This is a genomic window from Bacteroides sp. NSJ-39 (assembly GCF_014287315.1).
GTDB lineage: Bacteria > Bacteroidota > Bacteroidia > Bacteroidales > Bacteroidaceae > Bacteroides > Bacteroides finegoldii.
In genome coordinates this window covers 115,344-230,686 of the sequence record NZ_JACOOB010000007.1, presented here as the reverse complement: position 1 = coordinate 230,686, position 115,343 = coordinate 115,344, and the positions used below count along the sequence as shown (strand labels likewise).

The following is a 115,343-nucleotide window of genomic DNA, read 5'->3' as shown; positions in this document are numbered from 1 at the left end:
ATATTGCAATCTTTATTATCCTAAACTCATCAAGGGACATGGTGATCCTTTGTCTTGGAATATTGGAAATATGATTATGCAAGAGTATCAGTCTGATAACCTTTTAGCAGCTGGTGCTAGTAGTATTACATTTGGTCAAAACACTGTAATGACTAGTAGTACTGACTGGGATTGGTCTACGGTGAGAGGTTGTAATGCTTTTCTAGAGAATTATGAAAAGTCTCCCGCTTCGGATATTGATAAAAAGAAATTTGCCGGAGAAATCTTATTTTTCAAAGCTTTTGATTATTTTAATAAGGTGTGCCTTTTTGGTGAGGTGCCTTGGTATGACTCTACGTTGAATAAAGATAACCCCGAATTATATAAAGGACGTGATTCTCGTGATTTAGTGATGACCAATATTTTGGCTACCATTAATAAGGCTATTGAGTTTTTACCTCGCAAGACTAAAGTTTATCGTGTGAGCCGCGATGCCGCTCTATTACTCAAAGCCCGTATCTGTCTTTATGAAGGTACTTGGCGTCGTTATCGTAATGTAGAGGGCGATGTAAAATTCCTCGAAGAGGCTTACAAAGCTTCTGGAGAGTTGATGGGGTATGGTTATGAATTGTATAAGGCATCGGGTACAGACGATAGCTATTTCGATCTTTTCATACAAGATAATTACAATGATAATTCGGAAGTAATTCTCTCGCGTGAGTATGACCCCGCACTCAATATGGGGCACAACGTGCCTAATAGTATTCCTAATAGCGAACAGGGTATGAGCCGTGATTGTTTTGAGGAATACTTGTGTGCTAACACAGGAAAGCCCATTTCTCTTTGTGGTTGCCACAATCCTAACATGGGATATAATGCAGAGATGAAGAATCGCGACGGACGTCTGTTGCAAACAGTATGTTTGCCCGAATCTGGTAGTAAATATGCTCGTTTTTTATATCGTACTACTGGCGGTCTGTTGAAAGGTGGGGCTCCTAATATCTTTTCTATTCTTCCCAACTCGGACACTCGAACCTTCTACGCTGCATCTTGTACCGGATATTCGGTATGTAAGTTTTATAAGGCGTCTGAGCACTATGTGGGTAATCACAAAGGTGGCATTGATGCTCCTGTGATGCGTTATGCTGAGGTCTTGTTGATTCGTGCTGAGGCTGGTGCTGAGTTGGGAAAAGATCCCGAATTGGATAAAACCATCAATCAGCTTCGTGCCCGTGTAGGATTTACTTTTAAGTTGGAAGCTGATCCGATAGCTGATCCGGATTTGATTGCTAAATATCCTAATGTGAAAGGTGATAACGCTAACTTGATTCGTGAAATCCGTCGCGAACGTCGCATTGAGTTGTTTGCCGAAGGTTATCGTTGGGATGACGTTTGTCGTTGGAATGTAGGCGAGGTCGTATTTAACCGTGTGCGTCGTGGTGCTAAGATGGACCCCAACTTGTACTCTGCCGATGAGATAAAGACTATTAAAGATCAAGTAGGATTCGATGCCGATGGCTTTATTACTCCCTACGCTAAGCGAGTTACTTATAGTATGAATTTTACGGCTAAAAATTACCTGTACAACATTCCGTTGGACGAAATATCATTAAACCCGAATCTGCTTCCTCAGAATCCGGGTTGGGAATAAGTAGTTAATTACTGTAAATGAAAAGAAAAATGGAAAATATGAAATACACTATGTCATACATTGCGAAGAATTTTCGAGTAGCATTGATGCTGTCACTCATGATGTTATTGTGCAGCTGTTCTAGTGAAGATAAATTGGAGCTTCACAAAGGAGCCACACTTCCCATTATGCAAGGAATAGCCGATAATGTGCCTTACATTCAGTCGGTAGAAAAAGAATTAACTTACGACTTGTATGATGGGGTACGCATTACCGATGTTGTCTTTACCTATTGCGCTAAACCTACCCGTATGATTATTGCTGAAGTAGATTTGAACAAGAACGTGACCATAGTTACCTCTACGCCTGATAATAAGCCGGAGGTAGGTAAAATTCTGCAACAGGTAACTGTGCAGGCCGAGAAAGCTGAAGCAGCCGGACGCAAAGTGATTTTGGGAACTAATGGCGACTTCTATTCTAAGAAAAATGATCTTTGGATTCCTGGTGGGCTATTCTACAAAGACGGTGTAGCTATCAAGACTGAAATAGGTTGGGAGGCTGATCATGTATTCTATATGCTCAAAGACGGTACGGCACATATTACTTCTGTTCCAGAGTTTAAATTAGTAGAGCGAGAGGTGGTGCATGCTATTGGTGGTTGGCAAAGAATGGTGCAAGACGGTGAGGTAGTGAAGAACTTTACCGTAAATGACAACGCCATGCAATTCCATCCACGTACCTTTGTAGGTGTGTCTGCTGACAATCGCAAGGTTTATTTATTTGTTGTTGATGGTCGTCAGCCCGAATACTCTAACGGTATGCGTCTTGAGGACATGATGTTACTCTGTCAAGGTGCTGGTTGTTACCAAGCGTTCAATATGGATGGCGGTGGTTCTACCACTATGGTACGTCGGGTAGAAAAGGGCAGTTCAGTGTCATTTGAGGTAATGAATCAACCTTCAGACAATCCTGCCAGATCGGTGATAAACGGCTTACAAGTTATTGAAAAAACTAATTAAAAAACGGAATAGTATGAATACATATAATATGAAATTCCATGCTTGGTTTAGGGGAGTGTTGGGGGGGCTCTTGGTAGCTTTCATAGCTTCGTGTGATGACTCCGATTTGATACGTCGCGTTGAACCAACTCTTGAAATTCAAGATGAATTGTCGATGGGGCCTGTCGCTTCTCGCCAAGTAATTGATTTACACTCTTCGTATCCATGGTTTGCCGAAGCTTCCGCTTCATGGATTAAACTGAAACGCTATCGTGGGCAGGCTTTGTTGCCCGACTCTATAGTGGCTGAAATCGAAGAAAACCCAGAGATGGCATTGCGCGAAGGCTGGATTGAGATTCGTTTGATGGATCAAATGTCGAAACGCATTGTTGTGAAACAAAACGGTCGTGGTTCATTGATTACGTTATCTAAGGAGGTACTTTACTTTAATATTAATGGCGGTGAAGCTGTCTTGGATGTAGTAACCGATCTTGAATGGGATGTAGAAGAGGAACAGATTGGTGGATTTACCTTTAAGAAAGTAGACGATACTCATTTGAAAGTTAAAGTTGCTAAGAACACCACTGGGGCCGAAATAAGAAAGAGTGTTATTTTATCCGACACGGGTAAGACTACAGAAACCAAATTGACAATTGTCCAGACCAATGTGGAAAAGATGTTGTCTATTTCTTTATCCGAAACAGAGAAAAATATGATTACTGGCAAAAAAGGAACACAATTAAACATTCCAGTCTCTTTGAATTTACAATTTGATTGTAAGGTTTCTCATTCTTGGATTCATGTGGGTGAACTTCCTGAGTTTAGCGGTGATATTGTGCAGGATGTAAACATTCCTGTCGAACTGGATCCTAACGACGGATTTGAAGACAGAACAGGATATGTAGTTATCAAGAATCAGGGCGATGTGGTAGAAGTATCGGATACTCTCTATGTTACTCAGCGTCTCTACAGTCAGATTGTTTATGTGAAGGCCGGAGCCAATGGTGATGGATCTAGCTGGGAGAGAGCGTTTGGCACTATCGAAGAAGGTCTGTCAGCCTGTGCTCACTATGGTGATATGCAAATGTGGGTAGCTGCAGGTGATTATTATTTGAAAGATTGGACCGAGTTTAAGAAGGTGAATTTCTACGGCGGTTTTGAAGGAAAAGAGACTACAGTGGCTGAACGTACCATGAAGCGTAAATCTATTCTTCATGCTGCACCATCTAATGTCTGGCCTTCTGTTTACATGTATAAATTGACAGAAGGTACAACACGTGTTGTTGATGGTTTTGAATTTGTAGACTCTAAGGGAAAACAAGGTGAAGGCGCTTTGATAGCTTATGAATATTGGATGATTAGAAACTGTGTGGTGAGAAATAATACTTGTGCCCGTGATGCTGGTGGCGCATATTTCTTGTGTACATTGATTAACTGTGTGATACGTGATAACGAAACATTAAGTACATCTTCTACAATGAATGTTCAACAAAGCACTTGTCTATACAATGTGACTGTGGTAAACAATAGAAGTGCTGGTAGTAGTGCCGGTGTTCGTTTAGGTAGTGGTACCTGCCAGATGGTGAATTGCGTGGTATGGGGTAATGTTCATACTAAAGGTGATTTACACAGTGGCTATTTGGATCAGAACAAGGCTGCTATCTTTAAGAATTGTGCTATTCAAGGCGGATGGATTTATAATGATGGAAATACTCCTCAAGTATCTAACTGTATTAATCTGAATACGGATAATGCCGCTACCGATGGTCCTCAATTTGCTGATGCGGCAGGTAAGAACTATCAGCCCACAGAGAACTCTCCGTTGGTTGATGCCGGTTTGAACTCTGTGGTAAAAGATTGGAATTTGCTACTTGATATTCAAGGAGATGCTCGTATATCGAACGTTGGAATTGATATCGGTGCATTTGAGTGGCAAGCCAATAAATAGAATATAGTGTAATATAGAAAGCAATTCTCTATAGTTCATAATAAAGAATTGCTTTCTTTATTTGTTTACCTAATTAAAAATATTATGAAAAGTAAATTCTTAACAATGAAGCTTATATTGGGAGCACTGGTATTATCTTTTAGTTGTGCTTGTTCTAGTAGTAATTCTGAAGAGGCTATGCCACAAACCGCCATAGGACGGCAATTGGTAGAATCAGGTATGGCCAATGACGTGACTTTAGATAACGAGAGTGTACTGCGTGATGGAATAAAATTGAATGAATTGGCTTTTAAAACATTTGGAGAGTCTCAGCATATTTTTGTGGCTACAATCGACTTAAACAAACTAACTTTTACTCCGGCTACAAAAGACGATAAGAATGTGCCGGCAACAGGACCTGAATCTAGTGCGCCTCTCCCGATTCATGCTTTTGCGGCCGAAGCAAACGGAAAAACTGTTTGGCTTGGTGTAAATGGTGATTATTATGCTGACAATCCACGTCGTGTCATGGGTCTTTTCTATAAGGACGGAGTGTGCATCAATTCGCAATATTTTGAAGGGCACGATGAGGTGTTGTATCAACTGAAAAATGGTGAGACCTACGTGGGACAAGCTGATGAGGCATTGACCCACGAAGCCAATCTGTTGCATGCGTTGGGAGGATATGGGCTATTAGTTAAGGATGGGGTAGTTCAAAATTTTTACGAAGAGATGGGTGATTTGCAGAATACCCATCCGCGTACTAGTGTGGGGCTTTCTCAAGATAGAAAGACTATGTATGTATTTGTGGTGGACGGTCGTAGAAAAGACTCTTTCTTTGCGTTGGGACTTACTTTGCCCCATCTGGCTACCATGATGAAGGCTGTGGGATGTTATAACGCTATCAACCTTGACGGAGGAGGGTCGACTACGCTTATAATCCGAAAAGTGAATGATGTTGGGAAGCCGACTTTCCCTATTTTGAATACACCCGCCGATGATCGGGTACCCCGTAAGGTAACCAACAGTATGTTGATTATAGAAAAGAAGTAACTGTATAAAGCCGACTTAAGTAGATTTTAAAAGAAAATAGAATAATGGAAAAGATTTTATATGCTGCTATGTGTGCGGTATTGTTCTTTTGTTGTAGTTCCAGCGATGAACCCGAAGCAGATTGCCAATCTCCTTTTACGCTGCCCGACAAAGCAATTGTATTGGCTGAGCAAGCCTCTAAGTCTGTTGTGATACTCGATGCTTCCACTTATCGTACTGTATGGAGTTGGAATCCGGGAAAAGCCGGTGTACCCTCCAATTGTCAAACGTGGTTTCACAATCCTAGTGAGGTTAAGTCAGTGTTCAACAACCAGTATATCTTGATGACTGCATCAGGTGGGGCTGTAGCTCTTATACGTATTGCCGACAGTAAATTGATGTATTATGCGTATGTGGGTGAAAACCCACACTCTGCAGAGATTTTACCCGATGGAAATCTCGTGGCTGTATCGTCTACCGATGGTAAGTTACGTACATTTATGACTGATACCATCAAAGGAACCGGCAAGTGGTTTGCCTCCTACGAGCTTCCTAGTGCTCACAACGTGGTATGGGATCTCCAAAGAGAGTTGCTTTACACCACCGAAGGGATTAAATTGTGTACTTATAAGTACAATTTCAACCGCAAGGAGCCTAGATTACAAGATCGAAGCGTAATCTTCGAATTACCCAGCACCGAATCGTGCGGGCATGATCTCTTTCCCGTGTATGACAAGACCGATGTGTTATGGATTACTACTAATGAGAATGTGTGGCAATATGATATAAAGAACAACAAAGCTGAATTGATTTATCCGCTTTACGCTGTGAAGAGTGTGTGTAATAGTGCCGACGGGGTACTGATGTTGTATCCTACTACTGAGTGGTGGTCTGATGGGCTGATAAACGAGAAAGGTAAGAAACTATTTAGCATCTACGGTGCTAAAATTTATAAGGGGCGTTGGGTAATGAATAATACCTTCAGCTACCCTAAAGAGCATAAACCCAAGTTTGAGTAATGAATAAAAAGATATTATGATGAAAGTATGGATATTAGGAGCGGTGAGCCTTTGGACGATATGTAGTTTTGCGCAGCAGCGAGAGGTTCCTATATATTTGGATAATAATCAACCTATAGAAAAACGTGTGGAGGATGCTTTGGCACGTATGACTTTGGAAGAAAAAGCGGCAATGACCCATGCCCAATCTAAGTTCAGTTCTCCCGGTGTTCCTCGTTTAGGAATTCCTGAAAACTGGATGTCTGACGGTCCACACGGTGTACGTGAAGAACTGCTTTGGGATCAATGGAATATAGCTAAGTGGACAAATGATTCTTGTATTGCCTTTCCGGCATTAACCTGTTTGGCGGCTACGTGGAATCCCGAATTATCTTATATATACGGAAGCAATATTGGAGAAGAAACACGCTACCGCAATAAGAATGTCCTATTGGGACCGGGAGTTAATATCTATCGTAGCCCGCTGAACGGCCGGAATTTCGAATATATGGGAGAAGACCCGTTTTTGGCATCCCGTATGGTAGTACCATACATAAAAGGTGTACAAAAAAACGGAGTAGCTGCATGTGTGAAACATTATGCACTGAATAATCAAGAAACGGACAGGCATTATGTTGATGTAGAAGTGGGTGACCGTGCATTATACGAAATCTATCTGCCTGCTTTCAAAGCGGCTGTCCAAGAAGGAAAGGCTTGGACTATCATGGGTGCGTACAATAGTTATAAGGGGCAATTTTGTAGTCATAATCAATATCTGATTAATGATATTCTGAAAAGGGATTGGCAATTTGATGGAGTTGTAGTTTCCGATTGGGGGGCGACCCGTGATACGGATCAAGCTATTCATAATGGATTGGACATAGAATTCGGTACTTGGTCAAATGAATCCGCCAAAGATATAGATAATGATTATAAAAATTACTATTTGTCTACTCCGTATCTGAAGAAACTCAAAAGCGGAGAGGTCTCAGATAAAGAATTGAATGATAAAGTCCGGCGTATTCTTCGTTTGATATTCCGTACTACGATGAATCCTAATCGTCCTTATGGGTCTTTTGGAACAAAGGAACATGCTATGACAGGACGGAAAGTTGCTCAAGAAGGAATTGTGCTTTTGCAGAACAAAGAAGATTTGTTACCTATTGACAAAGACCGTACAAAAAAAATTTTGGTAGTGGGTGAGAACGCTGTAAAGACTTTGTGCGACGGGGGAGGCTCATCCACGTTGAAAGTGAAGTATGAAGTAAGTCCGCTTCAAGGGATTCGTACATGGGCAGGGCGGCAGGTAGAGGTGAATTATGTTGCCGGTTATGCGTCATCTAAGGGGGCAAATGCTTTACAATTGAGAATGGAAGCAGCACAAGCGGCTGAACAGGCTGATATCGTGCTCTTCGTGGGAGGGCTCAATAAGAATTGGAATCAAGATGCGGAAGGTGCAGACAGGCAAACGTTTGATTTGCCATATCAGCAAAATGAGTTGATTGATGAATTAGCAAAAGTAAACTCAAATGTGGTGGTTGTCCTTATTGCCGGAAATGCCGTTGCAATGCCGTGGGTAAAGCAGGTGAATGCTATTGTGATGAGCTGGTACAATGGTACTGAAGCAGGCAACGCATTGGCTTCAGTATTGTTTGGTGAAGTAAATCCGTCGGGTAAGTTACCTTTTACTTTTCCTGTTAAATTGGAAGATAATAGTGCTCACTCTATCGGAGAGTTTCCGGGTGATGGAAAGAAAGTGGCGTATAAAGAAGGAATTTTTGTTGGGTATCGTTGGGCGGATAAAGAGAAGATCAAACCGCTATTTGCATTTGGACATGGACTTAGTTATACTACTTTTCAATATGGTAAAATAATGGCGGATAAGAAAGAGGTGACTGAGACCGATCGTATTACCTTTACTGTTTCTGTAAAAAATACTGGTGGTAAGGCAGGAGCTGAGATTGTACAATTGTATATCAATGACATAAACTCCAGGCTACCTCGTCCGGTAAAAGAACTCAAAGGGTTTAAGAAAGTCTATTTGCAGCCGGAGGAAGAGCAGGTTGTTTCTTTCACTATAGGAAAAGAGGAATTATCCTATTATGACGATGAGAAACACGAATGGGTGGCGGAACCGGGAGAATTTCGAGCTTTGATAGGAGCCTCCTCAGCCGATATTCGTAGTAGTGTAAAGTTTGAACTTAGATAAATAGATTAATCCAAATAAGAGAATATGAAGAAATATATAAGCCTCGTACTAGTGGCGTTATCGGGCTGTATACTTACAGTTAACGCACAGCAATCATTTTCTTATAAGAACCCGCTTCTTCCTACAGAATTAAGAGTGAATGACTTGCTGGACCGGATGACACTGGAAGAAAAGATCGCTCAGATTCGTCATTTGCATTCGTGGGATGTGTTCGATGGACAGGTCTTGAATCAAGAGAAGTTGGATAAGATGTGTGGTGGAATAGGATATGGGTTCTTTGAAGGTTTTCCTTTGACGGCTGCAAGTTGTCGTAAGACTTTCCGTGAGATACAAACCTATATGGTAGAAAAAACACGGCTGGGTATTCCTGGATTCCCGGTTGCCGAATCTTTGCATGGAGTGGTGCATGAAGGAACAACTATCTACCCTCAGAATATAGCGATGGGGAGTACTTTCAATCCGGAACTGGCTTATGAAAAGACTAAACATATTGCTGGCGAACTGAATACGATGGGAGTGAAGCAAGTGCTGGCACCTTGTATTGATGTTGTACGTGATTTACGTTGGGGACGTGTAGAAGAGTCTTTTGGTGAAGATCCTTTCCTTTGTTCAAAGATGGCGGTTGCTGAGGTAAAAGGATATATGGAACATGGAATTTCTCCGATGTTGAAGCATTACGGACCACATGGCAATCCTTTGGGCGGATTGAATCTGGCTTCGGTGGAGTGTGGTGTACGTGATTTATTTGATATTTATTTGAAACCATTTGAGGCTGTGCTTGCTGAAACGGAAATTATGGCTGTCATGTCCAGTTATAATTCTTGGAATAGAATTCCTAATTCTGCTTCCCGTTTTATGCTGACGGATATTTTGCGCAATAAATTTGGTTTTCGGGGATATGTTTATTCGGATTGGGGAGTTGTCAGTATGCTGAAGACTTTCCATAAGACGGCGGCGGATGATTTCGAAGCGGCCCAGCAGGTATTGACTGCCGGAATGGACGTGGAGGCTTCCAGCTCTTGTTATGCAGTGCTGGCTGATAAAATACGGAATGGAGAGTTTGATATCAGGTATATCGATCAGGCTGTGAGACGAGTGCTTCGTGCTAAATTTGAGTTGGGATTATTTGAAGATCCCTATCAGGAACAAGCAGTCTATCGGCTTCCTCTCCGTTCGGAAGAAAGTGTGAAGCTTTCACGCAGGATTGCAGACGAATCGACTGTATTGCTGAAGAACGATGGACAGTTGTTGCCGTTGAATGCCCGGAATCTGAAGTCAGTAGCGGTGATTGGTCCTAATGCGGATAATGTACAATTTGGAGATTATACCTGGAGTAAAAAGAAAGAAGATGGAGTGACACCGCTTCAAGGAATTAAAAACTTGTTGGGTGATAGGGTGAAAATCAACTACGCTAAAGGATGTTCTTTGGCTTCTTTGGATACTTCGGGGATAGCGGAGGCTGTGGATGCTGCCCGTCATAGTGATGTTGCTTTGATATTTGTGGGAAGTTCGAGTACAGCGTTCGTACGTCATACTCAAGAGCCGTCTACCAGTGGAGAAGGAATCGATTTAAGTGATATTTCTTTGACCGGTGCACAAGAACAATTAATACGTGAGGTCTTTGCTGTGGGAAAGCCGGTGGTTGTTGTATTGGTGGCTGGAAAGCCTTTTGCCATACCGTGGGTGAAAGAGAATATTCCGGCGATATTGGCGCAATGGTATGCTGGCGAACAGGAAGGAAACTCTATTGCGGATATTTTGTTTGGCAATGTGAACCCTTCCGGAAAACTGACTTTTTCATTTCCGCAAAGTACGGGGCATCTCCCTGTCTATTATAACTATTTGCCTACGGATAAAGGATATTATAAAGAGCCGGGAACTTATGAAAAGCCGGGAAGAGATTATGTTTTCTCAAATAGTTCCCCGCTATGGGCATTTGGATATGGATTGAGCTATACTCAATTTGAATATCTGAAAGCTGTTACAGATAAGGAACTCTATCAGGCTAATGATACCGTTTGTGTGACTGTTCAATTGAAAAATACGGGGAAAAGAACCGGGAAAGAGGTGATACAGGTATATATGCGAGATGTGGTCAGCTCGGTGATGACACCGGTGAAGCAGTTGAAAGGTTTCAGAAAAGTAGATTTACTTCCCGGACAGACACGGGAAACGACTATAATGATTCCTGTTCATGAATTTTATCTGACAGATGATTTGGGCAATCGTTATCTCGAATCGGGCAAATTTGAATTACAGGTAGGTACTTCTTCCGACCGGATTTATTTCAACCTTCCGGTGTATATCGGTTCTTCCGGAAAGGGAGGACAGACGGTGTCCGGTACTTCTTTCAAATCACGGACAGATGGAAAAGTGATTCAAGTAAAAGGAACTGTCCGTGATATACAGGCAACTCCGCTTGCCGGAGTGAAAGTACAGTCTGAAGAATCCGGTGAAAGTGCATTGACTGACTATCGGGGCACATATACTATCAAGGTGAAAGATAATGGCAGACTTATTTTCTCGAAAAAAGGATTTGCCGATAAAACAATAGAAGTAGAGGGGCAGACTGATGTCAGTATTCAAATGGCTAAAGGTGAGTAGATACATGAAATACTGTATGGCTATTGGTTTGCTGGGTAGTATGACTTTACAAGCTATGGCTCAATATACAGGAAAGGTTTTCGTTGATGAGAACAGAAATGGTCTCCTCGATGAAGGTGAAAAACGATTGCATCGGGTCTCTGTTTCCGATGGGTTAAATGTGGTACAGACAGATTCAAATGGCGCATATCAATTGCCCGGACATTCCCGTATGCATTTTCTGTTTATTACTACTCCTTCCGGATATAAGACTGATAATGCCTACTATTACCGGATAGAGAACGGTCGTACGGAATACGATTTTCCGGTATATCCTTGTTATGGAGGAATTCAAGCTGACGGTAGTCACCGGTTTATACATATCTCTGATACAGAAATACGTGGAAAAGAAGGGAATCAAGCGTGGGTGGATAATCTCCGTGACTATTCGGCCAATGAGAAAATAGCTTTTATCGTGCATACAGGGGATATTTGTTATGAATCGGGACTGAACAGTCATATAGGCTTGCTGAATACCGCTTTGATGGAAGACACGCAAATCTTTTATGGAATAGGCAATCATGACTTGGTGAAAGGTGCTTATGGGGAAGAACTTTTCGAGAAACTCTACGGACCGGTATTCTATTCATTTGATGTGGGGAATACACATTACATAATGACACCTATGCTTCATGGAGATTATTTACCGGAGTATACTAAGGAAGATGTATATCGCTGGATGAAAAATGATCTTGCTTATGTAGGCAAGGAGAAGTCGATCATTGTTTTCAATCATAGCCTGCCGGAAGATACGGTAGCTTTTAAATATGGTATTAGTGATACGGAGTATATAGACTTGCCGGCTATGGGATTGAAAGCTTGGTTGTACGGTCACTGGCACGTAAATCATGTGCATAAGCATAAAGTGACAGGGGTGTATACTATCTGTACCTCTACGCCTGCTTGTGGTGGTATTGACCATGCACCTTCTGCTTTTCGTGTACTGACTGTTGATACAGAGGGAAACGTGGCGTCCGAGTTCCGATACAGTTATCTGTCTCCTTCATTACATATTGTTTCGTTGGAGAATGGACAGCTGCCAACACTTCCTTCCGGAAAGATTCCTTTGTCCGTCAATGCCTACTCTACGGTTTCCCCAATACGATCCATGCGTTATTGGTGTGAATCGGAAGGTAAAAAAGTTCTTTCCTCCAATCTTTTGAAACGTCAGAGTGATTTCAATTGGTATGCGGAAATTCCTTTGCTTTCTCAATGGGAACATCGGCAGCTTACTGTAATAGTGGAGGCATTTTTCAATAATGGAGAGGTAAGGCGATGCAGGCGTTCGTTTTTTTATGAAAAGCCTGAAAGGAAACAATTGCCTTTGCGGTTGTCATGGATTAAAAATGTAGGTGCTTCTATTTTCATGTCTGCTCCTTTGGTATATCGGAAACGTCTCTTTACGGCATCGGTCGATGATAATGAATCGGGGAAAGCGGCTGTAGTGTGTATGGATGCGCAAAATGGAACAGTCTGTTGGCGGTATTCACTCCGTGGCTCTGTACGCAGTAGTATTGCGATTGCTGATGGACTGGTCTTTGCCCAAGATGTACATGGCTACATATATGCGATTCAAGCAGAAACCGGGACATTGGTTTGGGAAAAAAAATTAAATATCGGTGTACTTCCTCCTTTGAATGACGGGCTGGTTGCTGCTTCGGATGTAGTATATGCCGGTACAGGAAAATCCTTATGTGCCTTGAAAGCAGCTACGGGGGGACTTATCTGGAAGAATGAAGCTTGGAGCAGGGGGGAAGGATGCGTGGCAACACTTTCTCTTGGACGTAATATTCTGATTGGGCATGCAAACTGGAAGGGGTTGTATGCTAATAATGCAGTTAATGGTGAGTTGTTGTGGGAGAATAAAGATGCGGAATTAAAATATCGTTCGGCCTCTGTTGCTTGGGAAGGAGAGAATCTCTATCTTCTTTCTTCCCGTTCCTTTTTTATATTGAATTCAAAGAACGGTGAGGTTATAGTACGTAAAAAAATGAATTGTTCGGTCGATGTGAATTCAACTCCTTTAATTACTGAATCCGAGATAATATTTGGAACAGCTGCTAATGGAGTCATAGCTTTAGACAAGCAGACCTTAGAAGAGAAATGGAATTTTAAAACAAACCCCGCTTTGATTTATACATCTCCTTATTCTAAACCATCATCTTCAACTGTAGAGACTAGTCCAGTGTTGGTTGGAGATACTGTTTTCTTTGGGGCTTCTGACGGAATACTGTATGCATTGAACCGTATAAGTGGTAAATTGCTGTGGAAATACCAAATTGGTGTACCTATATTTTCTACAGTATCTGTTGCGGAAAACGTTTTGTATGTGACAGATTTTGCCGGTAATGTGTATGGGTTTATAATGAATAATTAAAACACAGGATTAATGCGGATTATCACAGAAACGAATTTATAGGTTGTTGATTATTATATCTATATATATGAAATAATCTGCGATAATTCGCGTTAATCTTGCGTTTTATTATTCATTATGCCTCTCCTTTCCTATATCTATAAATTAGAAAGAATACTGCATCAGCAAATTTAACCGGTTCGCGTGACGGGTTGAAGAGCTGAAATCTGTACGCCACCCTCTCAGATATTCAACTCCGACCTGCATATTGTTGCTGACATTCCAGAAGGCATTGGCTACAAGATACTGGCCTTTGCGGTATGATTCCGGATTTCCGCTTGGGTATCCGTTTTCGGAATACAGTCTGGACAGGCTGTACGTTCCGGAGACAAAGAAACTTGGGCAGAAGTTGTACTGTAATCCTGCATACCATCCTAACATAGGAAGAACCTGCATTTTACCTTCATTGTCCGGGTCGGGGACGATATCTACATTCAGATTACTCAAGTCGTTAAGATAAGAGCCGATTCCCTTGCCATAGTTTAACTGTCCGTAAGCTTGTAATTTTTTTGTGACATTGAATGTTGTAGACGCTTGCAAACCGAATCCGGTTTTGGAATAAGCTTTGTCGTACACATTACTTGAATAAGTCATGCTACGTATTATAGCGCTTAGTTTGATATGGCTGCTGCTGTTCCAGTTATATTGTGCGGAAGTGGCAAAGTCCGGCATACGTTGCGTGTTGATGGAAACATCACTGTTGGTTGTACCGTCTACCGAAGGCATTTCCATAGCGACACCGAACTTCCAGTTTTTCAACTTATCGCACATATAGCTTAATTGTGTAGTACGGTAGAATGCTGAACCGTTAGGACCCGCAAAGTCGATAGTGGGAGGGAGAGCGGCGAGGTCCATGAACGAACCGTAACTGTAACCGATGGTGAAACCGAGAAATTGTGCATAAGCATTTTGTAATTCAAATGTTTTCCCGTCTCCACGAAAGTTTCCGGCAGTATAGACAACAAAGTCTCCGAGATGCTTCGTACGTCCTACCAATTTAAGGAAGAGGGTAGAAGTGGTGATGTCCATCTGAAACTGATTTTTAGCGAAATTTCCGCTTCCACGTTGCGGGATCAACGCCGGGTAGAAATCCACATCATCTACGATACCGCCAAAGTCATATTCTGCTGTCGCACGAACGTAGCCTCCGATACCTAAAGCGAATTTTCCTTTCTGGTCAGTCAGCAGGAAGCGGGGAGCATTCGGATCATGGAAACGCAGTTGCGAACGGTCGTTTATAATCCGGATGATCTCGTCTCCTGCTTTGTCACGGGAGATAAACATGATGGAATTAGGTTCCTCGTCTTCGATGATTACCTTTTTCTGCGCATTGGCACAGAGGGGGAAAATTCCCATCCCCAGTAGCATTGCTACCATTTTGAAACTAGTTTTCATTATCAGTTAAGTTTTAGGTGAATGCCCAAAGAACAACTAAAAAAAGAAATGGTTGAGAGAGGCAAAGGAAAAATTGCCAAACTAATCGGAAGAATTGCTATTTATAATCATTCTAAAAAGACGGATCTTTGTACCGTAGTAATCAGATAAAGAAAATACGACGATGGAAAAAGTAGAATTTACTCAAGGAATATTAGCGATACAGCCGGATTTACATCGCTTTGCATATAAGTTGACGGCAGACCGTGATTCTGCCAATGATTTGGTGCAGGATTGTGTGTTGCAGGCATTAGATAATCAGGAGAAGTTTACGTATAGTAAGAACCTGAAGGGGTGGATGTATACACTGATGCGTAACATTTTTGTCAATAACTATCGCCGTACTGTTCGCGAAATGAATATCATGGATGATAATTATTCTATCAATCAACAATATCAGATTGAAGATGAAGATGCGGATAGATTTGAATTTACATATGACATGAAACATCTGTATCGTGTGATACATTCGATACCGGAAGAAATGAAAGTTCCTTTCCAGATGTTTGTGGCAGGATTTAAGTATCGGGAGATTGCCGACAAGTTAGGGTTGCCGATGGGAACGGTAAAGAGCCGTTTATTCTTTATCCGCAAACGGCTGAAGGAGGAACTTAAAGACTTCTCTGCTTAAAGCAAAGTTCTTGATTTTGAGTGGTGTGCCTGTTTTTCTATATATGGATAATAGAATTCGGCAGTCTTGATGCGCTTGTTTCAGTTTTATTTTCTATCTTTGCACCCCGAAAGATAAAATAAAGTATGATGCCGTGAATAGCGGTCGTGTATTCTAGAACACCACGTAAAAAACAGGAATTATGAAAGAAAAAGTATCCGTACCTTTTATGCTGCTGGGCATTTTATTTAATGTATGCCTTATTGCGGCGAATCTTCTTGAGACAAAAGTAATCCAGATTGGTAGTCTGACCGTGACTGCAGGATTGTTGGTTTTCCCAATTTCTTATATTATTAATGATTGTATCGCCGAAGTATGGGGATTCAAGAAAGCCCGCTTGATAATTTGGAGCGGTTTTGCCATGAATTTCTTTGTTGTCACTCTCGGGCTGATAGCCGTAGCCATTCCAGCTGCCCCTTTTTGGGAAGGAGAAGAACATTTCGATTTTGTATTCGGTATGGCTCCCCGTATCGTAGCTGCCAGTCTGATGGCTTTCTTGGTTGGCTCGTTCCTCAATGCGTATGTGATGAGCAAAATGAAAATTGCCAGTCAAGGGCGTAACTTTTCCGCTCGTGCCATTTTGTCAACCGTTGTAGGTGAAACGGCGGATTCGTTGATATTCTTCCCGGTGGCTTTCGGAGGAATCATCGCTTGGAAAGAGTTGCTTATTATGATGGGTATTCAGATTGTGCTGAAGTCCATGTACGAAGTGATTATCCTCCCGGTAACTATCCGTGTGGTGAAAGCTATTAAGCAAATAGATGGTAGCGATGTTTACGATACCGATATATCCTACAATGTACTGAAAATCAAAGATATTTAAGATAGATTTATGAATAGAGAAGCAGCATTGGTTGTGTTCAGTGGAGGGCAAGACTCTACTACGTGTCTGTTTTGGGCAAAACGCAACTTTAAGAAAGTGTATGCTCTGAGTTTCCTGTATGGTCAGAAACATCAGAAAGAAGTGGAGTTTGCACGGGAGATAGCCCGGAAAGCGGAAGTGGAATTTGATGTGATGGACGTGTCTTTTGTCGGGCAACTTGGACATAACTCTTTGACTGACACTACAATGGTGATGGATCAGGAAAAGCCCGCAGATACTGTTCCCAATACTTTTGTGCCGGGGCGTAATCTGTTTTTTCTGAGCATTGCAGCGGTATATGCCCGTGAACGCGGTATAAACCACTTGGTAACAGGGGTTTCCCAAACCGATTTCAGCGGTTATCCCGATTGCCGTGATTCCTTTATCAAGTCTCTCAATGTAACGTTGAACTTGGCTATGGATGAACAATTTGTGATCCATACTCCTTTGATGTGGATTGATAAAGCGGAAACATGGGCTTTGGCCGACGAACTGGGTGTGTTGGAGTTGATTCGTAACGAGACTTTGACGTGCTATAATGGCGTTCAAGGGGATGGCTGCGGACATTGTCCGGCTTGTAAGTTGCGTCGGGAAGGATTGGAGAAGTATTTAAAAAGTAAGAATCAATAATATCTCTACACAGAGATTAAAATGTATTTTTTGCTGTCATCTGTCACATTCTTATAGATAAACAATTGATTATAAATTGTATATCTTGTGACAGCAAGCAGTGACAGCAGCTAAATTTGAAGTTTTGTTGTCACATCTGTTGTCACCGGTAAGCTCCGGCTAGCAAATGATAGTAAGCTTTGTATCTACGGTAGTTTTGTCCGATAAGCGGTGGTTTAAATTAGTTTCAACAGCTTGAAACTGTTGTTTCATCGGTGAGAAACTAAAGTTTCAGTGGCATGAAACTAAAGTTTCCGGCGCTTGAAACTATTGGTTCTGCCGTAAGAAACTATCTGTTCTCCAGTGTGAAACATTCTGTTTCATGCCGTGAAACACACCGTAACAAGTAAGATGATGATAAAGCAAACGTGGGCTGGGAGTTGATGGTGATAGGTGATAGATGTGGTGATAGGTTGTAAAATGAATCATTCACCACTGAAATATCGATGAATAAGGCATTTGAGGCTTGATGGTGATAGGTGATAGAGAAAATACGTTTTTTGTTTAGTGTAGAGCTCGTAACTAGTAAGTGCAATGACTGAATTAAAAGACCAGCTTTCCTTATTGGGAAGAAAAACCGAGTATAAGCAAGATTATGCTCCGGAAGTATTGGAAGCCTTTGATAATAAGCATCCTGAAAATGATTATTGGGTACGTTTCAACTGCCCGGAGTTCACAAGTCTGTGTCCTATTACCGGACAGCCGGACTTTGCGGAAATACGTATCAGCTACATTCCCGATATAAAAATGGTAGAAAGCAAGAGCTTGAAACTCTATCTTTTCAGTTTCCGTAATCATGGAGCCTTTCATGAAGATTGTGTGAATATTATAATGAAAGATTTGATAAAGTTGATGAATCCCAAATACATTGAAGTAACCGGAATCTTTACTCCACGTGGTGGTATTTCCATTTATCCGTATGCTAATTACGGTCGTCCGGGAACAAAGTTCGAACAGATGGCGGAACATCGTTTGATGAATCGGGAGTAACTGATAAATTGTATTTGGAAGAAAAAGGGAGATAAATGATATTTCCCTTTATTACAACTTATTGGGGAAGCTTTTTTAGTAATTCCAAAGTGCTGGGTTCGATAGTCTTGTCCATGTCTGCATTGGATATGTCTATATCCCAAAACAAGTGGTGGGATAGTTTTGATATGTAATCCTTGCTTTCTTGCATATTATCCATTATATTCTTTACAAAGAAACTGTTTTATTTGAAATCAGCCAAACAGATTGACTCTTTTAATATGACAGGCTATGTTTTTATTCGTGATGATACGGCCCTCCATTCAATATAGTCATAGCTCGATAAATCTGCTCCACGAATATCAGCCGGATCATCTGATGCGAGAAAGTCATCTTTGACATTGAAATCTTTTCGTGTGCCGCTTGATATACTTTTTCCGAAAAGCCATACGGTCCTCCGATAATGAAAACCAGTCGTTTATTCACCGTATTCATTTTCCGTTTCATATAATCGGCAAATTCAAGGGAACGCATCTCTTTCCCGTGCTCATCCAATAACACCACCACATCACCCGGTTGAAGGGCTTTCAGAATCAGCTCCCCTTCCTTTTCTTTCTGCACCTCCATCGAAAGACTTTTTGTATTTTTCAGTTCGGGGATCACTTCCATATCAAAAGTGATATAACGTTTCGTACGCTGTATATAGTCGTTGATAGCTGTAATATAATGCTGCTCTACGGTTCGTCCTACGACGAGCAAGGTTGTTTTCATATCTTTGCAATTGTATTTAATTGCACAAAAATAGGCATTTTTTATGTTATTCTGCAATTAATGCTTACCTTTGCCTATCATTAGTTGAAAGTTTAAGTCTTTAAACTACAACTTAAAAGCTTGTATTTATGAAAAAACGAGTGCTCGTAGGAATGGCCGCTTTGCTTCTTTCCTTCTCGTTGCTAATGGCGCAGGAGATACCGGCAGGAGTGATTACGGCATTTAAAAGAGGAAGCTCACAAGAGCTGAGTAAGTATATGGGGGACAAGGTAAACCTGGTGCTCCAAGGTAGCTCGACAAACGTTGACAAACAGAAAGCGACCGCTGTGATGCAAGACTTCTTCACGAAGAATAAAGTCAATGGGTTTACAGTGAACCATCAGGGAAAGCGGGACGAGTCAAGTTTCGTTATCGGTACGTTGGCCACAACGAACGGAAACTTTCGTGTGAACTGCTTTCTGAAAAAAGTACAGGATAAATGTTTAATACACCAAATAAGAATTGACAAAATCAATGAATAAGGAAAAAGAACTGATCGACAAACTGATCGATCTTGCTTTTGCAGAAGATATAGGTGATGGTGACCATACCACCCTGTCATGTATTCCCGCTACGGCAATGGGAAAATCAAAATTGCTTATCAAGGAAGTCGGTGTGCTGGCCGGTATCGAAGTGGCTAAAGAAATCTTCAATCGTTTCGACCCGACGATGAAAGTCGAAGTGTTTATCAATGACGGTGCGGAGGTGAAGCCGGGTGATGTGGCAATGGTGGTGGAAGGTAAGGTGCAGTCCTTGCTTCAAACCGAACGCCTGATGTTGAACGTGATGCAGCGCATGAGCGGTATCGCGACCATGACACGCAAATATGCGAAGAAACTTGAAGGCACTCATACCCGCGTATTGGATACCCGTAAGACAACTCCCGGTATGCGTATCCTTGAAAAGATGGCAGTAAAGATTGGCGGTGGCGTAAATCATCGTATCGGGTTGTTCGACATGATTCTGTTGAAAGACAATCATGTGGATTTTGCCGGAGGTATCGACAAGGCCATCACCCGTGCCAAAGAATACTGCAAGGAAAAAGGTAAAGAACTGAAGATAGAAATAGAAGTCCGCAACTTCGACGAACTGCAACAAGTGCTTGATTTAGGTGGTGTAGACCGTATCATGTTCGACAACTTCACTCCCGAAATGACTAAAAAGGCAGTAGAAATGGTGGCTGGCAAGTATGAAACCGAATCTTCCGGCGGTATCACCTTTGATACTCTTCGTGATTATGCCGAATGTGGCGTTGACTTTATCTCCGTCGGGGCTTTGACGCATTCCGTGAAAGGACTGGACATGAGCTTCAAAGCGTGCTGATTTTTTTCACCACAGAGGACACAGAGTACACAGAGGATTTAAACTTACTTTATAGGAAGAATTTCCTATCATTATTCCTCTGTGTACTCTGTGTCCTCTGTGGTGAATCTGTTTAACTTCTTTTAGCAATATCCATTGCAGCATTCCTCAAATTCTTGCGTCTAATGAGTAAAACGACGCAGACATACGTCCGATTTTAAAAAGGTAATTGACTTTGGAAAACGAGATAGAACTGATAAAGGGCTGTCGGGCAGGAAAGGATTCAGCCCGAAAGGAACTTTACACCCTCTATTCCAAACAAATGCTGGCAGTATGTTTCCGCTATACGGGTGATATGGATGTGGCGCACGATGTACTGCATGACGGTTTCATCAAGATTTTTACCAATTTCTCCTTTCGGGGCGAGTCTTCGCTCTGTACATGGATAAGCCGAGTGATGGTGACTCAAGCACTTGATTACCTGCGGCGGGAGAAACGGGTAAATCAGTTGGTGGTGCATGAAGAGCAACTTCCCGATATCCCCGATATATCAGATTCGGGAGGAGGGGCAGGCATCTCCGAAGAGCAATTGATGACATTTGTTGCCGAATTGCCGGATGGTTGTCGAACCGTTTTCAACCTTTATGTGTTTGAAGAGAAGTCACACAAGGAGATAGCCAAGCTGCTTCATATTAAAGAGCATTCGTCTACTTCGCAGTTACACCGGGCCAAATATTTGTTAGCAAAAAGAATTAAAGAGTATAGGAACCATGAAGAAAGAAAATGATGAAATAACCGATCTGTTTCGCGCACGTCTCGCCGATACCGGGATGAATGTACGGGATGGTTTTTGGGAAGAGCTTTCGCAGGATATTCCTGTGGCTTGTCAACATCGTCGTCGGCTCCTGCTCTTCCGTGTGGCGGCTGCGGCGTCCGTACTGCTTGTTCTGGCAGCTTCGTCGGCCACTTTCCTGTATTTCTCACCTAAAGAAGAGATGGAGGAAGCGTTTACCAAGATAGCCGCGACGAATGGAGGGCAGATGGATGGAGACGGGATACGTGTCAATCAACTGCCGCTGCCGGTAGAACCGGTATTGCAGAAACCGGCTCCTCAGTCATTCGGAATGTTGTCGCAATATACGGAAGATGAGGACTCGCTTGCCTTTACTTTCTCGATGTCGTTCTCTTTCTCGTCCACGGCTACAGGGCATGAGCGCCCTTACGGTAACGAACGCCATAGTGGTTATTGGCAGGCAGCGAATGGAAATACGGAAACTTCTGTCGGCCGGGAGGAAGAACGGGCGGATTTACCTGTGACTTCGGAGAAAATAATGAAGAAACGTTGCTGGGCTGTGAAAGCTCAAGTAGGCATGGCGCTTCCGGCAGAGGACGGTACTTACAAGATACCTGTTTCCGCAGGAGTAACAGTAGAACGAAAGTTGAACGACTATCTGGGGATAGAAACCGGACTGCTTTATTCAAATCTTCGTTCGGCCGGACAGCATTTACATTATCTGGGTATACCCGTGCGGGTAAACGTGACACTGGTAGATACGAAGAAAGTAGACCTTTATGCTACCGTAGGCGGAGTGGCGGATAAATGTATAGCCGGTGCGTCGGATAACAGTTTTAAGGAAGAACCTGTCCAATTGGCGGTAACTGCCGGTATTGGAATCAATTATAAGATTAATGACCGGCTTGCGGTTTTTGCCGAGCCCGGTGTTTCGCATCATTTCAGTACCGATTCGAAACTGGCTACGGTACGCACGAAGCGGCCGACTAACTTTAACTTGCTCTGCGGACTTCGCATGACGTATTAACCCTTATGAAAATGAAAAAAACACTATTAATGCTGTGGATGGCTGTTTGCCTGATTGTATCTTTTGCGGGATGCAGCAGCGAAGAAATGGATTATAACAATCCGGATGTTGATCTCTTTGTGAAACAATTGAAGGCGGGTACATATAAAATGAAGAATGATAAAGGAGTGGTGGAAGTGCCTCATTTCATGGAGGAGGATATTCCCGAACTTTTGAAATATGCGGAAGATCTGACAATTATTCCTTCGTTCCCGTCGGTCTATAATACGAACAATGGTAAGATCCGTTTGGGTGAGTGCATGCTTTGGGTGATTGAGTATATCCGTCAAGGTACACCTCCGTCGTTAGGCTGCAAGATGGTGCTGGCAAATGCTGAAAATTATGAGGCCATCTATTTCCTGACCGATGAGGAAGTGCTCGATGCAGCTGCCTGTTACCGTAGCTGGTGGGAGGAACGGCAATATCCTAAAACCCGGTGGACGATTGACCCGTGTCACGATGAGCCACTTTGTGGAACAGGCTATCGTTGGTGGTAAAAAGGAGAGAGCCTTCGGAAGATAAAAAACAATAAAAAATGAGGAAACGTTTATTTATATCGGCAGTCTCACTGCTGCTGACAGGGGTATGCTATGCCCAATGGTCTGCGCAAGATTCGCTCAAACTGCAAAAGTTGTTGGAGGGGAGTGAAGAACTGAAGCTGAATCCGAAGGCGGTCAAGCAGATTGATTTCGGTGGTGCGGTGGGTAGTCCCCGTATGTCGGAGGAAAAGCGTTGGATGTTGCCCGATGAGTCGCTTCCCGAAGCACTGCCTAAACCGAAAGTTGTGTTGACTCTTATGCCGTATAAGGCAAATACCCGCTATAACTGGGATCCTGTTTATCAGAAAAAGATCAGAGTGAACAAGAATACATGGCGGGGAGATTCTTTCTACGAACTGTGTCGGCAGAGATTCTATACGAACCGGACACGTAGCCGGAAAGCGAATGAAATACGGATAGGGGAGGATGTCTCAGTTTGTGGCGGAACTATTAGCGGGCTTGATTTGATGGCTGCCTTTACGAAAGAATTCTGGAACAAAACTGGAAGAGATAACCGTATCCGCACGTTAGAAGTGTTGAAAACTTACGGAGATTCAACTACCGTGTTGATAAATAAACCTATCGAACAGATTACCCGGTAAAATCGTTATATAAATGTATTGATACATTATTTATTATGAACAGAATAACTTCTCTTCTAGGGATCCGGTATCCCATTATTCAAGGTGGTATGGTTTGGTGTAGCGGTTGGCGACTGGCTTCCGCAGTGAGTAACGCGGGTGGCTTAGGACTGATCGGTGCCGGTTCAATGCATCCGGAGACTTTGCGCGAGCATATCCGTAAATGCCGTGTGGCAACGAAGTTTCCTTTTGGGGTGAACATTCCTTTGATGTATCCTCAGATAGAAGAAATAATGAATATTGTGGTGGAGGAAGGAGTAAAGATTGTCTTTACTTCTGCAGGAAACCCGAAAACGTGGACAGGATGGCTGAAAGAACGTGGCATTACGGTGATTCATGTCGTTTCTTCTTCCCGTTTTGCAGTGAAATGTGAGGAAGCGGGAGTGGATGCGGTAGTTGCCGAAGGTTTTGAAGCCGGCGGGCACAATGGACGTGAGGAAACAACGACTTTTTGTCTGATTCCGGCCGTGCGTGAAGCTACTACATTGCCGTTGATTGCGGCAGGCGGTATCGGTACGGGTGAAGGTATTCTAGCAGCTATGGTGTTGGGAGCCGAAGGGGTGCAGATCGGAACCCGTTTTGCCCTGACGGAAGAAAGCTCTGCCAGTCCGGTATTCAAAGACTATTGTTTGAGTTTGGGTGAAGGAGACACGAAATTGCTGTTGAAGAAACTGGCTCCGACACGTTTGGTGAAGAATGCTTTTCGTGAAGCTGTGGAGAAAGCGGAGGATAGTGGTGCTACTCCCGAAGAATTAAGAATTTTGCTCGGACGCGGTCGTGCCAAGAAAGGCATATTTGAAGGTGATTTGGAAGAGGGTGAGCTGGAGATCGGTCAAGTATCCGCCATTATATCCCGCAGACAGTCAGTATCGGAAGTCATGACGGAATTGGTGGAGGCTTGGCAACGGGCGGCGGAGAAGAAATATTTCTAGTAAAGGCTGTATCATAATTCACCACAGATTTACACGGATTTTCTCAGATTAGATTTTAATATATCAATAATCAATATCTATTATCCGTGTAAATCCGTGTAATCTGTGGTGAAAATGAGCGTTAAGGCAGGATGCTGTAGGCTGAGATGAAATGAATGCCGGAGTGGTTGGTTACAGACATTCGCTGCCCTGCTTATTGATTTTCATGCTTTTTCCATAGAGACCCACTCGGGCTATGTTGTTATAAAAGGGTTCTGCTATATCGTATTTAAAAGGAAGTATTTCTTGATTTTCTTTGTCTATGTATCCCCATTGTATTTTACCTCTGGCCGGAGCTAATTCCTCAGAGAAATGACCGATTGCCGAAAAACGCTTTTTCTTATTAGCTACCCTGTAGGCTAATAAAGATGCAAAGAACTTTGTAATAATGTTGTTCATTTTACGATTGTTTGTTGTGGTAGTATGCTTCCGGATACCGTATATATACAAAAGAAGCGTGGACGTCGTTAGTTCATCCTGTTCAGGGCTCTGGTAAGCCTAACGGTGAATGAACAACAGAGTCCACACTCTTGCATATAACAAAGACGTGAACGCTTAGTTGCCATTATCCCACCGTTAATGAATTTACCAGATTCTGAACAGAGATAATATTCTAAACGCTTCTACGTTATTAATCGTAATAAGTGGAAACAAAGGTATTGTTTTCTTGTTGAATAACAATGCTTTTGGAGGATAAATATGAAAAAAGAGTAGTTTTAATTCACCTGTTTGGGATAATCACTTGGTGACATACCTGTTATTTTCTTGAATATAAGGCTGAAATGCTGTACATTCGGATAGCCTAATTGACGGGAAACGGCAGTGGGTGTGGCACCGTCTTTTATTAGCATTCGTTTGGCAGTCTCCAATCGTTTGAGTTGGAAATACTGTTCCAAAGTCTTGCCTGTTTCAAATTTCAGCAGGTCTGTAAAATAAACAGGAGAAAGATTGAGCCTTTCCGCCAGATAGTCGGGTGTAGGGAGTTTGCCATTTTGTAATTTCCCCAACTCTATATAATTTTCAAGCAACTGTTCCATTTTTCTAAGAATTGTCTTATTCTTGTTTTCACGGGTGATAAACTGACGTTCGTAGTAACGAGTGCAGTAATCCAGTAATAGTTCGATATGCCGTGAAAGGATAGTCCTGCTATGTGTATCAATCGAATGATGCAGTTCTTCCTCTATATTCCATAGACAGCAGGTGACTTTCTCTGTTTCACGTTGTGATAGATGCAATGCCTCTTCTTTGTGGTAGTGGAAGAAGGTGTAATTATTGATATGGTTCTTCAATGTGGTCTGAAACAGCAAGTCCGGATGAAACACCAGCAAAAAGCCTTTGCTGGGTAAGGTCTTTTCCTTGCTCATTCGGAAAACTTCACCCGGCTTAAGAAAGACCATTGTCGCATTGGAATAATCATAATACTTCCGGCCGCAACATGAACATTCGTCCGGACAGTCTTCTATCAGTAAGATAGCGTAGAACTCGAACTTGACAGTATCCTGCTCCAAACACGGATTCTCTAAATTAATAAGACTCACCTGAGGATGCAATGTTTTGCAGTCCAGACAACGATTGCATTCATGCACGGTATTTAAGTCCAATGTACTTTTCTGTTTCATATTCTTTTCACAGATTATTCTGTACACGGTATCCGTTAGGAGTACATCCTACCCGTTTTTTGAACAGGCGGCAAAAATGCTGCGGGTACTGGAATCCCAATGAGTAGGCAATCTGGCTGACTGTATCTTCTGTGCCGATCATACGTTCCTTTGCCATTTCGATTACTTTTTCCTGAATATGTTCCTGTGGTGTCCTGCCGGTTTCTTTCTTTACCATATCGCCGAAGTAATTGGGGGAAAGGCATATTTTGTCAGCGAAATATTTGACAGTAGGTAAGCCGTTTTGTTCTGCAAAAGTTCCTGAAAAGTAGTTGTCAAGTAATTGCTCGAAACGTGTCAACACATCATGGTTCGCTTTACTGCGGGTGACGAATTGTCGTTCATAGAAACGCATACAGTAGTTAAGGAGCAGTTCTATATAGTTTACGAGCAATGTTTTACTATGCTTATCCACTCCGTGCTCTAGTTCAAGGCGGATGATTCTCAGGCAATCCATAATAATATTCCGTTCCTCTTCAGAAAGATGAAGGGCTTCGTTTACTTCATACGAGAAGAACGTGTATTTCTTGATTGTCTTGCCAAGTGATGTTCCTAGTAATAAATCCGGATGAAAAAGTATGCCAAGTGCATTCACTTGCACGCGATCTGTGATCAATGTCGTTTCCGCATCCTGTCCGGGAGCAAAACATACAATGGTTCCTTCTTGATAATCATAATTTTGCCGTCCATATCTGATGTCACACGCTTTTTCGAGTTTCAGGTAAAGTGCATAGATACCATAATGCCAGTGTGCATAATTCATCTGCCGGGTGGCTTTATTTAAATCGATCACACTGACCAACGGATTCAAAGTTTCAAGGCCGTACAATTTATTGTATTGGTCTACACTGTCCAAGTTGAATATCTTGTTCATAATTATTGCTGTTTAATGTTTTAAAAGCACTTCCGTCGTATATCGTTTACAAAAATACGGGATAATTCTGTCATTCTAACAACCTTAATTACGGATTATATAACCTCAGTTACGGATTCCACCTTACTTACAGCTTTCGTCAGTATTATAAAATCTGTAATTAAGGTTATGATTGAGATGTAACATCAGTAATTTGTCTACCGGGGTTAGGCATAAATCTATCTAATTTTGCAACATTCCTAAAAGGGCATAGAAAAATGATTGATAACATAAATAATAAAATGTATGAGACGAACATTGAATTTTTCGCGTGTAGTAATGACAGTATGTCTTTGTATTGCAGGCAAGTTGTTGTCTGCAGGTAATCTTTCTGACAGAAATAATAAGTTTACGGAAAAGAAATTAAACCTGATTCAAGAGTGGGACAAGACGTTTCCCGAAAACGATAAAGTACGTCACTCGAAAGTTACTTTTCACAACCGTTATGGTATCACGCTTGCTGCTGACTTGTATATCCCCAAAAATGCAGAAGGTAAATTGTCGGCAATCGCCATTAGCGGCCCGTTTGGTGCGGTGAAAGAACAATCTTCGGGACTGTATGCTCAAACGCTGGCAGAAAGGGGATTCTTGACGATTGCTTTCGATCCGTCTTATACAGGTGAGAGTGGTGGTGAGCCTCGTTATGTGGCTTCACCGGATATTAATACGGAAGATTTCAGTGCAGCGGTGGATTATCTTGCCAACCGTGACGATGTGGATACGGATCGTATCGGTATACTCGGTATTTGCGGTTGGGGTGGTATGGCACTCAATGCGGCGGCTATCGATACTCGAATCAAAGCAACAGTAACGGTTACGATGTATGACATGAGCCGTGTGAATGCTAATGGTTACAATGATATAATGGATGCTGCCGCCCGTTATGAATTACGCAAGCAACTCAATGCTCAGAGAACCGAAGACTACCGCAATGGTTCTTATACACTTGCCGGAGGGGTGATTGATCCATTACCGGATGATGCTCCACAATTTGTGAAAGAATATTACGACTATTACAAGACCGGACGCGGTTACCATAAACGTTCACTCAATTCTAATGGTGGTTGGAATAAGACTTCTTCGCTTTCGTTTATCAATATGCCTATTCTGTCCTATAGCGGCGAGATACATAGTGCAGTGCTGATGATTCACGGAGAAAAGGCTCATTCCCGCTACTTTAGTGAGGATGCGTTCAAGAAACTGAAAGGTGACAATAAGGGATTATTGATTATTCCCGGAGCCAATCATGTAGATTTGTACGATAATCTGCAAGTAATCCCATTCGATAAGATAGAACAGTTCTTCAATAATAATTTGAAATAGCAGAATAAATATGATACAATGAAAAAACTCCCTTTGCTGATGAGTTTGCAAAGGGAGTTTATAGTGAATATCAGAACAACTCTAATTGGAGAGATTCGGATTAGCTTCAATAGCACTTTGAGGAATGCGTAAGGTATAGCGTTCGTCATTCTGTTCCAAAATGATGGTTTGTCCGCTATATAAAGTTTTTTCTATTCTCGGACGGGTAGTACGGCGTAAGTCAAACCAGCGATGACCTTCGAATGCCAATTCGCGGGCACGTTCATCCAATATTTCAGAAATTAGAATCTCTTGTTCCATTTTATTTATCTCATTCTTTTTCAGCTCATATTTTTCCGGATTATATCTCTTTTCCATTAATTGTAATAAGCGGTTTCTAGCTTCTGGTAAATGACCTAGACGGGCAGCTGCTTCTGCAGAATTCAAGTAAAGTTCACCGACACGGAAACTACATTTATAATCTACACTTCCGTTTGTTTTAATTATGGGATAATAATCAATTTCATTGTCCTTTTCTCCGAAATATCTTATGGGGCGTAAATCTCCTTCACTAAACATATCTACAAATGATTGTGTAGCTTTTGATGCATCTAATGTGCTGGTTGGCTCATAAATTCTCTCATACGCAGTAATTGATTCAACAGAGGTATATAAATTGGCTTTGGCATCCGGATTATTATAATCTTCGAGTGTCGCTTTTTGTTTTAAGACACGTTCTGCTGCATCGTATGCAAGTTGCCATTCTCCTTTGTAAAGGCGTACCCGTGCTTCAAAAGCATCTACGGAAAGAGTATTGAACCTGTAATTATAACCTAATTCCCATTCTTTTTTTGTAATGAGATTGCGTGCGCTTTCTATGTCCTCAAGAATAGAAGTATACACTTCTTCTACTGTATTGCGTGATGGAATCTCTTCAAGGTCGAGGGTTAGTTTCAATGGAATGGATTTTGTCTTCGGTGCACCCTCTTTAGTGTAAGGTTGCCCGTAGAAGTTGACCAAAAGGAAGTGCATATATCCTCTCATTAAATAGGCTTCTCCCACCAATTGGTTGATGTCCTGTTCGCTTCCTTCCGTTATTTCATCTTGCTTGTCGATGATGGCATTGGCATAATATATATTTTCATAATAATCTAGCCAGCCGAATTCTCTGGCAGATGTACTATTGTTTATCCATTTTTCTATATCGCCGTAATTATTTTGGTCTATGTTGTCTTTTTTTACGGTGATGTCTTTTGTACGCATATCACAAACACTCCTGTCCAAAAGGTCTTTTGAGTATGCCGTAGTCATCAATGCTCTATATTCTTCTAGAGTGTTGGGGATGACTTTTCCGACAGGCTGTATGTCAAGGTAGTTACTGCATGATGTCATGACAATGCAACCTGTCAATACAAGAAATCTGTATATTGATTTTATTCTTTTCATATTGGAGAATTACTTAAAAATTAAGACTGAGGTTGAATGTTACTGATTTGGGCACCGGAGTGGAATAGAGATTGCTCATTGATTCCGGGTCCATATAGTTTTTATAACTAGAGCCAAAAACTAATAGATTACGTCCTTCTACAGCAACAGTCGCTCCGTTGATGTTGATTTTACGGAGCCATTCTTGCGGTAACTTATATGCTAGTCTTATATTCTGTAGGCGTACATAGTTGAGACGTTTTACCCATAAGTCAAGGTTCTTATAAATAGCAGGCAGATCACCGAAAAGTGCATAATCGGCAGGATAATTATTTTTTGTGAGTAAAGCCGGAAACTTTCCACTATGGTTTTCGGGTGTCCAGCGTTCAAGGATATCCTGATTTGTATTATGTCCGGGGTCAAATCCGACAACATCGTAAGAAGGATTTGTACGTACATGTGCACCAAAGTAATATGAAAAGTTGAGATTCAATTCCCAATTGCGGTAGTTGAATGTATTGATTAAACCACCTGTGTAGGGAGCGTCATTTGTTCCGGCATATTCGTATAGGCTTTGTTGGAATTCTGCAGTCGCATCATACTCATAAAAGCCTCCAAGTCCTCCGGTTAGGTCTACCATTTCGAATAATTTTTCAACAGTAACAGCTTCATCGCTTCCTTTTGGATAGATAAGTATGCGTCCTGTTTCCGGATCAACCTTGCTTTTGATTGCAAAAATAGTACCTACTGGGTAACCTTCCAGTCCTGGAGTCGGGCTGTTTTCCTTTTTATGATCTTTAAGTACTTTGTTGTTGTTATAAGCAAAATTGAATGTAGTGTACCAAGAAAAATCCTTAGTTGTTATATTACGGGTTTGTAGGTTTATTTCTACCCCCTTGTTCTCCATGCTGGCCCAATTGATTGCTTGGGAGGAGAAGCCGTTTTCCAAAGGCAAGTCCTTGTAGCCGATAAGGTCACTTCCCCTTCTGTAATAATAGTCTATACTGAGATTGATGGCTGATTTGAGTACGGAGAGATCTATTCCGGCATTGTAAGACGCAGTCTTTTCCCAACGTAGTTTGTCGTTGGGAGCTGAACCGATGGTTATAATTGTCTCATTTTTATCAATTACTGTTTGGTTACTATAATTACCGAGCAAGAAAGGAGAAGTGTTTTTATCAATATTACCTTGCAGACCGTAGGATAATCTCAAAGCTAAATTATCCATCCATTGATTAGCCGGTTTCAAGAATGCCTCATTGGAGATTCTCCATAATCCACTGATAGAGTAAATGGGTAAGAAACGGTACTTCTTGTCTACCCCGAATAGATCGGAGCCATCCATACGTACGCTTGCTCCTAATGTGTAACGTTTCATAAGTGTATAGGAACCGTTAGCATAGAAAGATGCAAAAGCGTTTTCTGTATAAGATTTTATGTGCAGCGGATAATCGTCAGCGTCTCTCGGGTCAATGTTAAGTGGCTTTGTTGTGAGTGTCTTAGGATCATAACCGTAAGCGGTGGATGCAAGTGCATCATACCAGTTTTTGCGTATTTCCGAACCACCCATAATTTGTACCTCATGGATATCTTTGAAAGTCTGGTTCCATTCGCCTTGTATCTTCCAAGTGATTTGCGAGGTAGTGGAGTTGCTTACTTTATGCATTCCTCCTTCCGGAATAATATAGCTCTCTCCATCTTTGCTCTCTTCGCGCATATAACGCATGGAGAATGTGTTTGGACCGATATATTGTTCAACTTTAGACTGTTCCCATTGCAATCCGACTTGTGAAGTCACTTTCCAATGATCATTGAAACGTAAATCAACATTGAAGATCGAATTGATAGCAGTTGTCACTGTCTCTTTATTCGTATTGGCACGTTCTTCAAGGATATTGAACCCTCGTTTGGGGTCCGGTTCGTTATCACTTGTCGAGCGGATATCGTAGTCGTAGATATAGTTATTTTCCGCATCGTATATTTCCTGATATGGGTTTGCCACACGCGAATAATAAATTGGATTTGAGTAACCGTATTTGTCACTTACAAAATCTTGGTTCTTCCGTCGGTTGGCAAATATGGAAGCACCGATTTTTAGCATTCGGTTTACCTGATAAGAGGTTTTGCTTGTCAGGTTAAAACGGCTCATATCAACACCTGGTACATTACCATTTTCTTTAGAGTAACTTAATGAATTGTAATAGGTGGTTTTTTCGCTACCTCCTGAAATACTGAAATTGTATTCTTGGGTAAATGCACTTCTGAACAAGAGGTCGTTCCAATCAGTATTAATTGTTTTCAATCGGTTGATAGCGTTTTGAGCCTCACTGCTTAATCCGTCCCATCCTTGCTGTTGGTAAGTTTCAAATAAATTGTATTGCCTTAAGACAGAAGCGACTCCTCCCTTGCGATAAAAAGGATGGGCAGTGAATATGTCATCCGGTTCTTTCATCAATTCCAATTCCAAATTGACTTTCTGTTCGGAATTTAATAGATTCAACCGCGAAGTATTCAAATTGGGCGTATAACTCAATCTTGTGTTGAAATTGACTATAGGTTTGCCTGTGCGTCCTCTTTTGGTAGTAATTACAATTACACCGTTTGCTGCGCGTGCACCGTAAATAGCTGTTGCAGCAGCGTCTTTCAAAATTGTAATACTTTCAATGTCGTACGGACTGATTCCGGCAATTGATGATTGTCCTATATTTACAATATCATTATCCGTATCACTGTCTAAGTCCGGAATATCCGTCCCTTCCAATGGAATTCCGTCCAACACCCACAGCGGGTCTTGCGTTCCGTTTAGCGACGCTGTACCACGAATACGGATACGTGCGGGGGCACCCGGAGCACCGGAAGTTGTCGTAACGGATACACCGGCTATTTGTCCGGCTAATGCCTGGTCGATACTTTTTGCGGCACCTACCATTGCATCTGTAACATCTACTTTGGCAATGGAGGCGGTCAGTTTGCGGCGCTCCAACTCTTGATAACCGGTTACTACTACGTCCCCTAATGTATGTGATGAGGCTTGAAGTACAATATGGTAATTTTCTTTTCCAGACTGTAATGGTACACTTTGTTCTTCAAAACCGATGTAGCTACAATGAATCCGGGTTACTTTTTCCGGGACAGACAAGGAAAACTTTCCGTCTATATCTGTAATCGTACCTAGAGATGTTTGTGGTACTCCGGCTTTTTTCAGTTCATCGGCTGATACGTAAACTGAGGCACCGATGAGTGGCTCATTATCTTCACCGGAGATTACGACTCCGGTGATAGTGCGATTTGCTGCATTGGCAAAAAACAATGCGTTGGCGAAAAGGCATATCAAAATACAAAGATGTCTTTTTCTCATTAATTGTAAATGTTTAGTGATTGATTTGTTTTATTTGACTCCTAGAGCTGTGTTAATTCGTAAAATCATATCTTCATAATGGTAGCGTGTAGCCGTATCGGAAGTTCCGAGACGATTCTGCAACAGCTTCTTGATACGTAACAACTCACCGCGCTTTACTGAGATTGCATCTGAGATGCGGTTAAGCTGGCTACCGTAGAAGTTGAGCACACGTGGAGCTCCCATGCGGTCTTCCTGGCGAAGTGCCCGTTGTTCAGCTGCATAACAACTACAGAACGGAGTGGCATGGTCAAGCAAGAAGTGCTCATCGGCAATCTTTTTGTTGATTTTTACTGCTTCGGGTTCTGCTGCGGCTGTCAGCAATGCATCAAGGAAATTCTTTTGTAAAGAACGTTCCATGACATTGGGGACACTTCCCCGTTCGGTAACTCCAAAAATATTTTTATGAAGTCCATCCATCAGTTCTACTACCGTAAAAGCTTTTTTCCCATTGACGGATTCATTTTCAATCATACGCATCAAGCGATTGTTGCCTAGTAAATCCCAAAGAATGTAAGCCTGTGCATTTTTGAGAATCTGAGTAGGAGCGTTCTCCTGTTTTCCCACCGGAGTATTACGCAGAAGATAGGTGTACTGTCCCACTTCCGTGTCAAACAACCATTTAGGATAGGTCAATACCTCATTCAACAGGAACTTAAGTGCGGCCTGCTGCTTCTCTTTTTCTACGAATGTATAGGTCTTGATGCCATCTCCTACAGTTGTGTTTTCGATATAAATACCACCAATGTTGGCGAGTACATGATATAAGTAGTTGTTCCACTGATTGATGACAGCATAATAGAGGCGTGACGCTTCTTCATAAGTCTGTCCCTTTTCTCCAGTTGTAGTCCATTGGAGAATCTGTGGCACAATACGTTTCAGGTTTTCAATACCCAGTAGGGAGGAACGAACCGGGTCGTCACCTAAATCTTCATTTTGTGCGCGCGGATCTACTGCGTCACGAACATCTTGTGCTTCGCTATATTTATAGAGGCGGTCGGTGTGTTTGCTCAAAAAGTTAAATAAGAGAGCTTTTTCTTCTTCCGGAGTATTTTTCCCATACCAACGGTAACCGTATTCGATAGCGAACATATCGTATGGACCGATGTGTGGAGAAAGAACCTTCACACCGTCTCCCGGTTGGGCGATATAGTTGAAGCGTGCATAATCCATAATGGATGAAGCGGTAGAATTCATTCTGGAAGTGAATGTTTCGGAACGCAATGAATCCGTCGGGAAAGCCCACGATCCCATCATGTTATGACGTAACCCCAATGAGTGTCCTACTTCGTGGCAGGCAACGAACCGGATGGCGTCTCCCATCAAGTCATCAGGCAGTTGTACTTTGCGTGCTTCGGGGCAAACGGTTCCGGTCTGTACCGTAATCCATTCACGTACCATAGAAAGCACGTTGTGCCACCACATGATATCCGCTTCCAGAATCTCTCCGGAACGAGGGTCCAGAAGAGAAGGTCCCATTGCGTTTTTCTTTTCCGAAGCAGCGTATGTCAGCACGGAGTAATTGACATCATCCATGTCTACGTGCATACTGTCCGTTATTTCTTTGGCGATAATCGCATTTTTGAAACCGGCTTTTTCAAAAGCGACCTGCCAATCTTCGATTCCTTTTTTGATGTACGAACGCCATTGGTAGGGAGTTGAGTTATCAATATAAAATACGATTGGTTTGGCAGGCTCCACAATCTGTCCTTTTAGATAGGCTTCACGGTCTTCCGGTTTCGGCTCCATGCGCCAACGGGTAATGTATTGTGTCTTGTCCGTTCCTTGTTGGGCGTCGCTAAAGTTCAATAAAGGGTTGGTGAAGTATCCGACTTTCTGATTATCAAAACGTCCCATCATCGGCGTTTCGGGTAATAAAAGAATGGAAGAACTGACTTCCACTGTCACATACACTGTTGTAGTTCCTTCTGTCACTCTGGTTGTCAGCTCGGAAGTTGCCACGACATTGTTTGAGAAAGATTTGATGGATAGAATACGTGATAAATTCTTGATGGCCGAAGTACCCAGATTAATATTGGTAAATACGTTATTGATACTGGTTTCCGTGCCGTCATAAATATCATTCACTTTGATTACCAATGCAGTAGAATCGGCATTGACAGCTTCGATTTTGAATGCGGCAATCAATGGAGAAATAAAATTATCTTGTACCGAACGGAAAATGGCGTCAGTGCGGGGCGCAAGAGGTAACGGGCGTTGTTGGCGGAACATCAGTTTGCCACTTGCTTTGTCCCATTCCATGCAAACCATCTGATTCTCGTAGTTTACTCCACGATTCACACCTGCCTCATTCAATTCGGCAGGAACCCGTTGCAGTTTATTGACAACCAATAAATCGCGTCCTAAAAATGCGGTAGGAATTTCAAAATAGAAATCATTTTTCTTTTGATGTACAGCAAACATTCCTTTTGTCGTTTTGCTGCCTTCCACTAGTTTCTCGTAGTCACTTTTACTCTTCTCTTCTCTCTCTTCTGGTTTTTTCTTTTTCTTCTTAAACCAACTCAGATTTTCTGTAGCGGGGGTAATTGCAAATGCCGAAAGGGCTTCTCCACTCAGCAATATACATGCAATGACCGCTGCCATTACTCTTACATACATTCTCATTGAGTTCTTTATATTTAATTATAATTAAAAAACGGATACAAAAATACAAATATAATGGATTTAAGCCAATAATGAATCTAATAATAAAAGAATTATTAACTAGTCTCTTATTGCATCATTCTTTCTGGATATTTCGTAATTTAGTTGGAATAGTGTACATTTGCCGGAAGTAAAAAAGAGAATGGAATGATAAAACAATATATCACTGCTTTGATGTTGGCTAGCTGCATCGGAGGTTATGGGCAGGAAAAAAAGCAAGCGACTTTTATACCCCCTTTTGATTTTCCTCTTACATTGAGCGGAAATTTCGGTGAAATTCGTTCCAACCACTTTCATGGCGGGTTGGATTTTAAAACAGGAGGTGTGGTCGGCAAACCGGTTCGTGCCCTTGCCGATGGTTATATTTCGCGTATTCGGGTGACTAACGGTTCGGGGTATGTGCTTGATGTCTGCTATCATAATGGATATTCTACTGTTAACCGGCATTTGAGCGGTTTTATTTCTCCCATTGCCGAAAGGGTGGAGGAACTTCAATATGGGAATGAGAGCTGGGAGGTTGAGATTATTCCCGAACCGGATGAATATCCGGTAAAAAGCGGACAGCAGATAGCTTGGAGCGGGAATACCGGATATTCTTTCGGTCCGCATCTTCATTTGGATATGTTTGAAACGGAATCGGGAGATTATATAGATCCTATGCCTTTCTTTAAATCAAAAATAAAGGATACACGTGCTCCGAAAGCTGATGGTATTATGTTTTTTCCGCAGCCCGGTGAGGGAGTGGTAGACGGAAAACAAGAGATAAAAACGATACTCCCGAATAGCGAACGTCTGGTGGAGGCGTGGGGTGTGATAGGTACGGGCATTAAGGCATACGATTACATGGATGGCGTAAACAACCATTACGGAGTATATTCCGTTATTCTTACGGTGGATGGTAATGAGGTGTTCCGTAGTACAGTAGACCGTTTCTCTCAAGAGGAAAACCGGATGATCAATTCGTGGACGTACGGGCAATATATGAAATCTTTTATCGATCCGGGAAATACGTTGCGTTTGCTGAAAGCCTCAAATGAAAATCGCGGTCTGGTCACGATTGACGAAGAGAGGGATTATCAATTTCTGTATACTTTGAAAGACGCTTTTGGAAATACTTCAAAATATAGCTTTGTCGTGCGTGGGCGAAAGCAGCCGATTGAACCTTTCAATTATCGGGAAAAGTATTTTTTTACTTGGGATAAAACCAATTATCTGCAAGAACCGGGATTGAGCCTGGTGGTTCCGAAAGGAATGTTATATAAGGATACTCCGCTCAATTATCAGGTAAAAGCCGATAGTGGGGCAGTGGCGTTCACCTATCAGATTAATGATAAATCCATTCCGCTTCATGCGGGTTGTGAACTCCGTATCGGACTACGTAGGAAAACGGTTGCCGATACGGCCAAGTATTATGTGGCACGGGTTACTCCGAAAGGAAGTAAGTACAGTGTAGGAGGAAAATACGAAGACGGATACATGAAGACGTCTATTCGTGAATTGGGGACTTATACTGTCGCTGTTGATACGGTTCCACCGGAAATTATCCCTGTCAATAAGAATTACTGGGGAAGGAATGGAAAGATAGTCTATCGGTTGAAAGATAAAGGAAGTGGCATTGCTTCTTATCGGGGAACGATTGACGGAAAATATGCACTTTTCGGACGGCCTAATATTGTAAAGTCTTATTGGGAATGCAAACTTGATCCGAAGCGTGTGAAGAAAGGGAGAAAACATACTGTTGAATTTACGGTTGTCGATCATTGCGGGAATACGAGTATTGCCCGTGAAAGTTTTGTCTGGTAATTATAAAAAATGAATGATATATTATGAAGAGAAGTATTATTTTGTGTTTTGCCGTATGGATGACGGCTGTGGCGAATACTTTCGCCTGTACTAATTTGATTGTCGGAAAGAATGCATCCGCTGATGGTTCGACCATTGTTTCCTATTCAGCCGACTCGTATGGCTTATTCGGAGAACTTTATCATTATCCGGCAGCTACGTATCCGAAAGGGACCATGTTGAAAGTGTACGAATGGGACACCGGTAAATATCTGGGAGAAATCGAGCAGGCTCGTCAGACTTACAATGTGGTTGGCAATATGAATGAATATCAGGTCACTATTGGGGAAACTACTTTCGGCGGTCGTCCCGAGTTGACGGATTCTACGGGTATTATTGATTATGGAAGTTTGATTTATATTGGATTGCAACGTTCGCGTACTGCTCGCGAAGCTATAAAAATTATGACTGATCTGGTACAGGAATATGGATATTATAGTGGGGGTGAGTCTTTTACCATTGCCGATCCGAACGAAGTATGGATTATGGAGATGATTGGTAAAGGTCCCGGCATTCGCGGAGCGGTTTGGGTAGCTGTCCGTGTGCCGGACGATTGTATCTCGGCTCATGCTAATCAAGCGCGCATTCATCAGTTTGATATGAATGATAAGGAAAACTGTATGTACTCTCCGGATGTCGTTTCTTTTGCCCGTGAGAAGGGATATTTTAATGGAGTAAACAAGGATTTTAGTTTTTCATTGGCTTATGCCCCTCTTGATTTTGGTGCACGCCGCTTTTGTGAAGCTCGTGTATGGAGTTATTTCAACAAATTCACTGATAGAGGAAATGAATATCTTCCTTATATCGAAGGAAAAACCGATACTCCGATGCCGCTTTTCGTTAAGCCGAAGCAGAAATTATCCGTGCAGGATGTGAAAAATATGATGCGCGATCATTACGAAGGTACTCCGCTTGATATCTCCAATGATTTTGGAGCCGGTCCTTATAAAACACCCTATCGCCTTTCTCCTCTGAACTTTAAAGTCGATGATAAGGAATATTTCAATGAACGTCCTATCTCTACTCAACAGAGCGGTTTTGTATTTGTTGCACAGATGCGTGCTCATATGCCGGATCCGGTAGGGGGAGTACTTTGGTTTGGTGTGGATGATGCGAATATGACTGTATTTACTCCTGTTTATTGTTGTGCTACTAAGGTGCCGGTATGTTACACACGTGTGGATGGTGCCGACTACATTACGTTCTCATGGAATTCCGCTTTCTGGATTTTCAATTGGGTGTCCAATATGGTTTATCCGCGTTATGATCTGATGATTGGGGATGTGCGGGAAACACAGAAAGAGATGGAAAGCACATTCAACACAGCACAGGCTGGTATTGAAGAAATGGCAGTCAAACTATTGGAAAAGGATAAGGATGCAGCAATCAATTTCCTGACAAATTATACTAACATGACTGCTCAAAGTACTTTTGATACTTGGAAGCAATTGGGTACGTTCCTGATTGTAAAGTACAATGATGGGGTAGTGAAGCGTATGAAAGACGGACAGTTTGAACGTAATTCTATCGGACAACCTGCAGGAGTGCTTCGACCCGGATACCCGAAAGAGTTTTTGCAGGAGTATGTGAAACAAACCGGTGACAGATATTTAGTGAAATAGTTATTTAATGGATAATCGACAATTATCCATTAAATAACTAGGAATTGTAAACTTATTATTTTACATTTGTGTGCTCAAGAAAATAGCAATGAATAATTCATTAACCAATAAATAACAATCGAAATGGAAAATCAGGAACTTATTAAACAGGTCACTGAAAAAGCCGAAAAATGGCTAACCCCGGCTTATGATGCTGAAACCCAGGCTGAAGTGAAACGTATGTTGGAAAACGATGATAAAACCGAACTAATTGAAGCTTTCTACAAAGATCTTGAATTTGGTACTGGTGGTCTGCGTGGTATTATGGGTGTAGGTAGCAATCGTATGAATATCTATACGGTAGGTGCTGCCACTCAAGGACTTTCCAACTATTTGAAAAAGAACTTCAAAGACCTGCCGCAGATTTCTGTAGTAGTAGGTCACGATTGCCGTAACAACAGCCGTTTGTTTGCGGAAACTTCTGCTAATATTTTCTCTGCCAATGGTATCAAAGTATATCTGTTTGACGACATGCGTCCGACACCGGAAATGTCTTTCGCCATCCGTCACCTCGGTTGCCAAAGCGGTATCATCCTGACTGCTTCTCACAATCCGAAGGAATACAACGGTTACAAGGCATATTGGGACGATGGTGCACAGGTATTGGCTCCACACGATAAAGGTATCATCGACGAAGTGAATGCAATTGCTTCTGCTGCCGATATTAAATTCCAGGGAAATCCGGATTTGATTCAGATTATCGGTGAAGACATCGATAAGATTTATCTGGATATGGTGAAAACTGTTTCTATTGATCCGGCAGCTATCGCCCGTCACAAAGATATGAAGATTGTCTATACTCCGATTCATGGTACAGGTATGATGTTGATTCCTCGTGCATTGAAAATGTGGGGATTCGAAAACGTATTTACTGTGCCCGAACAGATGATTAAGGACGGTAACTTCCCGACTGTCGTATCTCCGAACCCGGAAAACGCGGAAGCTCTTTCTATGGCTGTAAACCTTGCCAAAGAAATTGATGCTGACCTCGTTATGGCTTCCGACCCGGATGCTGACCGTGTGGGTATTGCTTGCAAGGATGATAAAGGCGAATGGGTACTGATTAACGGTAACCAGACTTGTATGATGTACCTTTATTATATTCTGACACAGTACAAACAACTGGGTAAGATTAAAGGTGGCGAGTTCTGTGTGAAGACAATCGTTACAACTGAACTAATCAAGAAAATCGCAGATAAGAACAATATCGAAATGCTTGACTGCTACACCGGATTTAAATGGATTGCCCGTGAAATCCGTCTGCGTGAAGGCAAACAGAAATATATCGGTGGTGGTGAAGAAAGTTACGGATTCCTTGCCGAAGATTTCGTTCGCGATAAAGATGCCGTATCAGCTTGCTGTTTGATTGCTGAAGTTGCCGCATGGGCAAAAGATAATGGTAAATCCTTGTATCAGTTGTTGCTGGATATCTACGTAGAATACGGATTCTCTAAAGAGTTTACTGTAAACGTAGTGAAACCGGGTAAGAGCGGTGCAGAAGAAATCAAAGCTATGATGGAGAACTTCCGTGCCAATCCTCCGAAAGAATTGGGTGGCTCTAAAGTGATCTTAAGCAAAGATTATAAGACACTGAAACAGACAGATGATAAAGGTAACGTAACTGCAATCGATATGCCGGAACCATCTAACGTACTTCAATATTTCACTGAAGACGGTAGCAAAGTTTCTGTTCGTCCTTCAGGTACAGAACCGAAGATTAAGTTCTATATGGAAGTTCAGGGTGAAATGGGTTGCCGCAATTGTTATGCTTCTGCCGAATCTGCTGCAATGGAAAAGATTGAAGCAGTGAAGAAATCATTGGGTATCTGATTTTGTTTCTTCTGAAATTTCAGATATAGATAACGAAAGATAAATAATAAATAGCGCCTCCATGGTCTTTTCGAAGATTATGGAGGCGCTTCTTTTTCTCTATACATAGCCCTGATTCTGCCTATTTTCGGGCTTTTTCCCCAACTTGGCACAGTTCTTTCATTTCCTTTGCATTCTTTAAGTCCACTTGCTAATCCTTCTTGCGAGAATCTTGTTGTATTGACATCATCTCAATTTCAACCCGCAGGCTGCGGATACACATGTTTTGTTGATGCTTTAGAGTGATACGTTCAGTTTCATATTCGTAAGTTGTTCGTTTGTAGTTATGTGTATTTCGTGGCCTGCTTTCTTAGTCTATTTTTCAGTCAGTGCTATTTCTTTTTTTTCTGTTATTTCTTCGTGCCTATCCAAGTCCATTTATGCCATATTGTTTCCAATGGTCCTTGTTTATGTTTAGACAGCCACCATTTGCAGAACCGAACCTGTGCCAGGAAAAGAATAATACCGATAATCAGGCTAAGAGTATATCCACAGTAAGGAGCAAGATAGAATCCGAATGGGAAATAGATAATGGCTCCCAGAATAGATTGAGAAATATAATTGGTCAAGCTCATTTTTCCGTAGAATCGCAGATTAGATACAGTTTTCTTGAACTGATCCTTCTGATAAAGCAACACGAAAGAAGCAACAAGTACAATCGTAAATGCGAATTTCTGCCACATATCAAAGGCAGTACCTACCGTTTGCTGAATTAAACTGCTGTCACTTTGCATGATCTGTTCTTTCAGAGAATACAGTGGCGCGAAACTGATAGCTGCAATAATAAGTGCTTTCATCCAGAATTTCAAATGAGATTCGGTAGTTACGAACAATTCTTTGCGTCCGATATATAAGCCAAACAGGAAAAGTCCGGCAGTCTGCAAGAAACGTCCGGCACCGATAGCCCAAAACAGGCTTGCTTTCTGTCCTAAAGTAACATTGCCTATCAGAAAATCCCAAAAGTTTCCGGCTTTGGTGTATTCCGCTACTTCAGCATACATGGCTCCGACATTCAAATCGGGTAGGGTATAGGCAGGATTGAAAAGGCTCATTATATAATGAAACCATTCAATCGGTTGCAGTGAAAACAAGATGGCGGTGATTAGAATCGCTTTGTCACTCCATTTACGTACGATAAATAGTACAAGACTGACTACAACAAACAGAAGCAGGACATCTCCTGCCGGGAAGAAAGCAGCATTCAAAGTGGCGAATCCTGCCAGCAATATCATTCTCCATAAAAAGCGGTAACCAAAATCTTTTCCTTTCAACTGCTGGTTGTGCGACTGGATATAGAAAGTGAATCCGAAAAGCAGAGCGAATATGGCATAAGACTTTCCGGCAAGCAGTGAAAATGTCGCATTAAATACTCCGGCATCCAAAATGGTGAGCCATTCAGGAGAACTTTCCGGATATACGGGGAAAATGAAATGCTCCAGGTTATGAACCAGAAGGATGGCCATTACAGCAAATCCTCTAAGAGCATCTACTACTTCAATTCGGGGTGTTTTTGTTGATAATTCCATGGGGCTAATTTATGATTGTTTTTAGTAAATGTTCATTTTACCCATCTCTAAGCAGGCTTCGGGAACATACTGACGGATTCCTTTGATGATATTTTCCATGTTTGATTTATTCATTTGGATGCTCTATCCACCAATCAATCATCTTTCGGGCAAGACTAAGTTTTCTGGGAAGTTCGGGTAAATTGTCTCTTGTATAAAAGTCTCCCGAACTCAATTCTTCATCTTGGAGGTTGATTTCCCCTCCGGCATAATCAGCAATAAAGCCGACCATTAGTCCGCTGGGATAAGGCCAGGGCTGATTACCGAAATAAGTGATATTCTTTACATCCAGTCCGGTTTCTTCTTTCACTTCACGTGCTACACATTCTTCTAGCGTTTCTCCGGTTTCCAGAAATCCGGCAACGAGACTGTTGAATGTTCCTTTAAAATTGCGGGCGTGCACTAAGAGTAGTGAATCTTTTTTTCTCACTAATACAAGAATCGCTGTGGAAATGGAAGGATATACCTCCCGGCCACATTTCGGACAACGCTTCATGATAGATTCTTTCTGTTCCATAGGCGTGCCGCAGGCGGAACAAAAGCGGCTGTTTCTATCCCAATGCAGAATCTCATGTGCTTTTCCTGCTGTCTGATAATGAGACAAAGGAAGATATTCATAGGAGGCACGAAGCCCTATCATGATCCATTGCTCCGATTCTTCAATGGGAGAGGAGAGGGAGAAAGCCTTGCAGTTTCTCCCTTCCAGTGTAGTGATATTGTGTACGGTTGTTTTTTCTTTAATAACAATAGGAGAGCTTTCTCCACATGGGACGGTATATATACCATCCTCTTTTTTCTCAAGAAGCAGTTGGTCTTTGTAAAAGATAAACCACCATGATTGTGCTGTCTGATTCATTTTAATTCTAATTCTTGATCTTCGCGCTGCGAAGTTATAAAAAAACTAGATTGATATTTAGACTTATCAGATAAAATACAGGGCAACTGCACCAAAATTTGATTCATAACGGTACGTAAATGAACTATTTCACCACAGAGGACACGGAGGACACAGAGGCTATAATTGTCTATGAATTAGAACTTTGAAACCTCTGCGTCCTCCGTGTCCTCTGTGGTGAAAAGAATCAAAACTGTGCGGATATGAATTAAATTTTGGTGCGGTTGCCCTGGATAAAATATCAATAGACTAACTCAATAAAATGCATTGTTCGACACCAATTTCCTGAATAAAATAATTGTCGTGTGAGATTGCTATCACAGTACCTGCATAATTTTTGATAGTAGCAGTGATAATTTCAATACTTTGTATGTCCAAATTGTTGGTAGGTTCATCCAGGATAAACATATCAGGGGTATTGTTACTAATCATCAGACAGCAGAAAGCGAGACGCATTTTCTCACCACCACTAAGTTTCCGGCAGGATTTGTCCCATTCGGATGCAGGAAACAAGTAACGGTTTAGAATAATCTTTATTTCATGCTCCGGCAGATTCCGACTGTTGAAAGCGTAAGCCTGTTCAAGAATACTGTTCCGGTCGTCAATGATCGAATACTCTTGATTCAAATAGACATAGCTAAAGTCTGTACGTGTCAGGGTTCCTTCCTGTGGTTGAAGCTGGCCGGTGATTAATTTCAATAGAGTTGTTTTCCCGCTGCCGTTGGCTCCTTCTATGCGGAGGCGGTCTCCGCTCTTTAGTTGAAAGCTGACAGGAGCTTGCCAAAGCTGTTGTTTTGAGATACTATTTTCCTGAATATCATTGCTATTCGGATTGGGAAGACAACCTGTGTCAGACGAATTTATTTCATCATTTGTCAGAATATTATTGTTAATCGAATTGGAATGATAACTGAAATTAATCTCTTTTGCTGTCACTAATATTTTCCCGATATGAAGCGAGGAACTGTTGAAGTCGGTTTTTAATGCAGCAGTCGGAGAGAGCGAACCTCGAAGCTGGTTGCGCTCATCTGTTAACTTCTCGGCTTTTTCCTGATGAACGCCAGTCAGTTTACTAGTGCTCTTCTCGGATTTCCCTTGGAGTGCGTTCAATACAATGCGTGGAACTCCTTTTTTTATATTACTCTTTTCGCCGCGTACATTCTGTTTGTCCCTGCGTTCGGCCGTTTCGCGAGCCACTTTACGGGCAATACGTAGTGCCTTTTCTTTTTCTTCAATACGTTGTTGCAATGCTTCCTGCATCAGCGTTTTTTGTTCTTTGTAGAATTCGTAATTTCCGCCATAATAATTGATTTGATGCTTCTCTAGTTCGCAAATCTCGGGGAGAAGATTGAGCAGGGTACGGTCATGACTTACCACCAACAGGGTGGAACGATATTTCTCTACCCAGTCATATAAACGTTGTCTGCCGGAAGAATCGAGATGATTGGTCGGTTCATCCATAAGTATGACAGATGGATGATGAATGTCCATACCTGCCAGGAATACGCGGGTCTTTTCGCCGCCACTAAGCAGATTCATCGGGTAGGATAGCGTAAACTGTCCTAATCCCCATAAATCGAGAGCGGCGATGGAACGTTCTTCGATATTCCAGTCATCATTTAGAATGGTGAAATTCTCGTTTGAGACATCTCCTGTCAGGATAGCGTGCAGAGCTTGCTGTTTACGTTCAATTTGCAGAGCTTGTGCGATGGTCAGTGAATCATATTGCCCGAAATGTTGCGGGATATAATATAGGTCGTCCGGGCGGACAATGACACCGGAAGAGGGTGATAACTGTCCGGCAATAATTTGTAGCAAAGTAGACTTGCCACAACCATTGTTACCGACTAATCCCAATTTCTGCCCTTTACTGATGGCGAAATTGAGGTCACTGAATAATACTTCTTTATCCGGATGGATATAGCTGATTTGTTGGATACTGATAGACATGATGATCTATTGGGTTTGAGGTTGAAAATAGAGTGAAAAAAATCACAGGATAGGGGGAACGACAAACACAATACTGGCTAAACAACACGGATTTCGTGATGCTTAACAAAATAGAAAAAGCATATAAGAAAAGTGATGTTTACTTAGAAGTGTTGTCTTACTTAGTAATTCTCATTGTGGTAGGTATATAGTTTAACTTGGCTGCAAAGATAACACTTTCTATTAGATTTCGCTCTATTAAGACTGAAAAAGAATGAACTTCATTTATTTAGAGGCTCCGTTTACCTCATTCAGAGCCTCCGATTACTCCAAATAGAGCCTCTGTTTACCCTATTCAGAGGCTCTGTTTTAGAAGTGAGTTATACTCTTTCTTATTCTTATACATCAAACAGTTGATTTAATCCTTCACTCATACTGGGATGCGTGAAGATAAAATCGCGCAGGAAAGTGGCATTCTGCCCTGTCTTTATTGCCATAGCTACAATATTTATAATTTCCGAAGCGTCAGCGCAAAATAAGGTACATCCCATAATTTTTCCATTATGATTGTTGATGATTGCTTTCAGCATACCGTCCGTCTGTTGCAATGTACGTGAACGGACAACGGAAGTTGCCGGAAGTCGGGATACTTTGAACGAATAACCTCTTTTCAGTGCTTCTTCTTCAGTAATGCCAATATGCGCTAAAGGCGGATCAATAAATACGGCATATTGAACAGGATCCCTATCTCCGATATCACGTTTCTTATCTCCGAAGAGTTGATCGCGTATAATCCGAAAATCATCTAGTGAAAGATAAGTAAATTGTGGTCCGCCTTTTACGTCTCCCATTGCCCATACGTGAGGAACGGTGGTGCGCAACTGATCGTTTACAACAATTGCTCCGTGTGCATCTACTTTTACACCTGCTGCTTGTAAATTCAATCCTTCGATCATCGGTTTCCGCCCTGTTGCGATAAGAATTGCGTCTCCGTCTACAAAGTAAGGAGTGCGGTCAGATACATCCGAATAAGTCAGTGTCACTCCGTCACTCGTATCATGAATAGACTGTGCGCGTGTATTCAAATGAATCTCAATGCCTTTTTTCTCCATTACATCTTTGACATTGTTAGCGATATCTTGATCGTTGCGAGGCATAAAACGGTTGCCTCCTTCAAGAATCGTCACTTTACTGCCAAATCCGGCAAACATCGAAGCGAACTCCAAACCGATATATCCGCCGCCGACAATAATTAAATGTTTTGGCAGGACATTCATATCCAAAAGTGTGGAGCTGGTATACACATACTTACTTTGTTGAATCCCGTCGATTGCCGGAATGATCGGAGTGGAACCGGTATTGATGAAAATTTCCTTTCCTTGCAGTTCAATATCTCCGTTGGGAAGCACTACTTTTATAGTGTTAGGTGATACAAAGGAAGCTGTCCCTGTATAAATAGTCACATTCGGACGCTTGCTTAGATTCTCGTAATTAGTTTCCCGAAGAAAAGAGGTTAGCCTGTTCTTACGGGCAATAGCCTGCTTATACATATTAGTCTGCTTCAGAAAATCCCCATGGTATAGCAATGAAGACATCTCTGCTTCATGTATCAATGCCTTTGTCGGGATGCAGGCTATGTTAGGACAAGAACCTCCGTACATCATGTTGGAGCGTTCTACGATGGCAACTTGCCACCCTCGATTGGAAAGTTCGGCAGCCAGGACTTTTCCTGCCTTGCCGAATCCTATAATAATTGCATCATACTGTTTCATAACTTCTTTGATTAACGATTTGTATTAGGCTATATAACACAGGGTAAAGCCTATTTGTTTCGTTATCTCAAGAAGTCGGAACTTCTTACGGAGTCAGATTAGTCTTTTTTAATTATTTTGAGTACGCGTTGTGACGAGTCGGATAATAATACTACAGCACTGGCTAGGATCACAATGTCTTTAATCACCAGCCGCCCTGCACCGGAGAGTAATGGAAAGCCGAATTCTCCACTACCCAGATTAGGAACCCATACTTCGGGAGTCGTGACGAGAAAGGATAGTGTGCCGAGTGTCATGATAATGGCTAATGTGTCGCCTATCAGTCCTACTTTCGGGAAAAAGATTCCTAGAAATACTAGAATGCCGATACTCATGATGAGCGCTCCCAATCCGTAGGAGAAAGTATATGTATTGTTTGCTTCGTGCCATGCACGATTCTCCGGCACGAAAGCGCCTTCCGGATTTTTGTATTCTTTGTATTCGGGTGCGTCTTTAGCATAGAAGAAACTCATGAAAGGACTGTTGGCAACAAACGGAACAATCCCGTCGGCCTCATAGTGAAAATACTTCAATCCGCCAATCCATACGAATACTACTAAGATAGCTACGCGGATAAATTTGATACCGAAATTCTTCAGACCGGATGTGAAGGTTAGTAGAGTGATAAATTTCTCTTTCATCTTGTTGGGGTTTTATTGGTTTAACTTACACCGCAAAGATCGTGCTTTTCCAATACTTTCCCAATGGCAATACTTCCGTATCCCTTATCAATTTTTCCCTTCTTGTGTATTTCTAAATTGTACTGCACTCTGTCCGCTTATATTTTTAAAGAAACGGCTGAAAGAAGCCTGATCCTCAAAACCTAGAATATCAGCAATCTCCTTTGCACTTTTGTTACTGTAAAGCAGAAGGCGTTTGGCTTCCGCTTCTACTCTCTCGTGAATCACTCGGAGCGGAGAGGGGAGTTTGCATGTGGAAAAGATATTCGATAGTGTTTTGGGGGATTTGTGTAACATATCGGCATAATCCTGAACCTGCTTCTTCGTACGGAAATGCTCGTCAACTAGATTGTAGTATTGGCGTACGATTTCAAAGCCGGATTCTTTTTCGCGGGTGATATTCATACGGTTGCGTGCAATGCGCGTACATTGAATGATGAACCGTTTCAGCAGGATACGCAACATTTCTTCCTGCAAACTGTCAGTTACGGTGAACTCGTTTTCCAACGCTTCGGTGATGGTATCCAATTCCTTGCGTTCTTGCTCATTCAGCATGAAGCGGATCAGATGGGACGAACCGTTGAATAGGAAACCGCTGCATGATACTTCATGATCATTTCCATAAATACAATAGAAGTTGCTGTTGAATAGGAGGGTCAGGTATTCACCGTCGATTGATTTGAATTCGAGGTGTTGCAGATGGGTAAGTGAGATTACCTCATCCTTGACCAATACCATTTCCTGGTGGTCAATTTCTACCGTGATACTTCCGTTGCGCACCCATATAAACTTATAGAGTCCTTTTTCTCTTTGTAACGCTTTCTCTGTCAGATAAGAATCCGTGAGTGCGAGAGTGCCTTTTAGTTTTGTGTGATATTGTTGTAACATACTTATTCCTCCATAGCTGATGCATCAAATGATAGCGGTAGCAAATCACCTATATTCTTTATTTCGTAAATACATTCTTTGCCGTAGAGCAAGATACGTATTGGTTGCCCATAGCGTTTCTCCGTTTCCAGAATCACTTGTCGGCAGGCACCGCACGGAGGAATCGGTCGGTCTATAAAATCTTTTTCCGTTCTTGCTGCAATGGCAAGGGTAACGACCGGTTGGTCGGGATATTGGGAATTGGCATAGAACAGCGTGGTACGTTCCGCGCAAAGTCCCGACGGGTAGGCGGCATTCTCTTGATTTGTTCCTGTTACGACAATTCCGTTGCCGAGAAGTGCGGCAGCACCTACCGAAAAATGCGAATAAGGGGAATAGCTGCGTGCTGTTGTATCTTTGGCGGTTTTAACGAGTGCCTGGTCGGCCTCATTCAGCTCATCATATTGATATACTTTAATCACTGCGGTAATTATGAGGTCTTTCATACGCGTTACGGTATTGGTTTCTACAATTAATGTTACAAAGTTAGGAAAGAGATTGATAATCCCAATTATTTTTCGGATTTTTGTGTCCTTATAATACATATCTGAATTAAAATGGAGAACAAACTGTATAGACTTGTCTTTTTAACCGTAGTTTTCTTCTTTGCCATAGGGATGCAAGCGCAGAGGCGGAATGCCCGCTATGTAGAATATATAAACAAGTATAGCGAGCTGGCTGTTGAACAAATGAAACTTCATAAGATTCCCGCTAGTATCACGTTGGCGCAGGGATTGCTGGAAAGTGGTGCAGGATATAGTCAGTTGGCGCGAAAGAGCAATAACCATTTTGGTATCAAATGTGGCGGCAGTTGGCGGGGGCGTAGCGTCCGTCATGATGACGATGCGCGCAATGAATGTTTTCGTGCTTATAAGCATCCGCGTGATTCTTACGAAGACCATTCCGATTTTCTTCGAAGAGGAGCCCGTTATGCCTTCCTTTTCAAACTTGATATTACCGATTATAAAGGATGGGCGCGCGGATTGAAGAAAGCGGGATACGCAACTGACCCTTCCTATGCTAACCGCTTGATTACGATTATCGAAGATTACGATCTCTACAAATATGACCGCAAAGGTGTTTATTCGGAACGTAAGTTACGCAAAAATCCTTGGCTGATGAATCCTCATCAGGTATATATTGCCAATGATATTGCCTATATCGTTGCCCGTAACGGCGATACCTTTAAAGATTTAGGTAAGGAGTTTGATATTAGTTGGAAGAAGCTTGTGAAATACAATGATCTGCAACGTGATTATACGTTAGTAGAAGGAGATATTATCTATCTGAAGAGCAAGAAGAAAAAGGCTTCCAAACCTTATACCGTATATATTGTAAAAGATGGAGATTCCATGCACGGCATCTCTCAAAAATACGGTATCCGCCTTAAGAATCTGTATAAGATGAATCGTAAGGATGGCGAATATGTCCCCGAAGTAGGAGACCGTTTGCGTCTGCGGTAGGTTACTGTTTGATAAAAAAGAATTGCCGAATGACTATCCGGATATGCCTAGCAGCCTGATGCACATATATTTGATAGAAGCGGGACCGAGATTACTTGGCGGGATGTCGGAGGATTCGTCATTGTACGCAGAAAAATTTCTTCGTGAGATGGGAGTGAATATTTTGCTGAATAAACGAGTGATAGACTATCGCGACCATAAAGTTATACTCGAAGATGGAACAGAAATCGCTACACGTACTTTTATTTGGGTAAGTGGTGTTACCGGAGTAACTATCGGTAACATAATCCATCGTTGATAGGTCGTGGCGGACGTATTCTGGGCTCTATGACGACAGTAGGACGTAACCGTGCTGTTGCGGAATTTAGTAAAGTGCAGATGCAAGGCTGGTTGGCTTGGGTTATGTGGTTGGTAGTCCATCTGCGTTCCATTCTTGGAGTGCGTAACAAGGTGGTCGTGCTTCTTAACTGGATATGGAATTATTTCATTTATGATCAATCTATGCGTATGATTGTCTATGCGCGAAAAGCAAAAGAAATTCGTGACCGGGAAAAGGTGGAGGCAACTACTCATTTAGGGCAGGATTTACTGTCAGAAGATCAGTAGCCTTTCCATCATACATAACCGGATACAGCTTTGTGGAAGGAATAAAAATATAGGGCTATTTGCATTGTTTTCAATATAATAACTTATCTTTGTGCACATAATATTGAAAACAACGCTGGCTTTTGCTTATGAATCGACGATATTGCTGTTTGTTTGTAGTTCTCTTTTGGGCTGTTCTTATTCAGGCGGCAGCTACGGAACGTACATTCAATATACTTTTTCTACAATCTTATACAGCGCAGACTCCTTGGCATAGCAGCCTAAACCAAGGATTGGCAAAAGGATTCAGAGAGAGTGGGATAAAGGTGAATATTACAACAGAATATCTGGATGCCGATTTTTGGACATTCCGGTCGGAGAAGGTAATCATGCACCGCTTTTGTGAACGTGCCCGTGAAAGGAAGACCGATTTGATTGTTACGGCAAGTGATGAGGCCTTTTACACGCTTTTTGCCTGTGGCGATTCGTTGCCCTTGCAGATTCCGGTAGTGTTTTTCGATATTAAATATCCTGATGAAAAATTGATTGCTGCCCATCCTAATGTTTGCGGGTTTATTGCCAATCCTGACTTTGATGTGATTCTCCGTCAGGCTCAGAAAATATTTCCTTTACGGAAAGAAGTGCTTTGTGTGATAGACAATAGTTTTCTGAGTGCAAGGGGGCTTAATGACTTTCAAGAGGAGTGGGACATCTTTCAGAAAGATCATCCGGATTATGATATGAAAATCTATAATACCCAGAATCATACGACCAGTCATATTATTGCAGCTATTTGTTATCCGCGTAACAGTCACGGGCGTCTTGTCATAGCTCCTAAATGGTCTCCTTTCCTCTCATTTGTCGGGAAGAACTCTAAAGCTCCTGTGTTTGCAAGCCAGAATGTAGGGCTGACTAATGGTGTATTCTGTGCCTATGACAGTGATGCTTATACTTCGGCTTTATTGGCTGGGCAAAAGGCTTCTCAAGTATTGAAGGGGACATCTCCACAAGAAATAGGAGTAACGGAAAGCAAGCAGGGATTTATATATGATTATAAGCAATTGGATTTCTTCTACGTTGATCCTGATAAGGTAGCCTCAAGTGGAATAATTGTCAATGAACCTTATTGGGAGAAGTATAAATTCCTATTTATTCTTCTTTATCCGTCTATTTTGGCGTTGTTGGTTGTTTCCGTCGTATGGCTGATGAGGGTTAACCGGCGCGAATCTAAACGGCGGATTCAAGCACAAACCCGTTTATTGGTGCAGAATAAGTTGGTAGAACAGCGTAATGAGTTTGATAATATTTTCCATTCTATCCGCGATGGGGTGATAACGTATGATACTGATTTGCATATTCATTTTACGAATAGTTCTCTGCTGAAAATGCTCCATTTGCCTAGCGAGGCGGGAGGACGTGTTTATGAAGGGATGATGGCAGGCAGTATTTTCAATATATATAATGAGGGGCAGGATATTCTTCATAAGATGCTGAAACAAGTGGCCAGCACAGGGGAGAGCGTGCAGATACCTCAGGGTTCTTTTATGAAAGAGGTGCATAGCGATAAGTATTTCCCGGTGTCTGGAGAAATTGTACCTATCCGTTCAAGGGGTATGATTACCGGTATGGCGTTTTCCGCCCGGAATATCTCGGATGAAGAAATGCAAAAACGTTTTTTTGATATGGCGATGGATGAAAGTTCCATTTATCCGTGGCAATTCGATGTGGAAACAAATTGTTTCATCTTTCCTCAGGGCTTTTTGACACGTCTGGGATATGAAGAATCGGTTACGATAATTTCACGTGAGGATATGGAGCGGACGGTTCATCCGGACGATTTGAAGGAAGTGAAACTGTTATTTGGCAGGGCGCTGACCGGAGAAGATACGAATACGCGCCTGAACTTCCGTCAACGTAACGCTGATGGTGAATACGAGTGGTGGGAATACCGTTCTTCCGTTATCACAGGATTGACGCAAGACTCGCTGTATAATATATTAGGTGTCTGTCAAAGTATTCAGCGATATAAGACGGCCGAACAGGAAATGAGGGAAGCGCGTGATAAAGCTCTTCAGACTGATAAACTGAAATCAGCCTTCCTTGCCAATATGAGCCATGAGATTCGCACTCCATTGAATGCTATTGTTGGTTTCTCTGATTTACTGAGTGATACAAGTGGGTTTACAACAGAAGAAGTTGCTCAGTTTATTGCGACTATTAATAAAAATTGTGGTTTGCTGTTGGCATTGATTAATGATATTCTTGACTTGTCCCGTATAGAGTCAGGTACGATGGAATTTATCTTTGCGGAACATAACTTACCTCTGCTGTTGAAGACTGTTCACGATTCGCAGCGGTTGAATATGCCTCCGGGAGTGGAACTGCTGCTACGTATGCCCGAAGGGGATAAAAAGTACCTTCAGACAGATAATGTACGCCTGCAACAGGTAGTGAATAATCTGATTAATAATGCGGCTAAGTTTACATTCAGCGGTTCTATCACTTTCGGTTATGAAGAAGAGGAAGAGCCCGGATATACCCGTATCTTTGTAGAAGATACCGGAGTCGGCATTTCGGAAGAAGGTATCCGGCACATCTTTGAACGGTTCTATAAAGTTGATAATTTCACACAAGGGGCAGGATTGGGATTGAGTATCTGTCAAACAATTGTCGAACGTTTAAAAGGAACTATCTCTGTAACTTCCGAAGTGGGTAAGGGAACCCGTTTCACTGTGCGCCTTCCCGATTATTGCGAATAAATCGGACTGTTCTTCTTTGATTGTGTCAAATAAGAACACTTCTTCCGTCAAACAGACCTTTTTTTGTCCTTAAATACCTGTACCTTTGTCCCGCTCAATTCAATAGGATTTTAAGGTATGAGACTAATCGTAAAAGGTACACTGACGCTCTTTCTTTTATTGTTAATCAGTATTCCTCTAAGCGCACAGTATGTAGTGCAAGGAGTGGTGACTGATTCTCTGACAAAAGAACCTCTACCTTATGCATCTGTACGTTTGAAAGACACGACTGAGGGAACTACGACCGGCAGTGATGGACGCTTTTATTTCAAGACCAACCGTTCCGAAGCAATTCTTGTGATATCGGTCATCGGCTATAACGAAAATAGTCGGAGGATTTATCCAGCCCGTAATTTATTCTACAAAGTAGCGCTTGCACCTACTGCTTATGACCTTTCTGAAGTCGTGGTAAAACCCAAACGGGAACGTTACCGGAAAAAAGATAATCCGGCAGTGGAGTTTGTTCGTCGGATGATTGAGAGTCGTGATAATTATTCTCCAAATGAAAAAGATTTTTGGCAACGCGAACGTTATGAGAAGACTACTTTCGCGCTGAATAATTTTGATGAAGAGAAGCAGAAGAAATGGTTATATCGTAAATTTGATTTTCTTACCGAGTATATAGATACTTCTGCCGTCACCGGTAAACCTATTCTTACCGTATCAGCCCGAGAGTTGCTTGCTACGGACTATTATCGGAAATCTCCCCGCTCCGAGAAACAATGGGTGAAAGGACGCAAACAGGCAGGTGTTGATGAGTTCCTTTCCAAACAAGGGATGCAGGCTGCTATCAACGAAGTTTTCAAGGATGTGGATATTTACGAAAATAACATTTCCCTGTTTACCAATAAGTTTGTCAGTCCACTGTCCCGAATCGGTACGGGATTCTATAAGTATTATCTGATGGATACATTGCAGATAGCCGGTGAACCTTGTGTAGATCTGGCTTTCACCCCATTTAACTCCGAGTCTTTCGGATTCAACGGACATCTGTATGTAGTGCTCGACTCTACTTATTTTGTCAAACGTGCCGTGTTCAACTTTCCCAAAAAGATAAACCTGAATTTTGTAGACTATATGTTGCTCGAACAGGAATTCAAACGTGCCGAAGACGGTACGCGCCTACTCGATCATGAAAGCATTACGGTTGAATTTAAGTTGACCGAAGGGCAGGATGGGATCTTTGCCCGTCGTGTGGCGGATTATAGCAATTATACATTTGCACCGACTGCAGAAGCCGACAAGGTTTTCACCAAGCCGGAACGTATCATTGAAGAAACGGAGGCTTTGGCGCGTTCCGAATCTTTTTGGGCGGAGAATCGCCCGGAAGCCGCTATCTCGCAACAAGAAAATTCGGTAGATCACTTGATGGCACAGTTGCGCAGTTATCCGGTCTATTATTGGACAGAGAAGGTGCTTTCTATCCTCTTTACCGGATATATCCCGACCTCTAAGGAAGCGCCTCTTTTCTATATTGGCCCGATGAACGCCACTATTAGTGGTAATACACTCGAAGGTCCCCGTATTCGTGCCGGAGGGATGACAACTGCCTGGCTTAATCCTCATCTGTTTGCAAAAGGGTACATTGCGTACGGTTTTAAGGATGAACGTGTGAAAGGATTGGCGGAACTGGAATATTCGTTCAAAAAGAAAAAAGAATATGCTAACGAATTTCCTATTCACTCTTTGAAGTTACATTACGAGTCTGATGTCAACCAATACGGACAAAATTACCTGTATACGAGTAAAGATAATGTGTTTCTGGCTTTGAAACGTGAAAAGGATGACCGTATCGGTTATTTCAAACAGGCGGAAATGACCTATACCAATGAATTCTATTCGGGCTTTTCTTTCCAATTGACAGCCCGCAGGCGGACGGATGAGTCTTCGTATCTGATTCCTTTTCTGCGAAAAGAAGGCAACGTTTATACTCCGGTCAAGGATTTTTCTACCAGTGCGGCTGAGTTGAAGTTACGTTATGCCCCTAATGAGAAGTTTTTCCAAACTCAATGGAACCGTTTCCCCGTTTCGTTGGATGCACCTGTCTTTACCTTATCGCATACTATTGCCGGTAAGGGTATTTTAGGTAGCGATTATACATATAACCATACTGAGGCCGGTATCCAGAAGCGGTTCTGGTTTTCTGCTTTCGGCTATACGGATATTATTCTGAAAGCGGGTAAAGTGTGGAACAAAGTTCCTTTCCCCTTGTTAATCATGCCCAATGCCAACCTTTCTTATACCATTCAGCCTGAATCTTATTCATTGATGAATGCGATGGAATTTATGAATGACGAATATTTCTCATGGGATGTTACCTATTTCCTCAACGGTTGGTTATTCAATCGTATTCCATTGTTAAAGAAGCTAAAATGGAGGGAGGTTGTCTCATGTCGCGGGTTGTATGGGCATTTAAGTGATAAGAACAATCCGGCCTTGAGTGATGGCTTGTTCGCTTTTCCGATAGCGAACACACAGTCAATGGGGAAAACACCATACGTGGAGGCAGGGATAGGTATTGAAAATATTCTCAAGGTATTACGCTTGGACTATGTGTGGAGGCTTACATACCGTGATGCACCCGGAATTGACAAATCAGGATTGAGGATAAGTCTCCACATGACCTTCTAAAAGTTAAATCCTGCTAATTGCCATGTTTATATGACAAATAAAGCTCGTTTTAATAATTAATTAATCTTATTTTTGCAACAATTTTAGTTTAATTTTAATAGAATAGAAATGAAACAAGAAATTAAGCCCGCTACCGGACGTCTCGGCGTGTTGGTAGTTGGAGTGGGTGGAGCAGTTGCTACCACAATGATTACGGGTACACTAGCCTCTCGCAAGGGACTGGCAAAACCGATAGGATCTATTTCACAGTTGGCTACTATGCGCATGGAAAACAATGAGGAAAAACTTATCAAAGATGTTGTACCTTTGACAGATTTGAATGACATTGTTTTCGGAGGTTGGGATATTTTCCCGGATAACGCATACGAGGCTGCTATGTATGCAGAAGTCTTGAAAGAAAAAGACCTGAACGGAGTAAAAGACGAATTGGAAGCCATCAAGCCAATGCCGGCAGCTTTCGATCACAATTTTGCTAAACGTCTGAATGGTACTTATATCAAGAATGCTGCTACCCGTTGGGACATGGTAGAACAACTCCGTCAGGATATCCGTGACTTTAAGGCTGCTAACAACTGCGACCGCATCGTTGTTCTTTGGGCTGCCAGCACAGAAATCTACGTTCCGTTGTCTGACGAACATCAGTCACTCGCTGCTTTGGAAAAAGCAATGAAGGAGAATAATACGGAAGTTATTTCTCCGAGTATGTGTTACGCTTATGCTGCTATTGCAGAAGGTGCTCCGTTTATTATGGGTGCTCCTAACTTGTGCGTAGATACTCCGGCTATGTGGGAATTCTCTAAAAAGATGAATGTGCCTATCTCAGGAAAAGACTTCAAGAGTGGTCAGACTTTGATGAAGACTGTATTGGCTCCGATGTTCAAGACTCGTATGTTGGGTGTGAGCGGTTGGTTCTCTACCAATATATTGGGTAATCGTGATGGTGAAGTGCTTGATCAGCCGGAAAACTTCAAAACAAAAGAAGTCAGCAAGCTGTCTGTAATCGATACTATCTTCGAACCTGAAAAATTCCCCGATCTTTACGGAGATGTTTATCATAAGGTACGTATCAACTACTATCCTCCTCGCAAAGACAACAAAGAAGCATGGGACAATATCGACATCTTCGGATGGATGGGCTATCCGATGGAAATCAAGGTAAATTTCCTTTGCCGCGACTCTATCCTTGCTGCTCCTATCGCGCTCGACCTTGTATTGTTCAGTGATTTGGCAATGCGTGCAGGTATGTGTGGCATCCAGACTTGGTTGTCATTCTTCTGCAAGAGCCCGATGCATGATTTTGAACATCAACCGGAACACGACTTGTTCACTCAATGGAGAATGGTAAAACAGACATTGCGTAACATGATTGGTGAAAAAGAACCTGATTATTTGGCTTAAATAGGAAGATATAATAGAATGAAATATGCGTTAATAGCCGCAGGGCAAGGTTCTCGCCTTGTCTCTGAAGGGGTGAAGGTTCCTAAACCGCTTGTACAAGTGGGGGGTACTCCTCTATTAAGCCGATTATTTCGCATTTTCCTTGATAATGATGCAGAGTCTATCTGCATCATTATTAATGAAGAAATGTCCGAAGTTCGTTGTTTTTTGGAACAACAACAGCGACAACTACCCATACCTCTGAATGTGATTGTAAAATCCACTCCCGATTCTTTCCATAGTTTTTATGAACTCATGCCTTATCTGCAAGGCGAAGGAAAATTCTGTCTGACAACGGTAGACCCGATCTTTCGTGAAGCAGAGTTTGCTGATTATATTCGTACTTTTCGTGCTGATGAATCTGCTGATGCTTTGATGGCTGTTACGGATTATATTGACGACGAACGTCCTCTTTATGTCAAGACAGCGGATAATTTGCGGATTACGGGATATGCCAGTGAGGCTTATGACGGCTTGCGTTATATATCGGGAGGAATTTATTGTATGAATCAGCGTGCTTTGGCACAGTTGCCTTTAGCGATGGAGGCAGGAGTTTCCCGTATGCGCGGTTTCCAACAATATCTGGTTGATGCCGGTTTGCAGTTGCGGGCTTACCCATTCTCAAAAGTAATAGACATAGACCATGCGGCGGATGTGAAGAAAGCCGAACTTTTTTTAGATGAACAACTGATTAAATGAGATCCTTGATTTTTGCGGGAATACAGCGATATTCTCTTTTTTCACCCAATCATGTCGGCAATGATGCCGCCATCTTTTCGGCTGTTGCCCAGTATTTGAAAGAAAATGGTCATCAGGTGAATATGTATACGGAACAGGAATTCCTGACTAATTCGTTGAAAGGCGAGAAGTATATATTTACCATGATGCGTAGTAAGGCTTCTGTGCGGAAGTTGCAGAAGTTGGAAGGAAAAGAGGATTGCTTTGCGGTCAATTCCGGACATGGTATCGAGAATTGCACACGTGAGCGAATGACTACTCTGCTGCTTGAAAATCAGATTTCTCACCCTCGAAGTTTGATATGGGATACGAATGATGGTGTCCCCGAAGCATTGATAAAACCTGTATTTGAGCCTTGTTGGTTGAAACGTGCGGACTTTCATGCCATTCATCGTGAAGATGTAACGTTTGTACGTACTTCTGCCGAATTGCAGGAGGTCATTGCGGAATATGCTTTGCGTGGTATCGAACGTGTGGTGATTAATGAGCATTTGAAAGGTGATTTGGTTAAATTCTATGGAGTAGCCGGTACTGATTTTTTCTATTGGTTTTATCCGCAGGAGGGTAATCATAGCAAATTTGGCCTTGAAGAGATTAATGGTGCTCCGTCTGGCATTCCTTTCTCGGAAGAGGGGTTGCATCAACTTTGCAGTGATGCGGCGAAAGTGCTGGATGTGACGGTATATGGTGGCGACTGTATCGTAGCACCGGATGGAACGATTCGTATCATTGATTTTAACGATTGGCCTAGTTTTGCTCCTTGTCGTCAGGAAGCGGCGAAGGAGATTGGTGGAATTATCATAAGAAAAGTAGAGAACGTAGGATTATGAATAATGAAGTAAGTGCAAAGGGGCTGGAGGCAACCTTGAAGTCTACTGATACGGAAGAATGGATCGACTTGTTGTTCTACCGTCCTATCGGTTATCGTTGGGCTCTTCTGTTTCGTCATTTGGGAGTTACTCCTAACGCTATCACCATAGCTTCTATTTTTTTGGGGATAGCTGCCGGTATATTGTTTTATTATAATGACCTGCTGATAAATATAATAGGTATGTGTTTGCTCGTTTGGGCAAATATGTATGACAGTGCTGACGGACAGTTAGCACGTATGACTGGGCAAAAGTCTGAAATTGGTCGTATTCTGGATGGAGTATCCGGTGATTTTTGGTTTATTTCTATTTATGTAGCTATCTGTTTACGACTGACACCGGAATGGGGGTATTGGATTTGGCTATTGGCTGCGGTAGCAGGATTTTCGCATAGTAAGCAGGCGGCCATGGCGGATTATTACCGGAATGTGCATCTTTTCTTCTTGAAAGGGAAATCCGGCAGTGAGTTGGATAATTCCGTGCAACAACGCGAGTTGTATCTTTCGTTGTCATGGAAGAAAGACTTGGTGCGGAAAACATTCCTTTGGTTTTATACGGGTTATACGCATTCGCAGGAACAATTCTCTCCGGCTTTCCAGCGTTTTTTTGCGGCGTTACGTGCGAAATATGGCGAAGTATATCCGCAAGAGGTTAGAAACCGTTTTCGTGAAGGTAGTCTTCCATTAATGAAATACACCAATATTCTTTCATTCAATACACGTGTTATTGTGTTGTTTATTTCGTTATTGGTCAATCTGCCTTGGATTTATTTTGTCTTTGAACTGACCGTACTTAACGGATTACTGATATATATGATATGTCAGCACGAGCGGTTGTGCAGACAAATGTACCAAAACTTATAATATTTATGAAGAGTCGTTTTAGAAACATTTTCCTTGTGTTTGGCATTGTAGCTGTTGTTATCATGCTTTTCACTTTTGATGTATCTTATGAGGAGTTGTTGAACAATCTGAAGCGTGCGGGGATTTACCTGCCGTTGGTGTTGTTGCTGTGGCTGGTTATCTATGCCATTAATGCTCTTTCGTGGTATATTATTGTGCGTAGCGGGGGAAAAGTATCTTCATTGACTTTCTCTAAGTTATATAAATTTACGGTCTCCGGATTTGCTATCAACTATGTTACTCCGGTGGGACTGATGGGAGGGGAACCTTATCGTATCATGGAACTTACTCCCTACGTAGGAGTGGAACGTGCTACTTCATCGGTCATCCTTTATGTAATGATGCACATTTTCTCGCATTTCTGTTTATGGTTGAGCGCTGTCGTAATTTATGCGGTGTTCTATCCTGTCAGTTGGGAAATGGGGATTGTGCTGGGATTGGTAACGGTTTTCTGTTTGCTGTTGAGTATCCTGTTTGTGAAGGGATACCGTCATGGGATGGCAGTGGCTTGTGTCCATTTGGGAAGTAAAATACCGTTTCTGAAGAAATGGGTTATCCGTTTCTCGGAGACTCATAAGGCGAAACTGGAAAATATAGATAGCCAGATTGCCTTGTTACATCGTCAAAAGAAAAGTACATTTTATAGTGCGTTGTTTTTGGAATATCTCGCACGCGTTGTTAGTTGTATGGAAGTATGGCTTATATTGAATGTGCTTACTACTAATGTCAGTTTTGTGAGTTGCGTTTTGATTTTGGCATTCTCTTCCTTACTGGCCAATTTGTTGTTTTTCTTGCCTATGCAGTTAGGAGGCCGTGAAGGTGGATTTGCTTTGGCGGTAGGTGGTTTGTCTCTGTCGGGAGCCTATGGTGTATATACAGCACTGATCACCCGTGTTCGCGAATTATTCTGGATTGTGATAGGTCTTGCATTAATGAAGATAGGAAATAAAAAATGATAGATAAAGATAAGATAAAAGCGGTTGCTTTTGATTTTGGCGGAACGCTTGACTCGCCTTTTTTGCATTGGATGGATATTTACATTCATCTTTATACGATGAAGTTGAATCTTCCTTTGACAAAAGAAAATTTTCGAGATTCGTATGTGTATGCGGAGCGGATGATGGAGCAATTGCAACTAGTAAAGCCCGAACATTCCCTGCTTGAGACGCAGGCATTTAAGACCGACTTACAGTTTAAAAGTCTGATAGAACGTGGCGTTTTGCCGGATACACCGGAGAATAGGAAGAGTTTGCCTTTAAAAGCAGCCCGCCTTGTGACGGATTATTCATCGGATTATGTGGTCGCATCCCGTACTGTACTTGATGAGTTACATCGCTCATACACCCTGTTGCTTGTTTCCAATTATTATGGAAATCTTAAGAAGATTGTAACGGATTTGGGAATTGTATCTTATTTTCACTCTATCACAGATTCGACGCTTGAAGGTGTACGTAAGCCTGATCCTTCCTTGTGGAAACGGGCAATTGACCGTGCCGGATTTGCCTATGAAGAAGTGCTGGTTGTCGGTGACTCGATGAAAAATGACATTCAACCGGGATTGTCTCTTGGTTGTCAGGTTGTTCAAGGTTGTCCGGAAGGCAGAACAGGAGAAGTCGGTATACCTTTTATTACCCGTTTATCGGAGCTTCCGGCATTGCTTTCTATATAGTTTCAATAACAAAACGGCGTCTCGTTGCAACGAGGCGCCGTTTCTCTGTCTATTTGATTTCGATTTCTTCCTTCATATCGATTTCCTCTCCATGTGTATCGTAGAATACATATTGTAGGAAAGCGAGTTTCTGACTTGGAATAACCTTAATACCGAATCCGTATTTCATCTGCCATTTCCGTTTCAGAGAAACGAGTCCCTGATTGATGTAGGCGGCAACATACGGATGGACGTGTAACGAGAATTTCTTAACCTTCAGTTTATTGACCAGGTAATCAATTTTACTCTCCAAAGTGTCCGTAAAAAGAATGGACGACTTGATAGTGCCTTTGCCGAAGCAAGTAGGGCAGGTTTCGGTCGTGTTGACGTCCATTGCCGGACGCACACGTTGGCGTGTAATCTGCATTAGCCCGAATTTGCTAAGCGGCAGAATATTATGCCGTGCCCTGTCTTTCTGCATATTGGCACACATACGTTCATAAAGCTTCTGACGGTTTTCGGCTTCATTCATATCGATGAAGTCCACGACAATGATACCACCCATATCTCTTAATCGCAACTGGCGGGCCAGCTCGTCGGCGGCTCCAAGATTTACTTCGAGTGCGTTACCTTCCTGCCCGTTGGCATTCTTGGTGCGGTTGCCGCTATTCACGTCTACTACGTGAAGCGCCTCAGTGTGCTCAATAATCAGATAGGCACCACTCTTGTAAGAGATTGTTTTACCAAACGATGATTTAATCTGTTTGGTGATACCGAAATTGTCGTAAATGGGAAGTTGGCCTTTGTACAGTTTTACGATATTGGCCCGGTCGGGCGCAATTAATGTTACGTAATCTTTAATTTCATTGTACACGGCCTCGTCGTTGACGTGGATGTTCTCAAAAGAAGGGTTGAAGAGGTCGCGCAACAAACCTACGGCGCGGCTGGTTTCTTCATAAATCAACGTCGGATACTTGGTGGCTTTCTGTACTTTCACCATTGCATCTTCCCAATGTTTGATCAGGACTCTAAGCTCTCCGTCGAGTTCGGCTACGCGTTTTCCTTCTGCTACGGTACGGACGATGACACCGAAGTTTTTCGGCTTGATACTCATCAGCAGTTGTTTCAGACGGGCGCGTTCTTCGCTCGATTTAATTTTTTGTGATACGGAAACCTTGTCATTGAAAGGGATGAGTACGAGATAGCGCCCTGCAAACGAAATTTCGGATGTCAGTCGCGGTCCCTTGGTGGAGATCGGTTCCTTTACGATTTGCACCACTACTTCTTGTCCCACCTTGAGTGTGTTGGATACAGTCCCATCCTTGTCGAGGTCGGGAAGCAGGGTTGCCTTGCTGATGGAGTTCAGCTTCTTTTTGTCGCTTAAAGTCTGCTTTACAAACTTTTCGAGTGAGTTAAATTGAGGACCCAAATCTAAATAATGGAGGAAAGCGTCTTTCTCGTAACCAACGTCCACAAAGCATGCATTCAGTCCGGGCATCAATTTCTTGATACGTCCTAAATACATATTGCCCACAGAAAAGGAAATATTTCTTCCTTCGCTTTGAAGTTCCACCAAGCTCTTATCTTCGAGAAGAGCGATGGAAACCTCTTTAGGCTGTACGTCAACTACTAGTTCACTTGTCACTGTTTTGTTTCCTTATTATTGATTGAATCTCATTTGTACGAACAACTATTTTAACAAATTGTTCATTTTGAGTTAACTACTTAAACAAAGAACAAACTTGAAAGACATTAGCTTCGCAAGTTTGTTCTTTATTTCTGTGTGATCCAGACCTAAAAATTATTTTTTGCTTTTATGTCTGTTCTTTCTTAATCTTTTTTTACGCTTGTGCGTAGACATTTTATGTCTTTTTTTCTTTTTTCCGCTTGGCATAGCTTCACATTTTATGGGTTAATACTCTTGTTTATTATTTCTTTACTGAAATTGTAAATGTCTTAGCCGGTTTGAAAGCCGGAATGTTGTGCTCAGGGATAATGATAGTAGTATTCTTTGAAATATTACGAGCAGTTTTCTGTGCTCTTTTTTTCACTACGAAACTACCAAATCCACGTAAATACACATTTTCATCGTTAGACAAAGAATCTTTTACGGCATCCATGAAGGCTTCTACTGTAGTAAGAACTGTCTGCTTGTCAATCCCAGTTTTCTTTGTAATCTCGTTTACAATATCTGCTTTAGTCATTTTTCCTTAAAAAAAATATTATTACTATGTTATTGCTAATTTTTTGGACTGCAAATATATAGCTTTTTAAGCTCCTAAAAAAATATATTCTACACATTTTTCTAAAAAAATGGTTGCATAGAGGTTTCTTAGAACCAAAAGAGTTACTTTTGTCGGAAAAAAGATATACTGATGTGCCAATATGCTAATATGTTTACGGAAACGATTATAGAATGGTATAAAGAAAATAAACGTGATTTGCCGTGGCGTGATTCTTCTGATCCTTATTTGATATGGATTTCGGAAATCATTCTTCAACAGACGCGTGTAGTTCAAGGATATGATTATTTCCTTCGGTTTATCGGACGCTTTCCCGATGTATCTACATTGGCGGATGCGGAGGAGGACGAGGTGATGAAGTATTGGCAGGGGTTGGGATATTATTCCCGTGCCCGCAATCTTCATGCGGCGGCAAAAAGCATGAATGGTGTTTTTCCGAAAACGTATCCGGAGGTACTGGCTTTGAAAGGAGTAGGGGAATATACGGCGGCTGCCATCTGTTCGTTTGCATATAATATGCCTTATGCGGTGGTGGACGGGAATGTGTATCGTGTACTTTCGCGCTATTTTGGTATTGAAACACCGATTGACTCGACAGCAGGGAAGAAACTGTTTACAGAATTGGCGAACGAGATGTTGGACAAGAAACAGCCTGCCCTGTATAATCAGGGAATTATGGATTTCGGGGCGATTCAATGTACACCGCAGTCACCCGACTGTCTGTTCTGTCCGTTATCTGTCGGCTGTTCGGCTTTATCGAAAGGGCTGGTTACCGTGCTTCCGGTGAAGCAACATAAGACGAAGTCAACGAATCGTTACTTCAATTATATTTATGTACGTGCGGGCGCGCATACCTTTATTAATAAACGGACGGATAATGATATTTGGAAGAATTTGTTTGAACTGCCTTTAATAGAGACTTCATCCTCTTTGCCGGAAGAAGAGTTTTTGGCTTTGCCGGAATTTCAGACGTTGTTTGCCCCCGGAGAGCAACCTGTGGTGCGTCCGGTATGCAGAGAGGTAAAACATATATTGTCGCATCGGGTGATTTATGCTAATTTTTATGAAGTGATATTGCCCGAAGGAACTGCTTCTTTCGGTAAATTCCAAAAAATAAAAGCTGAGGAATTGGAGCGATACGCTGTTTCCCGCTTGGTGCACGCTTTCATTGAGAAGTATATCGATCTGAAATAAAAGTTATAACAATTCTTGCATTCTATTGTTATTCTGTTTAATTTTGGCAGCAGATTTGAATTTAAGAATCATAAACTTGATACGTATATGTCAGTAAATAAAGTGATATTGTTGGGAAACGTGGGTCAGGATCCACGTGTAAAATACTTCGATGCAGGCTCGGCTGTAGCTACTTTTCCGTTGGCAACAACAGAACGCGGTTATACGTTAGCAAATGGGACTCAGATTCCCGACAGGACAGAGTGGCATAATATCGTTGCATCCAACCGTTTGGCTGAGATTGTAGACAAATACGTACACAAAGGTGACAAGTTGTATCTGGAAGGAAAGATTAGAACCCGTTCGTACACAGATCAGGCAGGTGCTACACGTTATACTACAGAGATTTATGTAGATAATATGGAAATGCTGACTCCGAAAGGAACTAACTCCGGTGCGGGAGCTACAGCTTCCACGCAGCAACCCGTTGCCGCTCCGGTACAGCAGCCGCAACAGTCACAGCAATCGCAGGCTCAATCAATACAAGATAATTCGGCGGATGATTTGCCGTTCTAGATAATATGGTAGTGTGCCGACTGGCTTTCGCAAACTTATAGGCACATTATCTTTTGTTTAACTAAAATATAGAATCTTTGGACTCAGATGGTTATTTAAGCCAGTTAGCTGGCATTTTCGACGGTATTACCGTACTTACTCCTTCTATCTCTGCTATTATCGCCATAGTATTGGCTGGTGTGCTCCTGCTTGCTTCCGGTTTTGCTTCGGCTTCTGAAATAGCTTTTTTCTCGCTTTCTCCTTCGGACCGGAATGATATTGACGAACGCAATCATCCTTCCGATGAAAAAATAAGTGCACTTCTTGGTGATTCCGAACGCCTTCTAGCGACGATACTGATCACTAATAACTTTGTGAACGTGACTATTATCATGCTCTGCAATTTCTTTTTCATGAATGTGTTTATCTTCCATTCTCCATTGGCAGAGTTTCTTATACTGACTGTAATACTTACTTTTCTGTTATTGTTGTTCGGTGAAATAATGCCGAAGATCTATTCTGCACAGAAAACTTTGGCTTTTTGCCGTTTCTCCGCACCGGGAATTTATTATCTGGAGAAGATATTTCGTCCGGTGGCTACTGTCTTGGTACGTTCAACAGCTTTTCTTAATAAGCATTTCGCCAAAAAGAGTCATAATATCTCTGTTGACGAGTTGTCGCACGCATTAGAACTGACAGATAAAGCGGAACTGTCTGAGGAAAATAATATCTTGGAAGGAATTATCCGTTTTGGCGGAGAAACAGTGAAGGAGGTGATGACATCACGTCTGGATATGGTCGATTTGGATATCCGTACACCTTTCAAGGAGGTGATGCAATGTATCATTGAGAACGCTTATTCGCGTATTCCTATCTATTCCGGTTCGCGGGATAATATCAAGGGAGTGTTGTATATCAAGGATCTTTTGCCTCATGTGAACAAAGGAGATAACTTTCGTTGGCAATCGCTGATCCGTCCGGCCTATTTTGTGCCGGAGACGAAGATGATTGATGATTTGCTGCGCGACTTTCAGGCGAATAAGATTCATATAGCCATTGTTGTTGATGAATTCGGAGGAACGTCCGGATTGGTGACGATGGAAGATATTATTGAAGAAATTGTGGGTGAGATTCATGATGAATATGACGATGAAGAACGTACATACGTTGTATTGAACGACCATACTTGGATTTTTGAAGCGAAGACACAATTGACCGATTTCTATAAGATTGTAAAAGTAGACGAAGATGAGTTTGAGAAGGTGATAGGGGATGCGGATACTTTGGCTGGTATGTTGCTTGAGATAAAGGGTGAATTTCCTGCCTTACACGAGAAGGTGACTTATCATAATTATGAATTCGAAGTACTGGAGATGGACAGTCGCCGTATCTTGAAAGTGAAGTTTACGATTTTGCCAAAAGAACCCGAAGTGTCGGAAGGAAAAGAATAAGATGGCGTTATACCTGCGACATAGGGAAGATGGCATACAATGGGCTGTCTGGAAGATGGAGGAGTCTTTGGACGTATTATTGTCTTTGTTGCCCAATACACGGAAAATATCTTGTGAAAAGGAATTACTGCGTTTTACTTCTGAACGTCGGAAGATGGAATGGTTGTCTGTTCGTGTTTTGTTGTATTCGATGTTACAGGAAGACAAAGAGATTGTTTACTCTTCCGAAGGAAAACCGTTTCTTTCCGATCATTCCTTTTATATCAGTATTTCTCATACGAAAGGATATGTGGCGGTAGCACTTAGTTCTTTGAATTCTGTTGGCATTGATATTGAACAATACGGGCAACGGGTTCATCGGGTATCCGACCGTTATATACGCCCTGATGAACAGGTAGAATCTTATCAGGAAGATTTGACTTGGGGGCTGTTGTTGTATTGGTCTGCTAAAGAAACAATCTTCAAGCGCATGGAGAACGCCGATGCAGATTTCCGTAAACTTCGTCTGGCGCATTTTATTCCTCAAGTGGAGGGAACATTTCAGGTTCAGGAATTGGTAACGCAGCAGCAGAAACTCTATACGGTCGGTTATCGTATTGAGCCGGATTTTGTGTTGACGTGGACGGAGAACTGAATGCAGGCTGAATGAGAAATGTTCACTAATGCTTTTGACAGACATTTACTGATTTGTGTAATTAATTCTTCTGTTGTTATATTCTCGATTTGTACCCACAAGAACATATGGTAGAGAATAAAAAGAAGCGTCAGACTTTCCAAGAAGTAGCCTAACGCTTTTTTATTATTTTTGCGACTATTTGTCTTTTTATCTATAAATCACACTCTTGTTATTGGAAAGTTATGGTTGACGGGAACCAATATTCACCGGTGTAATCAATAATAGCTTTTTGGGTTCCGGTCACTCCATCGACTACGTAAATATAGGTATTTAAATAATGTGCTCCCCATCCGTCTTCTGTATAAATGAGGTATACGTCACCATTTTGGGGATTTACCTGTATGCCTGCACCATATCCGGAGTAATTTGTTGGAGCAGTGAAGAATTTATTTACGTTTTGAGTAGTAATATCAAATTTATAGATATCCGTGCCGCTGAAATTGGGTGCATGAGCAAAATATAGAGCATTTTCTGTAGTAGAAGCGCATAAACCGCTTGGTCTGTAAGCAAATTTGTCAAAAAAGATGTTTAAGTCGTTTGGCAATTGAATCTCCTCGCTCTCTAATTTGTTAGTATCAATTTTGACTAGTTTGTTACCATTTGCAGCCCATAATGAACCGTCTTTGGCTTGGGCAAAGCCTGCATTTGCTTGGTGGGTAAGGTCTTTTTTAAAACTAAAATCATTTATATTATATACTTTTATCGTATTCCCGTCCAAAATAAATAGCTGCTCCTTTATTTTATATATGTCTTTACTATTGCTAGTATTAAGGAGTTTATCTTCAACTGTAAGTGGATTTAATTTCACTTTGTATGCTCCCTTGCTGGTGGTCATGACAGCTGTCTCTTGATTGATAATGCAAATATTGTATCCTTGTCCATCTATATTATCGATTTGACTTGCATTACTAAAATTGTCCATATTCATTTTGGTTAAGTTGGGTGAACCTTTAGAGACAATGTACATATAGTTTTCGTAGATTACTCCTATTGTTGCGGTTAGACCTAAGTCTTCAATAATCTTTTTGTTCCATTTGCCTTCCTTGTATTGATTAATAGAGGAATATTCTTTTCCTTCGTTAATGACATAGAATGAGGCTGGATATGTAACAGTGATATTTATCTCTTTTTTTACAGTATCATATTCGTTATTAACTGTTAGTTGTATTGTGTAGGTTTTGACCGTGTCACTTTGGAAAGTATATATGTTTTCTGTAGAAACTTCTTTTCCATTTATAACCCATGAGTAACTAGTTGTTCCGTGATTATTGTTGATCTGCGCTTTTAGTTCAACAGCTTGCCCCGCATTAACTGTTGCACCATTTTCAATACCTAGACTAGTAATTTCAACTTTTGGATCATCATCATCGTCACTACATGATGATGAAATGAATGGCAATGCCAGCAATGCCAACATATATAGTTGGCTAACTAAGAATTTCATCTTTTTCATTCTTCTTTTAATTAAATAATTTATACATAATTGTTTATTGTTTCCCAAAATGTAAATCTTCAATAGCTTGTATTTCGGTTGAAATTTCTCCCATCCACCCTGTATTTTGATTGACAGCTGTGTAAATTCTAACGAAATCAATGCCATCTAATTGAACGGGATGTCCATTTTTGTCTACTGCCCAGTCTATTTGAAATTTACTTTTTTCTGTGTTATTAGGGTGATTGTCTGCATATCCGTATGGATAGCAGTATCCTACCCAATGTTCTGGCATATCTTCACGAGGTTCATTCACAGCGTTATTTTTCAAACGGCTACCATGAAATGTCATCTCGTTCTCTTCTATCCATAATGGATAATATGAATTGGTAGTATAGAAATCATTTCTGTTTACATATCCCTCGTTTCCTTGATTATCTGTCCATTTAACTTTATCCAATATTGATGTGGGACGGTGATAAGTAATAGTATAATTTTTTATAGTTGCGGAAGACGTATATTCGCTGCCGGCAAGCTCATACCATTCATCATCAGGTAATTGGTTACCATTAACATCTTTCGAAACTAATACAATGCCTGGCTCTGAGCTTCCACCAAGCTTTCCAGTTAATGTTCCGAATGCGTCATAGTACGCGTTGCCATATATTTTGAAATCATATTCTCCGGGAACGTTAGGTACTGTATGATCAAATCCTACCGTGATATAACCTCCGTATGCTCCAAGACTAAGAAGACATAGGTCTGGATCTTTGAGTAGCTCTTCTGCATATTTTCTCACATCTTCAGATGTATAGTTTTCTTTATAAGCAGTTGTGGATGTATTCATAAACTGGCAGGGGGCCGGTCTGTATTCCAATACTCTATTGGCAAATGCAGAGGGGGCATTCGGATCCGAGTTCTCTTCACTGCTGTCTCCTGATGATACTTTGTTGCTGAACACAACGGTATTAGGGTTCAGTCCGACACGGTTGATTCTGAATTGCAACTGTCCGTTTAGATTGAAGCAAAGTATGTCACCGGTTATGGTGTAACTATATGCTTCCGTTATGTAGATATTGTCACTGTATGGATTGATATTAATACCGTAAGGGGTGTTGATCCGGGTTCCGTCTGTGATAAAGTTTTCGCGTATAGTCTGTCCGGTCTTTAGATTGAAAACCTTGATAGAAGATGACTCTGTATTGTAGTTGTAATTATATAAATAAGCGATATTGCCACTGATTGCAAAATTCATGACTTTTTCGTCATAAATATGTGCTACTTCATCTGTTCTGCAGTCTATCTTTACAAAGTGGAAGTCACCATCTGCTATGTTATTTCCATGAGTAGCTACATAAACTGTTTCGTCTGGTCCTGGTACAATACATCCGGGATTGGGACCGACTGTTACTTTCTTTATTTCTGTAAAGGAAGTGATGTCAATCACGGAAACTGTATTGTCTACACCTAAGCCTGCAGAATAATCCAAACCACCGGAATTGGATACATATAGTTTGTCATTTTGTATACAGATATTTTCCGGGTTTCTTCCGGCTTTTGTCAAGGCATCTATTTCTAAGGAAGTAGTGTCGATCCGTGCAACGGTACCATCGTATGAACATACGTATGCCTTGTCTTTATGAAACGTGATATGGCGTGGCTGTCGTGAACTGCCGTTTTCTGCCAGCATAGGGATTTGTTTGATAGAAACTCCTGTTTGGAAGTCTATTACTTCAATGGTACTGGATACATTGACTACAATGTATAATTTGCCACCATATAATGCCATATCATTGGCTGTATCACCCAACCCTCGTTTGTTTAGGTCCTTGAAGTAATTTTTAGTAAGCTTTCCCTTTTTGAACGAATAACGGGCCAAAGAACTGTTATTCAAGTTAAACAATCCTTCGCTTAATATATATAGCTCTGCAGTTCCGGTTTCGGAGATATTACTGCCATCAATGTTGGGGATAGATGGCTTGTCCTCCATATCATCACAGGCAATGAATAACAGTAAGAGCATCCATAACCATGTCTGCAATATATATTTTCTATTTATAGTTATTTGTTTCATAGTTAATATTTGATACTGAACGTTGCTCTAACAGAACGTCCGGGCATTGGAAAGTTCTTGATAATCTCATAATTGTTATTGGCTATATTTAATACTTCTATATGAATAGAAGTATTAATCTTCCGTATAGTTAACTCCCTCCCCACAGAGATACTGTGGTCACTATAACTCTCCATTCTATTCTCTGTGATATTTTCTCCTTGTGTATATCGTTTTCCTGAGAACAGGAATGAGTAAGATAAATTAACCCAAGACGTTTCGATACCTACCTGTCCCGAACCGGAAACACGGGGGGTATAAGCTATCTGATGTTTGTAAGTTCTCCCTTCTTCGGAAGCAGGGTCGGGGTTGGTTACATCCAAAGCCTGTTGGTATGTATAATTCCCCGAAAGATTGATACGGAGCTTTTCACAAGGCTGGAGGGACACGCTACCTGTGACATCAATGCCTTTGATTTCTACACTGCCGAGATTTCTCATACTCCAGACAGCAAGGTTCTTGGTAGGATAGGCAATGATTTTATCCGTTATCTTGTTGTAATACGCATCAACAGTTGCCGAGAGATAAGGCAGGAACGGGCATACATCCTTACTGTATGTCAGACCTATATTATACTGCCGTGCATTCTCCGGTTTCAACTTGTTGTTTCCAGTTTCACCGTAGTATAAATCGTTGAAGCTTGGCAGGCGAAAGATATCTTTGTAGAAAATTCTGATACGGAATTCTTCCTTGTCGAAAGGCTTGAACGAAGCGCTGACATACGGAGAAAGTTTACGGTGATTACCTGCACTTCCCCCTTTATCGGCCTGCTCGTAGATGACAGTTGCCAAAGCGGATGCAGAGAGAGTAAGCCAATTGTTTACATACTTTCCCGCAAAAGCTGTCAGCCACGAATAGCGCGTAGGATGGGCAAAGTCATTCAGATTGGCATTCATCGTGTTGATACTTCCGTCAGAAGAAAACGAAAAAGACAAATTATTCAATAACCTGTAAAGCACGGACCCCGAAAGGTAATACTCCTGCTGGTAATAACTGTTCTCTATTTCTCCGGTAGAACCTTTGTAGTCGGGATCTAAATAACGTTGATAGCTCCAATTCCACTTGGCAGAAGTCTGGAACACCCATTGCCGGTTAAATTCTTTCTTGTATTGACTTTGAATAAATGTGTTCTTGTCCCAAAGACGTTGTGAAGAATGAGTATAATAGAAAGTTGTGGCATTGGGCAATCCGCGGGAAGATTGGAAATAATAGGCTTTTAGCCTCCATTGTTCTTTGTCGGAGAAGTTTCCGTAAAGCCCGGCTTCTGCACGAAATGTCTGTACATCCGTGTTCTTTCGCTTTTCCCGTGAACTCAGATCCCCTTCTTCATTTCCGTAATATAAAGTATATGGATAATGCCCGTCCGATGACATCCATTCGCCGTTGGCAGATACAGTCCATTTCCGACTGATCCGTTGTTCCAATAACAGACTGGGATTGACCAATCCCCATGAACCGGTCTTGAAAGACGCACTTATATTCGTGTGCTTTCCGTCCTCAAATCGGGGAGTGAGTGTTTGTATATTCAGTATCCCTGCTGAAGCAAAGAAACGGGCAGGCTGGAAGATGTTGTCGCTTTGACCGTTACTCAACGACAGTTGGTCGACATTATCGAGAGAGAAACGTCCAAGGTCGATTTGTCCTGTTTGACAGTCAGTCAGTGTGATTCCATCGTAACCTACAGCAGTATGTTGCGCACCCAGACTTCGTATGGATATCGTTTTCAGTCCGCCGATCCCCCCGTAATCTTTCACAATTACTCCTGCAAAATGTTTCACGGCATCGGAAACCTGCAGGGCATTCAGATTCTTTAAAGCGTCTTTAGAAAATATCTGTAATGGAGCGGTAGAGCGAACCTCACGGGTCTGATAAATATCGGAAACGGTTATTTCGGGGATGTAATAGGTACGTGCGGTATCCACCCTTTGCTGTTGTGCAAAAAGTGAAGTCGATAAAAACAGGTTGCAGCTTACTGCAAAGATTGCTAAAGTCCTCTTTTCCATTTCCTCTTTTTAGGTTTAAAAGTGTCCGGGCGAAATCCCTTCGACCGGACACGCATAAATAAACTTTTGGCAGAGTTTATTAAAACATACTTTCTCTGAATCAGAATGATGAATGAAATGATAGACGGAATTGTCCGGTTCATTAGATTCAACGCTTTTTCCTCGAAAGCAGTGAAATTGGTTGCATGGCAGGTCTTCTGACTTGTTCCTGTTGCGAGCGCCTTCCCGGAAATTCTTCTTCCAGTGGCTAAAAGTAGGTTGCTTGCAACATAATATAGAACTTACAGCAGCGGGACTGTTCAGGATTTACACCTGATTCCCTTTTAATCGCTTTCCCCGTGTGAGGTCTGCGAACCAATGCGCGGCAAAGATAGGTAGTTTATTTGTTTTTTGCAAGGAGTTATGGATGTAATAACAGATATTCTTCAACAGCTTGTGCGGTAATGGCTTTTTAAGTGGTTTATCTCTCTTTTGCCAATGTAAATACAAATTCCAGTCCGCCTCCCTGATTATTTTTCGCAGAGATACTTCCCCCGTGAATGATAACCGCATTCTTTACAATGGCCAATCCCAATCCTGTCCCGCCTAATTTCCGTGACCGTCCTTTGTCTACCCGGTAGAAGCGTTCAAAGAGTCGGTTCAGATGTTCGGGTGACACACCCACACCGGTATCGGCAAAGCTGAAATAGTAGAAACCTTCATCTTCGCGGAAACAGTTTATATTGATTTGGATATTTGTTCCGGCGTATGCAATGGCATTATCCATCAGATTGCGGAATATGGAATAAATCAGCGAATAATTTCCTTTGATTTGTATGCTCTTCTTTAAGGAATTGACAACCGTGATATGCTTCTCGTCCAGTTCCAGCGCAACCTCATTGATAATATTGCCCACCAATAAGCTGATATCCACCCGTTCCATATCAATCATGTTGGCAGCTTCGTCCATGCGGGTTAGTACGGATATATCCCGCAGCAACCGGCTCAGTCGGTTACTTTGGGCATAGCAACGTTCCAGAAAAACATTTATTTTCTCACGTGGGATATTCTCGTTGCTGACAATCGTCTCCAGATACCCTTGAATACTGCTGACAGGAGTTTTCAATTCGTGGGCTATGTTCTGTGTCAATTGCCGTTTCAAGTTTATCTGTTCTTCTTCCTGAGTGACATCATTGATCGAAATCTCAAAGCTGGCATCTTGAAAGATGATACATTCCACGATAAAGGTTCGTCCGTTTTTATTGATTGTGATAGACATTCTCTTTTCATCTTTTCCTCCCGAACGCTGTCTTTGGTTCTTGTTGATGAAGTGGATGATCTCTTTCAGTTCGCTGATAGCAAAGACTTCTTCCGTAGTTTCCAGGTTGGAGTCTGAAATCAGATTACTGTATTGGGTAAAGAGGTTGTTGACCAGAATCTCCTTTTTGTCTTTTGTAAATACTCCCAGTCCTTCATGCGAGATCTGGAGATGGGTGATCAATTTCTCACGTTCGATGTAAAGTGCCTCTTTGGTCTCGTGCAGCCGCTTGTATATTTGTATGATATGTTGTGATATTTCCCCCAGTTCGTTATGTGGGAAAGCTGATTGCATAGCCATTTCGATAGGCTCGTTCCGGTCGGCACGCATGGCGAACTCGCGAAGCTGGTTGATGGAAGTTCCCAATTTATTCGTGAACTTATAGAAAATAATCATCAGCAACAGAGTCACAATGACCGTAAACCATAAATAGTGCGGGTCGGCTTTCAGATTGTTGATGAGGCTGACATTATAAGGTAGAGCCGAACGGACAATATAATCTTTGTAACGTGTAGCCGAATAAAAATAGGGGACACCGGTCGTCTCGGAAGTACGCCGTACGTCATATCCATTTCCCTGTTTCAGCGCCTTTTGTACTTCCGGACGGTCTAAATGGTTCTCCATCTGCCCGTTGTGGTTCGAATAACTGTCGTAAAGCACATTTCCGTCTATATCAATAAGAGTTACACGTAAATCTTCCAGAATATGGTTGTTGATATAACCGGTGATAATTGAACTGTCCGGCGATTGCCTGCTCAACTGTTCATAGAGCCGGCTGTTGTAATCCTGTAATTTTGTGTTCAGCAATTCCACCTTATATTCCCGCTCACGTTGATACTGATACGCGATAAAGCAAACGGCAAATACCAGAAACAGTGAAATGACCGAGAGAAAAAGCTTTCGGCTGAAAGAGAGGAAATGTTTTTGAGTTACAGGCAGATTCATAGGGAGTAGTTATTACGCTTCAAAACAGTATCCATATCCGAGACGAGTGACGATGCACTTGCCGTATATTCCTATCTTCTTGCGCAGACGGGTGATATTTACGTCAATAGTACGGTCGAGTACATATACCTCGTCGCTCCAGATACGGGCCAGAATATCTTCACGTGAAAATACCCGTCCTTTATTCTGTACCAACAGAAGCAATATTTCAAATTCTTTTTTAGTCAACGGCACTTCTTCTTCGTCGATACTTACCTTCTTTTTCGTGATATCAATGACGAGCGTCTGGTAAGTAAGCCGTTCGGGAACTCTTTCTGTTTCCGCTGCAGCCGTGCGTCTCAATACAGCTTTTACACGGGCAATGACCTCCCGCAGCGAAAATGGCTTCGAGATATAATCATCCGCGCCTAGATTGAAGCCGGTCACGGTGTCGTTCTCAGTATCTTTGGCTGTGATAAAGATGATAGGCACTTTTGCCGTTTTCTTGTCCTTTTTCAGCATGTTCGCCATTTTGAATCCGGAGATTTCCCCCATCATCACATCGAGAAGAATTAGCTGATAACTACAAATATCCATCTTCAAAGCCTCTTCGGCGGAGTTTGCGGTATCCACCTCGTAACCTTCATTTTCAAGATTGAATTTCAGAATCTCGCAGAGGTCTTCTTCATCGTCGACAACTAGAATACGGGTTTCATTCATAAGCTATATGTATTAGTATGACAAAGTTACGTTTTTATTTTATTTGATGCAAAGATGAGGATACTTTGTTACGGTCAGATGAAACAGATATTACAATCTTGTTACATTCCTCCCAATCCTGCAGATAGAATAAAATATCGAAGTTTTTGCGGGCTATAAGAGGAAAAAACGTTTGCTATTTGTTATCTTTGTTAGCGAGAAAAGATAGAGATGTTTGATTAATAGATACTACAAACGATGATAAAAGTTGACTTGAAACGACATAGACGCGAAGTGATTGGCGCGGTTATTGTGTTGCTGCTTCTGCTTGGCGGAGTGTCCGTCTTTAAATATACCACGTTCAATCCCGGTTTTGAGATTGTTGATGATTTAGGAGGAAATATCTTTCCTTCGGCTATTCTTTCCGTAGCCACAACCGATGCGCAAGTCATTATCCCGTCGGATTCCACCAGTCTGGGAAATCCGAAATCCTGCATTGCCATTCGGGTAAAGTCGCGGGCGGCATATAGCCGGGTAAGGATTGAGGTGGCTGAAACTCCTTTCTTCTCCCGCTCCGTCTCAGAGTTTATTCTGAACAAACCACGAACGGAATATACGATTTATCCGGATATAATCTGGAATTATGAAGCATTGAAGAACAACCTTCAGGCGGAACCCGTGAGCGTTGCCGTGACAGTGGAGATGAACGGAAAAGAATTGGGACAGCGGGTGCGTACATTTTCCGTGCGCAGTGTCAATGAATGTCTGTTGGGCTATGTGGCGAACGGGACCAAGTTTCATGATACCGGTATTTTCTTTGCCGCCTACGTCAACGAAGAGAATCCGATGATCGATCAGTTGCTTCGTGAGGCGTTGAATACCCGCATTGTGAATCGCTTTCTCGGTTATCAAAGCAAGGCTAAAGGAGCCGTAGACAAGCAGGTGTATGCGCTTTGGAATATATTGCAGAAGCGGAATTTCCGTTACAGTTCGGTTTCCAATACCAGTCTTTCGAGCAATGTCGTGTTCTCTCAGCGTGTCCGTACGTTCGATGATGCGCTGGAATCTTCACAGATTAACTGTGTGGATGGCAGCGTGCTGTTTGCCTCTTTGCTTCGTGCCATCAATATCGATCCTATCCTGGTGCGTACGCCGGGACATATGTTTGTAGGCTATTATACCGACAATTCGCATACCGATATGAACTTCCTGGAAACGACGATGATCGGTGATGTCGATCTGGATGATTTCTTTCCCGATGAACAACTGGATTCTACGATGGTAGGCAAATCACAGAACGAGATGTCATTGCTGACTTTCGAGAAATCAAAGCAATATGCCAATAAAAAGTATAAGGAGAACGAAGAAGGTATTCATTCCGGAAAGTTGAACTATATGTTTTTGGAAATCTCCAAAGAAGTACGCCGGAAAATACAGCCGATAGGAAAATAATTCGTACTTTTGCCAAGTAATCAAATGTAGAAAAAGAATGCAAGGCAAGAAATTTATCTCTCCCGGAGCATGGTTTTCGATGAACTATCCTTCGGACTGGAACGAGTTTGAGGATGGCGAAGGCTCTTTTCTCTTCTATAATCCCGATGTGTGGTCGGGTAATTTTCGTATATCCGCATTCAAAGGTAAAGCCGGTTATGGCAAAGAAGCCATCCGGCAGGAACTGAAAGAGAACGATTCGGCTTCGTTGGTGAAGGTCGGGGCGTTGGAATGTGCGTATAGCAAAGAGATGTTCCAGGAAGAAGGAACTTACTATACATCCCATGTATGGATTACAGGCATTGACGATATTGCTTTCGAATGCTCGTTTACCGTACCCAAAGGTGGAGTGGTGAAAGAAGCCGAAGAAGTCATTGCCACGTTGGAGATACGTAAGGAAGGACAGAAGTATCCGGCCGAGTTGATTCCCGTCCGCCTTTCCGAAATCTATCAGATTAATGAAGGATATGAATGGACGGTATCTACCGTGAAGCAGGAATTGAAGAAAGATTTTCAAGGAACGGAAGATGACCTCGAAAAACTCCAGCAGATGATTGACAGCGGTAAGATCGGTCCGAAGAAAAAAGACGAGTGGCTGGCTATCGGTATTACGATCTGCACGATCCTTGCCAATGAAGTGGACGGTATGGAATGGAAGACATTGATTGACGGCAACCGGGAAGCGCCGGTTCTTCAATATAAGAACGGCATTATCGACCCGATGAAACTGACATGGAGCAGAATAAAGGCCGGAGAATCTTGCAACGTCATAGAAACTTATAAGTCTGCGCTCACTGCCGACTAACCTTAATCGCTAACTCCTAATCACTTACTTACGTGACAGTACCTTATTTACAGATAGATAACCTGACCAAGTCCTTCGGTGACTTGGTCCTTTTTGAAAATATATCTTTTGGCATTGCTGAGGGGCAGCGTGTCGGATTAATAGCAAAGAACGGCAGCGGAAAGACTACGCTGCTGAATATCATCGCCGGAAAAGAGGGCTATGATAGTGGAAGCATTGTTTTCAGACGCGACCTTCGGGTGGATTATCTGGAGCAGGACCCGCAGTATCCCGAAGAATTAACCGTGCTGGAAGCCTGTTTCCATCATGGCAACAGTACCGTTGAACTGATAAAAGAATACGAGCGTTGTATGGAAACGGAAGGACATCCGGGACTGGAGGATCTTCTGGTTCGTATGGACCATGAGAAAGCGTGGGAGTATGAGCAGAAAGCGAAGCAAATCCTTTCGCAACTTAAGATTCGTAACTTTGACCAAAAGGTGAAGCAGCTTTCCGGTGGGCAATTGAAGCGTGTAGCTTTGGCAAATGCACTGATTACCGAACCGGAGCTGTTGATTCTTGACGAGCCTACCAACCATTTGGATCTGGATATGACCGAATGGCTCGAAGATTATCTTCGCCGTACCAATCTCAGTCTGCTGATGGTGACTCACGACCGTTATTTCCTCGACCGTGTCTGTTCGGAAATTATCGAAATAGACAATCGGCAAGTGTATCAATATAAAGGAAATTATAGCTATTACCTCGAAAAGCGACAGGAACGGATAGACGCTAAAAGTGTGGAAATAGAACGAGCCAACAACCTTTACCGTACGGAACTCGACTGGATGCGCCGAATGCCGCAAGCGCGCGGACACAAAGCCCGTTACCGTGAGGAGGCTTTCTACGAATTGGAGAAAGTGGCGAAACAACGGCTCCGCAACGATAACGTAAAGCTGGAAGTGAAAGCATCGTATATAGGAAGTAAGATATTCGAAGCCGACCATTTGTTCAAGAGTTTCGGGGATTTAAAGATTCTGGATGATTTCTCCTATATCTTTTCCCGTTATGAGAAGATGGGGATTGTGGGAAACAACGGAACCGGCAAATCGACTTTCATCAAAATATTGATGGGACAGGTACAGCCTGATAGCGGTACGGTGGATATTGGTGAAACGGTTCGTTTCGGTTATTACTCGCAGGACGGACTCCAGTTTGACGAGCAAATGAAAGTGATTGACGTGATACAGGATATTGCCGAAGTCATAGAGCTGGGAAATGGGAAAAAGTTGACCGCTTCGCAATTTCTGCAACATTTCCTGTTCACTCCCGAGACCCAGCACAGCTATGTCTATAAACTGAGTGGGGGCGAACGCCGCCGCCTGTATTTGTGCACTGTCTTGATGCGCAATCCTAATTTCCTTGTGCTGGATGAACCGACTAACGATCTTGATATTATTACGCTGAATGTGCTCGAAGAGTATCTTCAGAACTTCAAAGGTTGTGTGATTGTGGTTTCCCACGACCGTTATTTTATGGATAAGGTCGTAGACCACTTGATGGTTTTCAACGGACAGGGAGATATTCGCGATTTTCCCGGCAATTATAGTGATTACCGTGATTGGAAAGAAGCAAAAGCGCAAAAGGAGAAAGAAGCCGAAAAGCCGCAAGAGGAAAAGACTGCCCGTGTCCGTCTGAACGACAAGCGTAAGATGAGTTTCAAGGAGAAGCGCGAATTTGAACAATTAGAGAAAGATATAGCCGAGCTGGAATCCGAAAAGGCGCAGATTGAGGAGCTTCTTTGTAGTGGTACCCTTTCTGTTGACGAACTGACGGAGAAATCGAAACGTTTGCCCGAAGTGAATGATCTGATCGATGAGAAAACAATGCGTTGGCTGGAACTCAGTGAGATAGAAAGCTAAGCAATGTCGATAGTAAGAAAAATGAATAACCGGTATAACTTGAATAACCCTTGAATAAACCGAAGAGATGACAAACTTGACTAATTATCATAGCCATTGTCTGTATTGCGACGGACGAGCCAATATGGAAGATTTCATTCGTTTTGCCATTAGTGAAGGTTTTTCTTCATACGGCATTTCCTCTCATGCTCCGCTTCCATTCTCTACTGCATGGACGATGGAGTGGGATCGGATGGATGATTATCTTTCCGAATTTTCCCGGCTTAAAGCAAAGTATGCTGATGAGATAGAATTGGCTGTCGGCCTTGAAATAGACTATTTGAATGAGGAAAGCAATCCTTCGTTGTCGCGTTTCCAAGAATTGCCTCTTGACTATCGCATCGGTTCCGTTCATATGCTGTACTCTCCGGAAGGAAAGGTGGTAGATATTGATACCCCGGCAGATCATTTCCGTGAATTGGTTGATGCGCATTTTGGTGGCGATCTTGATTTCGTTGTCCGCCTATATTATAAGAATCTGCTCCGTATGTTGGAGTTGGGTGGTTTCGACATCGTAGGTCATGCCGATAAAATGCACTATAACGCTTCCTGCTATCGTCCGGGTTTGCTGGATGAAGCATGGTATGATACGTTGGTCCGTGATTACTTTGCGGCGATTGCCGAGCGCGGTTATATTGTGGAAATCAATACCAAGTCTTATCACGAACTGGGTACGTTCTATCCGAATGGACGTTATTTCTCTTTCCTAAAGGAACTGGGTATTCGGGTGCAGGTAAATAGTGATGCGCACTATCCGGAACGGATTAATAATGGACGTGCCGAAGCATTGGCTGCTTTGAAAAAGGCAGGTTTCACATCGGTAGTGGAGTGGCACGGCGGAAAGTGGGAAGACAAGGAAATTCTGTAAAGAACATATAACAAAAACAGGACAGCCGTTTCAAGTAATGACTTGAAACGGCTGTCCTGTTTTTGTTTCGGTTAATAGTATCCAACCCTTCCATTGTGTTATAAAGCGGCTCTGCTAATAGGCCTTTGATGGCTTTAGAATAACCTAATGTTTTTCTAATCGGCGTTGTTGAAGATTTTATGCTAATATCGAATACCATTGTATCTGATACAAAGATACTCCTGTTGCTCGAGTTTTCCAAGTAAATCAGATGCTATTTCCTGCTGTTCTTTAAAAAAGGCATTTTTATCCGTTACTTCAAAGGAATCACCATATTTCATGATTTTGTAGCATTCTCAAATCCACCGGTACCATCCATTGTGGCAAAGAAAGTATGCGTGGCTTTTCCATTCTCAAAGAGAAGGAACGGGCGTTCCAATTGTCCCTGCATTTCCACTTTTCCATCTTCCCATTCTACGGTGCGTGAGTAAGCCTTTGGATCTATATCTACGGTCCAATGAACACCGTCGGTCGAGTGAGCCATGACTCCGCCGTCTCTTTCGCCCGTATATTTGGCCACGTGGTCTTTAAAGATGGCGTGATACCCTTTAGAGTCTTTCCATAAAAAGGGATCTTCTGCTTCTCCCTGACCATCCACCTGGAAAATAGGCTGTTCATTGTTTAATACCGTGTAAGGACCTTCAATATTGGGAGAATAAGCGATTCCTAATGCCAAGTCCGAGTATTTGCCGTTTTCAGTATGAGCCCTTCCTTTGAAAATCATCATCACCGAACCGTCTTCTTGAATAACAGGCGAAGGGTTAGATGCTAAATAACTATAGAAAGTATTGGCTTTTGTTTTAATATCGGTTCGTTGAAACGTTTTCAGGGATCGTAAGGAGAATCTGCAACAGCCAATCCGATGCGTTTATTGACACGTCCGACGATGCACCATGGGCTGCTTAATGTCAGTTCATCATAAGTCGGTTCACCGAATGGGTGGGTAGAGCCCATATATATAAGGTAATATTTGTCTTTGTACTTCAGGATACGCGGATTGTGCGTGGAGCGTCCGTCCCAGTATTGCGCACCATGTGCCAGCAGGGCAATATCGCTGAATTGGTAAGGACCTTCGGGTATATCAGATACGGCATGCACAATCTCTGAGGCAATCATCCATCCCGGATGGAAAGGCAGCGATTTGGGGAAGCGGGAAACAAACATATGATATTTTCCGTCTTCACCTTTGACAACGGAGCTTCCCCAACTCCAATATCCTTCACATTCAAAAGCCGGAGTGCGGGGAGCTTTGTCCAATCGATGAAACAATTCATTCTGTGATTGTTGTTTCATGACCGGTAAGTTTTCTATTTTTTTGAGCATGAGTATGCCCCGCATATAATACAAAGATTAGGGATAAAAGAGTCGGATAATAAGTTTTCATAGCCATTGCTTTAATTTTTTAATTAGTTTTCGGAAGCAAAGAAAGCGACTTTTTTTCTAAAGAAAGTGCTACAAAACTCCCAAATAAGTGTTTTCTGAATCCAAAAACTGTTTTAAATCACCTTTTCGTCACTTTCTTCTCGTTGAACGGCTTGATTTAGTAGTCAGCACCCAGACTGAGCGGTTGATTTGAAAAAAACAATAGGAAGATTTAATAACTTCTTCCTATTCTATTAATCTTTTCTGCCGTTCTATTGATCAATTCATCTAATTGAATTATCCGGTTGCACTTGTGCAACCGGGATGGTACACAAGAGTAGCTTGGTTGTTACACTTGTCTGTCTGACTAGTTGCACAAGTGCAATTTTATATTTGCCAATTATATACGAAGATAATAGGTGGCATTAGTGATAATTTGTTGACAATTAGAGTAATATGAGGAAAGTGCAGTTTTTCTTCAGAAAAAAGCAGAAATATCCTATTGCTTTTTGTAAACTTATCTTGAAAATGAGATATTTTTAAGCTTAACTGCTTGATTACTAGTTATGTGACATTTTTGTATTTTCCCCCTATAATACTTAAAAATAATACAAAAATGTCACAAGGGCTTATTCGGTTCGTTTGCAGGTATTTGCCTGGAAAAACTCATTCAATGCAGCTTCATGGTTTCCATGAACCAGGATATGATGATTTCCCAACGGATTTTTTAAGAAATACTCGGCAGGAGTATTCATCCGTATGCGTACCTGTGTGCGGCACATATTGATATAATTTGTGTTTTCGGATAACGTTCCCGTAGACAGATAATATTCGTCGAGGCATTCGCCACCGCATTTGACGATAGTCACGTCTCCGGTGGGAAGCAACCCTTGAATGGCGATCCCCTTTTCCGTTTCAAAATGGTTGCGGATGATATATCTTTCCGTCTGTTTGAGACCGACGGTGCAATGAGCTAAAATAAGTTCGTTGGTGCGTGAATTGATCATAGAGGGATTTGCCATGAATCCGTCCTTTTTGGTGAGCGCTTTAACAGCCAGCAAGGTGAAGATAGACTGCAAGTCGCCTTCGCAGCCTGCCATTATTCCGTCGTCATTCAACAAGGATAGTGCCAGACAGCCGGTAGTGTCGATTTGCTCAATCAGTTTGAAGCAACTTAGTGTCAGTGCTTCCAGTTTCTCTTCTTCGCACACTTTCTTGATAGCCCGGTAGAGCCGCATCGCTTTGATGATATCTTCGGGAGTTCCCTCTCGGCAAGCAAGAGCTTGCGAAGCGACTGCGGCACAGGAAGCACCTACTTGATCATCCGTGATTTGTTGAAAATGTTCATAGATACGTTCCTGTGGAATGTCTATGTATTCGATGCCCCAACGGCGTTTTGCCAGCAGATAGTCAACATTACTGGCGACCAGCCAGGATGAAGGAGTGCCGATAACTCCGATACGTTTGCCGAATAATGAACGTTGTGCCCGGAAATTATTATAAAGTATATGTACACGCTGTATAATGGATGGCAGTTCACCATGAAGGATTTCGCTCTTCATTCCCCTTCCGCGAAGCCATGTAGATATCTCCAGGGCGGCTGCAAGTGAGTTTTGCATACCGTCCGCCAGTAAAATGGCAGGGCGGGGGAGGTTTTCGAAATGTTGGATGACCAGCCTTTCTACTCCGCCGGTAGCGATAAAAATAATTTTGAAATCATCACTCGTTAACTTGTTCATATCCTGATAGTCAACGAGTTTTACAATATAGTATTTTTCAAGTTCACTCAATATCGCTTCGTGTGAACTACGCAATGAGACTTGTTTATGAAGCAGTGACGCGAATGAGATAAGGTGTATGGTCATTATGGTATTGTTTTAAGTTTTCTGTGTGACAAATGTATAGCTTTCTTTTCAAAATCCCATAACGATTTTAACCTTGCTAAGGTTTTTAAAGTTTTTATGTCTCTGTATTCAAATTATTGCGTACATTTGCAACCTCAAGTAGAAAAAAGTAAATAGTAATTAGTAATTTGTAGTTAAAATTATGCCAACCATATCCATTCGCGGAAACGAGATGCCTGCATCTCCTATCAGAAAACTGGCTCCTTTGGCAGACGCTGCCAAGCAACGGGGAGTCCATGTGTTTCACCTGAATATCGGACAGCCTGACCTGCCCACTCCTCAGGCCGCGATTGACGCGATACGCAATATTGACCGTAAAGTGCTGGAGTATAGTCCTAGTGCAGGTTATCGTAGCTATCGCGAGAAACTAGTGGGATATTATGCCAAGTTCAATATCAATCTTACTGCAGACGATATAATCATTACCTCAGGAGGTTCGGAAGCGGTGCTTTTCTCTTTCCTTTCCTGTCTGAATCCAGGTGATGAGATTATCGTTCCGGAGCCGGCATATGCTAACTATATGGCGTTTGCTATTTCTGCAGGCGCGAAGATTCGTACGATTGCCACAACCATCGAAGAAGGTTTCTCACTTCCCAAAGTCGAGAAGTTTGAAGAGTTGATAAATGAACGTACGAAAGCAATCCTGATTTGTAATCCGAACAACCCGACCGGATATCTCTATACACGTCGTGAAATGAATCAGATTCGTGACTTGGTGAAGAAATATGACTTATTCCTTTTCTCCGATGAGGTATATCGCGAATTCATATACACCGGTTCTCCTTATATCTCCGCTTGCCATCTGGAAGGTATCGAGAATAATGTGGTACTGATTGACTCCGTATCAAAGCGTTATTCGGAATGCGGTATCCGTATCGGTGCGCTGATTACCAAAAATAAAGAGATACGTGATGCTGTCATGAAGTTCTGTCAGGCTCGTCTGAGTCCTCCGTTGATTGGTCAGATTGCCGCTGAGGCTTCCTTGGACGCTCCCGAAGAATACTCACGCGAGACGTATGACGAGTATGTGGAACGTCGTAAATGCCTGATTGACGGCTTGAACCGTATTCCGGGCGTTTATTCGCCCATCCCGATGGGGGCTTTCTATACAGTGGCAAAACTTCCGGTGGATGATTCCGACAAATTCTGTGCATGGTGCCTTTCCGATTTCGAATACGAAGGTCAGACGGTATTCATGGCTCCGGCTTCCGGTTTCTACACAACTCCGGGTTCGGGTATCAATGAAGTGCGTATTGCATATGTATTAAAGAAAGAAGATTTAACCCGTGCGCTTTTTGTTCTCCAGAAGGCTTTGGAAGCGTATCCGGGAAGAACGGAATAAAAGTCTATGTCTTTATCACTTTTCATAGCTCGGCGCATCTACCGCGAAAGCGATAGCGGAAAACAGGTGTCACGTCCTGCGGTGCTCATCGCAATGGCGGGTATTGCTATCGGACTGGCTGTTATGATTATAGCAGTGGCGGTCGTTATCGGCTTTAAAAGTGAAGTGAGAAATAAAGTCATTGGATTCGGATCGCATATCCAGATAACTAATCTGGATGCGGTCAGTTCTTACGAAACCCATCCGATTGTGGTAGGAGACAGTATGATGACTGCCCTTGACGGTTATCCGGAGATAAGCCATGTACAGCGTTTTTCTACCAAACCGGGTATGATAAAGACGGATGATGCCTTTCAAGGAATGGTACTGAAAGGGGTAGGTCCGGAGTTTGATCCCCGTTTTCTGCAAGAATATCTGGTGGAAGGAGAGATTCCTGTTTTCAGTGATTCGGTTTCCAGCAATCGGGTGCTTATCTCCAAGTCTTTGGCTACAAAGATGAAGTTGAAGTTGGGGGATAAGATATATACCTATTATATTCAGGATGATGTCCGCGCGCGCAGGCTGACTATTGCCGGAATTTATCAGACAAATTTCTCCGAATACGATAATCTTTTTTTATTGACCGACCTCAGTTTGGTGAATCGTTTGAACGGTTGGCAGCCGGAGCAGGTGACAGGGGTGGAGCTTCAGCTGAAAGACTATGATAAGCTGGAAGATACAACGTATGAAATCGCAATCGATACCGATAACCGGAAAGACGAATATGGAGGTACGTATTATGTGCGCAGTATCGAACAGTTGAATCCACAGATATTTGCATGGCTTGACTTGTTGGATCTGAATGTGTGGGTGATTTTGTTTCTGATGATAGGCGTTGCCGGTTTTACCATGATTTCCGGTTTGCTGATTATCATTATCGAACGTACGAATATGATTGGTGTCCTAAAAGCTTTGGGTGCCACTAATTTTACAATCCGCAAAACTTTCCTTTGGTTTGCTGTTTTCCTGATAGGCAAAGGTATGCTTTGGGGGAATGTTATCGGTTTGGCGTTCTGCATTCTTCAGTCCCGGTTCGGCATTTTCAAACTCGATCCGGAGACTTATTACGTAGACACGGTTCCGGTATCTTTCAATATCATCCTTTTCCTGCTGATTAATATCGGCACACTGCTGGCTGCTGTCCTGATGCTGATAGGTCCTTCATATCTGATAACCAAGATCAACCCTGCCAACTCTATGAGATATGAGTAGTTTATCTTCTCATGAAATCTCCTTTACCCCGCAATAGACGACAGAGCTTGAACTTCAACGACTGCAACGGTTGCAGGATATCGAATACCGGCAATGAGAAATAATATTTCCGGTTGCCGCCCATTTCTTTTGCTGTTTGGTTAATGACAATGGCTTGCACCGTGTAGCGAATCAGCCATAGTAATAATGTGATACCTGCTGCTAACCAGTGGAAATCGAGAATGCCTAATACGATACCTGCAATGCAAGTGGCGTAAAATAACAGGCGTGATAGGGTTTCAAAGCCTAATAGGTAGCGTTGTGCCCCATGATAAAAGCGTGCGGTGGCCATATAACTGACCTTTTCTTCTTTCCAGTCTTTGTAACGGTAGACAGGCTGTATCCGCATGGTTGCGTTGAGATCCGTTTCTACACGGGTGTTACTGCTGTTGGCTATTTGATTGATAAACAGGTCATCTTCTCCGCGTTGAAGGTTCAGGTAGCTTGAAAATCCTTTTTGCTTGAAGAATAATTCTTTCCGATAGGCAAGATTACGTCCGATGCCCATATATGGCTTTCCAGCCAGGGCAAGACCTAAGTAACGCAATGACTGGAAGAGTGTGTCGAAAGCGACACGTTTGTGCAACCATCCTTTTGTCCGGTCATACCCGCTATATCCTAACACAACCTGTGTCTGTGATGTAAAATTGCGTGCCATCAGTTTTAACCAATCCTTGCTTGCCGGTATACAGTTTGTTTCCGTGAATACGAGCCAATCATATTTGCTGGCTTTGATACCTAATGTCAGCGCTAATTTCTTATGACTGATATAACGTGCGCTGTCGGGAGTAAAACTATGGTAAAGATGAGGGTATTTTTCCTCCATGAATCCCAATACATCCTCTGTCTCGTCGGTGGAAGCGTCATTGATTACAATGACTTCGAACTGGGGATAGTCCTGTTCCAGAATGGCAGGAAGGGCCTTACGCAGATTGTCGGCTTCGTTGCGTGCGCAAAGAATGACGGAAAGGGGCGGTAATTCCCGCGTGAAATGAATTTCTTCCTTGCGTACAGCTTTGTTATGCGAATGTATCCGGTTGTATAAACCGAGATAATAAATAACTTGGATGATAAAGAGAACTCCTGCCGCTGACAATAATATCAGCTCGGCAGTATTGAATGTAAATGCTTCCATTGAATTTTAGTGTCGTTTTACGACTACAAAAGTACGCAAATTTTCGGTAGTTTCGCCATCCGGAAGGTAGGTTATTTTATGAATCCAGGTATTCTTTCTTGAACATATTGACGAACAGAAAGAATAACGAGAGTAATAACGGACCGAAGATGATTCCCATAAATCCGAATAACGGCAGACCGATAACAACTCCGAAGATTGTAATCAACGGATGTGTATCCGCCATCTTCTTTTGAAGGATGAAGCGAATCAGGTTGTCGGACTGCGATACGACAATGGCTCCGTAGGCGAAAAGTCCGATTGCATGAAACCAGTCTCCGCTGATAGCCAGATAAGAGGCGACGGGAAACCACACTAATGCGGTACCTACCATCGGAATGATGGTAGCGAAGCAGGTGAGGAAACCTAGCAGTAAGACATTGGGTGCTCCGAAAATGAGATAGCCTATCATGGCAATGCCTCCCTGAATAATGGCCAGCAGTGGAATACCAATCGCATTGGAGCGCACGATCATGTTGATTTCATGAATAACTTCCCGCGTGTTCGTTTCATTGAACGGGAGAATATCATTGATGTATGCTTCCATCTTTTTACCTCCTATCAGCATGAAGTAAAGAACAAATATCATGACGAACAGATTGACGGCGAGACTGCTGATACTTGACATAATCAGTTGTCCGATTCGTGGAAGGATGGAGACTATGAACGACAACGTATCCTTCCCTAATACATCGTATCCTGTCTTTTCTTTGATAAATCCTGCTACTTGCTGGATGGGCTCTACGAATGTCTGCGGAGCCAGATTGATGTCTTGAAGTTTGTTTACTATCATCCAGATGGTCAGTCCGAGAGGTACAAGGAATACAAAAATGGTTTCTGCCGTGATCAGTAATGCGCTGATACTGCGTTTCATTTTCTTCTTTTCCGTCAGATGATGCATCTGCGTGCGTACTAATATGTAAATGGTAAATGCTCCCAGCAGCCCTCCCAAAAAAGGAGTGATTTGCCGGAAGATGATAACTCCCATAAACAGAATGATGACAATGAGGGAATATTTCCAGTATTGTTCTTTGAGATTCATATTGTGTAAGTAATTCGTTTATATAATAAACACAAAAAATCCCGGAAAGGTTTGCTGCCCTATGCTATATATCTGAGTCACGCTATCGGGCATTCGTTAATATCCGATAGATTTATGTTAAATGTTAACGAGTTTGCTATTTCTATTAAACCATGTTATAAGACACATTGCTTTTTCCGGAAAATTTGGAGATATGCAGAAAGTCCGTATCTTTGCAATGTGTTTTTCATAGTATTAGATTTAAGGTTAACAAAAGATTGGCTGTCTGGGATAGATAGCCTTTTTTTATGCTAAAAAAGTAACAACAAAATTTGCACATAACACAAAGGTCATATTATGAATACTTTCTTTGTTAAGACGCTCCGTATTATGATGCTTTTCCTCTTTATTATTTCGTTAGCATTAGGCTATGTGATATATGAGGATACCTTAGCGGTATGGTGGATTCCTGTTGGCGTGGCGCTTTTGATCGCTCTTGCCACTTTGCCTTTTTATAGAAAATGGTCTTGGCTGACTACAACAGAGGGTAAAGTGATGAATGTCCTATGTCATATTGGTTGCGTGGGCGCTATTAGTTATGCCTTGTTCCTTAGTGGCAATTATTGGCTGGCCGGTACTGCTTCCATATATGAAGAAACGGTTATGGTGCAGAAAAAATATATAGAGACCCATAAGAAAACCCGCAGGGTCGGCAAACATCGTTATGTATCGAATGGAGTGCGTAAAGAATACTATTTGCAGGTTGCTTTTGAAAATGGGAATGTGGAAACGTTGCATGTATCCTCTGCTGTTTATAACAAGACGCGGCAAGGGAAGGAGAAAGTACTGACTTTGCAAAAAGGCTTCTTTGGCTTGCCGGTGATTGCGAAAGGACTTTGATTCAATACACGGTGATTCGTTCAAACATTCGTGATATGTTACTTGTTAAGAGTTTCAATTCCAAAAAAATGATTGATTATGAAAATGGCTCTTTACGACTTCGTATTACGGAAAAAAGGAATCTATGGCATTTTGCACATTGTTATTCTTCTGCTTTCTCTTTTTCTGATCATAAGTATCTCTATTGATACTTTCAAAGGTATTCCTTTCTATACGCAGAGTGTGTACATGAAAGTACAGCTATGGATCTGTGTACTGTTTCTGGTTGACTTCGTTCTCGAATTTATTCTGGCGGATAATAAGAAACGTTATTTCACTACTCATTTTATATTCCTGCTGGTTGCCATTCCCTATCAGAATATCATAGCTTATATGGGGTGGACATTCTCGCCCGAAGTTACCTATATGTTACGTTTTATCCCTCTGGTACGTGGCGGATATGCGCTGGCTATTGTAGTGGGGTGGTTTACTTACAACAGGGCTTCAGGGCTTTTTGTATCTTATTTGACGATGTTGCTGGCTACCGTTTATTTTGCCAGTCTCGCTTTTTTTATTACTGAACATACGGCCAATCCTCTGGTCACTAAATATACAGACGCTTTGTGGTGGGCATTTATGGATGTTACTACAGTCGGCTCGAATATTATAGCCGTGACCACTACCGGGCGGGTACTTTCGGTTGTACTGGCGGCTTTGGGGATGATGATGTTCCCTATCTTCACTGTCTATATAACCAGTATTATTGAACGGAGAAATAAGGAGAAACAGGAATATTATGAAGAGAAAGGAGAGCCGGCACATAAGCAACAGGCAAATACTGCCGCCCCTCAATAAATCTTGTAGATTCAGGAACTGAAAATATAAACGATGAGTCCGGTTATCGCCACATACACCAAAGCATACGGGATGGCCGCTTTTAGTATCTCACCTTCCTTACCCTGTTGGTTTCCGGCAGAGGTAGCGATGGCAATGCTCTGCGGAGAGATGATTTTTCCTCCGGTAGCGCCTACTGTATTGGCTGCCGACAGCCAATCCGGACTGACATGAATTTGTCCTGCCACACTTGCCTGTAACTTTCCGAAGAGAATATTGGATGACGTATCACTTCCCGTGATGAACGTCCCCAGACAACCAATCACCGGAGCGAATAACGGATATAGACTTCCTGTAGCCGTAGCCAGTGCGGTAGCAATCACGGCAATCATTCCGGAGGTATCCATAATGGTAGATAATCCAACAAGGCATATCACTGTGATAAATGTTTTCTTTAGCTGCTTCACCGTATTCCAAAGAACGGCAAACAACTCTTTTACTTTAGCTCCTTGTATTAATCCGCCGACAAAAGTGCCGATAAAGAGCAGCACTCCGGCATGAGTCAGCCAGGAAATCGTATAGTTGGCTGTAGAGGAATTAATGGGCAGACTGATTCTGGTGACCCAGTTATTTTCCAAAGTATGGCGTAATCCTGGAAAAAGAGGGCTGGTAAGTATAATCAGAAATAAGATCAGCAGATAGATACTCCATGCGTTCATTATATCTTTCACCTTCAGATGGCTTTTCCGCGCTTTTTCTTCTTTGGATGCGGTCAGCTTTCCATACAAAACAATTACAATAATGGAAAGAATGCTTCCGATGATAGCCGGAGATTCGGCTCCCATATATTTGGCTGCCAGATATTGGCTGATTAGCGAAACGCTTCCTACCAGCAAGGCAAGGAAGATGTTCTTTGGCAGTGATTTGATTTTGGAGTCGGTAAGAAAAAGCAATACCAATGGAATAAGGAACATCAAGACCGACAATTGTAATACGACATTGGTACTGAGATGCAACACATCCAGATTGGTTTCTTTGGCTAATACTAGTACAGGAGTTCCGATCGCTCCGAAAGCGGTAGCCACACTATTGGCTATCAGACTGACCGTGGCCGAGAATATAGGTTTGAATCCCAGACTGATAAGAATCGCTGCCGGAATGGCGACTGCAGTTCCGAATCCCGCCATTGCTTCCAATAACCCGCCGAATCCCCATGTCAGCAGTAAGACCTGGATACTTTTATCGGTAGAGATAGAGGCGAATTGCTGTTTGATAATCTCCATCTTCTCTGTTTTCAGTAATACATTGTAGCTGAAGATAGCCATCAGGATAATGATTAAAATAGGGGAGACGGCTTTCAGTGCTCCATATATAAAGGAATAGAACAGATTGTCCGCAGAAAAAGAGAAGCCGAAGAGGGCGATCAGCATTGTTACGATCAGAGAAATGATACTGCTTTTGTCGCCTGGCATTTTGAAGAATGCCATTAATACAATTAATAGTAATACCGGAATAATAGCAAGGACTAAGGTCATAATCATATCAGGTTTTAAAAGGTGGAACGTCCGTTGGTTAGTTGTATAACAAATGAAGTTCTCACTTGGGTCGGTGAGGGAAATAGATTTTTCGAAAATAAATAGGATTTTACGTCTTTATTTGCAATAAAATATTTACTTTTGACAGATAAGTACATTTTTTATTCCACTATGTTATGGACAGTGAACGGACAGTAAAAACAATGGCTGAACAATTAGAGGCGCTTACTAAAGAAAATGAGCGGCTCAAACAAGAACTTTCAGTTCTTAGGCAAGAGAAAGAAAAAGCCAATCCTGTTAGTTTTAAAGAAAGGTATGCTGTAAAGATCTTGAATTCTTTGCCGGATATGTTGACTGTTTTCGATCATAACGAGATAGGAATCGAAGTGGTATCCAATGAAGAAACGAATCATGTCGGAGTGACAAACGAGGATTTTGTAGGGATGCATATGCGTAATATGGTTCCTCCGGAAGCCTATCAGAACATACATTCCAATATGCAGCACGCAGTCGCAACAGGGGCTGTCTCTGCCGCACATCACGAATTGGATTTCAACGGCAAGCGTCACTATTACGAAAACCGCATTTTCCCATTGGACGAAAAGTATGTACTGATCATGTGCCGTGACATATCGGAGAGAGTGGCTACTCAACGGCAATTGGAAGTTTTTAAGAGTGTACTTGATAAAGTGAGCGATAGTATTCTTGCCGTGTCGAAGGATGGGACATTGGTGTATGCCAACAAACAATTCATAGAAGAATACGGAGTGACTAAGGAATTGGGGATCCAGAAGGTATATGATTTGCCTGTTTCCATGACCACGAAAGAGGCTTGGGAAAAACGACTTCAGGAAATACGGGATAATGATGGCAGTTTTGCCTACCGTGCCGCTTACGTACGTATGGGAGAGACGAAGAAGCGGGTGCACCAGGTGTCTTCTTTCCTGACACATGAGAATGAACAGGAGCTGATCTGGTTCTTTACGCAGGATATTACCGATGTCATAAAGAAACGGGATGAACTCCGTGAGCTGAATCAGTTGTTGGACGGCATTCTGAATAATATTCCAGTCTATCTGTTTGTGAAAGATCCGGCAGATGAGTTCAAGTATTTGTATTGGAACAAAGCATTTGCCGAACATTCCGGTATCCCTGCTTCCAAAGCGATAGGGCATACGGATTACGAGATTTTCCAGTCAGAGGAAGCTGAGAAGTTCCGTAAGGATGACCTGGAACTGCTTCGTACCCACCAAAGGATTGATATACAGGAAACGTATCTGACAGCTAACGGTGAAGCGCGTATTGTGCAGACGCTTAAAGCACTTGTTCCGATGGAAGACCGTGAACCGTTGCTGATCGGTATTTCTTGGGATACCACGAATCTCCAGAATATAGAACAGGAATTGATTAAAGCCAGAATCAAAGCAGAGCAGTCTGACAGGTTGAAGAGTGCTTTTTTGGCGAATATGAGTCATGAAATCAGGACACCGCTCAATGCGATTGTCGGGTTTTCGCAGTTGTTGCCTACTGCAGATACCCCCGAAGAACAGAAACTTTATTCGGATATTATCAACCAGAATTCGGACATCTTGTTGCAGCTTATTAATGATATATTGGATTTGTCGAAGATAGAAGCGGGCACGTTGGAGTATGTGAAACGTCCGATAAATCTGGGGGAAGTCTGCAGGACAATCTATGCTGTTCACAAGGAACGTATAAAAGGAGGGGTGGATTTCATCTTTGATAATGGAGAGGAGGACTTGCAGATGGAGGGCGATCCGAATCGTATTATGCAGGTCATTACGAATTTTATCACCAACGCTACCAAGTTTACCCATACGGGAGAGATACGTTTCGGATTTGAACGAGAAGGGGAGAATGTCCGTGTATATGTGAAAGATACGGGAATAGGAATAGAAAAAGAAAAGGTGGGACATATTTTTGAACGCTTTGTCAAACTGAACAGCTTTGTGCAGGGCACAGGCTTGGGGCTTTCCATTTGCCGGATGATTATAGAGAAGATCGGTGGAGAAATTGGGGTGACTTCCGAGTTTGGCAAAGGTTCGACTTTTTATTTCATAATACCGTGTACGGAAGTTGATTGAACTTCCGTACATATACAGTTAGTTGCAGTCTGACAGTTTAGAACTTTATTTCAGGAACCAATATGAACTTTGTCTCCGGGAAGTGTTTCTCCAACCATGTCCGGATGAAGTTCATCGTGTCGTTCTGAATCGTCTTGTCTTCTACCGTAGGATACATATTATAGAGAACGGTATCCAGCACAATCCCCCTTTTTTGTATGGCTTCAAGGTTAAGCAAGGTGTGATTGATACTCCCCAGTTTGCCGGAAGTGAGAAAGATAAGCGGATATTTCTCTTGGGCAATGTAGTCTATCGTTAGCAGTCCGGTGGTTAACGGGACCATGAGACCGCCTGCTCCTTCAAGTAAAACATAGTCGTATCGTTCGCTCAGTTTCTTCGTTGCCCGTTTGATTTTATTGAAGTCGATAGGGCGGTTATCCAACTGCGAGGCGAGGTGGGGGGAAGCGGGATAAGAGAAAATTTCCGGCATAGTCAGTCCTTCTTCATCTTCTTTGGTGAAGGAGATTCCCATAATGCGACGATGCAGGTCGATGTCTTCGGAATGACCTACATTTCCCGTTTGAATAAATTTCTGGGTGATGGTACGTTGTCCGTTCTTGTTCCATTCACGGGCTAGAAAGCCGGTGGCATAACTCTTTCCGGCATCGGTGTCGATACCGGAAACGAAAAATACATTCTGTTTCATGCTTCTTTCTTTTTTGCGATGATATAAATAGGGTGATAGGTCAGAGACACGGAAGTGCCCCGTGTGAATTCTTGGGTATAACGCTCGCTGAATCGCTGTAAATCACGACGGGTCCGCAGTTGTCCGGAAGATATTCCGGTTACTCCCGTTTGCTTCAAGTGATAAAGAACTTTTATGGGATTGTCGAACGAAAGAGGAATGAGTTCTTCTTCCGAATGGAGGATGTCAAAGTCGGCCGACAAGGCGGTTACGAGTTCTTCTCGTGAGCGGTAGGGAAGACCGTTGCCTGTTAGTCGGCGTATCTCTTTCATATTCTTTTTGCCAAAGGTGCTGAAAGCGAAATAGCCTTGTTTGTTGAGCAACGCGTTACATCTCTTGAAAAAGTTTTCGGGAGATTCGAACCATTGCAAGGCGGAACAGGAAGTAATCAGGGTACTTTCGGCGGGAAAGGGCGCTGTTTCCGCATCTCCCGGCAGGAAAGACACTTGCTCTTTCTTTAGCAAATCTTCGCAGCAATATTTCATCTCCGGGCAGAGGTCGTTCAATAAGAGCATTTCCGGATGAAGAGTCTGAAACAACATACGGGAATAGATTCCCGTGCCGCAACCGAACTCAATCACTTTCGGGCAGGGAGAAGGTAGATGTTCCGTAAGCAGGTGAATCATTTTGTCCGCTATTTGTCTTTGTACGTTTGCTTCTTGCGGATAAGTGGCGATGGCTTTGGTGAAACGTTCTGCGATTAGTTGTTTGTTCATAATCGGTATTTATTGGGTTTGTAGGATTATGCTCTCAAAGAGTTCCTGTTGGTAATGGGCAGCTTCTGAGTATTCAAGAATATCTACCTTGTTTTTCCATGCAAGACGTTGATTGTCAGGTGGAAAGATGCGGTCATTCTTTCCTATGATGGCTTTTTGCCATACGAAGTCAGAAGGCGGTAATGACAAGTATTGTTGTTGTATGGCGGCTAGTTCTTCCTTGAGCTCATCGGCCGGACGTTGCGGAGCTACTGCTTGAAATACTTTGTATTCGGCTGTCGAACCACACATCCTTCTTTGAAACTTTTGCAGTGTTTGTTCATTCAATCCTTGCAGTGTTCCTTCAAATATAGCGGGTTCAATCCCTTTCGTTTCGTGTATGGGATAGGGAGTTCCATTGATAGCGATACTATGCGAGATGGGCAGAGACGGGTGTTGTTTCATGAGTTGAGAAGCTACCCATACCCCCATCGACCATGCGATGAGACGGATTTCGGAATACTTTTGTAATAAGTCGGTATCGAATTCCAAAGAACGATAGTCATAACAAACCATCCAATCCGTATCTGTAGGGCGGATTTGCAGGAAAGGAGTTTCATCCATTCCCCAGCCTGCGAAGAAAAGCAAGAGGCGCTTGGAATTATTCTTTATGATAAAATGTTGTTTCATCCGTTAATCAAAGCTATAAGTTGGTCGATTTCATGTTCTGTGATGTCCGCTGTCAATGAGAAGCGGATACGGGAAGTTCCTTCAGGTACGGTAGGTGGACGGACAGGCAATGCGTAGAATCCTTTACGTTGGAGTTCTTCCGCTTGCAGTATGGCATCTTCGCTCGCTCCTATAATCATGGGGACAATGTGGCTTACTGAAGGGCAATGGTATCCTTTGCCGGTAAGTGCTGTCTTTAGTTTCTCACTGATGCGCAGGAGGTGGGTTCGCTTATATTGAAGAGCGGAGAGATGTTGCAATACCCATGCTGTCCATTGAATATTGACAGGTGGAAGGGCAGTGGTGAATATAAAGGTACGCATCTTGTTAATCAGGTATTCCCGAATAACCTGGCGGCAGACAATGTAAGCTCCTGCTGAGGCGATTGCCTTTCCGAACGTGCCTACCAGGAAATCTATATCGTTGATACAGTCTTGTTCTTCGGCACATCCTAGTCCTTTTTCTCCCCGTACACCGAAGGCATGAGCTTCGTCTACATAAAGAAGAACATTGGAATAGCTCTTTTTCAATCGGACGAGAGCGCAAAGATCGGCTTTATCTCCATCCATACTGAAAATACTTTCGGTAACAATGATGATTTGTGCATAAAGATTGTGATTCTCGGAAACCAAACGTTGCAGTTGGGAGGCGTCATTGTGGCGATAACGGATACATTTGGCGGACGACAATCTGATTCCGTCTATCAGGCTGGCGTGCACCAGCTTATCGGCAAGAATCAGTGTTTGCGCATTGCTGACGGCAGGAAGAATCCCTGTATTGGCATGATAACCACTGTTGAATATGAGTGCGCTTTCTGCTCCGAACATAGTTGACAGCTGTTGTTCCAATGCTTGATAATCGGAAAAGTTACCTGTCAGCAATCGGGAAGAAGAGGAAGTAGGCAGAAATGTTTCGGGAGTCATTGTCTTTAAGAATTCCTCTCTTAATGATACATCATTAGCCAGTCCGAGATAATCATTGGAGGAAAGATTCAACATCCGTTGTCCATTCAGAATAACCTCCCGTCCATCGTGAATCAATGGCGGGAGAGAACGGTAGTTTTTCTTTTCTTTGAGAACAAGCAGTTCTTGGTTGATAGAGTCTAATATCATTATTTATGATTTTGGGTAACTACTAATTTTGAATAACGTTGAGTAATCCGGAGGTCAGTTTACTTAGTTGTTCGGGAGTAATGATGAAAGGTGGCATCAGATAAACCAATTTACCGAATGGACGTACCCAAATACCCTCTTCTACAAATCGCTGTTGCAGGTATGCCATATTCACCGGACGCTTCATCTCAATTACTCCGATAGCGCCCAATACCCGTACATCGGCTACTTGCGGGAACTCCCGTGCAGGAGCCAGCTCTTCTTTGAGTTGGCTTTCGATTCGTTGCACATTCTTCTGCCAGCCGGATTCGAGCAGCAGGCGAACGGATGCGCAAGCCACCGCACAGGCAAGCGGATTGCCCATGAAAGTGGGGCCGTGCATGAAAGCTCCCGGTGCATGATTGGAAATGGTGTCTGCCACCTGATTGCTTGCCAAGACTGCGGAAAGTGTCATATATCCGCCGGTCAACGCTTTACCGATACACATAATATCGGGCTCTACTCCGGCGTGTTCCCAAGCAAAAAGTTTCCCGGTCCGTCCGAATCCTGTCGCTATCTCATCGAAAATCAGAAGAAGGCCATGCTTCCGGCAGAGTTTTTCCGCTTCATGTAAGTATTGCGGATGGTAGAACCACATACCGCCTGCCCCTTGCACAATTGGTTCAAGAATCAGTGCCGCCAACTCTCTGGAATGTTTTTCAATGGTTTCCCGTAAAGGGATGATATCTTCCGGATTCCATTCTCCATCAAAACGGGAAGCGGGGGACGGGACAAAATAACGTACAGGCAATGCTGAACCAAAAAGACTGTGCATACCCGTCACCGGATCACATACAGACATGGCATTCCACGTATCACCGTGATAACCGGAACGGATGGTCACGAAATTATTCTTTTCGGGCTGTCCTGCCGCATGCCAATATTGTACGGCCATTTTTAAGGCCACTTCTACGGCTACCGAGCCGGAATCTGCATAGAATATTTTTTGCATGGAGGAAGGAACTAAAGGTAATAGCAATTTTCCCAGTTCGATGGCGGGATTGTGTGTCAGACCACCGAACATTACATGGGACATCTTGTCTAATTGTTCCTTTGCCGCTTGGTTCAGCACGGGATGATTGTACCCGTGTATGGCGCACCACCATGAAGACATTCCTTCAATCAACACCCGTCCGTCTTCGAGAGTGATGGTTGCGCCGTCCGCCCGTTTTACTTTGTAAACAGGGAGCGGATCGGTTGTGGAAGTATATGGATGCCAAAGATGTTCACGGTCAAATTGGGAGCTGGCAAAATGATAACCTTCTTCTTGAATCATCTTCTTGTCCTCCGATACTTTAGAACCGAGTGTGGTAAGCAAGTCGCCTACGATAGCCGAGTTGATACCGATATACAGTGCCTTGTGCATAGCTTCGGGAGAGAGTTGCGAGCGTCCGCCGGCAAAACGGAGAAAAGCCGTCGGATTGATGAAACGGAACAGGACGATTGTCCGGAGAATTTCTTCTTCGTTCAAAGGCTTTTCGTTTTCCAATGGTGTTCCGGGAATCGGGCTTAGCAGATTTATGGGGATGGATTGAACATTCAGTTCCTTCAGAATAAAAGCGAATTCAATCCGTTGTTCCATCGTTTCTCCCATGCCGATGATACCTCCGCAGCAGATATCCATTCCTACACGGCGGGCAGCGGCAAGTGTGGCAAGTTTCTGCTTTTGTGTGTGGGTGGAACAAAGTTGGGGAAAATAAGAAGGAGCAGTTTCCAGATTGCAATGATAACGGGTAATTCCCGCTTCGTGTAGGGAACGCAGTTCTTCTTCATTAAGTAGTCCCAATGAGGCGCAAAGTTGGATAGACGAATGTCGCCGCATATGGCGGACTGTGTCGCAAAGTTGGGTAATCTGTTTGGGAGAGGGTTTCCGTCCGCTGGTGACGAGGGAGAAACGGTTGATGTCCTGGGCTTCATTATACTGTGCCTGTCGGAGACATTCTTCAGCGGGGAGGAGGTCATAGACTTCGGCTTGCGTCTTGTAGTGGGAGGATTGTGCGCACCATTTACAGTTTTCGGGGCATCTGCCGGATTTGGCGTTGATGATGGAGCACAGGTCGAACTCGTGCGAAGCACGCGCGACGGTAATCTCATGTGCGGCGGCGTAAAGCGCCTCGCTGTCGGCCATATTGGCCAGCCAAGCGGCTTGCTCGGGCGATATATCAATGCCTGCCAGCACTTGGTCTTTAATTTCTTGAAGTGTCATAAATGTATGATAAGGGATAGTTTGTGCAGCATTCTGCTTACGAAGGGCAACATCGACTACATTGGTATGCAGATGTCCGATACATACTTCGCGTCCTAAACTCGCAAAAGCGGCATAGTTCTTTCTTCCCCAATAGCGGAAACGGGAAAGAAGGGCACGTGTGGTCTGTATGTGGCGTTGTTGCTTCATTGATTTTCTATTTTTGTTCTTTTAAAACGGGGCAAATGTACAAAGATTCTTTGGATAAGCAAGCAAGTTGCCTGTTTCTAATACTCCCGCTTTGTTTCCTTTTTCCTGTATTCTTTGCGCAGGTGGAAGTTGAAGCCGACATATACCTGAAGAGTGCCGAACCCATTGTCCAAGGAGAAATTGTTGCGATGATAGTTATAGTTCTTTCCGACGAATGAAGTGCCGACAAAATATTTTCCATTGTTATAGACAACGCCTGCCCGAAGCAGAAAATCCAGATTGAACTTACTATACCATGCTTTCCCCTCCTGCGTTTCTGCATCCACATCGGAGGCCTTGTAAGCAATGGCGGGAGTGAGCGACAGACAAGCCAGACAGTTGCGTGCGAATACCCAGTTATAAGCATAGCCGAAACTGATGTTGGCGTTGGTGTATTTTATCTTGTTGACTTTCATGCCGGGATTCATTCTCTCTTGAATATATGCCGGAAGTTGCTGGTAGTCAAAGTCGAGATTATGTTTTGAGATGGAGAACCCGGCTATGAATGTTCCTGCATTGCGCCGTTGGTTGGTGGACTGGCTGAACGCGGCCGGATAAGAAAACTTCCGGTTGTTGAATATATAGTATAAGTTCAGTCCTTTGATGTCTACCTTCAAGCCGCTGAAATCTTCGGAGTAGTCGGAAGGTATTTCATCATAGAAACCTCTGATCTTGTGAATTTTATAATTGTTTCCCGTGCGGCGGTAGAAGATGTCCACGCCTAATTTGGAACTATACAGGCTCAAATCAAACTCTGTCCCTTTGTTTTTCCGGTTTGTTTTGCGGTAAATATCATCAATGTCGACAGACCATCCTAAGAAGATCCATCTCCAACCGAAATACAATCCTATCTTGTTGTGGGGATTGGGAGAAAAGCTAAGCTTCTGCGGTTGAGGAAATTCGCTGGTGACCGAGTAATACTCAAAGTTGCTGAAATGCGTAGCCATCAACGCGTAGTTATAGCGGTTGGGGCTGATGTAGAGCGTGTCGAAGTCACTGAAATTCATAAATTTTTTAATCGCTCTCTTGAAGGCACTTGGCTTGGGGGTGGTGACAGAATCTTCCTGTATGCTGTCGTTTACGGTTATACCCGCCTTTTCAGACTGTGCCTGCAAGGAGAACGACACTAACAAAGAGATATATAAAACAAGCTGTCTTACCATACGGTTCCTTATAACTGTTGGGAATGTCTTTTGTTTCACGAATGTACGACCTTTCATTGATTTATGCTAGTAATCTTCTAAAAAATGTTTTGTTTCCTAAACAATAAACTTCTATGTACTGTTAGTATAACTCGCAAATATATTTAAAGTCACAGAAAATTATGAGAATCTATTTACGTTTATTAGCAGTGTTTCTTTTGCTTTTTGCAGGAAACATATTGTATGCGGAAGCGCAACAGGAAAAACGCGTGACGGGTACGGTCATCTCTGAGGGGGAACCTCTCCCCGGTGTCTCTGTACAATTGAAAGGAGCTTCCTCCGGAACTATTACCGATATTGATGGGAACTATTCTATTGAGGCTCCCGGCTCCGGAACTTTGGTGTTCCGTTTTGTAGGAATGCGCACGGTGGAACAACCGGTCAACAACCGGAGTGTGATTAATATTACGCTGGAAGCGGAAAGTAAGGAGTTGGATGAGGTTATGGTAGTCGCTTACGCTACCGCAAAGAAATATAGCTTTACCGGAGCTGCTTCGACCATGAAAGCAGGGGAAATTGAGAAGTTGCAGACTTCCAGTGTATCCCGTGTATTGGAAGGTACGGTGTCCGGTGTGCAGGCAAGTGCGGCAAGTGGTCAGCCGGGAACGGATGCGGAAATCCGTATTCGTGGTATCGGCTCTATCAATGCCTCCAGTGCTCCGCTTTATGTGGTGGACGGTGTGCCATTTGACGGTAGCGTCAATGCTATCAACCCAGACGATATCGCTTCGATGACTGTGTTGAAAGATGCGGCTTCGGCTGCTCTGTATGGTTCACGTGGTGCTAATGGAGTGATTATCATCACTACCAAGCAAGGAGAACAGAACTCGAAAGCAACGGTGAAAGTGAAGGCTTCGTTAGGAGGTTCCAATCGAGCCGTTCGTGATTATGATCGTGTCAGTACCAATCAATATTTTGAATTGTATTGGGAAGCACTCCGTAACCGGTATGCCGGAAGTCCGGATTATACTCCGGCGACCGCTGCAGCGCAGGCCTCCAAAGATTTGGTTACCAAATTGATGGGAGGCGGTCCCAATCCTTATGGTCCGCAATATGCGCAACCGGTGGGCACGGATGGCAAATTGGTGGAGGGTGCACGTCCGTTGTGGGATTCCGATTGGAGCGATGCTATGGAGCAACAGGCACTCCGTACGGAACTGAACCTGAGTGTTTCCGGTGGTGGTAAAGCCAATCAGTATTTCTTCTCTGCCGGTTATCTGAATGATAAAGGAATTGCGCTTGAATCCGGCTATCAGCGTTTCAATATCCGCTCCAACGTTACCAGTGAAATGACTTCCTGGTTGAAAGGGGGTGTCAATCTGAGTTTTGCCCATTCCATGCAGAATTATCCGGTTTCTTCCGACTCTAAAGTCAGTAACGTGATAACTGCCGGACGTACCATGCCGGGTTTTTATCCGATTTATGAGATGAATACCGACGGCAGTTATAAATTGGATGAGAACGGAGACCGTATCTATGATTTCGGCTCTTACCGTCCTTCCGGTTCGATGGCAAACTGGAACTTGCCCGCTACGTTGCCTTTGGATAAGTCGGAACGTATGAAAGATGAAATTTCCGGCCGTACCTTTCTGGAAGCTACGATTATCGAGGGATTGAAGTTTAAGACAAGTTTCAATTTCGATTTGATAAACTATAATACTTTGGATTATACGAATCCCAAGATCGGTCCGGCTAAGGAGAACGGGGGAAGTGTCAGTCGGATGAATACCCGTACTTTCTCTTGGACGTGGAATAATATTGCTACGTATGACAAGACGATTGGGGAACATCATTTCAATGTTCTTGCCGGTATTGAGGCGTATTCGTATCGTTACGATGAACTGACTGCGTCACGTTCAAAGATGGCACAACCTGATATGCCGGAACTGGTAGTCGGCTCTCAGTTGACAGGAGGATCGGGATATCGCATTGATTATGCATTGGTGGGGTATCTCACGCAATTGTTATATGATTATCGGAACAAATACTTCTTCTCGGCTTCTTACCGCCGTGACGGTTCTTCACGCTTTGCACCGGAAACCCGTTGGGGTAATTTCTGGTCGTTGGGTACTTCCTGGCGTGTAGACCGGGAAGAGTTTATGGCAAGTACTTCCGACTGGCTTTCCGCACTGACTTTGAAAATGAGCTACGGTGCGCAGGGAAATGATAACTTGGGTACGTATTACGCAAGTAAGGGACTTTATTCCATCGTTTCCAATTTGGGAGAGAATGCGTTGGTATCCGACCGTATGGCAACTCCTAATCTGAAATGGGAAACGAATCTGAACTTTAATTTGGGAATGGATTTCTCACTGTTCAATAACCGTTTCTCCGGTTCGTTCGATTTCTTTACACGCCGTTCAAAAGATTTGCTTTATTCCCGTCCGATTGCTCCCTCTCTGGGATATGGTTTTATTGACGAGAATGTGGGAGCTTTGAAGAATACGGGTATCGAATTGGTGCTTAACGGAACGGTTATCAATCAGAACGGCTGGGTTTGGAAGCTGGGTATGAACCTGACTCACTATAAGAATAAGGTAACGGAACTTCCATTGAAAGATATGCCGCAGAGTGGAGTAAACAAACTTCAGGTAGGTCGCTCGGTATATGATTTCTATATGAAAGAGTGGGCGGGCGTAGATCCGGACAATGGAAAGCCGTTGTGGTATGCAGATGAACTGGACGCTGATGATAATCCGACGGGCAAACGTGTGACAACGAGTGATTATGCTTCGGCCGATTATTATTATGTCAATAAATCCTCGCTTCCTAAAGTGTATGGTGGGTTCAATACGTCGCTTTCCTGGAAAGGGTTCGACTTGTCTGCTATTTTTGCTTATAGTATCGGAGGGTATATCTACAATCGTGATATAACGATGATTCTACATAACGGTAGCCTGGAAGGACGTGCCTGGTCGACTGAAATCCTAAGACGTTGGACACCGGACAACCGCTACACAGACGTGCCTGCTCTAAGTACGACTTCCAATAACTGGAACTCGGCGTCTACTCGGTTCTTGCAGAATAATTCTTATATGCGGCTGAAAAACCTGACGCTCTCTTACAACCTGCCCAAACCGTGGGTCAGTAAGCTGGCATTGAGCAGTGTGCAGGTGTATGTGCAAGGAGATAATTTATTTACCATTCACAAGAATCAAGGATTGGACCCCGAACAGGGAATTACCGGAATTACCTATTATCGTTATCCGGCTATGCGGACTATTTCCGGAGGTATTAACATTGCTTTCTAAATCAGACTAAATTATGAGAAAAATAAAAATACAATCTATTCTGGCAGCCATTGCCGGACTTCTTCTGGCAACGGGTTGCAGTAGCAGTTTCCTGGATACAGATCCCACAGATGCGGTGAGTTCCGAGAAAGTACCTGTGCCCGAAAATGCGGAGGCGCTTGTGAACGGTGCCTGGTATAATCTGTTTGACTATTCGAGTACTTATGCCAATATCGGTTATCGTGCGCTTCAGTGTCTGGATGACATGATGGCAAGTGATGTCGTTTCCCGTCCGAAATACGGTTTCAATTCTTCGTATCAGTTCGATGACATTGCTATATCTTCAAACAGCAGAACGGAATTTGCCTGGTATCTGATGTATAAAACGATAGATAACTGCAACACGGCTCTTTCCATTAAAGGGGATTCGGAAGAACTCCGGAAGGCTCAAGGGCAAGCGTTGGTCCTGCGTGCCTTTTGCTATCTGCACTTGGTGCAGCATTATCAGTTCACGTATTTGAAAGATAAAGATGCGCCTTGCGTACCTATTTATACTGAGCCGAGCAATAACACTACCGTTCCGAAAGGGAAATCAACGGTAGCTCAAGTTTACCAACGTATTTTCGAGGATTTGGCTTTGGCGCAGGATTATTTGAAGAATTACGTTCGGAGTGGTGATAACCAGAAGTTCAAACCGGATTTGGCTGTGGTAAACGGACTTCTGGCCCGTGCCTATTTGCTGACCGGGCAGTGGGAGGAAGCTGCAAAGGCTGCCGCATCTGCTCGTAAGGACTATTCATTGATGACGACTACTGCCGAATATGAGGGATTCAATAATATCTCCAATCAAGAGTGGATATGGGGATTTCCTCAAATCCCTTCTCAATCGGATGCGAGTTATAATTTTTACTATTTGGATGCGACATACGTCGGAGCTTACAGCAGTTTCATGGCCGACCCTCATTTGAAAGATACTTTTGTTGAAGGTGACATCCGTTTGCCTTTGTTTCAGTGGATGCGCGAAGGATATCTGGGATATAAAAAGTTCCATATGCGTGCGGACGATACAGCTGATTTGGTGTTGATGCGTGCTGCTGAGATGTATCTGATAGAAGCCGAAGCGAATGTCCGCGACGGTATGAAACTATCTCAGGCTGTGATTCCTTTGAATACGTTGCGCAATGCTCGCGGAGTAGTGGATTATGATGTGGCGGGAAAATCACGGGAAGATGTGATTAATGAAATCTTGCTGGAACGTCGTCGAGAACTTTGGGGAGAAGGCTTTGGGATTACGGACATACTCCGCACTCAGAAAGCTGTAGAACGTACTGCTTTATCAGAAGAAATGCAGAAAACAGAAGTAGACTGTTGGCAAGAAGGAGGTGGATTCGCCAAACGGAATCCATTGGGACATTGGTTCCTCCGTTTCCCGGACACTACGCCATTTACAGCAAATAGTACTTATTACCTGTATGCCATTCCACAAAAAGAAATAAATGCTAATCCTAACTTATAAATAGCTCTCTTAATTTTTTGACTTTAACCTTAACTTGTAGACCGGTATACGTCGCGATGATGCATACCGGTCATTTTTGTATTATTCTGAAAAAAAATGTCTTATCGGGATACTATGTGCGGAATATTTGTACCTTTGTGAACAGATATCTCTTAAAAATAAAATATACATATTAAATAAACTCAGTACGCATGAAAACGAAACACGTAATTACAATATTGATGGTTCTAATCTCTGGTTTGGGAATCGTATCTTGTGATGATGATAATGAACGTTTCTTCCTTTATCAGATAGATGAAGTCGTTTTTCCCGATCAAGCTATTAGTAGTACTGCCATAAACATAGTAGGTGGCGGTAGTGTCGGAATCACAGGAGGAAAAGCTCCTTATACAGCTGAAATAGAAGATGAACAAATAGCTACGGTGAAGGTCGATGAAGATAGGGTAAGAATATCTCCCGTAAAACTGGGAACGACTAGTCTTATAGTGAAAGATGCGGACGGGTTGACCGTTAAGATTGGAGTTAAAGTGGTGGAATCTGTACAAAGATTTATGAGTAATGCCGTATACGTGAAGATTGAAGGTGAAAATGTTAATGATGCAAACAAAGAGACATTAGAAGAATTAGAGGCTCAAGTCATTGCCGATGGTTTTTTAAAAGCTACCGGATATGTGAGGTTTGTGTATAACACTAAAGATGGCGGTGAAATGACATTGCTTGCGGAAAATACAGCTGGTGCTAAAATAATAACTGCTCCTTTTGAAAAAGTAATTAAGCAGATAGGTGAAGAATCATATTCTGCATTTTTAGTAAACTATGAAGATAGGACACATGAGCTTTACTTAACTGCTCCCGAAAGACCGGAACCGGATACCCGTTCATTGGGACCTATGCCATGCTGGTTGGTGGAAGATGTGACGGAAATATATAAAGCACAGCATTCGGAACTAGGTTTGACTTCTGTCCGACGAGTCTGTATTGGTAGCTTAAACCGTTAAATATCGGCTATAAAGATTCCATCTTATAAAATAAAGTGCCCCTCAAAAGTTCGGATTATAACTTCTGAGGGGCATTTTATTTGGCTTGTTACAATTTTAAAGAAACACTATGGTTGCCAATCAATTTTCTTTTTCTTCAAATTGGGTAGAAAGAAGGTTACTAATCCTAATAGCGGCATATAAGCACAAATATTATATACGTATTCAATGCTTGTTTTATCTGCTAAATTACCGAGCACGGCAGAGGCTACACCGGCCACTCCGAAAGCAAATCCAAAGAACAGACCTGATATCAGTCCGAGCTTGGTCGGAAGCAATTCCTGTGCGTAAAGTAATATAGCCGGAAAAGCGGAAGAAAGCATTAATCCCACGCAGAAACTAAGAATAACAGTCCACATCAGATTGGCGTGCGGCATGAGTAAACTGAATGGGGCGGCTCCCAGAATAGAAGCCCAAATAACATACTTACGACCGATACGGTCACCGACGGGACCTCCGATTAGCGTTCCGATGGCAGTAGCAACTAAAAAAATGAATAGATACAATTGTGATTCCTGTACTGTAACATTGAATTTGTGAATCAGATAAAACGTATAATAACTGGTCAGACTTGCCATATAGATGTATTTCGAGAAGATCAGTATTAATAAGATACCGATAGAAATAGCAGTTTTATCCATAGGTAGGGGAAGAAGAACCGGTTTTCTTACGCTGACGGTTTGTGCCTTCATCCGGTTCAGATAAGATTTATACCATTTGCAGATCGGATACATGACCACGATAGCTGCGACGGCCACAAATGCAAATATGAAAAGATGTTGTCGTCCATAAGGTGCAACCAGCAAAGCTACCAATAACGGCCCTAATGAGCCTCCGAAATTACCGCCTACCTGGAACAGTGATTGTGCGAGTCCGCGTTTTCCGCCAGAAGCAAGGAAGGTGATACGGGAAGCTTCCGGATGAAGTACCGAAGAGCCGATTCCGATTAAGAACACAGATAATAGTATCCAATAGAGATTGTTGGAAAATGCTAAGTTCACTAAACCTACCATTGTGAAACTCATTCCGATAGGCAGCGACCATGCAACGGGATATTTATCGAAAATGATTCCGGTAATTGGCTGGAATACCGAAGCTGAAAGCTGATAGACCAATGTGATAAAACCGATTTGTGCAAAACTCAGTCCTAAATCATCTTTAAATAGCGGATAAGCTGCTGAAACAACAGATTGTAAAAGGTCATTGAGACAATGTGAGAGGCTTAATGCTATTAAAATGGAGAACGTAATTTTCCCTACAGGTTGTTCTTGATTTTGTACCATAATACCTATTATCTATTGAAATGTTCCTGAAAAATTGACCGCAAAGGTACATAAACTTTTGCAAAGTAAAGAGAAATATGAGTTTTAAGACTAAGGATTGTAAATTGTGGTTAATTCATTTTTCATTGGCTGAACTATTCTTTGCACTTACTGTTGTTACCTTAAAAAGGAGGATTATATGGGCTTTATTTGGTATATCATTATTGGTATTGTGGCTGGATTTCTTGCCGGTAAAATAATGCGTGGCGGAGGTTTTGGTCTTATCATAAATCTATTGCTTGGTATTCTTGGAGGTGTGTTAGGCGGTTGGGTGTTTGCACTTTTCGGCCTTGCGGCTTCCGGATTGATTGGAAGTCTGATTACTTCCACAGTAGGTGCTGTCCTGGTGTTATGGATTGCTTCGTTGTTCTCGAAATCTCGATGAGTAGTAGTATTTTATATAATTTATTAATCTAAAAAACGAACTTAATTATGGAATGTAGACATGGTAATTTCTGGATTGGACTCGGAATCGGGTCGATTCTAGGTGCGGTAGCTTATCGCCTCTCACGTACCGCAAAAGCAAAACAATTGGAGAATGACATTTATGATGCGATTCATCGTATAGGTCGTGATGCGGAAGCGGCAGCAGCTTGTGCTGAAAAAAAAGCAATGAATTTGGGAGTTAAAGCTGTGGAAACCGGAGCTGACATCGCCAATAAAGTAGCGGAGGAAGCTGATAAGGTAGCTGGTAAGGTAAAGGATAAATGGGAAAAATAAGAAAATCAGGATTGGTAATCGGCTTCATTTAAGTTGATTACCAGTTTTTTATGATGGTTAACTGCTGTCTGTATAAATTGAATATTAGTTGTGTGTCCGTGCACACTTTACACGTTTCATCTTTCTTCTCAGTCTTTTCTGAGGGTAAAACTCCCTCTTTTTTATACTTCTCTTTCCTTTGGAATATACTTTTTATTAATTATTCTGTTGTATTTCTTATGTTTAACAACATGAATGTATTTCTTTGTTTCTTATTAAATACTTGAATATTAGTGGTATATCTTCTTTATTATGTAGTTGTGTGTGCGCACACACTATTGCATAATTCAATAATTCATTTTACTTTTGTCAGCGAAAAACAAAATACTTCTTACTATATGGATAAAGAATTCTCAAATATTCGTATTGTAGACATCGCTAAAATGGCTGGTGTCTCTGTCGGTACGGTAGACCGGGTTATTCATAATCGTGGACGGGTATCTGAGGAAAACAGAAAGAAAGTACAGGCTATTTTAGAGATGGTTCACTACCAGCCCAATCTTATGGCGCGGTCATTAGCCTCTAAAAAACAGTATCATTTTGTTGCCATTATTCCGTCTTTTACTCAAGGAGAATACTGGGAAGCTATTTCGGAAGGTATTGACAAAGTAGCTGCGGAAATGGAAACATATAATATAACTATTACCAAGCTTTTTTTCGACCAATATAACAACAAGACTTTTGATGATATCACCCGTAATTTATTGGATGAGAAGGTGGATGGGGTGTTAATAGCCACATTGTTTACAGATTCTGTGATTCGTCTTTCGCAGGAGTTGGACAGAAACGAGATTCCTTATGTTTATGTCGATTCTAATATTGAAGGGCAACATCAATTGGCTTATTTCGGTACGGAATCATACGATGCGGGAGTCATTGCAGCCCGATTGCTGACGGATCGGCTTTCGCCCACCTCAGATATTTTGATGGCACGGATTGTTCATAGTGGTAAGAACGATTCCAATCAGGGTAAGAACCGTAGAGATGGATTTTGTTATTATCTGAAGGAGGTCGGATTCTCCGGAAAGTTGCATGAAGTGGAATTGAAAATCAGTGATTCGGTATATAATTTTGCCAAGCTCAATGAAATATTCGAGTTAAATCCTGGTATAAAAGGGGCTATTATATTCAACTCCACCTGCTACATTTTGGGAAATTACTTGAAGACGAGAGGGATGCAAGCGGTAAAACTGGTAGGTTACGACCTCATCGAGAGAAATACCCAATTACTCTCCGAAGGTGTTATTACTGCACTGATTGCGCAGCGTCCTGAAAGACAGGGGTATGAAGGAATCAAGTCGCTATGCAATTATTTGTTATTCAAGCAAAAATCGGAAAAGGTGAACTTAATGCCGATTGATATTCTCTTGAGAGAAAATCTGAAGTATTATCTGAACAATAAACTATAAACATATAAATTTTTAGAACTATGAATGAATTATTTAACGTAAAAGGCAAAGTAGTTGTAATTACCGGTGGAGCCGGAATCTTAGGTAAAGGTATTGCTGCATATCTTGCAAAAGAAGGTGCAAAAGTAGTGGTACTCGACAGAAGTGAAGAAGCTGGAAAAGCATTGGTAGAAAGTATCAAGGCAGAAGGAAACGAAGCTAAGTTCCTTTATACAGATGTAATGGACAAAGAAGTTCTGGAAGGCAACAAAGTGGAAATAATGAAAGCGTATGGACGTATTGATGTTTTGTTGAATGCTGCCGGTGGTAATATGGCAGGTGCTACAATCGCACCGGACAAGACATTCTTTGACTTGCAGATTGACGCATTCAAGAAAGTAGTGGATTTGAATCTGTTCGGTACAGTATTGCCTACAATGGTATTTGCTGAAGTCATGGTTGAACAGAAAAAGGGGTCTATCGTAAACTTCTGTTCTGAATCGGCTCTTCGTCCGTTGACCCGTGTCGTAGGTTACGGTGCAGCGAAAGCAGCGATCGCTAACTTTACCAAATACATGGCTGGTGAACTGGCTTTGAAATTCGGTAATGGTCTGCGTGTAAACGCTATCGCTCCCGGATTCTTCCTGACAGAACAGAACAGAACATTGTTGACGAATCCGGATGGTTCACTGACTGACCGTTCTAAGACTATTCTTGCGCATACTCCGTTCAATCGTTTCGGTGAACCGGAAGACCTTTACGGAACCATTCATTATCTGATTAGTGATGCCTCTAACTTCGTAACAGGTACAGTAGCTGTTATCGATGGTGGATTTGACGCATTCTCAATCTAATTTTAACTTTTAATTTTTTATTTAGCAATATGTATTTATGTGAACAAACCTGGCGCTGGTACGGTCCTAATGATCCGGTGAGCTTATGGGATATTAAGCAAGCAGGCGCTACCGGTATAGTAAATGCCCTTCATCATATTCCGAATGGCGAAGTATGGACTGTAGAAGAAATCATGAAGCGCAAGCAGATGATTGAAGAAGTAGGACTTACATGGTCTGTTGTAGAGAGTGTACCCGTACACGAACATATCAAGACGCAGACCGGTGATTTCATGAAGTATATTGAGAATTATAAGGAAAGTATCCGTAATCTGGCAAAATGTGGAGTAATGGTAGTTACTTACAACTTTATGCCTGTATTGGACTGGACACGTACGGACCTTGCCTATACAATGCCGGACGGCTCTAAAGCACTCCGTTTTGAAAAGGCGGCTTTCATAGCTTTCGATCTTTTCATCTTGAAACGTCCGAATGCGGAAAAAGACTACACTCCGGAAGAAATAGCTAAGGCTAAAGCCCGTTTCGAGCAAATGAGCGAGGATGATAAGAAACTGCTGGTTCGCAATATGATTGCCGGACTGCCCGGTTCGGAAGAAAGTTTCACAGTGGAACAGTTCCAGGAAGCTTTGGACCGTTATAATGATATTGATGCAGAAAAACTTCGTTCCAACTTGATTTTCTTCTTGAAAGAAATTGCCCCTGTTGCCGATGAAGTGGGAGTGAAGCTGGTGATTCACCCGGATGATCCTCCTTATACAATTTTAGGATTGCCGCGTATTCTGAGTACGGAAGAAGATTTCAGAAAACTGATTGAAGCCGTACCTAATGAGTCCAACGGTCTTTGTTTGTGTACAGGCTCTTTCGGTGTGCGTGCCGATAATGACCTTGCAGGTATGATGGAACGTTTTGGCGACCGTGTGAACTTTGTGCATTTGCGCAGTACGCAGCGTGATGAGGAAGGCAACTTCTACGAAGCCAACCACTTGGAAGGAAATGTAGATATGTACAACGTAATGAAGGCTTTTATTCTTTTGCAACAGCGTCGTAAATGCTCTATCGCCATGCGTCCCGACCACGGACATCAGATGATTGATGACTTGAAAAAGAAAACAAATCCTGGATATTCATGCTTAGGTCGCCTTCGCGGCTTGGCGGAACTTCGCGGCTTGGAAATGGGTATCGCCAAGTCTATCCTCTAATCGAAGTACATAGTTAGCACTTTATTATCAAACACTACGGCTATTATTGATTGAAATAATAGTTGTAGTGTTTTTTATTTGCCTTCTTCCGCTTCTATCGTATCATCATAAGTTAATCCGTGAATAGCCGTTGTCCATTGTGTATTGTAATTGGGAGCAGGATGGATTGATTTTCCAGCTAAGCCATAAAATAGATAAAAAAGCAGATGGATTGTTCGTGTAAAAATATTCATTATTAGAGAAAAGCCTTACCATTTGTAATGGATTGAACATTTTTATTTAATGGATTGAACATTTTTGCTCAAGTGAATAAACATTTTATAGATGATGGGATATAAAAGAGAACAATATTCAGAAGTGATGGCACGCATTAATGAACCTCGCGGAAAAATACAGGTTATTGTTGGGCCACGCCAAGTGGGTAAGTCCACATTGATTGGTCAAGTCCTTGAAGTCTGCAATATGCCTTATGACAGTTATTCGGCTGATGATGTCGTAGGTGCATCTGCAGACTGGCTGGCAGGTGTATGGCAGACAGCTCGTATGCGTATGGACATACGTGGGGAAGGGAAACGCCTATTGGTGGTAGACGAAATACAAAAGATAAACAACTGGAGCGAGACTGTAAAGGCTGAATGGGACAGAGATACCCGTGAAAAACGTGAGCTCATAGTCGTATTATTGGGGTCATCACGCATGTTAATCGAAAAGGGACTCACCGAATCATTGGCCGGCAGATATGAGCTAATTCGGCTGACACATTGGACTTTCCCTGAAATGAGAGAATGCTTCGGTTGGAATCTCTACCAATATGTCTATTTTGGTGGGTATCCGGGCGCAGCATCTTATATCACCGATGAGCGTCGTTGGCGAAACTACGTCAAAGACTCTTTGGTTGAACCATCCATCTCGAAGGATGTGCTGATGAATACAAAAATCATGAAGCCACAACTACTCCGCCAACTGTTTGAACTCGGTAGTAGTTATAGTGGCGAGCTACTGTCTCTTACCAAAGTGGCCGCTCAGCTTCAAGATGTAGGCAATGTCACCACGCTGGCTAGTTACCTCCATTTTTTGGATGAATGTGGTTTGCTGTGTGGTTTACAGAAGTATGCCGAAGACGATGCTCGCAAATACAACTCAATTCCTAAATTTCAAGTCCATAACAACGCTTTGCGCAACGTGTATGCTGATAAGGACTTCACGGAAATGGCTGAAGATCCTAAAGCTTGGGGGCGTTATGTAGAATCAGCAGTTGGTGCCTATATTGTAAGTCAGGCACAGATTTGTGATTACAAGGCTTATTACTGGCGTGATAGCCACGACGAAGTTGACTTTGTGCTTCATAGAAGAGGCAAGACAATCGCCATCGAGGTTAAAAGCGGAAGACGAACCACCAACAATGGCTTGCCTAAATTTGAAAAAGCTTACCATCCGTATAGGGCCTTTGTGGTCGGTTCCGGAGGCTTATCCTTTGAAGAGTTCCTATCAATAGATTTGAATTTACTCTTCAAGTAGGCGTATAACAAAAATTTGCCCATTCAAAAAAAAGAAAGAGACTTACCTGTCATCGGGTAGGTCTCTCGTTTTCCTCCTACTCGATTTTGTTTTTTTTCGGTTCGGGAATGATAAGCAAAGCTATTTGTGCGCAAGCTTCAGCATCTGCCAATGCGTGGTGATGGTTGGTCAGGTCATATCCGCACCGGGCGGCTACTGTGTGTAATTGATGATTCGGGAGTTCTTTTCCAAACACTTTTCTAGAGGCGCGGCAGGTGCAATAG

Annotated in this window: 89 protein-coding genes, 3 pseudogenes and 1 riboswitch (2 of these 93 cut by a window edge); of the genes and pseudogenes, 56 read left to right on the top strand and 36 right to left on the bottom strand. The window is 42.4% G+C overall.

All coding sequences use genetic code 11. The annotated features are described in order from the left end of the window. The 8 genes from H8S63_RS10800 to H8S63_RS10765 form a co-directional block, all read left to right on the top strand. On the top strand, nucleotides 1-1,630 hold the 3' portion of the coding sequence (locus H8S63_RS10800) for a RagB/SusD family nutrient uptake outer membrane protein (protein ID WP_186926766.1). 137 nt of this gene lie to the left of the window's left edge; 1,630 of the gene's 1,767 nt are visible here — the last part of the coding sequence; the start codon falls outside the window, past its left edge; it ends in the stop codon at nucleotides 1,628-1,630. Nucleotides 1,631-1,659: 29 nt separating this feature from the next. Next, nucleotides 1,660-2,628 carry a phosphodiester glycosidase family protein gene (locus tag H8S63_RS10795; protein ID WP_229102225.1) on the top strand — a complete coding sequence of 323 codons (969 nt, stop codon included), beginning with the start codon at nucleotides 1,660-1,662 and terminating at the stop codon, nucleotides 2,626-2,628. 13 nt (nucleotides 2,629-2,641) lie between these two features. Continuing rightward, entirely contained in the window at nucleotides 2,642-4,555 is a 1,914-nt protein-coding gene (locus H8S63_RS10790) for a BACON domain-containing protein (RefSeq protein WP_186926765.1), read from the top strand. An 84-nt stretch (nucleotides 4,556-4,639) separates the two neighbouring features. Continuing rightward, nucleotides 4,640-5,587, top strand: a complete 948-nt coding sequence (locus H8S63_RS10785) for a phosphodiester glycosidase family protein (RefSeq protein WP_186926764.1) — start codon at nucleotides 4,640-4,642, stop codon at nucleotides 5,585-5,587. A gap of 44 nt (nucleotides 5,588-5,631) precedes the next feature. Continuing rightward, entirely contained in the window at nucleotides 5,632-6,585 is a 954-nt protein-coding gene (locus tag H8S63_RS10780) for a DUF6528 family protein (RefSeq protein WP_186926763.1), read from the top strand. Between the two features lie 19 nt (nucleotides 6,586-6,604). Continuing rightward, the gene (locus H8S63_RS10775) at nucleotides 6,605-8,773 is read left to right on the top strand and encodes a beta-glucosidase (protein ID WP_222619555.1); all 2,169 of its coding nucleotides are present in this window, start codon (nucleotides 6,605-6,607) and stop codon (nucleotides 8,771-8,773) included. Between the two features lie 24 nt (nucleotides 8,774-8,797). Continuing rightward, nucleotides 8,798-11,377, top strand: coding sequence for a glycoside hydrolase family 3 C-terminal domain-containing protein (locus H8S63_RS10770; protein WP_186926761.1), 2,580 nt, complete (start codon nucleotides 8,798-8,800; stop codon nucleotides 11,375-11,377). A gap of 4 nt (nucleotides 11,378-11,381) precedes the next feature. Next, nucleotides 11,382-13,793 carry a PQQ-binding-like beta-propeller repeat protein gene (locus tag H8S63_RS10765; RefSeq protein ID WP_186926760.1) on the top strand — a complete coding sequence of 804 codons (2,412 nt, stop codon included), beginning with the start codon at nucleotides 11,382-11,384 and terminating at the stop codon, nucleotides 13,791-13,793. Nucleotides 13,794-13,937: 144 nt separating this feature from the next. On the opposite strand, the gene H8S63_RS10760 is transcribed toward H8S63_RS10765, so the two are convergent. Next, nucleotides 13,938-15,227 (bottom strand): DcaP family trimeric outer membrane transporter, encoded by a 1,290-nt coding sequence (locus H8S63_RS10760; RefSeq protein ID WP_186926759.1) that lies wholly within the window; start codon nucleotides 15,225-15,227, stop codon nucleotides 13,938-13,940. A gap of 163 nt (nucleotides 15,228-15,390) precedes the next feature. Between H8S63_RS10760 and H8S63_RS10755 the strand changes: the two genes are divergently transcribed. The 5 genes from H8S63_RS10755 (at nucleotide 15,391) to H8S63_RS10735 (ending at nucleotide 18,630) form a co-directional block, all read left to right on the top strand. Then, on the top strand, nucleotides 15,391-15,897 hold the full coding sequence (locus H8S63_RS10755) for an RNA polymerase sigma factor (RefSeq protein WP_007758144.1): 507 nt from the start codon (nucleotides 15,391-15,393) through the stop codon (nucleotides 15,895-15,897). A gap of 181 nt (nucleotides 15,898-16,078) precedes the next feature. Beyond that, nucleotides 16,079-16,759 (top strand): queuosine precursor transporter, encoded by a 681-nt coding sequence (locus H8S63_RS10750; protein WP_055278897.1) that lies wholly within the window; start codon nucleotides 16,079-16,081, stop codon nucleotides 16,757-16,759. A 9-nt stretch (nucleotides 16,760-16,768) separates the two neighbouring features. Continuing rightward, on the top strand, nucleotides 16,769-17,428 hold the full coding sequence (gene queC, locus H8S63_RS10745; RefSeq protein WP_007758152.1) for a 7-cyano-7-deazaguanine synthase QueC: 660 nt from the start codon (nucleotides 16,769-16,771) through the stop codon (nucleotides 17,426-17,428). Between the two features lie 573 nt (nucleotides 17,429-18,001). Beyond that, the gene (gene queF, locus H8S63_RS10740) at nucleotides 18,002-18,457 is read left to right on the top strand and encodes a preQ(1) synthase (protein ID WP_007758153.1); all 456 of its coding nucleotides are present in this window, start codon (nucleotides 18,002-18,004) and stop codon (nucleotides 18,455-18,457) included. Between the two features lie 35 nt (nucleotides 18,458-18,492). Continuing rightward, complete coding sequence (locus H8S63_RS10735) at nucleotides 18,493-18,630, top strand: hypothetical protein (RefSeq protein WP_186926758.1); 138 nt, start codon at nucleotides 18,493-18,495, stop codon at nucleotides 18,628-18,630. A 103-nt stretch (nucleotides 18,631-18,733) separates the two neighbouring features. On the opposite strand, the gene rlmH is transcribed toward H8S63_RS10735, so the two are convergent. Continuing rightward, complete coding sequence (gene rlmH, locus H8S63_RS10730) at nucleotides 18,734-19,207, bottom strand: 23S rRNA (pseudouridine(1915)-N(3))-methyltransferase RlmH (RefSeq protein ID WP_007765755.1); 474 nt, start codon at nucleotides 19,205-19,207, stop codon at nucleotides 18,734-18,736. A gap of 128 nt (nucleotides 19,208-19,335) precedes the next feature. On the opposite strand from rlmH, the gene H8S63_RS10725 reads away from it, so the two are divergent. From H8S63_RS10725 to H8S63_RS10695, 7 genes are all read left to right on the top strand, one after another. Then, nucleotides 19,336-19,728: a DUF4783 domain-containing protein gene (locus H8S63_RS10725; RefSeq protein ID WP_007765757.1), complete on the top strand. Its 393-nt coding sequence runs from the start codon at nucleotides 19,336-19,338 to the stop codon at nucleotides 19,726-19,728. Continuing rightward, complete coding sequence (gene nadC / locus H8S63_RS10720; RefSeq protein ID WP_007758160.1) at nucleotides 19,721-20,569, top strand: carboxylating nicotinate-nucleotide diphosphorylase; 849 nt, start codon at nucleotides 19,721-19,723, stop codon at nucleotides 20,567-20,569. Before H8S63_RS10725 ends, nadC begins: the two co-directional genes overlap by 8 nt. Nucleotides 20,570-20,783: 214 nt before the next feature. Next, nucleotides 20,784-21,335 (top strand): RNA polymerase sigma factor, encoded by a 552-nt coding sequence (locus H8S63_RS10715; protein WP_186926757.1) that lies wholly within the window; start codon nucleotides 20,784-20,786, stop codon nucleotides 21,333-21,335. Then, nucleotides 21,319-22,368 carry an outer membrane beta-barrel protein gene (locus H8S63_RS10710; protein WP_022275310.1) on the top strand — a complete coding sequence of 350 codons (1,050 nt, stop codon included), beginning with the start codon at nucleotides 21,319-21,321 and terminating at the stop codon, nucleotides 22,366-22,368. Before H8S63_RS10715 ends, H8S63_RS10710 begins: the two co-directional genes overlap by 17 nt. A gap of 11 nt (nucleotides 22,369-22,379) precedes the next feature. Next, nucleotides 22,380-22,904 (top strand): DUF4943 family protein, encoded by a 525-nt coding sequence (locus H8S63_RS10705; RefSeq protein ID WP_029425789.1) that lies wholly within the window; start codon nucleotides 22,380-22,382, stop codon nucleotides 22,902-22,904. A gap of 38 nt (nucleotides 22,905-22,942) precedes the next feature. Further along, nucleotides 22,943-23,548 (top strand): DUF4858 domain-containing protein, encoded by a 606-nt coding sequence (locus tag H8S63_RS10700; RefSeq protein WP_186926756.1) that lies wholly within the window; start codon nucleotides 22,943-22,945, stop codon nucleotides 23,546-23,548. Nucleotides 23,549-23,583: 35 nt separating this feature from the next. Continuing rightward, a complete protein-coding gene (locus H8S63_RS10695; protein ID WP_186926755.1) occupies nucleotides 23,584-24,519 on the top strand; it encodes a nitronate monooxygenase family protein in 936 nt (311 codons plus the stop codon). Nucleotides 24,520-24,690: 171 nt separating this feature from the next. Here the strand turns inward: H8S63_RS10695 and H8S63_RS10690 are convergent, their stop codons facing one another. From H8S63_RS10690 to H8S63_RS10680, 3 genes are all read right to left on the bottom strand, one after another. Then, nucleotides 24,691-24,957: a WG repeat-containing protein gene (locus tag H8S63_RS10690; protein WP_186926754.1), complete on the bottom strand. Its 267-nt coding sequence runs from the start codon at nucleotides 24,955-24,957 to the stop codon at nucleotides 24,691-24,693. Nucleotides 24,958-25,274: 317 nt separating this feature from the next. Continuing rightward, complete coding sequence (locus H8S63_RS10685; protein WP_186926753.1) at nucleotides 25,275-26,177, bottom strand: AraC family transcriptional regulator; 903 nt, start codon at nucleotides 26,175-26,177, stop codon at nucleotides 25,275-25,277. Between the two features lie 7 nt (nucleotides 26,178-26,184). Next, entirely contained in the window at nucleotides 26,185-27,090 is a 906-nt protein-coding gene (locus H8S63_RS10680; RefSeq protein ID WP_186926752.1) for an AraC family transcriptional regulator, read from the bottom strand. A gap of 285 nt (nucleotides 27,091-27,375) precedes the next feature. Here H8S63_RS10680 and H8S63_RS10675 point away from each other — a divergent pair, with 285 nt between their 5' ends. Beyond that, the gene (locus tag H8S63_RS10675) at nucleotides 27,376-28,452 is read left to right on the top strand and encodes an alpha/beta hydrolase (protein WP_229102226.1); all 1,077 of its coding nucleotides are present in this window, start codon (nucleotides 27,376-27,378) and stop codon (nucleotides 28,450-28,452) included. Between the two features lie 81 nt (nucleotides 28,453-28,533). Here H8S63_RS10675 and H8S63_RS10670 read toward each other — a convergent pair whose 3' ends face one another. From H8S63_RS10670 to H8S63_RS10660, 3 genes are read right to left on the bottom strand one after another with little or no spacing between them, the layout of a single operon-like run. After that, complete coding sequence (locus tag H8S63_RS10670; RefSeq protein ID WP_186926751.1) at nucleotides 28,534-29,877, bottom strand: RagB/SusD family nutrient uptake outer membrane protein; 1,344 nt, start codon at nucleotides 29,875-29,877, stop codon at nucleotides 28,534-28,536. A gap of 13 nt (nucleotides 29,878-29,890) precedes the next feature. Next, the gene (locus H8S63_RS10665) at nucleotides 29,891-33,214 is read right to left on the bottom strand and encodes a SusC/RagA family TonB-linked outer membrane protein (RefSeq protein ID WP_186926750.1); all 3,324 of its coding nucleotides are present in this window, start codon (nucleotides 33,212-33,214) and stop codon (nucleotides 29,891-29,893) included. A 30-nt stretch (nucleotides 33,215-33,244) separates the two neighbouring features. Continuing rightward, nucleotides 33,245-35,878 carry a zinc-dependent metalloprotease gene (locus H8S63_RS10660; RefSeq protein ID WP_186926749.1) on the bottom strand — a complete coding sequence of 878 codons (2,634 nt, stop codon included), beginning with the start codon at nucleotides 35,876-35,878 and terminating at the stop codon, nucleotides 33,245-33,247. A gap of 186 nt (nucleotides 35,879-36,064) precedes the next feature. On the opposite strand from H8S63_RS10660, the gene H8S63_RS10655 reads away from it, so the two are divergent. The 3 genes from H8S63_RS10655 (at nucleotide 36,065) to H8S63_RS10645 (ending at nucleotide 41,250) form a co-directional block, all read left to right on the top strand. Further along, nucleotides 36,065-37,720: a M23 family metallopeptidase gene (locus tag H8S63_RS10655; protein WP_186926748.1), complete on the top strand. Its 1,656-nt coding sequence runs from the start codon at nucleotides 36,065-36,067 to the stop codon at nucleotides 37,718-37,720. Between the two features lie 23 nt (nucleotides 37,721-37,743). Continuing rightward, nucleotides 37,744-39,381 carry a C69 family dipeptidase gene (locus H8S63_RS10650; RefSeq protein ID WP_143866507.1) on the top strand — a complete coding sequence of 546 codons (1,638 nt, stop codon included), beginning with the start codon at nucleotides 37,744-37,746 and terminating at the stop codon, nucleotides 39,379-39,381. Between the two features lie 123 nt (nucleotides 39,382-39,504). Then, a complete protein-coding gene (locus H8S63_RS10645) occupies nucleotides 39,505-41,250 on the top strand; it encodes a phospho-sugar mutase (RefSeq protein WP_004300737.1) in 1,746 nt (581 codons plus the stop codon). A gap of 389 nt (nucleotides 41,251-41,639) precedes the next feature. Here H8S63_RS10645 and H8S63_RS10640 read toward each other — a convergent pair whose 3' ends face one another. From H8S63_RS10640 to H8S63_RS10610, 7 genes are all read right to left on the bottom strand, one after another. Continuing rightward, nucleotides 41,640-42,815 (bottom strand): DUF418 domain-containing protein, encoded by a 1,176-nt coding sequence (locus H8S63_RS10640; RefSeq protein ID WP_007749594.1) that lies wholly within the window; start codon nucleotides 42,813-42,815, stop codon nucleotides 41,640-41,642. A gap of 106 nt (nucleotides 42,816-42,921) precedes the next feature. Next, nucleotides 42,922-43,716, bottom strand: a complete 795-nt coding sequence (nudC, locus tag H8S63_RS10635) for an NAD(+) diphosphatase (protein ID WP_255421419.1) — start codon at nucleotides 43,714-43,716, stop codon at nucleotides 42,922-42,924. Nucleotides 43,717-43,998: 282 nt separating this feature from the next. Next, entirely contained in the window at nucleotides 43,999-45,699 is a 1,701-nt protein-coding gene (locus H8S63_RS10630; RefSeq protein WP_186926747.1) for an ABC-F family ATP-binding cassette domain-containing protein, read from the bottom strand. Nucleotides 45,700-46,076: 377 nt separating this feature from the next. Continuing rightward, complete coding sequence (locus tag H8S63_RS10625) at nucleotides 46,077-47,450, bottom strand: FAD-dependent oxidoreductase (RefSeq protein WP_186926746.1); 1,374 nt, start codon at nucleotides 47,448-47,450, stop codon at nucleotides 46,077-46,079. 98 nt (nucleotides 47,451-47,548) lie between these two features. Then, nucleotides 47,549-48,130: a DUF417 family protein gene (locus H8S63_RS10620; RefSeq protein WP_186926745.1), complete on the bottom strand. Its 582-nt coding sequence runs from the start codon at nucleotides 48,128-48,130 to the stop codon at nucleotides 47,549-47,551. Between the two features lie 87 nt (nucleotides 48,131-48,217). Continuing rightward, nucleotides 48,218-49,057, bottom strand: coding sequence for a helix-turn-helix domain-containing protein (locus H8S63_RS10615; protein ID WP_022275560.1), 840 nt, complete (start codon nucleotides 49,055-49,057; stop codon nucleotides 48,218-48,220). A gap of 2 nt (nucleotides 49,058-49,059) precedes the next feature. Continuing rightward, complete coding sequence (locus tag H8S63_RS10610) at nucleotides 49,060-49,542, bottom strand: cytidine deaminase (protein WP_186926744.1); 483 nt, start codon at nucleotides 49,540-49,542, stop codon at nucleotides 49,060-49,062. A 111-nt stretch (nucleotides 49,543-49,653) separates the two neighbouring features. Between H8S63_RS10610 and H8S63_RS10605 the strand changes: the two genes are divergently transcribed. The 10 genes and pseudogenes from H8S63_RS10605 (at nucleotide 49,654) to H8S63_RS10560 (ending at nucleotide 62,188) form a co-directional block, all read left to right on the top strand. After that, on the top strand, nucleotides 49,654-50,559 hold the full coding sequence (locus H8S63_RS10605; RefSeq protein WP_186926743.1) for a glucosaminidase domain-containing protein: 906 nt from the start codon (nucleotides 49,654-49,656) through the stop codon (nucleotides 50,557-50,559). 22 nt (nucleotides 50,560-50,581) lie between these two features. Further along, a pseudogene (locus H8S63_RS10600) lies at nucleotides 50,582-51,165 on the top strand (FAD-dependent oxidoreductase); the annotation flags it as partial. Nucleotides 51,166-51,293: 128 nt separating this feature from the next. Continuing rightward, nucleotides 51,294-53,903 carry an ATP-binding protein gene (locus H8S63_RS10595; protein WP_186926742.1) on the top strand — a complete coding sequence of 870 codons (2,610 nt, stop codon included), beginning with the start codon at nucleotides 51,294-51,296 and terminating at the stop codon, nucleotides 53,901-53,903. 117 nt (nucleotides 53,904-54,020) lie between these two features. Then, nucleotides 54,021-56,573 (top strand): DUF5686 and carboxypeptidase-like regulatory domain-containing protein, encoded by a 2,553-nt coding sequence (locus H8S63_RS10590; RefSeq protein ID WP_186926741.1) that lies wholly within the window; start codon nucleotides 54,021-54,023, stop codon nucleotides 56,571-56,573. 108 nt (nucleotides 56,574-56,681) lie between these two features. After that, nucleotides 56,682-57,971, top strand: a complete 1,290-nt coding sequence (locus H8S63_RS10585; protein WP_007765839.1) for an inositol-3-phosphate synthase — start codon at nucleotides 56,682-56,684, stop codon at nucleotides 57,969-57,971. Nucleotides 57,972-57,989: 18 nt separating this feature from the next. Continuing rightward, nucleotides 57,990-58,709 (top strand): NDP-sugar synthase, encoded by a 720-nt coding sequence (locus tag H8S63_RS10580; RefSeq protein WP_007749641.1) that lies wholly within the window; start codon nucleotides 57,990-57,992, stop codon nucleotides 58,707-58,709. Continuing rightward, complete coding sequence (locus tag H8S63_RS10575; protein ID WP_186926740.1) at nucleotides 58,706-59,578, top strand: hypothetical protein; 873 nt, start codon at nucleotides 58,706-58,708, stop codon at nucleotides 59,576-59,578. Before H8S63_RS10580 ends, H8S63_RS10575 begins: the two co-directional genes overlap by 4 nt. After that, entirely contained in the window at nucleotides 59,575-60,480 is a 906-nt protein-coding gene (locus H8S63_RS10570; RefSeq protein WP_007765854.1) for a CDP-alcohol phosphatidyltransferase family protein, read from the top strand. Before H8S63_RS10575 ends, H8S63_RS10570 begins: the two co-directional genes overlap by 4 nt. Before the next feature lie 5 nt (nucleotides 60,481-60,485). After that, on the top strand, nucleotides 60,486-61,475 hold the full coding sequence (locus tag H8S63_RS10565) for a lysylphosphatidylglycerol synthase transmembrane domain-containing protein (protein WP_007749663.1): 990 nt from the start codon (nucleotides 60,486-60,488) through the stop codon (nucleotides 61,473-61,475). Continuing rightward, nucleotides 61,472-62,188, top strand: a complete 717-nt coding sequence (locus H8S63_RS10560) for an HAD family hydrolase (RefSeq protein WP_186926739.1) — start codon at nucleotides 61,472-61,474, stop codon at nucleotides 62,186-62,188. The genes H8S63_RS10565 and H8S63_RS10560 overlap by 4 nt, the downstream gene beginning before the upstream one ends. A 49-nt stretch (nucleotides 62,189-62,237) precedes the next feature. Here the strand turns inward: H8S63_RS10560 and H8S63_RS10555 are convergent, their stop codons facing one another. Together H8S63_RS10555 and H8S63_RS10550 are read right to left on the bottom strand one after the other, a co-directional pair. Next, on the bottom strand, nucleotides 62,238-63,812 hold the full coding sequence (locus H8S63_RS10555; protein ID WP_007749668.1) for an Rne/Rng family ribonuclease: 1,575 nt from the start codon (nucleotides 63,810-63,812) through the stop codon (nucleotides 62,238-62,240). A 283-nt stretch (nucleotides 63,813-64,095) separates the two neighbouring features. Then, a complete protein-coding gene (locus H8S63_RS10550; RefSeq protein WP_004300646.1) occupies nucleotides 64,096-64,371 on the bottom strand; it encodes an HU family DNA-binding protein in 276 nt (91 codons plus the stop codon). A gap of 171 nt (nucleotides 64,372-64,542) precedes the next feature. Between H8S63_RS10550 and mutY the strand changes: the two genes are divergently transcribed. The 4 genes from mutY (at nucleotide 64,543) to H8S63_RS10530 (ending at nucleotide 68,223) form a co-directional block, all read left to right on the top strand. Continuing rightward, on the top strand, nucleotides 64,543-65,604 hold the full coding sequence (gene mutY, locus H8S63_RS10545) for an A/G-specific adenine glycosylase (RefSeq protein ID WP_186926738.1): 1,062 nt from the start codon (nucleotides 64,543-64,545) through the stop codon (nucleotides 65,602-65,604). 87 nt (nucleotides 65,605-65,691) lie between these two features. Continuing rightward, the gene (locus H8S63_RS10540) at nucleotides 65,692-66,159 is read left to right on the top strand and encodes a single-stranded DNA-binding protein (protein ID WP_186926737.1); all 468 of its coding nucleotides are present in this window, start codon (nucleotides 65,692-65,694) and stop codon (nucleotides 66,157-66,159) included. A gap of 77 nt (nucleotides 66,160-66,236) precedes the next feature. After that, nucleotides 66,237-67,589: a gliding motility-associated protein GldE gene (locus H8S63_RS10535; protein WP_022275550.1), complete on the top strand. Its 1,353-nt coding sequence runs from the start codon at nucleotides 66,237-66,239 to the stop codon at nucleotides 67,587-67,589. A 1-nt stretch (nucleotide 67,590) separates the two neighbouring features. Next, nucleotides 67,591-68,223 (top strand): 4'-phosphopantetheinyl transferase family protein, encoded by a 633-nt coding sequence (locus H8S63_RS10530; RefSeq protein WP_186926736.1) that lies wholly within the window; start codon nucleotides 67,591-67,593, stop codon nucleotides 68,221-68,223. Between the two features lie 211 nt (nucleotides 68,224-68,434). Here the strand turns inward: H8S63_RS10530 and H8S63_RS10525 are convergent, their stop codons facing one another. From H8S63_RS10525 to H8S63_RS10505, 5 genes are all read right to left on the bottom strand, one after another. Continuing rightward, nucleotides 68,435-69,718: a DUF5074 domain-containing protein gene (locus H8S63_RS10525; RefSeq protein ID WP_186926735.1), complete on the bottom strand. Its 1,284-nt coding sequence runs from the start codon at nucleotides 69,716-69,718 to the stop codon at nucleotides 68,435-68,437. A gap of 34 nt (nucleotides 69,719-69,752) precedes the next feature. After that, nucleotides 69,753-71,771, bottom strand: a complete 2,019-nt coding sequence (locus tag H8S63_RS10520; RefSeq protein WP_370527608.1) for a YncE family protein — start codon at nucleotides 71,769-71,771, stop codon at nucleotides 69,753-69,755. A gap of 2 nt (nucleotides 71,772-71,773) precedes the next feature. Beyond that, nucleotides 71,774-73,813, bottom strand: coding sequence for a TonB-dependent siderophore receptor (locus tag H8S63_RS10515; RefSeq protein WP_186926734.1), 2,040 nt, complete (start codon nucleotides 73,811-73,813; stop codon nucleotides 71,774-71,776). Between the two features lie 169 nt (nucleotides 73,814-73,982). Continuing rightward, nucleotides 73,983-74,187, bottom strand: a riboswitch (cobalamin riboswitch). A gap of 86 nt (nucleotides 74,188-74,273) precedes the next feature. After that, on the bottom strand, nucleotides 74,274-76,055 hold the full coding sequence (locus H8S63_RS10510) for an ATP-binding protein (RefSeq protein ID WP_007749695.1): 1,782 nt from the start codon (nucleotides 76,053-76,055) through the stop codon (nucleotides 74,274-74,276). Nucleotides 76,056-76,067: 12 nt separating this feature from the next. Beyond that, on the bottom strand, nucleotides 76,068-76,754 hold the full coding sequence (locus tag H8S63_RS10505; RefSeq protein WP_007766028.1) for a response regulator transcription factor: 687 nt from the start codon (nucleotides 76,752-76,754) through the stop codon (nucleotides 76,068-76,070). 237 nt (nucleotides 76,755-76,991) lie between these two features. Between H8S63_RS10505 and H8S63_RS10500 the strand changes: the two genes are divergently transcribed. From H8S63_RS10500 to H8S63_RS10485, 4 genes are all read left to right on the top strand, one after another. After that, nucleotides 76,992-78,185, top strand: a complete 1,194-nt coding sequence (locus H8S63_RS10500) for a hypothetical protein (protein ID WP_022275540.1) — start codon at nucleotides 76,992-76,994, stop codon at nucleotides 78,183-78,185. A gap of 37 nt (nucleotides 78,186-78,222) precedes the next feature. Next, nucleotides 78,223-79,029: a DUF3805 domain-containing protein gene (locus H8S63_RS10495; RefSeq protein ID WP_186926733.1), complete on the top strand. Its 807-nt coding sequence runs from the start codon at nucleotides 78,223-78,225 to the stop codon at nucleotides 79,027-79,029. Nucleotides 79,030-79,061: 32 nt separating this feature from the next. Then, a complete protein-coding gene (locus tag H8S63_RS10490) occupies nucleotides 79,062-80,930 on the top strand; it encodes an ABC-F family ATP-binding cassette domain-containing protein (RefSeq protein WP_186926732.1) in 1,869 nt (622 codons plus the stop codon). Between the two features lie 67 nt (nucleotides 80,931-80,997). After that, nucleotides 80,998-81,837, top strand: a complete 840-nt coding sequence (locus H8S63_RS10485) for a histidinol-phosphatase (RefSeq protein WP_186926731.1) — start codon at nucleotides 80,998-81,000, stop codon at nucleotides 81,835-81,837. 316 nt (nucleotides 81,838-82,153) lie between these two features. Here the strand turns inward: H8S63_RS10485 and H8S63_RS10480 are convergent. After that, nucleotides 82,154-83,214 (bottom strand): annotated as a pseudogene (locus H8S63_RS10480) (glycoside hydrolase family protein). A 653-nt stretch (nucleotides 83,215-83,867) separates the two neighbouring features. After that, nucleotides 83,868-85,103 carry a fucose isomerase gene (locus tag H8S63_RS10475; RefSeq protein ID WP_186926730.1) on the bottom strand — a complete coding sequence of 412 codons (1,236 nt, stop codon included), beginning with the start codon at nucleotides 85,101-85,103 and terminating at the stop codon, nucleotides 83,868-83,870. A gap of 181 nt (nucleotides 85,104-85,284) precedes the next feature. On the opposite strand from H8S63_RS10475, the gene H8S63_RS10470 reads away from it, so the two are divergent. Both H8S63_RS10470 and H8S63_RS10465 read left to right on the top strand, forming a co-directional pair. Further along, a complete protein-coding gene (locus H8S63_RS10470) occupies nucleotides 85,285-86,484 on the top strand; it encodes a pyridoxal phosphate-dependent aminotransferase (protein WP_007757808.1) in 1,200 nt (399 codons plus the stop codon). A gap of 6 nt (nucleotides 86,485-86,490) precedes the next feature. After that, nucleotides 86,491-87,735 carry an FtsX-like permease family protein gene (locus tag H8S63_RS10465; RefSeq protein ID WP_007757807.1) on the top strand — a complete coding sequence of 415 codons (1,245 nt, stop codon included), beginning with the start codon at nucleotides 86,491-86,493 and terminating at the stop codon, nucleotides 87,733-87,735. 1 nt (nucleotide 87,736) lies between these two features. Here H8S63_RS10465 and H8S63_RS10460 read toward each other — a convergent pair whose 3' ends face one another. Beyond that, entirely contained in the window at nucleotides 87,737-88,909 is a 1,173-nt protein-coding gene (locus H8S63_RS10460) for a glycosyltransferase (RefSeq protein WP_186926729.1), read from the bottom strand. Nucleotides 88,910-88,985: 76 nt separating this feature from the next. After that, a complete protein-coding gene (locus tag H8S63_RS10455; protein ID WP_022276550.1) occupies nucleotides 88,986-89,990 on the bottom strand; it encodes an AI-2E family transporter in 1,005 nt (334 codons plus the stop codon). Nucleotides 89,991-90,326: 336 nt separating this feature from the next. Between H8S63_RS10455 and H8S63_RS10450 the strand changes: the two genes are divergently transcribed. Further along, a complete protein-coding gene (locus H8S63_RS10450; RefSeq protein ID WP_022276551.1) occupies nucleotides 90,327-90,869 on the top strand; it encodes a hypothetical protein in 543 nt (180 codons plus the stop codon). A gap of 78 nt (nucleotides 90,870-90,947) precedes the next feature. Further along, nucleotides 90,948-91,703 (top strand): potassium channel family protein, encoded by a 756-nt coding sequence (locus tag H8S63_RS10445; protein WP_007757800.1) that lies wholly within the window; start codon nucleotides 90,948-90,950, stop codon nucleotides 91,701-91,703. A gap of 11 nt (nucleotides 91,704-91,714) precedes the next feature. Here the strand turns inward: H8S63_RS10445 and H8S63_RS10440 are convergent, their stop codons facing one another. After that, nucleotides 91,715-93,217 (bottom strand): L-lactate permease, encoded by a 1,503-nt coding sequence (locus tag H8S63_RS10440; protein WP_186926728.1) that lies wholly within the window; start codon nucleotides 93,215-93,217, stop codon nucleotides 91,715-91,717. Between the two features lie 176 nt (nucleotides 93,218-93,393). On the opposite strand from H8S63_RS10440, the gene H8S63_RS10435 reads away from it, so the two are divergent. After that, nucleotides 93,394-95,322 (top strand): PAS domain-containing protein, encoded by a 1,929-nt coding sequence (locus tag H8S63_RS10435; RefSeq protein WP_186926727.1) that lies wholly within the window; start codon nucleotides 93,394-93,396, stop codon nucleotides 95,320-95,322. 37 nt (nucleotides 95,323-95,359) lie between these two features. Here the strand turns inward: H8S63_RS10435 and bioD are convergent, their stop codons facing one another. The 6 genes from bioD to H8S63_RS10405 form a co-directional block, all read right to left on the bottom strand. Then, nucleotides 95,360-96,007 carry a dethiobiotin synthase gene (gene bioD / locus H8S63_RS10430; RefSeq protein WP_186926726.1) on the bottom strand — a complete coding sequence of 216 codons (648 nt, stop codon included), beginning with the start codon at nucleotides 96,005-96,007 and terminating at the stop codon, nucleotides 95,360-95,362. Next, nucleotides 96,004-96,762 carry a malonyl-ACP O-methyltransferase BioC gene (gene bioC / locus H8S63_RS10425; RefSeq protein ID WP_022276554.1) on the bottom strand — a complete coding sequence of 253 codons (759 nt, stop codon included), beginning with the start codon at nucleotides 96,760-96,762 and terminating at the stop codon, nucleotides 96,004-96,006. Before bioC ends, bioD begins: the two co-directional genes overlap by 4 nt. A gap of 9 nt (nucleotides 96,763-96,771) precedes the next feature. Continuing rightward, nucleotides 96,772-97,431: a DUF452 family protein gene (locus H8S63_RS10420; RefSeq protein WP_186926725.1), complete on the bottom strand. Its 660-nt coding sequence runs from the start codon at nucleotides 97,429-97,431 to the stop codon at nucleotides 96,772-96,774. Further along, nucleotides 97,428-98,582 (bottom strand): 8-amino-7-oxononanoate synthase, encoded by a 1,155-nt coding sequence (locus tag H8S63_RS10415; RefSeq protein ID WP_186926724.1) that lies wholly within the window; start codon nucleotides 98,580-98,582, stop codon nucleotides 97,428-97,430. Before H8S63_RS10415 ends, H8S63_RS10420 begins: the two co-directional genes overlap by 4 nt. 22 nt (nucleotides 98,583-98,604) lie before the next feature. Next, nucleotides 98,605-101,016 (bottom strand): adenosylmethionine--8-amino-7-oxononanoate transaminase, encoded by a 2,412-nt coding sequence (gene bioA, locus H8S63_RS10410; protein ID WP_186926723.1) that lies wholly within the window; start codon nucleotides 101,014-101,016, stop codon nucleotides 98,605-98,607. A gap of 77 nt (nucleotides 101,017-101,093) precedes the next feature. Continuing rightward, complete coding sequence (locus H8S63_RS10405; protein WP_032839960.1) at nucleotides 101,094-102,218, bottom strand: DUF4421 domain-containing protein; 1,125 nt, start codon at nucleotides 102,216-102,218, stop codon at nucleotides 101,094-101,096. A gap of 161 nt (nucleotides 102,219-102,379) precedes the next feature. Here H8S63_RS10405 and H8S63_RS10400 point away from each other — a divergent pair, with 161 nt between their 5' ends. The 3 genes from H8S63_RS10400 (at nucleotide 102,380) to H8S63_RS10390 (ending at nucleotide 108,001) form a co-directional block, all read left to right on the top strand. After that, nucleotides 102,380-105,508, top strand: a complete 3,129-nt coding sequence (locus tag H8S63_RS10400) for a TonB-dependent receptor (RefSeq protein WP_186926722.1) — start codon at nucleotides 102,380-102,382, stop codon at nucleotides 105,506-105,508. A gap of 13 nt (nucleotides 105,509-105,521) precedes the next feature. Beyond that, nucleotides 105,522-107,003: a RagB/SusD family nutrient uptake outer membrane protein gene (locus tag H8S63_RS10395; RefSeq protein ID WP_186926721.1), complete on the top strand. Its 1,482-nt coding sequence runs from the start codon at nucleotides 105,522-105,524 to the stop codon at nucleotides 107,001-107,003. Between the two features lie 191 nt (nucleotides 107,004-107,194). Next, nucleotides 107,195-108,001: a hypothetical protein gene (locus H8S63_RS10390; RefSeq protein ID WP_186926720.1), complete on the top strand. Its 807-nt coding sequence runs from the start codon at nucleotides 107,195-107,197 to the stop codon at nucleotides 107,999-108,001. Between the two features lie 107 nt (nucleotides 108,002-108,108). On the opposite strand, the gene H8S63_RS10385 is transcribed toward H8S63_RS10390, so the two are convergent. After that, complete coding sequence (locus H8S63_RS10385) at nucleotides 108,109-109,323, bottom strand: MFS transporter (RefSeq protein WP_022276561.1); 1,215 nt, start codon at nucleotides 109,321-109,323, stop codon at nucleotides 108,109-108,111. Nucleotides 109,324-109,501: 178 nt separating this feature from the next. Between H8S63_RS10385 and H8S63_RS10380 the strand changes: the two genes are divergently transcribed. The 5 genes from H8S63_RS10380 to uxuA all read left to right on the top strand — a co-directional run bounded on the left by H8S63_RS10380 (nucleotide 109,502) and on the right by uxuA (nucleotide 113,562). Continuing rightward, nucleotides 109,502-109,747 carry a GlsB/YeaQ/YmgE family stress response membrane protein gene (locus tag H8S63_RS10380; protein WP_007757769.1) on the top strand — a complete coding sequence of 82 codons (246 nt, stop codon included), beginning with the start codon at nucleotides 109,502-109,504 and terminating at the stop codon, nucleotides 109,745-109,747. 47 nt (nucleotides 109,748-109,794) lie between these two features. Continuing rightward, nucleotides 109,795-110,082: a YtxH domain-containing protein gene (locus H8S63_RS10375; RefSeq protein WP_143866396.1), complete on the top strand. Its 288-nt coding sequence runs from the start codon at nucleotides 109,795-109,797 to the stop codon at nucleotides 110,080-110,082. Nucleotides 110,083-110,459: 377 nt separating this feature from the next. Then, nucleotides 110,460-111,530, top strand: a complete 1,071-nt coding sequence (locus H8S63_RS10370; protein ID WP_007757764.1) for a substrate-binding domain-containing protein — start codon at nucleotides 110,460-110,462, stop codon at nucleotides 111,528-111,530. A 20-nt stretch (nucleotides 111,531-111,550) separates the two neighbouring features. Next, the gene (locus H8S63_RS10365; RefSeq protein WP_007757761.1) at nucleotides 111,551-112,363 is read left to right on the top strand and encodes an SDR family oxidoreductase; all 813 of its coding nucleotides are present in this window, start codon (nucleotides 111,551-111,553) and stop codon (nucleotides 112,361-112,363) included. A gap of 29 nt (nucleotides 112,364-112,392) precedes the next feature. Further along, on the top strand, nucleotides 112,393-113,562 hold the full coding sequence (gene uxuA, locus H8S63_RS10360; RefSeq protein ID WP_007757757.1) for a mannonate dehydratase: 1,170 nt from the start codon (nucleotides 112,393-112,395) through the stop codon (nucleotides 113,560-113,562). An 83-nt stretch (nucleotides 113,563-113,645) separates the two neighbouring features. Here uxuA and H8S63_RS20095 read toward each other — a convergent pair. Beyond that, nucleotides 113,646-113,729: pseudogene (locus H8S63_RS20095) on the bottom strand (DNA polymerase III subunit epsilon); the annotation flags it as partial. 157 nt (nucleotides 113,730-113,886) lie between these two features. Here H8S63_RS20095 and H8S63_RS10355 point away from each other — a divergent pair. Beyond that, on the top strand, nucleotides 113,887-115,080 hold the full coding sequence (locus H8S63_RS10355) for an ATP-binding protein (protein WP_186926719.1): 1,194 nt from the start codon (nucleotides 113,887-113,889) through the stop codon (nucleotides 115,078-115,080). 76 nt (nucleotides 115,081-115,156) lie between these two features. Here H8S63_RS10355 and H8S63_RS10350 read toward each other — a convergent pair whose 3' ends face one another. Beyond that, a protein-coding gene (locus H8S63_RS10350; RefSeq protein ID WP_186926718.1) for a 3'-5' exonuclease crosses the window boundary here: on the bottom strand, nucleotides 115,157-115,343 show its end. The gene runs 335 nt beyond the window's last position; 187 of the gene's 522 nt are visible here — the last part of the coding sequence; the start codon falls outside the window, past its right edge — the gene reads right to left on this strand; the stop codon is at nucleotides 115,157-115,159.

Bases quoted from the DNA above. Each gene is read 5' to 3' on its own strand.
- rlmH (WP_007765755.1), bottom strand. From the start codon at position 19,207: ATGAAAACAACCTTGCTCGTCGTAGGACGAACCGTAGAGCAGCATTAT.
- uxuA (WP_007757757.1), top strand. From the start codon at position 112,393: ATGTATTTATGTGAACAAACCTGGCGCTGGTACGGTCCTAATGATCCG.
- H8S63_RS10620 (WP_186926745.1), bottom strand. From the start codon at position 48,130: ATGAAAGAGAAATTTATCACTCTACTAACCTTCACATCCGGTCTGAAG.
- H8S63_RS10790 (WP_186926765.1), top strand. From the start codon at position 2,642: ATGAATACATATAATATGAAATTCCATGCTTGGTTTAGGGGAGTGTTG.
- H8S63_RS10680 (WP_186926752.1), bottom strand. From the start codon at position 27,090: ATGAACAAGATATTCAACTTGGACAGTGTAGACCAATACAATAAATTG.
- H8S63_RS10665 (WP_186926750.1), bottom strand. From the start codon at position 33,214: ATGAGAAAAAGACATCTTTGTATTTTGATATGCCTTTTCGCCAACGCA.
- H8S63_RS10615 (WP_022275560.1), bottom strand. From the start codon at position 49,057: ATGTTACAACAATATCACACAAAACTAAAAGGCACTCTCGCACTCACG.
- H8S63_RS10505 (WP_007766028.1), bottom strand. From the start codon at position 76,754: ATGAATGAAACCCGTATTCTAGTTGTCGACGATGAAGAAGACCTCTGC.
- H8S63_RS10725 (WP_007765757.1), top strand. From the start codon at position 19,336: ATGAAAAAACGAGTGCTCGTAGGAATGGCCGCTTTGCTTCTTTCCTTC.
- H8S63_RS10560 (WP_186926739.1), top strand. From the start codon at position 61,472: ATGATAGATAAAGATAAGATAAAAGCGGTTGCTTTTGATTTTGGCGGA.
- queF (WP_007758153.1), top strand. From the start codon at position 18,002: ATGACTGAATTAAAAGACCAGCTTTCCTTATTGGGAAGAAAAACCGAG.
- H8S63_RS10650 (WP_143866507.1), top strand. From the start codon at position 37,744: ATGAAGAGAAGTATTATTTTGTGTTTTGCCGTATGGATGACGGCTGTG.
- H8S63_RS10495 (WP_186926733.1), top strand. From the start codon at position 78,223: ATGCAAGGCAAGAAATTTATCTCTCCCGGAGCATGGTTTTCGATGAAC.
- H8S63_RS10645 (WP_004300737.1), top strand. From the start codon at position 39,505: ATGGAAAATCAGGAACTTATTAAACAGGTCACTGAAAAAGCCGAAAAA.
- bioD (WP_186926726.1), bottom strand. From the start codon at position 96,007: ATGAAACAGAATGTATTTTTCGTTTCCGGTATCGACACCGATGCCGGA.
- H8S63_RS10580 (WP_007749641.1), top strand. From the start codon at position 57,990: ATGAAATATGCGTTAATAGCCGCAGGGCAAGGTTCTCGCCTTGTCTCT.
- H8S63_RS10375 (WP_143866396.1), top strand. From the start codon at position 109,795: ATGGAATGTAGACATGGTAATTTCTGGATTGGACTCGGAATCGGGTCG.
- H8S63_RS10630 (WP_186926747.1), bottom strand. From the start codon at position 45,699: ATGTCTATCAGTATCCAACAAATCAGCTATATCCATCCGGATAAAGAA.
- bioC (WP_022276554.1), bottom strand. From the start codon at position 96,762: ATGAACAAACAACTAATCGCAGAACGTTTCACCAAAGCCATCGCCACT.
- bioA (WP_186926723.1), bottom strand. From the start codon at position 101,016: ATGAAGCAACAACGCCACATACAGACCACACGTGCCCTTCTTTCCCGT.
- H8S63_RS10765 (WP_186926760.1), top strand. From the start codon at position 11,382: ATGAAATACTGTATGGCTATTGGTTTGCTGGGTAGTATGACTTTACAA.
- H8S63_RS10485 (WP_186926731.1), top strand. From the start codon at position 80,998: ATGACAAACTTGACTAATTATCATAGCCATTGTCTGTATTGCGACGGA.
- H8S63_RS10710 (WP_022275310.1), top strand. From the start codon at position 21,319: ATGAAGAAAGAAAATGATGAAATAACCGATCTGTTTCGCGCACGTCTC.
- H8S63_RS10595 (WP_186926742.1), top strand. From the start codon at position 51,294: ATGAATCGACGATATTGCTGTTTGTTTGTAGTTCTCTTTTGGGCTGTT.
- queC (WP_007758152.1), top strand. From the start codon at position 16,769: ATGAATAGAGAAGCAGCATTGGTTGTGTTCAGTGGAGGGCAAGACTCT.
- H8S63_RS10575 (WP_186926740.1), top strand. From the start codon at position 58,706: ATGAGATCCTTGATTTTTGCGGGAATACAGCGATATTCTCTTTTTTCA.
- H8S63_RS10550 (WP_004300646.1), bottom strand. From the start codon at position 64,371: ATGACTAAAGCAGATATTGTAAACGAGATTACAAAGAAAACTGGGATT.
- H8S63_RS10590 (WP_186926741.1), top strand. From the start codon at position 54,021: ATGAGACTAATCGTAAAAGGTACACTGACGCTCTTTCTTTTATTGTTA.
- H8S63_RS10750 (WP_055278897.1), top strand. From the start codon at position 16,079: ATGAAAGAAAAAGTATCCGTACCTTTTATGCTGCTGGGCATTTTATTT.
- H8S63_RS10355 (WP_186926719.1), top strand. From the start codon at position 113,887: ATGATGGGATATAAAAGAGAACAATATTCAGAAGTGATGGCACGCATT.
- H8S63_RS10540 (WP_186926737.1), top strand. From the start codon at position 65,692: ATGTCAGTAAATAAAGTGATATTGTTGGGAAACGTGGGTCAGGATCCA.
- H8S63_RS10685 (WP_186926753.1), bottom strand. From the start codon at position 26,177: ATGAAACAGAAAAGTACATTGGACTTAAATACCGTGCATGAATGCAAT.
- H8S63_RS10660 (WP_186926749.1), bottom strand. From the start codon at position 35,878: ATGAGAATGTATGTAAGAGTAATGGCAGCGGTCATTGCATGTATATTG.
- H8S63_RS10415 (WP_186926724.1), bottom strand. From the start codon at position 98,582: ATGATATTAGACTCTATCAACCAAGAACTGCTTGTTCTCAAAGAAAAG.
- H8S63_RS10435 (WP_186926727.1), top strand. From the start codon at position 93,394: ATGGACAGTGAACGGACAGTAAAAACAATGGCTGAACAATTAGAGGCG.
- H8S63_RS10760 (WP_186926759.1), bottom strand. From the start codon at position 15,227: ATGAAAACTAGTTTCAAAATGGTAGCAATGCTACTGGGGATGGGAATT.
- H8S63_RS10370 (WP_007757764.1), top strand. From the start codon at position 110,460: ATGGATAAAGAATTCTCAAATATTCGTATTGTAGACATCGCTAAAATG.
- H8S63_RS10705 (WP_029425789.1), top strand. From the start codon at position 22,380: ATGAAAAAAACACTATTAATGCTGTGGATGGCTGTTTGCCTGATTGTA.
- H8S63_RS10470 (WP_007757808.1), top strand. From the start codon at position 85,285: ATGCCAACCATATCCATTCGCGGAAACGAGATGCCTGCATCTCCTATC.
- H8S63_RS10775 (WP_222619555.1), top strand. From the start codon at position 6,605: ATGAAAGTATGGATATTAGGAGCGGTGAGCCTTTGGACGATATGTAGT.
- H8S63_RS10525 (WP_186926735.1), bottom strand. From the start codon at position 69,718: ATGAAAAAGATGAAATTCTTAGTTAGCCAACTATATATGTTGGCATTG.
- H8S63_RS10500 (WP_022275540.1), top strand. From the start codon at position 76,992: ATGATAAAAGTTGACTTGAAACGACATAGACGCGAAGTGATTGGCGCG.
- H8S63_RS10515 (WP_186926734.1), bottom strand. From the start codon at position 73,813: ATGGAAAAGAGGACTTTAGCAATCTTTGCAGTAAGCTGCAACCTGTTT.
- H8S63_RS10380 (WP_007757769.1), top strand. From the start codon at position 109,502: ATGGGCTTTATTTGGTATATCATTATTGGTATTGTGGCTGGATTTCTT.
- H8S63_RS10625 (WP_186926746.1), bottom strand. From the start codon at position 47,450: ATGAAACAGTATGATGCAATTATTATAGGATTCGGCAAGGCAGGAAAA.
- H8S63_RS10385 (WP_022276561.1), bottom strand. From the start codon at position 109,323: ATGGTACAAAATCAAGAACAACCTGTAGGGAAAATTACGTTCTCCATT.
- H8S63_RS10420 (WP_186926725.1), bottom strand. From the start codon at position 97,431: ATGAAACAACATTTTATCATAAAGAATAATTCCAAGCGCCTCTTGCTT.
- H8S63_RS10450 (WP_022276551.1), top strand. From the start codon at position 90,327: ATGAATACTTTCTTTGTTAAGACGCTCCGTATTATGATGCTTTTCCTC.
- H8S63_RS10780 (WP_186926763.1), top strand. From the start codon at position 5,632: ATGGAAAAGATTTTATATGCTGCTATGTGTGCGGTATTGTTCTTTTGT.
- H8S63_RS10605 (WP_186926743.1), top strand. From the start codon at position 49,654: ATGGAGAACAAACTGTATAGACTTGTCTTTTTAACCGTAGTTTTCTTC.
- H8S63_RS10365 (WP_007757761.1), top strand. From the start codon at position 111,551: ATGAATGAATTATTTAACGTAAAAGGCAAAGTAGTTGTAATTACCGGT.
- H8S63_RS10640 (WP_007749594.1), bottom strand. From the start codon at position 42,815: ATGGAATTATCAACAAAAACACCCCGAATTGAAGTAGTAGATGCTCTT.
- H8S63_RS10400 (WP_186926722.1), top strand. From the start codon at position 102,380: ATGAGAATCTATTTACGTTTATTAGCAGTGTTTCTTTTGCTTTTTGCA.
- nadC (WP_007758160.1), top strand. From the start codon at position 19,721: ATGAATAAGGAAAAAGAACTGATCGACAAACTGATCGATCTTGCTTTT.
- H8S63_RS10585 (WP_007765839.1), top strand. From the start codon at position 56,682: ATGAAACAAGAAATTAAGCCCGCTACCGGACGTCTCGGCGTGTTGGTA.
- H8S63_RS10565 (WP_007749663.1), top strand. From the start codon at position 60,486: ATGAAGAGTCGTTTTAGAAACATTTTCCTTGTGTTTGGCATTGTAGCT.
- H8S63_RS10475 (WP_186926730.1), bottom strand. From the start codon at position 85,103: ATGACCATACACCTTATCTCATTCGCGTCACTGCTTCATAAACAAGTC.
- H8S63_RS10445 (WP_007757800.1), top strand. From the start codon at position 90,948: ATGAAAATGGCTCTTTACGACTTCGTATTACGGAAAAAAGGAATCTAT.
- H8S63_RS10785 (WP_186926764.1), top strand. From the start codon at position 4,640: ATGAAAAGTAAATTCTTAACAATGAAGCTTATATTGGGAGCACTGGTA.
- H8S63_RS10610 (WP_186926744.1), bottom strand. From the start codon at position 49,542: ATGAAAGACCTCATAATTACCGCAGTGATTAAAGTATATCAATATGAT.
- H8S63_RS10520 (WP_370527608.1), bottom strand. From the start codon at position 71,771: ATGAAACAAATAACTATAAATAGAAAATATATATTGCAGACATGGTTA.
- H8S63_RS10570 (WP_007765854.1), top strand. From the start codon at position 59,575: ATGAATAATGAAGTAAGTGCAAAGGGGCTGGAGGCAACCTTGAAGTCT.
- H8S63_RS10795 (WP_229102225.1), top strand. From the start codon at position 1,660: ATGGAAAATATGAAATACACTATGTCATACATTGCGAAGAATTTTCGA.
- H8S63_RS10440 (WP_186926728.1), bottom strand. From the start codon at position 93,217: ATGACCTTAGTCCTTGCTATTATTCCGGTATTACTATTAATTGTATTA.
- H8S63_RS10655 (WP_186926748.1), top strand. From the start codon at position 36,065: ATGATAAAACAATATATCACTGCTTTGATGTTGGCTAGCTGCATCGGA.
- H8S63_RS10405 (WP_032839960.1), bottom strand. From the start codon at position 102,218: ATGGTAAGACAGCTTGTTTTATATATCTCTTTGTTAGTGTCGTTCTCC.
- mutY (WP_186926738.1), top strand. From the start codon at position 64,543: ATGTGCCAATATGCTAATATGTTTACGGAAACGATTATAGAATGGTAT.
- H8S63_RS10390 (WP_186926720.1), top strand. From the start codon at position 107,195: ATGAAAACGAAACACGTAATTACAATATTGATGGTTCTAATCTCTGGT.
- H8S63_RS10755 (WP_007758144.1), top strand. From the start codon at position 15,391: ATGGAAAAAGTAGAATTTACTCAAGGAATATTAGCGATACAGCCGGAT.
- H8S63_RS10455 (WP_022276550.1), bottom strand. From the start codon at position 89,990: ATGAATCTCAAAGAACAATACTGGAAATATTCCCTCATTGTCATCATT.
- H8S63_RS10460 (WP_186926729.1), bottom strand. From the start codon at position 88,909: ATGGAAGCATTTACATTCAATACTGCCGAGCTGATATTATTGTCAGCG.
- H8S63_RS10735 (WP_186926758.1), top strand. From the start codon at position 18,493: ATGATATTTCCCTTTATTACAACTTATTGGGGAAGCTTTTTTAGTAAT.
- H8S63_RS10700 (WP_186926756.1), top strand. From the start codon at position 22,943: ATGAGGAAACGTTTATTTATATCGGCAGTCTCACTGCTGCTGACAGGG.
- H8S63_RS10675 (WP_229102226.1), top strand. From the start codon at position 27,376: ATGAGACGAACATTGAATTTTTCGCGTGTAGTAATGACAGTATGTCTT.
- H8S63_RS10530 (WP_186926736.1), top strand. From the start codon at position 67,591: ATGGCGTTATACCTGCGACATAGGGAAGATGGCATACAATGGGCTGTC.
- H8S63_RS10670 (WP_186926751.1), bottom strand. From the start codon at position 29,877: ATGAAAAGAATAAAATCAATATACAGATTTCTTGTATTGACAGGTTGC.
- H8S63_RS10695 (WP_186926755.1), top strand. From the start codon at position 23,584: ATGAACAGAATAACTTCTCTTCTAGGGATCCGGTATCCCATTATTCAA.
- H8S63_RS10770 (WP_186926761.1), top strand. From the start codon at position 8,798: ATGAAGAAATATATAAGCCTCGTACTAGTGGCGTTATCGGGCTGTATA.
- H8S63_RS10395 (WP_186926721.1), top strand. From the start codon at position 105,522: ATGAGAAAAATAAAAATACAATCTATTCTGGCAGCCATTGCCGGACTT.
- H8S63_RS10690 (WP_186926754.1), bottom strand. From the start codon at position 24,957: ATGAACAACATTATTACAAAGTTCTTTGCATCTTTATTAGCCTACAGG.
- H8S63_RS10465 (WP_007757807.1), top strand. From the start codon at position 86,491: ATGTCTTTATCACTTTTCATAGCTCGGCGCATCTACCGCGAAAGCGAT.
- H8S63_RS10510 (WP_007749695.1), bottom strand. From the start codon at position 76,055: ATGAATCTGCCTGTAACTCAAAAACATTTCCTCTCTTTCAGCCGAAAG.